This window comes from Cognatiluteimonas sedimenti, from assembly GCF_022808325.1.
Classification (GTDB): Bacteria; Pseudomonadota; Gammaproteobacteria; order Xanthomonadales; family Xanthomonadaceae; genus Cognatiluteimonas; species Cognatiluteimonas sedimenti.
Map to the genome: position 1 here is coordinate 311016 of NZ_JALGCL010000002.1, position 111059 is coordinate 422074.

General features: G+C 68.8%; 111 protein-coding genes and 2 tRNA genes (1 of these 113 only partly in view). 69 read left to right on the forward strand and 44 right to left on the reverse strand.

Going from position 1 to position 111059, the window contains the following annotated elements:
• From MQC88_RS08150 to MQC88_RS08170, 5 genes are all read left to right on the forward strand, one after another.
• The coding region (locus MQC88_RS08150) for a tRNA ligase subunit PheS family protein (protein WP_484484289.1) at nucleotides 1-120 on the forward strand (120 nt) is incomplete at its 5' end.
• Between the two features lie 81 nt (nucleotides 121-201).
• Nucleotides 202-2571, forward strand: a complete 2370-nt coding sequence (gene pheT, locus MQC88_RS08155) for a phenylalanine--tRNA ligase subunit beta (RefSeq protein WP_243320906.1) — start codon at nucleotides 202-204, stop codon at nucleotides 2569-2571.
• 67 nt (nucleotides 2572-2638) lie between these two features.
• Entirely contained in the window at nucleotides 2639-2956 is a 318-nt protein-coding gene (locus tag MQC88_RS08160) for an integration host factor subunit alpha (protein WP_243320908.1), read from the forward strand.
• Nucleotides 2949-3305 carry a MerR family transcriptional regulator gene (locus tag MQC88_RS08165; protein WP_243320909.1) on the forward strand — a complete coding sequence of 119 codons (357 nt, stop codon included), beginning with the start codon at nucleotides 2949-2951 and terminating at the stop codon, nucleotides 3303-3305. Before MQC88_RS08160 ends, MQC88_RS08165 begins: the two co-directional genes overlap by 8 nt.
• Nucleotides 3306-3431: 126 nt before the next feature.
• Nucleotides 3432-3508: transfer RNA gene (locus tag MQC88_RS08170), tRNA-Pro, on the forward strand.
• A gap of 86 nt (nucleotides 3509-3594) precedes the next feature.
• Here the strand turns inward: MQC88_RS08170 and MQC88_RS08175 are convergent.
• Together MQC88_RS08175 and xth are read right to left on the reverse strand one after the other, a co-directional pair.
• Nucleotides 3595-3780, reverse strand: a complete 186-nt coding sequence (locus MQC88_RS08175; RefSeq protein WP_243320911.1) for a hypothetical protein — start codon at nucleotides 3778-3780, stop codon at nucleotides 3595-3597.
• A 67-nt stretch (nucleotides 3781-3847) separates the two neighbouring features.
• Nucleotides 3848-4648: an exodeoxyribonuclease III gene (gene xth, locus MQC88_RS08180; protein WP_243320913.1), complete on the reverse strand. Its 801-nt coding sequence runs from the start codon at nucleotides 4646-4648 to the stop codon at nucleotides 3848-3850.
• 232 nt (nucleotides 4649-4880) lie between these two features.
• Here xth and MQC88_RS08185 point away from each other — a divergent pair, with 232 nt between their 5' ends.
• Both MQC88_RS08185 and MQC88_RS08190 read left to right on the forward strand, forming a co-directional pair.
• Entirely contained in the window at nucleotides 4881-5528 is a 648-nt protein-coding gene (locus MQC88_RS08185) for a DNA-3-methyladenine glycosylase (protein ID WP_243320916.1), read from the forward strand.
• A 109-nt stretch (nucleotides 5529-5637) separates the two neighbouring features.
• Nucleotides 5638-5856 carry a hypothetical protein gene (locus MQC88_RS08190; RefSeq protein ID WP_243320919.1) on the forward strand — a complete coding sequence of 73 codons (219 nt, stop codon included), beginning with the start codon at nucleotides 5638-5640 and terminating at the stop codon, nucleotides 5854-5856.
• Nucleotides 5857-5868: 12 nt separating this feature from the next.
• On the opposite strand, the gene dxs is transcribed toward MQC88_RS08190, so the two are convergent.
• From dxs to MQC88_RS08230, 8 genes are all read right to left on the reverse strand, one after another.
• On the reverse strand, nucleotides 5869-7794 hold the full coding sequence (gene dxs / locus MQC88_RS08195) for a 1-deoxy-D-xylulose-5-phosphate synthase (RefSeq protein WP_243320921.1): 1926 nt from the start codon (nucleotides 7792-7794) through the stop codon (nucleotides 5869-5871).
• A 46-nt stretch (nucleotides 7795-7840) separates the two neighbouring features.
• Nucleotides 7841-8962: a hypothetical protein gene (locus MQC88_RS08200; RefSeq protein ID WP_243320922.1), complete on the reverse strand. Its 1122-nt coding sequence runs from the start codon at nucleotides 8960-8962 to the stop codon at nucleotides 7841-7843.
• A 232-nt stretch (nucleotides 8963-9194) separates the two neighbouring features.
• Nucleotides 9195-9872, reverse strand: coding sequence for an HNH endonuclease (locus MQC88_RS08205; RefSeq protein WP_243320924.1), 678 nt, complete (start codon nucleotides 9870-9872; stop codon nucleotides 9195-9197).
• A gap of 62 nt (nucleotides 9873-9934) precedes the next feature.
• Complete coding sequence (locus MQC88_RS08210; protein WP_243320926.1) at nucleotides 9935-11725, reverse strand: acyl-CoA dehydrogenase C-terminal domain-containing protein; 1791 nt, start codon at nucleotides 11723-11725, stop codon at nucleotides 9935-9937.
• Between the two features lie 91 nt (nucleotides 11726-11816).
• A complete protein-coding gene (locus MQC88_RS08215; RefSeq protein WP_243320928.1) occupies nucleotides 11817-12293 on the reverse strand; it encodes an LEA/WHy family protein in 477 nt (158 codons plus the stop codon).
• A gap of 75 nt (nucleotides 12294-12368) precedes the next feature.
• Complete coding sequence (locus MQC88_RS08220) at nucleotides 12369-13016, reverse strand: M23 family metallopeptidase (protein WP_425491607.1); 648 nt, start codon at nucleotides 13014-13016, stop codon at nucleotides 12369-12371.
• Nucleotides 13017-13161: 145 nt separating this feature from the next.
• Nucleotides 13162-14145: a L,D-transpeptidase family protein gene (locus MQC88_RS08225; RefSeq protein WP_425491608.1), complete on the reverse strand. Its 984-nt coding sequence runs from the start codon at nucleotides 14143-14145 to the stop codon at nucleotides 13162-13164.
• A gap of 320 nt (nucleotides 14146-14465) precedes the next feature.
• On the reverse strand, nucleotides 14466-14849 hold the full coding sequence (locus MQC88_RS08230; protein ID WP_243320935.1) for a hypothetical protein: 384 nt from the start codon (nucleotides 14847-14849) through the stop codon (nucleotides 14466-14468).
• 374 nt (nucleotides 14850-15223) lie between these two features.
• On the opposite strand from MQC88_RS08230, the gene MQC88_RS08235 reads away from it, so the two are divergent.
• The 20 genes from MQC88_RS08235 to MQC88_RS08330 all read left to right on the forward strand — a co-directional run bounded on the left by MQC88_RS08235 (nucleotide 15224) and on the right by MQC88_RS08330 (nucleotide 31463).
• Entirely contained in the window at nucleotides 15224-15556 is a 333-nt protein-coding gene (locus MQC88_RS08235; RefSeq protein WP_243320938.1) for a hypothetical protein, read from the forward strand.
• Entirely contained in the window at nucleotides 15522-16082 is a 561-nt protein-coding gene (locus MQC88_RS08240; RefSeq protein WP_243320939.1) for a type II toxin-antitoxin system HicB family antitoxin, read from the forward strand. Before MQC88_RS08235 ends, MQC88_RS08240 begins: the two co-directional genes overlap by 35 nt.
• A gap of 1 nt (nucleotide 16083) precedes the next feature.
• Nucleotides 16084-16344: a hypothetical protein gene (locus MQC88_RS08245; protein ID WP_243320941.1), complete on the forward strand. Its 261-nt coding sequence runs from the start codon at nucleotides 16084-16086 to the stop codon at nucleotides 16342-16344.
• A gap of 24 nt (nucleotides 16345-16368) precedes the next feature.
• The gene (locus MQC88_RS08250; protein WP_243320943.1) at nucleotides 16369-17139 is read left to right on the forward strand and encodes a hypothetical protein; all 771 of its coding nucleotides are present in this window, start codon (nucleotides 16369-16371) and stop codon (nucleotides 17137-17139) included.
• A gap of 97 nt (nucleotides 17140-17236) precedes the next feature.
• Complete coding sequence (locus MQC88_RS08255; RefSeq protein WP_243320944.1) at nucleotides 17237-17983, forward strand: hypothetical protein; 747 nt, start codon at nucleotides 17237-17239, stop codon at nucleotides 17981-17983.
• A 47-nt stretch (nucleotides 17984-18030) separates the two neighbouring features.
• Nucleotides 18031-19260 carry a replication initiation factor domain-containing protein gene (locus MQC88_RS08260; RefSeq protein WP_243320946.1) on the forward strand — a complete coding sequence of 410 codons (1230 nt, stop codon included), beginning with the start codon at nucleotides 18031-18033 and terminating at the stop codon, nucleotides 19258-19260.
• Between the two features lie 3 nt (nucleotides 19261-19263).
• Entirely contained in the window at nucleotides 19264-19674 is a 411-nt protein-coding gene (locus MQC88_RS08265) for a helix-turn-helix domain-containing protein (RefSeq protein WP_243320948.1), read from the forward strand.
• 35 nt (nucleotides 19675-19709) lie between these two features.
• Nucleotides 19710-20501: a tyrosine-type recombinase/integrase gene (locus MQC88_RS08270; protein WP_243320950.1), complete on the forward strand. Its 792-nt coding sequence runs from the start codon at nucleotides 19710-19712 to the stop codon at nucleotides 20499-20501.
• A gap of 281 nt (nucleotides 20502-20782) precedes the next feature.
• The gene (locus MQC88_RS08275; protein ID WP_243320951.1) at nucleotides 20783-22210 is read left to right on the forward strand and encodes a tyrosine-type recombinase/integrase; all 1428 of its coding nucleotides are present in this window, start codon (nucleotides 20783-20785) and stop codon (nucleotides 22208-22210) included.
• A 22-nt stretch (nucleotides 22211-22232) separates the two neighbouring features.
• Nucleotides 22233-22727 (forward strand): hypothetical protein, encoded by a 495-nt coding sequence (locus MQC88_RS08280; RefSeq protein ID WP_243320953.1) that lies wholly within the window; start codon nucleotides 22233-22235, stop codon nucleotides 22725-22727.
• 76 nt (nucleotides 22728-22803) lie between these two features.
• On the forward strand, nucleotides 22804-23043 hold the full coding sequence (locus tag MQC88_RS08285) for a helix-turn-helix transcriptional regulator (protein ID WP_243320955.1): 240 nt from the start codon (nucleotides 22804-22806) through the stop codon (nucleotides 23041-23043).
• Nucleotides 23040-25289, forward strand: a complete 2250-nt coding sequence (locus MQC88_RS08290) for a phage/plasmid primase, P4 family (RefSeq protein WP_243320957.1) — start codon at nucleotides 23040-23042, stop codon at nucleotides 25287-25289. The genes MQC88_RS08285 and MQC88_RS08290 overlap by 4 nt, the downstream gene beginning before the upstream one ends.
• Before the next feature lie 587 nt (nucleotides 25290-25876).
• Nucleotides 25877-26611, forward strand: a complete 735-nt coding sequence (locus MQC88_RS08295; RefSeq protein ID WP_243320959.1) for a hypothetical protein — start codon at nucleotides 25877-25879, stop codon at nucleotides 26609-26611.
• 11 nt (nucleotides 26612-26622) lie between these two features.
• Nucleotides 26623-27048 carry a hypothetical protein gene (locus MQC88_RS08300; protein ID WP_243320961.1) on the forward strand — a complete coding sequence of 142 codons (426 nt, stop codon included), beginning with the start codon at nucleotides 26623-26625 and terminating at the stop codon, nucleotides 27046-27048.
• A gap of 181 nt (nucleotides 27049-27229) precedes the next feature.
• Entirely contained in the window at nucleotides 27230-27715 is a 486-nt protein-coding gene (locus MQC88_RS08305; RefSeq protein WP_243320964.1) for a hypothetical protein, read from the forward strand.
• Nucleotides 27696-28442, forward strand: a complete 747-nt coding sequence (locus MQC88_RS08310) for a phage terminase large subunit (RefSeq protein ID WP_243320965.1) — start codon at nucleotides 27696-27698, stop codon at nucleotides 28440-28442. The genes MQC88_RS08305 and MQC88_RS08310 overlap by 20 nt, the downstream gene beginning before the upstream one ends.
• A 35-nt stretch (nucleotides 28443-28477) precedes the next feature.
• Nucleotides 28478-29140 (forward strand): hypothetical protein, encoded by a 663-nt coding sequence (locus tag MQC88_RS08315; protein ID WP_243320968.1) that lies wholly within the window; start codon nucleotides 28478-28480, stop codon nucleotides 29138-29140.
• A gap of 168 nt (nucleotides 29141-29308) precedes the next feature.
• Nucleotides 29309-30181 carry a hypothetical protein gene (locus MQC88_RS08320; protein ID WP_243320970.1) on the forward strand — a complete coding sequence of 291 codons (873 nt, stop codon included), beginning with the start codon at nucleotides 29309-29311 and terminating at the stop codon, nucleotides 30179-30181.
• A 17-nt stretch (nucleotides 30182-30198) separates the two neighbouring features.
• Nucleotides 30199-30789: a hypothetical protein gene (locus tag MQC88_RS08325; protein ID WP_243320972.1), complete on the forward strand. Its 591-nt coding sequence runs from the start codon at nucleotides 30199-30201 to the stop codon at nucleotides 30787-30789.
• A 380-nt stretch (nucleotides 30790-31169) separates the two neighbouring features.
• Complete coding sequence (locus MQC88_RS08330; protein ID WP_243320973.1) at nucleotides 31170-31463, forward strand: hypothetical protein; 294 nt, start codon at nucleotides 31170-31172, stop codon at nucleotides 31461-31463.
• 90 nt (nucleotides 31464-31553) lie between these two features.
• On the opposite strand, the gene MQC88_RS08335 is transcribed toward MQC88_RS08330, so the two are convergent.
• Both MQC88_RS08335 and MQC88_RS08340 read right to left on the reverse strand, forming a co-directional pair.
• The gene (locus MQC88_RS08335) at nucleotides 31554-31772 is read right to left on the reverse strand and encodes a hypothetical protein (RefSeq protein WP_243320975.1); all 219 of its coding nucleotides are present in this window, start codon (nucleotides 31770-31772) and stop codon (nucleotides 31554-31556) included.
• A gap of 228 nt (nucleotides 31773-32000) precedes the next feature.
• Nucleotides 32001-32076: transfer RNA gene (locus MQC88_RS08340), tRNA-Phe, on the reverse strand.
• Between the two features lie 194 nt (nucleotides 32077-32270).
• Here MQC88_RS08340 and MQC88_RS08345 point away from each other — a divergent pair.
• The gene (locus MQC88_RS08345) at nucleotides 32271-32684 is read left to right on the forward strand and encodes a DUF6491 family protein (protein ID WP_243320977.1); all 414 of its coding nucleotides are present in this window, start codon (nucleotides 32271-32273) and stop codon (nucleotides 32682-32684) included.
• A 9-nt stretch (nucleotides 32685-32693) separates the two neighbouring features.
• On the opposite strand, the gene MQC88_RS08350 is transcribed toward MQC88_RS08345, so the two are convergent.
• Genes MQC88_RS08350 through ftsY form a run of 4 tightly spaced genes read right to left on the reverse strand, consistent with a single transcriptional unit; the run spans nucleotide 32694 to nucleotide 36785 of the window.
• Nucleotides 32694-32972, reverse strand: coding sequence for an oxidative damage protection protein (locus tag MQC88_RS08350; RefSeq protein ID WP_243320979.1), 279 nt, complete (start codon nucleotides 32970-32972; stop codon nucleotides 32694-32696).
• Nucleotides 32969-34051, reverse strand: coding sequence for an A/G-specific adenine glycosylase (mutY, locus tag MQC88_RS08355; protein WP_243320981.1), 1083 nt, complete (start codon nucleotides 34049-34051; stop codon nucleotides 32969-32971). Before mutY ends, MQC88_RS08350 begins: the two co-directional genes overlap by 4 nt.
• Nucleotides 34038-35351, reverse strand: coding sequence for an AsmA family protein (locus MQC88_RS08360; protein ID WP_243320983.1), 1314 nt, complete (start codon nucleotides 35349-35351; stop codon nucleotides 34038-34040). The genes mutY and MQC88_RS08360 overlap by 14 nt, the downstream gene beginning before the upstream one ends.
• 18 nt (nucleotides 35352-35369) lie before the next feature.
• On the reverse strand, nucleotides 35370-36785 hold the full coding sequence (gene ftsY, locus MQC88_RS08365; RefSeq protein WP_243321310.1) for a signal recognition particle-docking protein FtsY: 1416 nt from the start codon (nucleotides 36783-36785) through the stop codon (nucleotides 35370-35372).
• Between ftsY and rsmD the strand changes: the two genes are divergently transcribed.
• The 9 genes from rsmD (at nucleotide 36667) to MQC88_RS08410 (ending at nucleotide 43421) form a co-directional block, all read left to right on the forward strand.
• The gene (rsmD, locus tag MQC88_RS08370; protein ID WP_243321311.1) at nucleotides 36667-37233 is read left to right on the forward strand and encodes a 16S rRNA (guanine(966)-N(2))-methyltransferase RsmD; all 567 of its coding nucleotides are present in this window, start codon (nucleotides 36667-36669) and stop codon (nucleotides 37231-37233) included. The two genes, ftsY and rsmD, sit on opposite strands and share 119 nt — an antisense overlap.
• Nucleotides 37230-37733 carry a pantetheine-phosphate adenylyltransferase gene (coaD, locus tag MQC88_RS08375; RefSeq protein WP_243320986.1) on the forward strand — a complete coding sequence of 168 codons (504 nt, stop codon included), beginning with the start codon at nucleotides 37230-37232 and terminating at the stop codon, nucleotides 37731-37733. Before rsmD ends, coaD begins: the two co-directional genes overlap by 4 nt.
• A 22-nt stretch (nucleotides 37734-37755) precedes the next feature.
• Nucleotides 37756-38247: a hypothetical protein gene (locus MQC88_RS08380; protein WP_243320988.1), complete on the forward strand. Its 492-nt coding sequence runs from the start codon at nucleotides 37756-37758 to the stop codon at nucleotides 38245-38247.
• A 237-nt stretch (nucleotides 38248-38484) separates the two neighbouring features.
• Nucleotides 38485-38745 (forward strand): YfhL family 4Fe-4S dicluster ferredoxin, encoded by a 261-nt coding sequence (locus tag MQC88_RS08385; RefSeq protein WP_243320990.1) that lies wholly within the window; start codon nucleotides 38485-38487, stop codon nucleotides 38743-38745.
• A 102-nt stretch (nucleotides 38746-38847) separates the two neighbouring features.
• Nucleotides 38848-40563: a gamma-glutamyltransferase gene (ggt, locus tag MQC88_RS08390; protein ID WP_243320992.1), complete on the forward strand. Its 1716-nt coding sequence runs from the start codon at nucleotides 38848-38850 to the stop codon at nucleotides 40561-40563.
• Between the two features lie 30 nt (nucleotides 40564-40593).
• Complete coding sequence (locus MQC88_RS08395; protein ID WP_243320994.1) at nucleotides 40594-41196, forward strand: hypothetical protein; 603 nt, start codon at nucleotides 40594-40596, stop codon at nucleotides 41194-41196.
• A 44-nt stretch (nucleotides 41197-41240) separates the two neighbouring features.
• Nucleotides 41241-42131 (forward strand): MBL fold metallo-hydrolase, encoded by an 891-nt coding sequence (locus MQC88_RS08400; RefSeq protein WP_243320996.1) that lies wholly within the window; start codon nucleotides 41241-41243, stop codon nucleotides 42129-42131.
• Nucleotides 42128-42880 (forward strand): TMEM43 family protein, encoded by a 753-nt coding sequence (locus MQC88_RS08405; RefSeq protein WP_243320998.1) that lies wholly within the window; start codon nucleotides 42128-42130, stop codon nucleotides 42878-42880. Before MQC88_RS08400 ends, MQC88_RS08405 begins: the two co-directional genes overlap by 4 nt.
• Before the next feature lie 142 nt (nucleotides 42881-43022).
• On the forward strand, nucleotides 43023-43421 hold the full coding sequence (locus MQC88_RS08410) for an MAPEG family protein (protein WP_243320999.1): 399 nt from the start codon (nucleotides 43023-43025) through the stop codon (nucleotides 43419-43421).
• Nucleotides 43422-43491: 70 nt separating this feature from the next.
• On the opposite strand, the gene MQC88_RS08415 is transcribed toward MQC88_RS08410, so the two are convergent.
• The gene (locus MQC88_RS08415; protein WP_243321000.1) at nucleotides 43492-44991 is read right to left on the reverse strand and encodes an aminotransferase class III-fold pyridoxal phosphate-dependent enzyme; all 1500 of its coding nucleotides are present in this window, start codon (nucleotides 44989-44991) and stop codon (nucleotides 43492-43494) included.
• 139 nt (nucleotides 44992-45130) lie between these two features.
• Between MQC88_RS08415 and MQC88_RS08420 the strand changes: the two genes are divergently transcribed.
• From MQC88_RS08420 to secF, 6 genes are all read left to right on the forward strand, one after another.
• Entirely contained in the window at nucleotides 45131-45562 is a 432-nt protein-coding gene (locus MQC88_RS08420; protein WP_243321002.1) for an Lrp/AsnC family transcriptional regulator, read from the forward strand.
• Nucleotides 45563-45654: 92 nt separating this feature from the next.
• Complete coding sequence (gene queA, locus MQC88_RS08425) at nucleotides 45655-46701, forward strand: tRNA preQ1(34) S-adenosylmethionine ribosyltransferase-isomerase QueA (RefSeq protein WP_243321004.1); 1047 nt, start codon at nucleotides 45655-45657, stop codon at nucleotides 46699-46701.
• Between the two features lie 58 nt (nucleotides 46702-46759).
• Nucleotides 46760-47896, forward strand: coding sequence for a tRNA guanosine(34) transglycosylase Tgt (gene tgt / locus MQC88_RS08430; protein WP_243321006.1), 1137 nt, complete (start codon nucleotides 46760-46762; stop codon nucleotides 47894-47896).
• 74 nt (nucleotides 47897-47970) lie between these two features.
• On the forward strand, nucleotides 47971-48324 hold the full coding sequence (yajC, locus tag MQC88_RS08435) for a preprotein translocase subunit YajC (protein ID WP_243321313.1): 354 nt from the start codon (nucleotides 47971-47973) through the stop codon (nucleotides 48322-48324).
• Nucleotides 48325-48395: 71 nt separating this feature from the next.
• Nucleotides 48396-50267, forward strand: coding sequence for a protein translocase subunit SecD (gene secD, locus MQC88_RS08440; protein WP_243321007.1), 1872 nt, complete (start codon nucleotides 48396-48398; stop codon nucleotides 50265-50267).
• 15 nt (nucleotides 50268-50282) lie between these two features.
• The gene (secF, locus tag MQC88_RS08445) at nucleotides 50283-51233 is read left to right on the forward strand and encodes a protein translocase subunit SecF (RefSeq protein WP_243321009.1); all 951 of its coding nucleotides are present in this window, start codon (nucleotides 50283-50285) and stop codon (nucleotides 51231-51233) included.
• Between the two features lie 111 nt (nucleotides 51234-51344).
• Here the strand turns inward: secF and MQC88_RS08450 are convergent, their stop codons facing one another.
• Nucleotides 51345-52175, reverse strand: coding sequence for an inositol monophosphatase family protein (locus MQC88_RS08450; RefSeq protein ID WP_243321011.1), 831 nt, complete (start codon nucleotides 52173-52175; stop codon nucleotides 51345-51347).
• A gap of 90 nt (nucleotides 52176-52265) precedes the next feature.
• Here MQC88_RS08450 and MQC88_RS08455 point away from each other — a divergent pair, with 90 nt between their 5' ends.
• From MQC88_RS08455 to MQC88_RS08465, 3 genes are read left to right on the forward strand one after another with little or no spacing between them, the layout of a single operon-like run.
• Nucleotides 52266-53072, forward strand: a complete 807-nt coding sequence (locus tag MQC88_RS08455; RefSeq protein WP_243321013.1) for an RNA methyltransferase — start codon at nucleotides 52266-52268, stop codon at nucleotides 53070-53072.
• 55 nt (nucleotides 53073-53127) lie between these two features.
• Nucleotides 53128-54054: a phosphate/phosphite/phosphonate ABC transporter substrate-binding protein gene (locus MQC88_RS08460; RefSeq protein WP_425491609.1), complete on the forward strand. Its 927-nt coding sequence runs from the start codon at nucleotides 53128-53130 to the stop codon at nucleotides 54052-54054.
• Nucleotides 54051-56192 carry a putative bifunctional diguanylate cyclase/phosphodiesterase gene (locus tag MQC88_RS08465; RefSeq protein WP_243321015.1) on the forward strand — a complete coding sequence of 714 codons (2142 nt, stop codon included), beginning with the start codon at nucleotides 54051-54053 and terminating at the stop codon, nucleotides 56190-56192. Before MQC88_RS08460 ends, MQC88_RS08465 begins: the two co-directional genes overlap by 4 nt.
• Before the next feature lie 36 nt (nucleotides 56193-56228).
• Here MQC88_RS08465 and MQC88_RS08470 read toward each other — a convergent pair whose 3' ends face one another.
• Both MQC88_RS08470 and MQC88_RS08475 read right to left on the reverse strand, forming a co-directional pair.
• Nucleotides 56229-56843, reverse strand: a complete 615-nt coding sequence (locus MQC88_RS08470) for an exopolysaccharide biosynthesis protein (protein WP_243321017.1) — start codon at nucleotides 56841-56843, stop codon at nucleotides 56229-56231.
• Entirely contained in the window at nucleotides 56827-58137 is a 1311-nt protein-coding gene (locus MQC88_RS08475) for a hemolysin family protein (protein WP_243321019.1), read from the reverse strand. Before MQC88_RS08475 ends, MQC88_RS08470 begins: the two co-directional genes overlap by 17 nt.
• Before the next feature lie 230 nt (nucleotides 58138-58367).
• Between MQC88_RS08475 and MQC88_RS08480 the strand changes: the two genes are divergently transcribed.
• Both MQC88_RS08480 and MQC88_RS08485 read left to right on the forward strand, forming a co-directional pair.
• Nucleotides 58368-58994 (forward strand): DUF47 domain-containing protein, encoded by a 627-nt coding sequence (locus MQC88_RS08480; protein WP_243321022.1) that lies wholly within the window; start codon nucleotides 58368-58370, stop codon nucleotides 58992-58994.
• A gap of 19 nt (nucleotides 58995-59013) precedes the next feature.
• Nucleotides 59014-60132, forward strand: a complete 1119-nt coding sequence (locus MQC88_RS08485) for an inorganic phosphate transporter (protein ID WP_243321024.1) — start codon at nucleotides 59014-59016, stop codon at nucleotides 60130-60132.
• Between the two features lie 82 nt (nucleotides 60133-60214).
• On the opposite strand, the gene MQC88_RS08490 is transcribed toward MQC88_RS08485, so the two are convergent.
• A complete protein-coding gene (locus tag MQC88_RS08490; protein WP_243321026.1) occupies nucleotides 60215-60625 on the reverse strand; it encodes a hypothetical protein in 411 nt (136 codons plus the stop codon).
• Nucleotides 60626-60667: 42 nt separating this feature from the next.
• Between MQC88_RS08490 and MQC88_RS08495 the strand changes: the two genes are divergently transcribed.
• A complete protein-coding gene (locus MQC88_RS08495) occupies nucleotides 60668-61015 on the forward strand; it encodes an MGMT family protein (protein ID WP_243321027.1) in 348 nt (115 codons plus the stop codon).
• A gap of 78 nt (nucleotides 61016-61093) precedes the next feature.
• Nucleotides 61094-61756 carry a rhomboid family intramembrane serine protease gene (locus MQC88_RS08500; protein WP_243321028.1) on the forward strand — a complete coding sequence of 221 codons (663 nt, stop codon included), beginning with the start codon at nucleotides 61094-61096 and terminating at the stop codon, nucleotides 61754-61756.
• Between the two features lie 151 nt (nucleotides 61757-61907).
• On the opposite strand, the gene MQC88_RS08505 is transcribed toward MQC88_RS08500, so the two are convergent.
• Complete coding sequence (locus tag MQC88_RS08505; RefSeq protein WP_243321031.1) at nucleotides 61908-63920, reverse strand: M13 family metallopeptidase; 2013 nt, start codon at nucleotides 63918-63920, stop codon at nucleotides 61908-61910.
• A gap of 251 nt (nucleotides 63921-64171) precedes the next feature.
• Nucleotides 64172-66274 (reverse strand): M13 family metallopeptidase, encoded by a 2103-nt coding sequence (locus MQC88_RS08510; protein ID WP_243321032.1) that lies wholly within the window; start codon nucleotides 66272-66274, stop codon nucleotides 64172-64174.
• Between the two features lie 210 nt (nucleotides 66275-66484).
• Here MQC88_RS08510 and MQC88_RS08515 point away from each other — a divergent pair, with 210 nt between their 5' ends.
• A complete protein-coding gene (locus MQC88_RS08515) occupies nucleotides 66485-67858 on the forward strand; it encodes an MBL fold metallo-hydrolase RNA specificity domain-containing protein (protein WP_243321035.1) in 1374 nt (457 codons plus the stop codon).
• 64 nt (nucleotides 67859-67922) lie between these two features.
• Here MQC88_RS08515 and MQC88_RS08520 read toward each other — a convergent pair whose 3' ends face one another.
• Nucleotides 67923-68291 (reverse strand): hypothetical protein, encoded by a 369-nt coding sequence (locus MQC88_RS08520; protein ID WP_243321037.1) that lies wholly within the window; start codon nucleotides 68289-68291, stop codon nucleotides 67923-67925.
• A gap of 548 nt (nucleotides 68292-68839) precedes the next feature.
• On the opposite strand from MQC88_RS08520, the gene MQC88_RS08525 reads away from it, so the two are divergent.
• Entirely contained in the window at nucleotides 68840-70240 is a 1401-nt protein-coding gene (locus MQC88_RS08525) for a DEAD/DEAH box helicase (RefSeq protein ID WP_315857087.1), read from the forward strand.
• A gap of 217 nt (nucleotides 70241-70457) precedes the next feature.
• Here MQC88_RS08525 and MQC88_RS08530 read toward each other — a convergent pair whose 3' ends face one another.
• From MQC88_RS08530 to trxA, 8 genes are all read right to left on the reverse strand, one after another.
• Nucleotides 70458-70649, reverse strand: a complete 192-nt coding sequence (locus MQC88_RS08530; protein WP_243321038.1) for a hypothetical protein — start codon at nucleotides 70647-70649, stop codon at nucleotides 70458-70460.
• Entirely contained in the window at nucleotides 70646-70882 is a 237-nt protein-coding gene (locus MQC88_RS08535; protein ID WP_243321041.1) for a hypothetical protein, read from the reverse strand. Before MQC88_RS08535 ends, MQC88_RS08530 begins: the two co-directional genes overlap by 4 nt.
• Before the next feature lie 202 nt (nucleotides 70883-71084).
• Entirely contained in the window at nucleotides 71085-72926 is a 1842-nt protein-coding gene (locus MQC88_RS08540) for a DUF885 domain-containing protein (RefSeq protein WP_315857088.1), read from the reverse strand.
• A 216-nt stretch (nucleotides 72927-73142) separates the two neighbouring features.
• The gene (locus MQC88_RS08545; protein WP_243321045.1) at nucleotides 73143-73955 is read right to left on the reverse strand and encodes a queuosine precursor transporter; all 813 of its coding nucleotides are present in this window, start codon (nucleotides 73953-73955) and stop codon (nucleotides 73143-73145) included.
• Nucleotides 73956-74096: 141 nt separating this feature from the next.
• Complete coding sequence (locus MQC88_RS08550; protein ID WP_243321047.1) at nucleotides 74097-74786, reverse strand: DUF502 domain-containing protein; 690 nt, start codon at nucleotides 74784-74786, stop codon at nucleotides 74097-74099.
• Nucleotides 74787-74854: 68 nt separating this feature from the next.
• On the reverse strand, nucleotides 74855-76906 hold the full coding sequence (locus MQC88_RS08555; protein ID WP_243321049.1) for a bifunctional serine/threonine-protein kinase/formylglycine-generating enzyme family protein: 2052 nt from the start codon (nucleotides 76904-76906) through the stop codon (nucleotides 74855-74857).
• A gap of 70 nt (nucleotides 76907-76976) precedes the next feature.
• Nucleotides 76977-77444: a DUF4442 domain-containing protein gene (locus MQC88_RS08560; RefSeq protein WP_243321051.1), complete on the reverse strand. Its 468-nt coding sequence runs from the start codon at nucleotides 77442-77444 to the stop codon at nucleotides 76977-76979.
• Complete coding sequence (gene trxA, locus MQC88_RS08565) at nucleotides 77441-78319, reverse strand: thioredoxin (protein ID WP_243321053.1); 879 nt, start codon at nucleotides 78317-78319, stop codon at nucleotides 77441-77443. Before trxA ends, MQC88_RS08560 begins: the two co-directional genes overlap by 4 nt.
• Nucleotides 78320-78456: 137 nt before the next feature.
• Between trxA and MQC88_RS08570 the strand changes: the two genes are divergently transcribed.
• From MQC88_RS08570 to MQC88_RS08585, 4 genes are read left to right on the forward strand one after another with little or no spacing between them, the layout of a single operon-like run.
• Nucleotides 78457-79086: a hypothetical protein gene (locus tag MQC88_RS08570; RefSeq protein WP_243321055.1), complete on the forward strand. Its 630-nt coding sequence runs from the start codon at nucleotides 78457-78459 to the stop codon at nucleotides 79084-79086.
• Complete coding sequence (locus tag MQC88_RS08575) at nucleotides 79083-79541, forward strand: DUF2178 domain-containing protein (RefSeq protein WP_243321059.1); 459 nt, start codon at nucleotides 79083-79085, stop codon at nucleotides 79539-79541. The genes MQC88_RS08570 and MQC88_RS08575 overlap by 4 nt, the downstream gene beginning before the upstream one ends.
• The gene (locus MQC88_RS08580; protein ID WP_256451762.1) at nucleotides 79541-79759 is read left to right on the forward strand and encodes a helix-turn-helix transcriptional regulator; all 219 of its coding nucleotides are present in this window, start codon (nucleotides 79541-79543) and stop codon (nucleotides 79757-79759) included. The genes MQC88_RS08575 and MQC88_RS08580 overlap by 1 nt, the downstream gene beginning before the upstream one ends.
• Nucleotides 79756-80400, forward strand: a complete 645-nt coding sequence (locus tag MQC88_RS08585; RefSeq protein ID WP_243321061.1) for a DUF998 domain-containing protein — start codon at nucleotides 79756-79758, stop codon at nucleotides 80398-80400. Before MQC88_RS08580 ends, MQC88_RS08585 begins: the two co-directional genes overlap by 4 nt.
• Before the next feature lie 22 nt (nucleotides 80401-80422).
• Here the strand turns inward: MQC88_RS08585 and MQC88_RS08590 are convergent, their stop codons facing one another.
• Nucleotides 80423-80668: a SemiSWEET transporter gene (locus MQC88_RS08590; RefSeq protein WP_243321062.1), complete on the reverse strand. Its 246-nt coding sequence runs from the start codon at nucleotides 80666-80668 to the stop codon at nucleotides 80423-80425.
• 208 nt (nucleotides 80669-80876) lie between these two features.
• Here MQC88_RS08590 and leuS point away from each other — a divergent pair, with 208 nt between their 5' ends.
• From leuS to rlmH, 6 genes are all read left to right on the forward strand, one after another.
• Complete coding sequence (leuS, locus tag MQC88_RS08595; protein WP_243321064.1) at nucleotides 80877-83624, forward strand: leucine--tRNA ligase; 2748 nt, start codon at nucleotides 80877-80879, stop codon at nucleotides 83622-83624.
• 56 nt (nucleotides 83625-83680) lie between these two features.
• Nucleotides 83681-84355, forward strand: a complete 675-nt coding sequence (locus MQC88_RS08600; RefSeq protein ID WP_243321066.1) for an LPS-assembly lipoprotein LptE — start codon at nucleotides 83681-83683, stop codon at nucleotides 84353-84355.
• Between the two features lie 16 nt (nucleotides 84356-84371).
• Complete coding sequence (gene holA / locus MQC88_RS08605; RefSeq protein WP_243321067.1) at nucleotides 84372-85424, forward strand: DNA polymerase III subunit delta; 1053 nt, start codon at nucleotides 84372-84374, stop codon at nucleotides 85422-85424.
• Between the two features lie 6 nt (nucleotides 85425-85430).
• Nucleotides 85431-86111 carry a nicotinate-nucleotide adenylyltransferase gene (nadD, locus tag MQC88_RS08610; protein WP_243321069.1) on the forward strand — a complete coding sequence of 227 codons (681 nt, stop codon included), beginning with the start codon at nucleotides 85431-85433 and terminating at the stop codon, nucleotides 86109-86111.
• 47 nt (nucleotides 86112-86158) lie between these two features.
• Nucleotides 86159-86581 (forward strand): ribosome silencing factor, encoded by a 423-nt coding sequence (gene rsfS / locus MQC88_RS08615; protein WP_243321071.1) that lies wholly within the window; start codon nucleotides 86159-86161, stop codon nucleotides 86579-86581.
• A gap of 249 nt (nucleotides 86582-86830) precedes the next feature.
• On the forward strand, nucleotides 86831-87301 hold the full coding sequence (gene rlmH / locus MQC88_RS08620) for a 23S rRNA (pseudouridine(1915)-N(3))-methyltransferase RlmH (protein ID WP_243321073.1): 471 nt from the start codon (nucleotides 86831-86833) through the stop codon (nucleotides 87299-87301).
• A gap of 116 nt (nucleotides 87302-87417) precedes the next feature.
• On the opposite strand, the gene MQC88_RS08625 is transcribed toward rlmH, so the two are convergent.
• Nucleotides 87418-88116, reverse strand: coding sequence for an energy transducer TonB (locus tag MQC88_RS08625; RefSeq protein WP_243321075.1), 699 nt, complete (start codon nucleotides 88114-88116; stop codon nucleotides 87418-87420).
• Nucleotides 88117-88402: 286 nt separating this feature from the next.
• Nucleotides 88403-89134, reverse strand: coding sequence for an SIMPL domain-containing protein (locus MQC88_RS08630; protein WP_243321077.1), 732 nt, complete (start codon nucleotides 89132-89134; stop codon nucleotides 88403-88405).
• Between the two features lie 119 nt (nucleotides 89135-89253).
• Between MQC88_RS08630 and MQC88_RS08635 the strand changes: the two genes are divergently transcribed.
• The 4 genes from MQC88_RS08635 (at nucleotide 89254) to tldD (ending at nucleotide 96771) form a co-directional block, all read left to right on the forward strand.
• Nucleotides 89254-89823: a Maf family protein gene (locus tag MQC88_RS08635; RefSeq protein ID WP_243321079.1), complete on the forward strand. Its 570-nt coding sequence runs from the start codon at nucleotides 89254-89256 to the stop codon at nucleotides 89821-89823.
• Nucleotides 89820-91328: a ribonuclease G gene (gene rng, locus MQC88_RS08640; RefSeq protein WP_243321081.1), complete on the forward strand. Its 1509-nt coding sequence runs from the start codon at nucleotides 89820-89822 to the stop codon at nucleotides 91326-91328. The genes MQC88_RS08635 and rng overlap by 4 nt, the downstream gene beginning before the upstream one ends.
• Nucleotides 91329-91430: 102 nt before the next feature.
• Nucleotides 91431-95267, forward strand: a complete 3837-nt coding sequence (locus MQC88_RS08645) for a YhdP family protein (protein WP_243321083.1) — start codon at nucleotides 91431-91433, stop codon at nucleotides 95265-95267.
• 61 nt (nucleotides 95268-95328) lie between these two features.
• Entirely contained in the window at nucleotides 95329-96771 is a 1443-nt protein-coding gene (gene tldD, locus MQC88_RS08650) for a metalloprotease TldD (RefSeq protein ID WP_243321085.1), read from the forward strand.
• Nucleotides 96772-96881: 110 nt separating this feature from the next.
• Here tldD and yjgA read toward each other — a convergent pair whose 3' ends face one another.
• Nucleotides 96882-97454 carry a ribosome biogenesis factor YjgA gene (gene yjgA, locus MQC88_RS08655; protein WP_243321087.1) on the reverse strand — a complete coding sequence of 191 codons (573 nt, stop codon included), beginning with the start codon at nucleotides 97452-97454 and terminating at the stop codon, nucleotides 96882-96884.
• A 47-nt stretch (nucleotides 97455-97501) separates the two neighbouring features.
• Between yjgA and pmbA the strand changes: the two genes are divergently transcribed.
• From pmbA to MQC88_RS08670, 3 genes are all read left to right on the forward strand, one after another.
• Nucleotides 97502-98890 (forward strand): metalloprotease PmbA, encoded by a 1389-nt coding sequence (pmbA, locus tag MQC88_RS08660; RefSeq protein WP_243321089.1) that lies wholly within the window; start codon nucleotides 97502-97504, stop codon nucleotides 98888-98890.
• A gap of 90 nt (nucleotides 98891-98980) precedes the next feature.
• On the forward strand, nucleotides 98981-99394 hold the full coding sequence (locus MQC88_RS08665; protein WP_243321091.1) for a DUF4870 domain-containing protein: 414 nt from the start codon (nucleotides 98981-98983) through the stop codon (nucleotides 99392-99394).
• Between the two features lie 111 nt (nucleotides 99395-99505).
• The gene (locus tag MQC88_RS08670; protein WP_243321093.1) at nucleotides 99506-99955 is read left to right on the forward strand and encodes a DUF4870 domain-containing protein; all 450 of its coding nucleotides are present in this window, start codon (nucleotides 99506-99508) and stop codon (nucleotides 99953-99955) included.
• 66 nt (nucleotides 99956-100021) lie between these two features.
• Here MQC88_RS08670 and MQC88_RS08675 read toward each other — a convergent pair whose 3' ends face one another.
• From MQC88_RS08675 to MQC88_RS08710, 8 genes are all read right to left on the reverse strand, one after another.
• A complete protein-coding gene (locus MQC88_RS08675) occupies nucleotides 100022-101371 on the reverse strand; it encodes a M48 family metalloprotease (protein WP_243321095.1) in 1350 nt (449 codons plus the stop codon).
• A 145-nt stretch (nucleotides 101372-101516) separates the two neighbouring features.
• Complete coding sequence (locus MQC88_RS08680; protein WP_243321099.1) at nucleotides 101517-103364, reverse strand: CHASE2 domain-containing protein; 1848 nt, start codon at nucleotides 103362-103364, stop codon at nucleotides 101517-101519.
• Nucleotides 103365-103504: 140 nt separating this feature from the next.
• On the reverse strand, nucleotides 103505-104395 hold the full coding sequence (locus MQC88_RS08685) for a farnesyl diphosphate synthase (protein WP_243321101.1): 891 nt from the start codon (nucleotides 104393-104395) through the stop codon (nucleotides 103505-103507).
• Nucleotides 104388-104660: an exodeoxyribonuclease VII small subunit gene (locus tag MQC88_RS08690; RefSeq protein WP_243321103.1), complete on the reverse strand. Its 273-nt coding sequence runs from the start codon at nucleotides 104658-104660 to the stop codon at nucleotides 104388-104390. Before MQC88_RS08690 ends, MQC88_RS08685 begins: the two co-directional genes overlap by 8 nt.
• A gap of 31 nt (nucleotides 104661-104691) precedes the next feature.
• On the reverse strand, nucleotides 104692-106032 hold the full coding sequence (gene tilS / locus MQC88_RS08695) for a tRNA lysidine(34) synthetase TilS (RefSeq protein ID WP_243321104.1): 1341 nt from the start codon (nucleotides 106030-106032) through the stop codon (nucleotides 104692-104694).
• 22 nt (nucleotides 106033-106054) lie between these two features.
• Nucleotides 106055-107014, reverse strand: coding sequence for an acetyl-CoA carboxylase carboxyltransferase subunit alpha (locus MQC88_RS08700; protein ID WP_243321108.1), 960 nt, complete (start codon nucleotides 107012-107014; stop codon nucleotides 106055-106057).
• A gap of 94 nt (nucleotides 107015-107108) precedes the next feature.
• On the reverse strand, nucleotides 107109-110690 hold the full coding sequence (dnaE, locus tag MQC88_RS08705) for a DNA polymerase III subunit alpha (RefSeq protein WP_243321110.1): 3582 nt from the start codon (nucleotides 110688-110690) through the stop codon (nucleotides 107109-107111).
• Between the two features lie 168 nt (nucleotides 110691-110858).
• Nucleotides 110859-111059 carry the end of a YkvA family protein gene (locus MQC88_RS08710; RefSeq protein WP_243321112.1) on the reverse strand. It continues 429 nt past the right edge of the window, so 201 of the gene's 630 nt are visible here — the last part of the coding sequence; the start codon falls outside the window, past its right edge — the gene reads right to left on this strand; its stop codon occupies nucleotides 110859-110861.

Below are 111059 nucleotides of genomic sequence, written 5' to 3' on the forward strand. Positions count from 1 at the left end.
CGCCATACCGGCTTCGCCTTCGGGCTGGGCGTGGAACGCTTCGCCATGCTGCGCCACGGCGTCGACGACCTGCGCAGCTTCTTCGACAACGACGTGCGTTTCCTGCGCCAGTTCGCCTGATTGCCCCGGCCCGCGCGTGAGCGGGGGCTTGCGTTATCCACCGCGCCGGGTGGCATCCCGGCATGACAGGGTTTGAGTGGAATGAAATTCTCCGAAAACTGGCTGCGCCAACACGTCCGCATCGATGCGACGCGCGAGGAACTCGCCGCGACGCTGACCGCGATCGGGCTGGAGGTCGAGGAGCTGGTGCCGCTTGGCGCGCAGCTCGACGGCGTGGTGGTGGCGCGCATCGTGTCGGCGGAAAAACATCCCGAGGCCGACCGCCTGCAGGTCTGCCAGGTCGATGCCGGCAACGGCCTGCTGCAGATCGTCTGCGGCGCGCCGAACGCGCGCCCCGGCCTGGCCGCGCCGCTGGCGACGATCGGCGCGAAGCTGGGCGACATCACCATCAAGGCGGCCAGGCTGCGCGGAGTCGAGTCGAACGGGATGCTGTGCTCGGCGAAGGAACTCGGCCTCGACGCCGATGCCTCCGGCCTGCTCGAACTGCCGGCCGACGCGCCTGTTGGCACGCCGTTGGCCGACTACCTCGGCCTGCCCGACAGCAGCATCGAACTGAAGCTGACCCCGAACCGCGCCGACTGCTTCAGCGTGCGCGGCATCGCCTTCGACGTCGCCGCGGCCTCCGGTTCGGAAGTGGTGGCGTTCGACGCCGCGCCGATGCCGGCGCTGAACGACGCGGCGCTGCCGGTCGAACTGCAGGCCGGTGCCGACGCGCCGCGCTACCTCGGGCGCGTGATCGAGGGCGTGGATGCCGCCCGGCCCACGCCGGTGTGGATGGCCGAGCGCCTGCGCCGCAGCGGCATCCGTCCGGTGAGCCTGCTGGTCGACGTGACCCAGTACGTGATGCTGGAACTGGGCCAGCCGATGCATGCGTTCGACCGCGACCTGCTCAAGGGTCCGGTCGGCGTGCGTCGCGCGCGCAGCGGCGAGCGCGTGAAACTGCTCGATGGCCGCGAGGCGACGCTGGACCCGCAATTCCTCGCCATCACCGATGCCGACCGCGTGGTCGCGCTCGCCGGCCTGATGGGTGGTTTCGACACCCGGGTGACCGATGCGACCGGCAACGTGTTCCTCGAGGCCGCGCACTTCGCGCCCGCCGCGATCATCGGCCGCGGCCGCAAGCTCGGCCTGCACACCGACGCCGCGCACCGCTTCGAGCGCGGCGTGGACCCGGAGTTGCCGCGGCAGGCGATCGAGGTCGCGACCCGGCTGATCGTCGAGATCGCCGGCGGCGCCCCCGGCCCGGTGACCGAGGCGGTGCTGCCCGAACACCTGCCGCGCCCGCAGCCCGTGCGGCTGCGCCGCGCGCGCGTGGCGCGCGTGCTTGGCGTTGCCATCGCCGACGCGGAGGTCGAGCGCATCCTGCGCGCGCTCGGCTTCACCGTCGCCGCGGATGCCGAAGGCTGGCAGGTGACGCCGCCAACGCGGCGCTTCGATATCGCGATCGAGGAAGACCTGGTCGAGGAAGTGGCGCGCATCCACGGTTATGACGCGATCCCGGCGACCCTGCCGGGCGGCGCCACCCGCATCGCCCCGCCGGGCGAGAACCGCGTCGACGACGGCAGCGTGCGTCGCCAGCTGGCCGCGCGCGACTGCCTGGAAACGATCAACTACGCCTTCGTCGATGCAGGCCTGCTGGCCACCTGGAACGCCGATGGCGACGAGGTGCCGCTGGCCAACCCGCTGAGTGCGGAACTCGGCGTCATGCGCACGCTGCTGTTGCCGGGCCTGGTCGCGGCGCTGGCGCGCAACGCCGCCCGCCAGCAGCCGCGGGTGCGGCTGTTCGAACTGGGCAAGGTGTTCGCCGCGGCGAACGGATCCGCGCCGCGCGAGACCCAGCGCGTGGCCATGGCCGCCAGCGGCCACGCCGCGGCGGAGCAATGGGGCGTGCCGGCACGCAACATCGACTTCCACGACCTCAAGGGCGACCTCGACAGCCTGGCCGCGCTGTCCGGCGCGAGCCTCGAATACCGCCCGTCGCCGTCGCCCTGGGGGCATCCGGGCCGGTCCGCGGATGTCTTCCGCGACGGCGAACGGCTGGGCTGGATCGGCCAACTGCACCCGCGCCTGCAGCAGGCGCTCGGCCTGGACGTGGACGTGGTGGCCTTCGAGCTCGACCTGGAGCCGTTGCTGCGGCGTCCGTTGCCCAGGGCGCGGCCGCTGTCCAAGTATCCGTCCGTCCGCCGCGACCTCGCGTTCGTCGTCGCCGAGTCGGTGCCGTGGGCGGAAGTCGCGGCCAGCGTCCGGGCGGCCGCAGGCCCGGCCCTGCGCGACCTGCTGCTGTTCGACCGCTATGCCGGCAAGGGCGTGGAATCGGGTTTCAAGAGTCTCGCTATGGGCTTGATTCTGCAGGATGAATCACGCACATTGACCGACCGCGACGTGGACGCGGTGGTGGCAGCCGTGACGGCCGCCCTGCAGCGCGACCACGGGGCGGCGATCCGGGCATGAGTGCGTCCCTGCACGCCTGCCCGTCCGTCCGCGGGCGGACGCTCCACTTCGTTCACAGGGGGACGAAATGGCCTTGACCAAGGCAGAAATGGCCGAACGCCTCTACGAGGATGTCGGGCTCAACAAGCGCGAGGCGAAGGAATTCGTCGACGCGTTCTTCGACGTGCTGCGCGAAGCGCTGCAGCAGGGCCGCCAGGTCAAGCTGTCGGGCTTCGGCAATTTCGACCTGCGGCGAAAGAACCAGCGCCCGGGCCGCAATCCCAAGACCGGCGAGGAAATCCCGATCACGGCGCGCACCGTCGTGACCTTCCGCCCGGGGCAGAAGCTCAAGGAGCGGGTCGAGGCCTTTGGTGGCGGCGCGCACGCGGGAGCCCCGCATGCTTGATCCCGGCAGCAACCGCGAACTGCCGGCGATCCCGGCCAAGCGCTACTTCACCATCGGCGAGGTCAGCGAGCTGTGCGACGTCAAGCCGCACGTGCTGCGTTACTGGGAGACCGAATTCCCGTCGCTCAAGCCGGTCAAGCGCCGCGGCAACCGCCGCTACTACCAGCGACACGACGTGCTGATGGTGCGCCAGATCCGCGGCCTGCTGTACGAACAGGGCTACACCATCGGCGGCGCGCGCCTGCGGCTGGAAGGCGAGGGCGCGAAGCAGGAATCCACCCTGAGTTCGCAGATCGTGAAGCAGGTGAGGATGGAACTCGAGGAAGTCCTGCAGTTGCTGCGGCGATAAAACCCGGGATCGGGTTCCATCACGCGCGGCGGCGCGTTGGCAGAGCGTCGCGGGCGGCCAATCACCGGGTGCGGTGCCGTGGGCGGGTAATTCCCCCGGGGCGCGGCTATAATCTCCAACCCGCGTCGGGGTATAGCGCAGCCTGGTAGCGCATCTGCCTGGGGGGCAGAGGGTCGTCGGTTCGAATCCGGCTACCCCGACCAATTCGCGGGCACCTGGATTAGCGGGCTCCGGTCCGGGTTTATCCGACTCCCGGTGCGTGGCGGCAGCCGCCGGGCTTGCCCTTTCGTTATTTCTGCTTTTTCTGGTCGCCGCGATCGCCCTGGCCGGGCTTGACCACGGTCTCGGCCTTCTTCGCCCGGTCCTGCTTCAGCGACTTGCCGACATCGTCCTGCTCGGCGAACTGGCCATTTTCGTCGCGTCGCACGTAGCGGCTGTCGCCCTTGTTCGGCGTGAGAAGTTCGCGCTTGCTCATCGGTGCATCTCCGTGGATCGAAAGCCGGGTTTAACCCACGCCGCATGAAGCGGGCGAGAAACGGTGGTTATCGGGGCCCTGCCTTGAGTTCGATCCAGGTCGGGGCGTGATCGCTGGCTTTTTCCTGGAGCCTGACCCATCGATCGACCCCGGCGCCGGCCAGGCGCGAGGCCAGTGGCGGATTGACGAGCAAATGGTCGATGCGCAGGCCGCGATCGCGTTGCGCGTGCTGCCGGAAATAATCCCAGAACGTGTAGACCGTGGCCTCGCCATGGACGTGCCGGAGACTGTCGGTCCAGCCCTGTTCCAGCAGCTTGAAGTACGCCTCCCGGGATTCGGGCTGGATCAGCGCGTCCTTGCGCCAGGCCTTGGCGTCATAGACGTCCTGGTCCGTCGGGATGACATTGAAGTCGCCGACGATCGCCGCCCCGCCGGGAATCGAGACCAGCGACTTCGCATGCCTGGCCAGGCGCGCCATCCACCGGAGCTTGTAATCGAACTTCGGTCCCGGCTGCGGGTTGCCGTTGGGCAGGTAGATGGCCGCGACGACGATGCCATGCACCGCCGCTTCGAGGTACCGGCTTTGCTTGTCCGCGGGATCACCAGGCAATCCCCGACGGACTTCCACCGGGGTTGTTCCCCTGCCCAGTATGGCGACACCGTTCCAGGAACTTTGACCCTGCCACACGGCTCCGTATCCCGCTTCCTCGAGCGCGGAAAGGGGAAATGCATGATCCCGGGCCTTGAGTTCCTGGAGCGCCACGACGTCCGGCCGTTCCCGCGCCAGCCAGTCGAGCAGCTGGGCAAGCCTCGCGCCGATGCCATTGACGTTGAACGTCGCCAGCTTCAAGGTTTTCTTGCGTGCCATTGAATGTTCCCCGGCGGCATGTCGTGGACGGCATTCAAGCCCGCGGTGCCGGGCCTGGGGCCAACTCTCGCGGCACGCCTGTTTGCATCATGCGAATGCCGCTGTCTCACGACTCGTCGACAGCGTTGCTTCCACAGTGCTTGTCCCCGCCCCCAGGATCAGTCGAGGGCGACCGGCGACAGATCCAGGGCACGCCAGGTCCGACGTGACGAACTGCGGAGGCTCTTCGAGGATGCAGGGCTGGACCAACCCCACGCGCCCGCCGCGCGCTCCCATTGCAACGCCTGGCCGTGGCAAGCCGGTGCCGCGGAAGTTCTACCTCCGTCATCCGGCCATCGTCGGTCCGGAGCTGCTGAACAAGCTGCTGGTCCGGGACGACGGACGCGCGGGTCGGATCGTCGAAGTCGAGGCCTATGCCGGCAGCGAAGATGCGGCGGCGCACTCCTTCCGCGGCAGGACGGCACGCAATGCCACGATGTTCCGCCCGGGCGGACACCTATATGTCTATTTCAGCTACGGCATGCATTGGTGCGCCAATGCGGTTTGCGGCCCCGAAGGCGAGGGATGGGGCGTCCTGCTGCGTGCCCTCGAGCCCGTGTCCGGGGTGGAACTGATGCGCCAGGCGCGGGGCAATCCGGCGCGGGAGCGCGACCTGGCTTCGGGGCCGGGGCGCCTGGGACAGGCCATGGGCATCACCAGGGAACTGGACGGCGCCGACCTGGTCACCGGCGACCAGGGCATCAGGATCCTCACCGACGGCGTGGCGCCGCCTGCGGCTGCCGCGGCAGGCCCGCGGATCGGGATTCGCCACGCCACCGACCGTCCCTGGCGCTGGCATGTGCCAGCAAACGAACACGTCTCGCGGACGCGCGCACGCTGAGGGCGGTTTCGGACTGCTGCTGAAGCGAATGAAGAGCGTCGCTCGTCCGGTGCCTGCGACGACATCGCCTCTACCAGGCGGTTGCTACGTTCGCCACATGCGACCCGTCATGTTTTTCGTCTCCCCGATCGGCGACCACTGGGAGGTGCGTTGCCGCGCGGATCCTGCGCATCCCGACTATGCCGATCGCACCGCGGCCCTGGAGGCGGCCACCCACCACGCGCGTCGCCTTTGGGAGCAGCAGCAAGTAGCCACCGAAGTACTGGTGGATGGCGACGATGGCGGCTGGGTCAAGGTCGCCGCGTTCGGCCAGGTGCTGTCGCTGTAGCGGCTCGCCGCTTCAGCCCGCGGATGCCTGCCGCGGCGGCTGCGCCAGGTGCGGCCAGCGTGCCAGCACCGACGCGCGGATGCCGGCGACATCCAGGCCGGCCTCGGCCAGCAGGTCCTCGCGGCTGGCGTGGTGCTGGAACGCATCGGGCAGTCCCAGGTGGAGGATCGGCAACGCCAGGTTTTCGGCGGCCAGCAGTTCGGCGACGGCGGAGCCGGCGCCGCCCATCACCACGTTGTCCTCGAGCGTGACGAAGCCGTCGTGGTTGTTCGCAAGTTCCAGCAGCAGCATGCCGTCCAACGGCTTGACGAAGCGCATGTTGACCACTGTCAGCCCCAGCTCGGCGCCGACCTGCTCCGCCGCCGGGACGATCGCGCCGAACGCGAGCAGCGCAACCCGCGCGCCTCGCCGGCGCAGTTGCGCCTTGCCGATCGGCAGCGTGTCCAGCGTCGGCTGTACCGCGACCCCGGGGCCGCTGCCGCGCGGATAACGCACCGCGGCCGGCCCCTCGAAGCGGAAGCCGGTGGACAGCATCTGCCGGCACTCGTTTTCGTCGGCCGGCGCCATCAGCACCATGTTGGGGACGCAGCGCAGGAAGGACAGGTCGAGGTTGCCGGCATGGGTGGCGCCGTCGGGGCCGACCACGCCGCCGCGGTCGATCGCGAACAGCACGTCGAGGTGCTGGATGGCGACATCGTGCACCAGCTGGTCATAGCCGCGCTGCAGGAAGCTCGAATAGATTGCGACCACCGGCCTGGCACCCTCGCAGGCCATGCCCGCGGCCAGCGTCACCGCGTGTTGCTCGGCGATGGCGACGTCGAAATAGCGGTCGGGGTATTCGCGTGAAAAACGCACCAGGCCCGACCCCTCGCGCATCGCCGGGGTGATGCCCATCAGTTTGTCGTCGACCGCGGCCATGTCGCACAGCCAGTCGCCGAAGACGTCGGTGTAGGTCGGCTTCTTGGCCCCGCCCGGCTTGCTGACCACGCCCTGGTCCGGATCGAACGGCGATACCGCGTGGTAGCCGATCTGGTCGCCTTCGGCCAGCTCGTAGCCCTTGCCCTTGGTGGTGATGACGTGCAGCAGTTGCGGGCCCTTGAGCTTGCGCAGCAGCTTCAGCGCGCCGACCAGCGCCTTGACGTCGTGGCCGTCGATCGGCCCGGTGTAATGGAAGCCCATCTCCTCGAACAGCGTGGATGGCACGAACATGCCCTTCCAGTGTTCCTCCCAGCGGCGCACGAACCTGGCCGGAGCGCGGTTCTTGTCGCCCAGCAGTTTCTTGCCGCCTTCGCGGATCGCGTTGAGGGTCGGGCTGCCGGTCATGCGGCCGAGCATCTTGGTCAGGCCGCCGACGTTTTCGCTGATCGACATCCGGTTGTCGTTGAGGATGACGAGGATGTCGGGTTCCGGGTCCATGCCGCCGGCGTGGTTGAGCGCCTCGTAGGCCATGCCGGCGGTCATCGCGCCATCGCCGATCACCGCGACCACCCTGCGCTCGTTGCCGGCGCGCTGGTTGGCGATCGCCATGCCGAGCGCAGCCGAGATCGAGGTCGAGGAGTGGCCGACGCCGAAGGCGTCGTACTGGCTTTCATCCCGCTTGGGGAACGGCGCCACGCCGTGCTTCTGCTTGACGGTGTGGATGCTGTCGCGGCGACCGGTCAGGATCTTGTGCGGGTAGCACTGGTGGCCGACGTCCCAGACGATGCGGTCGTCTGGCGTGTCGTAGAGGTAGTGCAGCGCGGTGGTGAGTTCGATCACGCCCAGCCCGGCGCCGAAGTGGCCGCCACTGCGGCCGACCGACTCGATCAGGTATGCGCGCAGTTCGTCGGCGATGGCCGGCAGTTCGCTTTCGTCGAACTTGCGCAGGTCGGCAGGCGAATCGATCCGCGACAGGCGGGGATAACGCGCGGGATCGATCGATGCGGGGTTGCTCGTCATCCCGCCATTTTCGCCCCGGCCGTCGTGACGGGCAAGGAAACCCCCACTATTTCCCGCGCAGGCGTCCGAACAGGCCGCCGGACTTCGGCGGTTCGGTCGGCTCGGGGGACTGGTCCGGGACCAGTTCCGCATAGCCCGTCACCAGGCTGGCATTGACGAAATCCACCACTTCCGCCAGCGCCACGCCGCTGGCCGCCGCGATTTCGTCCAGGGTCGCAGGGCCTTTCATCATCGCGGTGGCGATGCGGAAGTGCTTGGGAAACTCGCGTTCGGTCTGCGGCCACTTGCTGAGCTTGTAGCGGCCTTGCGGGTCATGCCCCGGCAGCAGCGAGCCCTTGCCGGCCAGCAGCCCGCCGAACCACTGCAAGCGCGCCAGCGGTTGCGCCGGGCCAAGGGCAGTCGCCTCGCGCGTCCACGTCGCCGCTTCGGCGGGCTCGAAGTCCTGCTCGGCGACGACCCCCTCGAAGTAGCCGGCCAGCGGTTTGAGCGGTGCCGGCCCGTGGTACTGGCGCGTGATCGGATCGATCAGCAGGATCGGCCCGGCATTGCGGCGGTAACGCATGCGTCCGGGCAACGCCCCTACCACCAGCCAGTCGACCAGGGTGCGCTCGTGCGGCGGCGGAAGCGGCGAGGCCGCAGGCGCGATCGTCGGCGGCGCCAGGGTGCCCGCGCCCGCCGAGGCAGGCTTGCCGGGAACCGGGCCCGGCGGCTCGGCTTCCTCGTCGACGGGTTGCGGATGTTCTTCCGGTAACTGGTCCTGCGGGACCGGCGCCGGCGCCATGCCCGAGGGTGTCGGTGCGGCTGCGGGGGCGGGCGTGGTTGCGGCGGCGGCGGCCGGGGCCGCCGATGCCATGGACGCGGCCGCGCCCCCGGCGACCGCCTGCAACATCGCCGCGATGCTATCGGCATCGAACGGGCGTGCGACATGGAAGTCGGTCTGGGTGCGCGTCGCCGACGTCAGTCCGATCACCTGCTTGCCGGCGGCATGCAGGCGCAGCCAGCTCATCGGCCCGTACATGCTGTCCATGTCGACGATGACATTGTCGGCCTCGCCCTCGGGCAGCAGTTGCCAGAGCCCGCCCAGGCGCGCGTTGGCGGCCTCGAATGCGGCTTTCAGGTCGGCTTCGGTGGCCGGGTCCATGCCGGTCATGCCGAGGGTCAGGGGCATCGTCGTGGTCCGCTGTGTCGAAGGCTTGAGTGTAGCTTGCATGGCCGGCCCCGCGGCAGCCACCGCATGCGCCCGGCGCCGCGCGTGGCCGGCCTGGCCGGCGGCAGTAGTCGGTTGGGGCGCGGCCTGCGTTTGCAGGGATGGCGTTCCAGGAGCGCTTGCCCAGGCACCGTCACGGCGCGATGCCGGCGATGCCGCGCGCGGCTTGCGCCATGCGATCGGGACGGGCGGCTCAGTTGAAGCGCGGCCTGCGCTTGGGCAGGTGGCTCTTCAGGAACGCCATCTGGTCGGCGAGGATGTTCCGGTTCGACAGGATCAGGTGTTCGATCCAGCTCGGCCGGTAAGGCACCGCCAGCAACGGCATCGAAGCCTGCTGCGGCGTGCGGCCGCCCTTGCGCGAGTTGCAGTGGAAGCAGGCGGCGACCACGTTCTCCCAGATGTCGCGGCCGCCCTTCGACAGCGGCATGACATGGTCGCGGGTCAGTTGCTGGCGGCCGAAGTCGCGGCCGCAGTACAGGCACAGGTGCTGGTCGCGCGCGAACAGCGCGGCATTGGTCAGCGCCGGTGTCGGGTCCAGTGCATGCGCGCGCGCATGGCTGCGCGCGGCGACGATCGGATGCAGTTGGACCAGGCTCTGCGCGCCGGTGGCGCGGCAGGTGCCGCCATGCACCTGCAGGCAGGGATCGCCCAGCGTCCAGGCGACGGCGCCGCGCACGTACAGGCAGGTTGCGTCCTGCCAGCTCATCCAGTCGAGAACGCGGCCGTGCGCGTCAAGCGACAACAGGCGCACGGCGTCGAGGCGGATCGGTGGCCGCTGGGCCCCGGCTTCGGGAGCGGCGACGGAAACGCAGCCGGAATCCTCGGGGCTTCCGGCATGGACCAGGCGAATCTTCGCTCTGTCGGTCTCCATCCGGGTTCAGCTTATACCCCTTGCCGGGGGTTTTGTAGGCGCCCTGCGGCGGCCGCTGGGGCTCAGGCGTCGAAGTGCCCGGCGTCCAGCCCCAGCAGCGGCCCGACGCCGCTTTCGATCGCGGCCTTGTGGGCAAGCGTGCGCGGCAGCAGGCGCGCGAAATAGAAGCGCGCGGTCTCGCGCTTGGCATCCTTGAAACCTTGCGGATGCGAGGAGCCATCCGCGGCGGCGACGCTGCGCGCCCACCAGTAGGCGAGCGCGACGTAGCCCGAGTAGAACAGGTAGTCGTACGCCGCCGCGCCGACCTCCTCGGCGTTGGCGACCGCGCGCTGGCCGATGGTCATGGTCAGCTGCTGCCATTCGGCGGCGCTGGCGCGCAGCGGCGCGATGAATTCGGCGACCGCGGCGTTGCCTTCGTTGGCGGCGCAGAACTCCTCGATCATCCGCAGGAACACGCGCAGGCCAGCGCCCTGCAACTGCATGATCTTGCGTCCCACCAGGTCCAGTGCCTGGATCCCGGTAGTGCCTTCGTACAACGTGGTGATGCGGGCATCGCGCGCGAGCTGCTCCATGCCGTGCTCGGCGATGTAGCCATGGCCGCCGAAGCACTGCAGCGCATGGTAGGTGCACTCCACGCCCCATTCGGTCAGGCAGGCCTTGACGATCGGGGTGACGAAGCCGAGCAGGGCGTCGGCCTGCGCGCATTCGTCGGCATCCTCGCCGTGGCTGATGATGTCCACCAGCGATGCTGCGTGGTAGCCCAGCGCGCGCCCGCCTTCGACCAGCGCCTTCTGCGTGAGCAGCATCCGGCGCACGTCGGGATGGACGATGATCGGGTCGGCCGGCTTGTCCGGGAACCTGGCCCCGGAAAGCGAACGCATCTGCAGGCGTTCGCGCGCGTATCGCAGCGCGTTCTGGTAGGCGCGATCGGACAGGCCAAGGCCCTGCAGGCCGACGGCAAGGCGCGCGGTGTTCATCATGGTGAACATGGCCATCAGGCCCTTGTTCGGCTCGCCGATCAGCCAGCCCTGCGCGTCGTCGAAGTTCATCACGCAGGTGGCCGAACCATGGATGCCCATCTTGTGCTCGAGCGCGCCGCAGCGGACAGCATTGCGCTCGCCCATCGCACCGCTGCGGTCGACCTTGATCTTGGGCACGATGAACAGCGAGATTCCCTTGCTGCCGGCTGGCGCATCCGGCAAGCGGGCCAGCACCAGGTGCACGATGTTCTCGGTGAAGTCGTGCTCGCCGGCGGTGATGAAGATCTTGGTGCCGGTGATCGCATGGCTGTCATCGGGTTGCGGCACGGCGCGGGTCTTGAGCAGGCCGAGGTCGGTGCCGCAGTGCGGTTCGGTCAGGCACATGGTGCCGGTCCAGCGGCCCTCGACGATCGGCTTGAGGAAGGCCTCCTGCTGCCACGGCTCGCCGTGGTGCAGCAGCGCTTCGGTTGCGCCGTGCGAGAGCAGCGGGAAATTGCCCCAGGCCAGGTTCGCGGCGTCGATCATTTCCTTGAGCGGCACCCCGGCAGCGTGCGGCAACCCCTGGCCACCGAATTGGACGGGCGACACCAGCCCGGCCCAACCGCCTTCAACGTACTGCGAATAGGCCTGCCGGAAGCCCGGCGGGGTGGTGACCGCGCCGCTGGCCTGGTCGTAGCTGCAACCGGCTTCGTCGCCGATCCGGTTGAGCGGAGCGAGCACCGTCTCGGTGAAGCGCGCGCCTTCCTCGAGCACCGCATCGACGACATCGCGGGTGGCATCCTCGAAACCGAGCCGGGCGAGCAGCGATTGCGCGCCGAGCACGTCGAACAGGACGAAACGCATGTCGGACAACGGTGCGCGATAGCTGCTCATGGCGAGCCCTGCAAGGAAGGGGAATCGTATCGAGCGTGCAACCCCGGCGTGGAGCTTTTGCTCGGCTGCGGTGCCGGGCCGGCGGCGCTGCTCAGCGCAGCACCCCGGGCAATCCCGGTACCGGGCTCAGGGTGTTGTCGCGCTTGATCTGCCAGGTGCGCACGCCGCCGTCTTCCGGCGCCGCGGACAGGCTGCCCTGCAGGTGGTAGTCGATGCTGCGGCCGCGCGCGAGGGCGTCGGCGATCGCGATCTTCGCGCCCGCCGCCGGCACCAGCGCCACGGTGGCGACGTCCGCGGTTTCCGGCCCGATCGACAGGCCCGGGCGCGCCTGCAGCGTGCCCGCCTGCTGGCCGCCCAGGGTCATGGCGAGGCTGACGCTTTCGAAGCGCATTGGCACGCTGCTGAAATTGTCGATCCGCACATCCACGGACCAGCTGCCGTCGGCGCGCACGCTGAGCTGCTGGATGTTCGCCGATGGCTCCGACACGCGGCGGACCGGGCCACCACTGCCGCACGCTGCGAGGAAGCACATTGGCAGCATCAATGCCGCCACCGCCAGTCGTTTCATGCCGACGCCCCATGGTTGCAGTTGCGTCGAGGATACACCGCGTGCGCGGGCGACCGCGCCGCCCGCGGCGGGTGGTCAGCGGCCGCCGAGCAGTGGATACGGGTCGATCGCCGTTCCCTGCCACCAGCGCTTCTCAGGGCCGAGCACGAAGACCGCGAAATGCAGGTGCGGCGCGTCCTCGCTGGCATTGCCGGTGCTTCCGACATAACCGATCAGCTCTCCGCGCTTGAGTTGCGAACCTTCGGCGATGCCCGGGGCATAGCGGTCCAGGTGCGCGTAGTAATAGGCGTAGGTGCGTGTCGGATCGAACTGGTAGATCGTCAGTCCACCCGGCACGCTGGTGAAGAGCTTTTCGAGCTTGCCGTCGCTGGCGGCGAGCACCGGCGTGCCGCGCGGCGCCATGATGTCCAGGGCCTCGTGCGCGCGTTCGCCACCGCCGCGGCCATCGCCGAAGGTGTCCTGCAACTGGTTGGCGGCGACGCCTGCGACCGGAATCAGCAAGTGGCCCGGTGCGTGGGCTGCGGCGGCAGGTGGCGCCGTGGCCGGCGCTGCCGGAGATGTCGTCCCCGCGGGCGCCGCCGGAGCTTGCGGCGGTGGAGCCGGGTTGGTCGATGGCATGGGCCGGGTGGTCGCGGCCGAGGCCGGCGGGGTAGTGGCGACGGCCGGCGACAGGGGATGGGATCCAGCCGTTTGGGCGGGCGCTTCCACCTTGGTGATGGCCATCGCCGCGGGCGCAGGCGCAGCCTCAGGCTCTGGCAGTGGCCGCGGCCGCACCAGCAGGAAGTACACCACGTTGGCGCCGAGCAGCAGGCCGGCAAGGAACAGCAGCAGGCTCTTCATCCGGCAGCGTCCCGATGGCGCGCGTGCATCACGGCTGCAGCACGGCCGCCATGCCCGGCGCTACCGCCGCCGCCAGAACCTGGGCGTCCCAGTTGGTCAGGCGGATGCAGCCGTGCGACTGGGTCTTGCCGATGGTCGAGGGCTCCGGCGTACCGTGGATGCCGTAATGCTCCTTCGACAGGTCGACCCAGACGACGCCGACCGGATTGTTGGGCCCGGCAGCGATGGTGGCCTTGGCGTGGGACGCGTCGGCATCCCAGAACAGGGCCGGGTTGTAGTGGAATTCGGGATCGCGGGCGACGCCGTTGATCTTCCAGTCGCCGATCGGCAACGGATCGTGGGAACTGCCCGAAGTCGCGGGGAACCGCGCAAAGGTGGTGCCCGAGGCATCGACCAGGCTGACGCTGGCGTCCGACTTGTCGACGACGACCTTGTCGGCCTTCGGCAATGCGCTCGCGCCCACGACGTTGGGCACGGCCAGCAGGGTGCCTGCTGCGAATGCCTTGCCGTCATTGAGCTTGCCGAGCAGGTCGGGGCTGGCATGGAACTTCTCGCCCAGCATCTCCTGCAGCGACGCGTAGCCGAGCTTTGGCAGCTTCGACTTGGCCATCATGTCCGACGGGATGTTGGCGAACGGGCCGGCGGCGTCGGCGGCGGTGATCGTGTATTCGACCAGCGCCGGAGCGTCGTCCGCGCCAAGCGCCTGCCAGGTCGGTGCGTCGAGCTCGCCACTGGCCTCGAGCTCGTGCGCGGCCTGGAACGCGGCGATCGCACGACGTGTATTGCTTCCGCTCACGCCATCGATTTCGCCGGGCGAAAAATGCGCGCGGTCGAGCAGGATCTGCGCGCGAAGCACGCCGTCCTTCGCCAGATCCGCATCGGCCGCGGCGGCGACGGGCGGCGGGGCCGTTTCCCCGGGGGAGGCCGGCTGCGACTGCGCGTCGGCGGCGGTCGGGGGCGTGGCGGGTGCCGCGGGTACCGTCGAGACTTCGGCCTGGACCTGCTCGAACATGGGTTCGGGCGCCTCCTGCGAATGCGCCGGCGTTGCCATCGGCAACAGCGCCGCGGCAAGCGCGGCGGGAAGGAAACGCAGGGCTGGAGTGCGCAGGGCGTGTTTGCGGGTTGCCATCGTCGAACCTCTTTGGTGCGGATGGCGCGATGCTGCGGGACGCTGGTTCGCCATCGCGTGAATGCACGAAGGCGTTGGTTCAGGTGCGACGATCGATGTCACCCCCCCCCGGTGTCGCGAGCCCGCGGCCTCGGCTCCAGCGGGGCGGCCGGGACGGCGCTGTTCGCCGATCGACGACGGCGTCTCCGACCAGGCTGGAATCGTCAGTGCGCGGACCCGCGCGTGGTCAGGGTCACCATGCTCTCGCCCAGCGATCGCATCGACGCTTCCGGCATCGAGAACGCGACGTGCGACTGGCCGAAGGACAGGATCAGCGCGTGCTGGTCAGGGCTCACGCCCGGGCCGAGCGAAAACGAAGACGGCAGGACCAGGGCGCCGGAGCTCTCGCTTTCCGCGCTGCCCCCGGCGACTTTTTCGGCACTGTCCTTGGACGCCGCGAGCATGGCGGCGGCCATGTTGGCGACATCCAGCGGCGACAGGGTGAAATCGCCCAGCAGTTGCCCGTCCTTGGCGAAGCCGACGGCGATCTTGCCTTCGTCCGCGGATTCGATCAGCAATCCGGTGGTGAACCCGCTTGGGACCTGCATGGTGTGATTCCCTGGTAGTGAAATGGCCTGTTGGCGCCGGCCGCCGATGGGGCCGGGCCGCCCGGAAAAGACAACGCCCCGCAAGGCAGGGCCTGGGCGGGGCGCGGTTTCCGTATCCGTGATGCCACCAAATGGTGGCCGGGGAGGGAATCGAACCCCCGACACGGGGATTTTCAAGGCACAGTCGAAAAGTGCTGTTTATTCAACAAAAACAGCCACTTACGGCGCTTGCTCCTGTCAAATACGGCATATCACCCGCGTTAAAAGTGTAATTGAATGAGACCACCGTGGCTATCTGGGGCAGAACTTGAGTCAGTTCCCGGCCTCTGGTTGCGGTGGCCTTGTCACATTGCTGTGATATCGTCAGCGATATCATGACGCCAAAGAAGCTCGACAAGATCAGGCGGCATCTCACCTCAATGGCGGCCTCGCCTCATGGGCTGAAGTCGGACGAGCTGATCGCGTTTGCAAAAAAGTTGGGGAGAACGAAGAGCTCTCGGGGGAAAGAGCCGACATGGGTCCGAGAAGACATTCCGGAGCTCTCTCCTCCGCTTTCTATCCCCAATCATTCCAAGGCTCTCAAGTCGGGAACAGCTAGAAGCATTATTGATGCCCTGCTCAGTGATGTTGACGAGTGGGAATTGCACCTCGCCGAAGTCGAGGGTCCAGACCATGACCAAGAAGATGATGAAGACCTCAGTGCTTAAGACTGATCCAGCTGCAGTAATGAAACTGCCTTATGCGAGACGACTCACCCCCGATCCGGATGGCGGATACGTGGCAACGATTCAGGAATTTCCGGGTTGCGTCGCCGAAGGCGACACCGCGGATGAGGCGCTAAATAACCTGGAGGCTGCAGCGGAATCGTGGCTTGCAGCTCGAATCGGGCAAGGGCAGCCAGTTCCCGAGCCTGTTGCCCTGCATGGTTACAGCGGAAAGATTGCGCTAAGGATTCCGCGTGGAGTTCATAAGCAGGTGGCCGAATTGGCTGCGGCCGAGGGAACCAGCGTTAATCAGATGATTTTGTCGGCAGTTGCCTCATACGTCGGCGCGCACGGCGTCTTAGACATTTGTCGGCACGTTGCCATCCGCATGCAGCAAGAAAACATCTTTCGTCAGCTTCCGGTTAAAGAGGCGTTGTCTCTGAAGACAGCTAATGTTTTTCGCTTGCCGGCAGACGCTAGGCCGTACGGTCCCGTGTCTAACATGAAAGTGGTTGTTGGAGGCTATTAAAATGGCAGAAGTGACTCTATACACATTCAATCACAAGGAAGTAGCTACAGCGCTGATCAAACAGCAAGGGATTCATGAGGGGCGGTGGACTCTGGCGATGACTTTTTCGATCAGTGTTTCCAACATTGGATCGCAAGATCCGAACACCCAGTTGAAGCCCGGTCTAGTCGCTGTTGTAGATGCAATAGGGCTTCAGCGCGCGCAGCTTGGAGAGAACAACCATTCGCTCACAGTAGACGCTGCCGAAGTTAATCCAGCTTGAGTTGGTTGAAGCAGGAGGTAAGACTTGGACCCTATTAGCGCATTCAAGAGCGAAGTCTTTCGTCCGATTGCCTCGATAGTGCTGCCGGGCTTCTTAGCCCTAAGTCCCTTTGCGATAGTTCTTTCCAATGTCTCTGAGTCGGCCCGTCATTTTTTCGCTCAACATGAACTGCCTGCATATCTCTTACTTTTTGCCGCGGCAACTATTTTCGGGATGCTTCTTGAAAATGTGGGGGCAAGCATAGAGCGCGGCATTGATCAGTGCATGGAGAAGGAATATTTGCAGGGGACTGAAGACGTCTGGGATCTCTATCTTTCGCAGAACGGGAGTGATACCAATGCGCGTCGGTATCTTGGAACGCTAGTCACACGCATCAAATTTATAAACGCGTTGATTCCAGCGCTGATCGTTTTCTCGGCGGGGTTGTTCTGGCTCCATCTGCAGATTAAGGTTCTGCAGAATTGGCAAGTGGCTGCTTTCGGGATGGTGCTGCTTACGGTTCTCGTTTGGTTGTTTCGCATGTCCATTGATTTAAGCGAAGCAGCTTCGTTCAGCAGGCAAAGACTGCTCTACAGTGTCGATAAAGATATCAAGGGCTACGACCCTAGTGCGGCTACTGTCGGTAGACATCGCCATTTTGCGTATGTATGTGCAGAAATCCTCACGGCTAGGGTTGAAGAGTTAGATATCCGCGGGAAGTACTGGTTCACCGTTTTTTGGTGGGTGGCCAAATTGTCATGGATCTGGGCGCTAACAGCATTTGTAATGGCATTTGTGGTGTGGTGTGTCGCGTAAGAGAGTGCCTGGAGTCCGCGGCGCGTCGGCGGATTATTCCTGGCGCGCAGCGAGGTACGGTCGAGTCACGGGTGGTGAACTTGAGCAGATTCTCGCCGTGTTCGACATGGTCTGGTCAGAGCGTTCTGCTTGGCCTCAGCGAGAAGTCGGAAGCGAGGATTGGTTCTCGGCTGTCACGAAATTGACGGTAGTCCCAAGTTGGCTGCCGCTTTATCGCGATTCGCTCACAGTTCTGATAGCGCGAGTAGTGACGGCTGCAGGCGTGGGCCCCCAGTTTGTGGATGCGATCAAGTCGGACCGGCCTACTGAAAAGTTATTAGACCTAGTGGAGCAATTGCCGGATGAGCCGCCGGAGGATCTGAACGCAACGGCGATCGCGTTTGCGCTGGTGGGTAATCTCGACGCGATTTCCCACTACTCACGGTCGATCAATGACATGTTCCTTGCGTGTGAGAAGGGAGAGCTCGAAGCTCTCATTCAAGCACTATCCATAGATAGTCACTTGTCCGCCATGCCGTTCTTCCAAGCGGCGCTTCGCCTCGGCCAGCTAAGTGGCGATTCAACCGCAGCGGAAGAGATTTTCAAGGCAATTCGTGGACCGCATCGAAAGAGAAGTGAGTACCCCAAGCTACGCTGGGTCGAGTACTTGCTTCGTGATCAAGGAGCATTTGAGGCTTGCTCGCGCGAAGAGATTTATCAACTCTGCGTCGAGCATTTGCGCGTCTATGACCCTTCGGGTACCAAGAAGGATCCCAAGGCGGCCCTTTTCTCTCGTTTCCGCACCTGGCAGAAGGAAGCCGGAATTCAAAACCCGCGTTTTGGGTTCTCGGCTGCGGGTAAGTGACGACATAGCTTTCCTATCGCCCATTTCGGGCAATAGGAGAAATTGCTATGAACGAGAAGCAAGAGCGCCGCGCCGCGGCGGAAAGCGGCCAAAAGGCCGTGGGAGCGGCCGTGGCCGCGTCAGCCGCGGGTGCGCAACCCAGTATCACAGCACCCGCAAACAGCATCCGGCCGCTAAGGCATGGGGTGGACAGCCTTTATCTCTCCTTCCCGGGCGGCATTGACCCGGACCTGGCCGTCTGGCTGCAGGAGTGCAAGTTAAAGGCGCAGTCGAGCAACGATCACGTCATGGCGCTGGGTGGCATCGGCATGGGTGACCATCAGTTCACAGTGCTGCCGCGAGGACGAGGGCGCTTCGCGTTCGTGCTGGAGGACAACTGGTTCTCCATCCAGCTTTCGAACGCCTCTGCCGGGGTGTTGCCGCTGGCGCTGGTGCAACTTCGCAGCGAGTACCTGACCGCTGTCGGGCCGGACGAGGCCGTCGCCACGATCACCAAACTGGTCGAAGGCATGGGGGAGGTGACCGGCCCGCCGAAGATCAGCCGCATCGACCTGTTCGCGGACTTCTGCACCGATCACGACCTGGCATCGCTGCCCGGGAGCCATTGGGTCAAGCGCAGCAAGAAGCGGTCGATCCATGAGGAATCCGATCAGGTCACGGGTATTTCCTTCGGCAGCGGCAACGAAGTCAGCGCCCGGCTCTACGACAAGACCCGCGAGCTCCTGAAGTCGGGCAAGGACTACATGCGGCCGCTGTGGGCAATGGAGGGCTGGGATGGCGCGGCCCAGGTGTGGCGGATGGAGTTCCAGATCCGCCGCGAAGGCCTGCCCGCGCAGATGCTCGGGGCGGCGGCGGACGTGCTGGCCTGTAATGGCAGCCTCTGGCGCTACCTGTGCGATGACTGGCTGCGGCTGGCCATTCCCTCGGGCTCGGACGACACCCGCAGCCGGTGGCCTACCCATCCGCTCTGGGAGGATCTTTCGCGGGTCTGGGATATCGACCCGGAGGCGCCGCCCCTCACCCGCGTTCCCAAATCCCGCCTCCCCTCTGATGACCGCCTTTTCCGCCACGGGATCTCGGGACTGAGTTCCTTCATGGCCCGCGAAGGGATCACGGCGCTGGACGAGGGGCTCGGGGAATTCCTACACGCCATGGAGGCGTACTACGACAACCCGGCGCGGCAGTTCCCGGAAGGCTTGGAGGCCTACATCCGGCGCAAGACCAAGGCCAAGGCGCGGCGCTACAACGTGCGGCTGGACGGCCATGAACAGGGGTAGGCCATGCGCACGCTCGACCTGTCCGAAGCCGCCGAGTTCCTGCGCATGTCCCCAGCCGTCCTGCGTCGTCACGCGCGTCAAGGCCGCCTCAAAGCCGCGAAACCGGGCAAGCGCTGGGTGTTCCTCGACGGCGACCTTGCTGCGTATCTCGGTCAGCTTTACGCTGCCGGCAGGCAAGCGCCGCTAAGTGGCTCCAACCGGGAGAAATCCTCATGGGGCTATACCAACGCGGTGATGTCTGGTGGGTCCATCTCACCTCGCCAAACGGCACGCGAGTACGCCGCTCTACTGGGACTGACAACGAAACCCAAGCACTCGAATTCCACGACCGGCTCAAAGTCCAGTTGTGGGAGGAACACCGACTTGGCGTCAAACCCCAGCGCAGTTGGCAAGACGCCGCCGTTCGATGGGTGAAGGAAACCCGCGACAAGCGGTCGCATGGAAAGGACGTGGCCAAGTTGCGGTGGCTGGATCGCTACCTCGGGCACCTGCTGCTGTCGCAGGTGACCCGGGACGTGATCGACGCCATAGCCGAGCGCAAGACTCGCGAGTCGAGTCCGAGCAACGCCAACCGCTACCTGGCCTTGATCCGGGCGATCCTGAGACGCGCACGGGACGAGTGGAATTGGCTGGAGTCCATTCCCAAAGTCCGGTTGTTCCGGGAACCCAAGGGGCGGATTCGCTTCCTGTCCCCGGAGGAGGCGCGGCGACTGCTGGACGAGTTGCCGCTCCACCTTCGCGAGATGGCGCAGTTCGCGCTGGCCACGGGCCTGAGACAACGCAACGTGTCCTTCCTGCGGTGGGAGCAGGTGGACATGGCCCGTCGTGTCGCGTGGATCCATCCAGACCAAGCCAAGGCCGGACGGGCCATTGGCGTCCCACTGAACGAGTCGGCCGTCGCGGTGTTGCGGCGGCGGCTCGGGAAGGACAACGCGCACGTCTTTACCTATGAAGGCAAGCCCGTGGCGCGGTGTTCGACGAAAGCGTGGAAAGCGGCGCTGGAACGGGCAGGGATCGAACGCACGTTCCGCTGGCACGACCTGAGGCACACCTGGGCCTCGTGGCACGTCCAGCGCGGGACGCCGCTGCAGGAGCTCATGGAGCTGGGCGGCTGGGCCAGCTTCGAGATGGTCCTGCGTTACGCGCACCTGGCGGCGGAGCACCTGCGTGGCGCCGCGTGCCGGATCGACGACACGTTTTTGTCACAAACAGAAAACCCGCAACGAGTGCGGGCTGTCTGAGTCGCGTGTAAGGCCTTGAATTTCAACCACCAAGAGTGGTGGCCGGGGAGGGAATCGAACCCCCGACACGGGGATTTTCAAGCACCGCTTTGGCCATATTGTAACCGATTGTTTCGCAACGACTTCGCCCATGGGCGTAACTGGCCAGTTACAAAATCCTTGAAATATCATGCACTTAGTGTGCATTTGCCGTGGCGAGTGTGTATTGTTGGGTGGCGCAAAGTGCAAACCGAGTCGGGCCACAGTCGGGCCATAGCTCGGGCCACAACAGGACCGCCACCATGGCCAAGACAGACCGCAAGCCGCCCGAAACGTACAAGCTGGATGATGAGTTCATCCGCAACCGCGAACGCCCTGCCAAGGGCAACGTCATCTACTACGACAGCGAGGTGAAGGGCTTCGCAGTCCGCGTCACGCGAAGTCCGGATGCCACGTTCCTGTTCTGCTACGGCCCGACTCCACGCCGAATGGTCATTGGGAAGTGGACGGCCTCAAGTGGCGGTTCTCGCAGTTCAGTCGTGAAGCGGATGCGTGCGCTGGCCGCCGACTATCGAACGCAGGTGATCGCCGGGCGCGACCCCTACAAGGAGCGCCAGGACGATGAAGCCGAGCGCGAAGCCGCCCGGCGACAGCGTGAAGAAGCCGAGGCAGAGCGCGAAGCAGCCCGGATTCGTGAGGAGCGAGACGTCACCGTTGACGAACTTTTTGCCCGCTACCTTGCCGAGCATGGCCCAAAGTTGCGGCCCGCCACGGCTAGGGCTGCTAGCCGCCGCTTTAAGCGTCACCTGCGCGACGCATGGGGCAACCGCAAAGCAAAGGACGTCACCCGCGCCGACGTTGCGGCGCTGGTCAAGCCGCTGCGGGCGCAGGGCAAGGCTTCCGAGGTCGTCCACGTCCTGTCCTTGGTCAACGGCCTCTTTAGCTTCGCCGTGGACGATGACGAATTGGACACGATCACCGAGAACCCGGCGCGTGGCCTGAAGAAGAAGCTCGTGAGTAAAGCCGAGCGACCCCAGCCGAAAGATCGAGCGCTGGTGACAGCACGCGAATTCCGAGCGTTCTATCTGTTGACCGCACCGCGCGCTAATGACCAGGTCAAAGGTATGAACGCCGACGTGGCCGCCTGCCTTCGCCTGATGATGCTGACTGGCTGCCGCCCGAGCGAAGCGGCGGGCATTGAATGGGACGAGATCGACTTCCACGCGAAGCTGTGGAACAAGCCCGCCGATGCGCCGGGCCGGAGCAAGTCGCGCCGGGCAGATATGGTGCCGCTGGTCGATGAAGCGATGGAGATTCTGGTGGCGCGACGTGGCAACGGGAGCCAGTACGTGTTCCCAAGTGGGCGCAGTCGTCGCGCTGTCAACGGCGGTGGCGAAGGCGTGCTGACAGAGCATCGGTTGGCCGCAGCCCTGCGCGACGCAGCGCCCCGGCTTCGCCGCATGGGCGTCAAGGAGCCGTTCACTCCACACGATTTGCGAAGGACGGTCACGACAGGTCTGTTCGATATCGACGTGTCGGAGTACATCATTAAGCGCACGCTCAATCACTCGACTAAGGGCGTGACTGACATCCACTACATGAAAAGCATGCTGCTCCGGCAGCGGCGCGCAGCATTGCAGGGCTGGGTTGACTACCTTGAGCAAATGATTCGTGGCGCACCGCAGGCAGATAACGTGGTGGAGTTCCGCGCCGCAGCAGGAGGCCGCTGATATGGAAACGTGGGAGGAGCAAATGACCCAACACGCAGAGAAAGCAAGGCGGTACGCAGTGCTCGCGGGCGCGCACGGCTGGTGCACGGATGAAGGGGACGAGCATCGCCCCGCTGTCTTTGAGTACAACCGGCTTGATGCGCTGACGGTCGCGCGCTGGGGCGACTACGGTGAGTACGCGCAGCACTGCGCCAACAGCAAAGACTTGAAGAAGCAAATCAGGGTGGCTGACTACATCGCGAACGCAGACGCCGCTCGCGCGGCAGGCGTGGTCGTGATTCCTGACGTGACAGAGCGGCAGCTAGGTAAGGCCGAGTTCTTCGCGCGTCGCGCCGCAGGCGTGGAGCAACTGATGCGGCATGGCGGGTTCGCCGCGCGGCGTTCCGCCGAGTTGGAATGGAACATGCGTGAGGCTGAAGTAGAGACAGGCTTTACCCGCGACGATCCAAATCCAATCCGGCGCGAAAAAGTACGCAAGAAGTACCGCGCGCTGTGTAACCGGGATAGAAAGTCCTAGCTACGCAACCCTTGCCCGCGTAGCAGGCGCGGGCAATAGCTTGGGTGCCACCGAAACAACACGAACGGTGGCGGCAATGGCAACACCCCAGCAGCTGGACGAAGTCGTCAATGACTTCATGACCGCGCGCCAAGCCGCGCAGGCGATAGGGTGTCATCTACGCACCCTTAAGAACTGGAAGGCCGCAGGCTACGGCCCCGATCACTTCTACATCGGCAAGCGGTTGTTCTACCGCCGCAGCGATGTCATCGCGTGGCTTCAACAAATCAGCGCGACGCAGGCCCCGGTCACTAAGGGCCGAAAGGTTCGCGCATGAAGGACTCGGTAGCTCACTCAAAGTTGCGAAACATTCCACCGGAGTTGCGAGCGCGCGCACAGTGGGCGTGTTCGACCGGCAAGCCCGGGGCAGGGGACAAGGAGGGCAAGCGCCCCCGCAACACAAAGACTGGGGGCTTCGCATCCACAACCGACCCCGCAACGTGGGGCACGTTTGACGAAGCTGTCGCCTGCGCCAAGCGTAAGGGATGGGCGCATGTCGGATTCATGCTGAGCGCGGATGACCCGTTCGCAATCGTGGACCTGGATGACAAGCCGGATAAGCCTGCGTCCGATGCCGACCGCGCCCACTTCGCACAAATCGTCGCGGATATGGACAGCTATACAGAACGGAGCAGCAGCGGACGAGGCATCCACGTCATCGTAGAGGCGTCACTAGCCAAGGGCATCCATCGCGGGAATGTAGAGGTCTATTCCGATTCTAGGTACATGATCTGCACTGGGGACGTAATCCACGCCCGTTCGGTTGCGAAACGTCAGGCTCAGGTGGACGCGCTCGCCGCCCGCATCGCACCAGCGCCCGTGGCAACGCTGGCCCCTGTAGCCACAGCCGCGGAGCTACCGGACGAGGAAGTGATGGCCCGGATCGTGGCAAGTTGCGCCGCAGCCGCAGAGCTGGCCGCGTGCGACGACTGGGCATCGCTGGGCTACGACTCGCATTCCACGGCAGACCTCGCCTTTATGAATCACGTCGCCATGTTCGCGGCGAACGATGAGCAGGCTATCCGCGTATTCCGTCAATCTCCGCTCGGACAGCGCGACAAAGCTCAGCGCGACGATTACATGCGGGCCACGCTCGCCAAGGCCCGCGACGCGCAGCGGTTCGGCAGCGATGGCCCGGCCAGCTTGTTCAGCGATACGGCCAACGCGGGCCGCATCGTGCATCACATGGGCGGGTATCTGCTCTACGTGCCCGGTCTAGGCTGGCATGTATGGGACGGCGCGCGCTGGCGGCTCGACACGCTAGAGGCACGCCGACACGCAGGACGGCTAGGGCAGATCGTGATGGGCGAGGTCGCGGCCCTAATGGCAAAGGCCGCCAAGATCACAGACCGGGATCGCGCCGACCGGGAACGCGAGCTTGCGGAAAAGTTGCTGAAGTTTGCAGGGCAGGCCGAGAACGTCGCAAAGATTGACGCCGCGATGAAGGCCGCGGAACCCCTGCTGCGTGCCGATGCTGACAAGCTCGACGCCGATCCGTGGGCGCTGGGTTGTACCAATGGCGTCCTTGATCTCCGAACCGGCACGCTCCGAACGCCGGACCCACAGCAGCTCATCACGAAGTCAACCGGTGTTGCCTACGATGCCGCTGCGGTGGCTCCTACTTGGGATGCGTTCCTCGCACGGATCTTCCGATCGCGGCCGGAGTTGCCTGCGTTCCTGCAACGGCTTGCCGGCCTGTGGCTGACCGGGCTCACCGATCCTCCGTTCCTCGCGGTGCTGTATGGGGTCGGGGCCAACGGCAAGTCCACGATGGTCAGCGCGATCAGTCATGCCATGGGTGACTACGCCAGCGCCGCGCCTCCTGGTCTGCTCATGGCCAAGTACGGGCAGACTCATCCCACTGAGTTGGCATTCCTGCAGGGTCAGCGGTTCGTGGTCGCTGCCGAGTCGCGGGAAGGTGGCAGGCTGGACGAGGAACGGATCAAGGCGCTCACCGGCTCCGATCCGATCACGGCCCGCCGGATGCATCAGGATTTCTACACGTTCCTTCCCACGCACAAGCTCGGTTTGATGACCAATCACAAGCCGATGGTCCGTGGAATAGACGAAGGCATCTGGCGGCGCTTGTTGCTCATTCCGTTTGACGAGGTAATCCCCGAGGCCGAGCGCGACCCGACGCTGACCGGCAGGCTCCGGGCTGAGGCCCCGGGCATCCTTCGGTGGATGGTCGAAGGTGCGCGCCAGCTCCACGAGTTGGGCGCAAGGTTGGAGGTGCCCGATGCAGTGAAGGTGGCCACGCGGGAATACCGAACCGAGAGCGACGTTCTAGGCCTCTTTATCGCTGACGAATTCGTGATCGATGCAGCCGGGGAAGTTGTCTCTGCTGAGCTGTACGGCATCTACAAAACATGGTGCGAGGACAACGGCGAACGGCCCTTGCCTAAGAGGACGCTCGGCCTGCGCCTGCAAGAACTGGGCTTCGCCCCCGCCAAGGACCGGCGCGGGAATCGGCTGTGGCGTGGCTTGCGGCTGGCGGGCCGCGATGGGGCCAAATATCGGTGACTAGGTGCGGCGCACTACGCGCTCGCGTGCGGCCCTGCCGAGGTGGCCGCTATCGGGGTAGTGGTCGGGGGCTAGGTGCGCCGTGGCGGGCCAAATCGACTTGTTAGCGTGCGTGCTGGTCGGCGCGATGGCCCGGGGGCCCGGGGCCGGGCACCACGATGCAGGCGGGACGGCACAACGACGGCGCATCGGCGCATGTTTCGGGTTGTTACCTACGCGAAGGGCTTCTAGGGCTGTTTTACCGAAAACGTTCCCAATGCGCCGTCATTACGCCGTCGGTGTCTAAGTTGGCTATCGCTTCGCGTGGATGCAGCGACCCACTTTCCGATTTCGACCGCGCAGCGCCCCTAGGCCTGAGCCCGGCGTCCGTCGGCTCGGCATGGGGCCACCGTAACCCCGTGTCGGAGCCGCGCAGCCCTTATGCCGTAAGGCTTTGCGGCCTCCTGTAACTCGTCAGTTACGACCATGGCCCGACTGTGGCCCGGTTCTTCGTGCGCGGCGGGTTTTCGCAAGCTGCTACGCAACCGCCGCCCGCGTAGCAGGCGCGCCGCCGACCCTTGGCTTACCCCAAGCCCAGGAGCTGCGCCATGCAAACCCCAGTAGATGCCCGCATTGCCGACGACAACCGCCTACAGCGCGCCGTGCAACGCGCCATGGCCCCGGCCCAGCGCCCGCCGCTGCCCGGCCGGGCCCTAATCGGCGAGCGGCTTGCCGACCACGGCACAGACTCGGGCCGCGAAGCGCGGACCAAGATGGCCGATGAACTCCACCAGCTGGTGGCGCAGGTCGAAGCGCTGCGCCGCAACCCAACGTTGAACGCCGCACAGATCGAGCTTGCCGTGGCCGATGACGTGCAGGCTCGCGTGGATCGCCTGCTGGCGGAGTGCGAGGAACAGGGCCAGGTCATCCAAACGATGGAGCGCGCGGTAGAGCAGGGCATCGACGCGGCCCTTAGCCCGCCGCGCCCGGAGTGGTACGGGCTGGCGACGGAGTACCGCGCCGCGCTGCTCGACATGACCGATGAACAGCGTGAGGCCTTTATCGAACGATTGCAGGGCACGCGGGACATGCCGCTGCTGCGATATGCCATCGGCAGCGTGCCACCTGAGCTGTCCGGAGTGTCGTTCGGCGTGCATCGCAACATGGAGGGCACGCTGCTCGCCCTGAAAGACCCCACGCTGCTCTCTCGCCCCGCTGACCTGAAGAAACGTCGCGCTGCACTCGCCGTCGCCGTGGACGGCATCCGCCGCACCGCCGCTGAACTCGTGGATAGTGAGGCGGCTGCGGTGCTGCGCTCGCTTGCCGAGGGCAACCCGACATGATTGAAGCCCCCATGCACCCGGTGCTCTGCTCCAAGGGCGGGCGGCCGGTGCTCTCGCAAAAACCGCGTCAGCCGCAAGCCCACTGGGCTGAAATGATGCAGCCACTTCCCGGCCAAGTCCTGCGCCCGTTGCGCGATGCCCGCGACACCCGACGCTCCGTGCCCGGCCGTCGAACTCGACTGAATCACGCGCGCCAAGAACTCCGCATCTTCGCGGCAAATATGCAGCCATGGATGGCTGACGTTTACGCAATGATGGACCGGCGCGGCAGAGCATCCGTGGACCAAGACAATCCGCTCCAAGCAGAAGCTTTCCTTGCCCGACTGTCCAAATCTGGCCGCGATGCGCTCGCCAAGTGCCAGCGCGTGCGAGCCGCCATCGCCTACGCCGAGATGACGATTGAGTGGCTGGAATGGGAGCTTGCCCATGGCAATTAAAGGGCAGGGATGCAAGGTCTGCGATCACCCGGACAGGGCAAGCATAGAACTTGGACTGGCGAACAAAGTCCCCATCCGCGTTCTAGGCAAGCGTTACGGCCTGTCCTCGGATTCTGTGTGGCGACATGGTCAGCGCCACATGACGGCGGAACTCCACTCGCAGCTTATGACCCGTGGGCGCATGACCCCAGCAGACCTAGAAAATCTGCGCATCACCGAGAGCGAGGGCGTGCTCCAGCATCTAGTCGCGGTGCGTGGCCGCTTGTATGGACTCATGGATGCCGCCGAGCAACAGGATGACTATCGTGGCGCTGCGGCCATCGGCAATCAGATCGGCAAGAACCTAGAAACGACCGCGAAGCTTCTAGGTGACATTCGCACCGGGGCAGTTTCGGTCACGAACAACGTCCTTGTGATGCCGGAGTTCCACGCGCTCCGCACGACGATCATGCGTGCATTGCGGGCGCACCCCGAGGCCCGGGCCGACGTGGCCGCCGCCCTGCGCCAGTTGGAATCGCCCGACGTGCCACGGCAGGAATCGCCTGAGGAGCGTGAGGCCGCAGCGGGCGAGATGGACAAGGATCGAGAAGTTACGCGCCGGAGTAGGGCAAAGCGCAAAGGCCAGGTCATCGAAGGAGTCGCGCATCGTGTCGATCCTAGCGCGTGACCTTACCCGGATGCTCGATCCCGCGAGCGTGATGCGGGATGCGGGCATGGAGCCCGACGGCTGGCAGGAGGAAGTGCTCAACAGCGACGCGCGGCGGATGTTGCTGCTGTGCTCTCGCCAATCCGGCAAGTCCACAACGTGCGCGAGCCTTGCGGTGCATCAAGCCTTGTATGACCCGGGGCTGGTGTTGCTCATCGCCCCGGCTCAGCGGCAATCATCGGAGTTGTTCCGCAAAGTGCATGAGGTCTATCGCGCGTTGCCCGACGTGCCGCGCATCGTGCAGGAGTCGGCCATGCGGCTAGAACTTGCGAACGGCTCACGCATCATCGCGCTGCCCGGCACCGAGGGCACCATCCGCGGTTATTCAGGTGCCAAGACCGTGATAGTGGACGAGGCCAGCCGGGTGGATAACGCGCTCTTTGCCGCCGTGCGTCCAATGCTCGCAACAACGAATGGCAGATTCGTCGCGCTGACGACGCCCTACGGCAAGCGGGGATGGTTCTACGAGGCGTGGGAGCACGGCGAGGGGTGGCACCGCACGAAAGTCACCGCGCACGACTGCCCACGCATCGACCCGGAATGGCTCGCGGAGGAACGCCGCCTGATAGGCGATTGGCAGTTCCGCCAGGAGTACGAATGCGAGTTCGTGGACACAGACGAACAATTCTTTGCTTCGGACTTGATCGAAGCCGCCCTGACCAATGAGGTATCCCCATTGTGGAACTAGAGACGTACACGAGCGTCCCCGTTGACGACCGCCGCTTGGAGGGGAACCTGAGCATCGTCCGTCGTCGCGCGGTCGCGGTCGGTATCGACGTGGGCCAAGCCCATGACCCCACGGCCATCGCCATCGTGTCGCGCATCACCACGGATACAACGAACCCGGGGCTGAGTTTTCTCAACCCCGAACCGAACCCGCGTTATGAAGTGCAGCACCTTGAGCGCCTGCGCCTTGGGATGCCGTACCCAGCGCAAGTGGATCATGTGGAGGCGCTGCTGTGCCGCCCGCCGCTAAACCGCATGGGCCCGCGCGTGCTGGTCGATTACACGGGCGTCGGTCGACCTGTGTTCGATATGTTCGCGGGCCGCCACGCGCTGCGCAGGGCGCAGGGTGTCGTCATAACAGGCGGGCGCGACACCACGCGCCACGGGCCGGGCTGGTCGGTGCCGAAGGGCGAGCTTGTGAGCAAGCTGCAAGCGTTGCTCCACGCTGGGGAGCTTCGCATCGCCGCCAGCCTGCCTGACGCACCGGTTCTACTGCGGGAGCTCCAGGACTTCCGCGTGCGGTTCACGGAGTCTGGCAATGCCACGTTCAACGCCCGCGAGGGCGCTCACGATGACCTGGTCTTGGCGCTGGCGCTCGCGGTCTTTGGGCTCAGTCGCCCCGAGACAGTGCGGGAGTTGGACGTGGTGTGGGGGCGGTAAAAGTGGACTATTGGCTCCCCGTGCGATATTTACCCCTATTCACCAGCTGGGGGAGGGGGCGGGATGCCGACCGCAAAACGGAGCTTTGCGCTCAAGATCGTTCGTTTCAAGTCTGGCCGCAGGAGGGGGTTCTTACCCCCAGCTATGGACGCCCTGCTTAGAACTCTGATGGCCAATGCCCCCACGGTTGGGGGGCGCCACCTTCCGGCCCCTGCTGGCGTCGGGCTGGGGACGACCTGCTTTTACATCAACCGTGGCAAGCGTCGCAACGGGCGAGATGGCTACCTGATTGAGTGCGTCTGCTACGTCAATGGCGTGGCACCGGAACAGACCACGCCGGACTTCACCGCTAACTCGCTGCCGATCAACGCGAATCCGATTGTTGATCCGGCGACTGGTCAGACCCGGCAGGTCATTCATAGCTATCGGGCATTGTTCTACGGACAGTGCGCGGTCATCGAAGTGGAAAAAGGAGGTGGTGGTACAGCGACGCTGGCGCTTGCGCTGACGAGCCTTCTGCGCGCGCACGTCGATCCAACGCTCCCGGGTATCGAGTTGATGGATGTTCTGGGTGCTGACTTGCGTAGGTCTATCGCTGCCGCTGGTGGTGTGGAGAGGATTAGTGCGCGGCTTGCTACGTCCACGACGAACAGGATGCGTCCGCTGTCTTTCCGGTTGAGTAGGTTGAAGCAATGGGCAGGCGGTCGCGCAGTCGTACACGCGGACATTGAGTTTCCTGACGGTGAAAACATCAATAAGGGAATTGCTGCTTTGGACGAATATGCCGCAGATAGCGGACTTGATGCTGTCGCTGTGCATCTACGGGATGGGCAGAAAATTACGGGACTGCGGAAGTATGTGGAAAAGCGCCGTATGGATATTGCAGTTAACCCGTCCGGTGCGTACAACATGGCAGACATCGAGGACACCATGTGGAACTACCTGGATGAGTTGCGACGCCCCGATAACGATGGGTGGCGCATCATAGACAGCGATGGGCGTCCAGCTGGGGCGCGTGTAATAGACCAAGACGATGGCTGAGTAACGTGAGCACTGAAATGCGACTGCTGCCGGAAGAATGGACGGCGAGTTGGTCAGCCCTCCGAGCTATGGGAGGGTTGACCGCGGGCGTAGGTTTTAGCGTCCGGCATCTGGTCGCGTTTGCGGTGCCGCTGACGGTAGGCGTTTGGGTTGGCTGGCATGTCGCTCCCGCTTTCATGTCTGCCCAGCGCGAAAACACCCTCTTTGCTTTGCTCGCGGGTGTCATTGCGCTGGGAAGTTTACTGGCCGGTTTCATGGTCACGCTCATGCTGTTCACCGGCAGAATTGAGCAGGCTTCCGCGCTCACCCTTGAGGAACTTCAGGCGTACACGCAACGCATCAAGTTCCTGCTGTCGTCGCAGGCGCAGACCCTTTTCGCGGCCGTGCTTAGCGCGACGTTCGCCATCGTCTGGCTCTGCTTCTTCGCATTGGGTTTCGACGCAACTGCTCAGCGCATCGTGGGAGGCGTGTGCTTCGGCTTCACGGCAGTGGCGTTGCTTCGCTCCATTCTTGTTCCGTTGCAGATTTATGAGGTCCACGAGGCGGCGCTGGACGACGCTGTGGAGGACCGCATCAAGCAGGAACAGGCAAAGTACCGGCGCGACTGACGCCGCGCGCTCAGCGCGCCCGCGAAACCTTCCTAGCCGGGCGCGCTACGCACATGCTGGCCCAGTGCTTCGGCCCGAGTAGCGAAACGCTGGCGCCGCGCGTGTGCCCGGGTTGCGCCTGTGCGCGGCCCTGCGCGCAGGCTGCCCCGGTGCCGGTGTTCCAATCTCGGATCAGCCGGACTCCCTTCCGGGTGTAGTGGCCTAGGCACCGGGGCCGGGGCAGCATCGCCCGCCGCCCGGGGCGCTGGTATCGCCAAACGGCGCGCTAGGGGGTCAGAAAAGACCTACCCTTCAACCCCAGCAACGGGGGAGTGGTCATGGCTCGATTATTAGTGATGGTTGGAGCGGCGTTCTTAGCCGGGTGCGCCGGGGTTGGAGAAATGCGCGAGGAAGCGCCGTTCGCCACCTTCACTTCATCGAAAACGCCGGATGCGCTCGCCGCATGTATGTCAGAAGCATGGACGATGCAGGATCGCTGGCCGATGACGCCAGACGTTCGCATTAACCCAATCGCTGGGGGGAAGCAGGTGATGATTTACAACTCACAGAGCATGGCCCCTGACGTCTTTGCCGATATCACCACTGATTCCTCGTTGACGAAGATCAGCTATTACGCGAAGCATCGGCAAGCGTACAAGCAAACGTTTGCTGAGCTGACACAAGGCTGTCTCTAAGTCCCAGTGCCGATGCTTCGATCCCGTTTCGCCAGGATGCTGTGCGTGGTGACCTAGGTATCGGGGCAAGGCCAGCATCGCCCGCCGCTCCTACTCGTGGACGACCTTTACCCGGGTGCCAGTCGCTACGATCTCGTAGGTTTCGTCATCTATCTTGTTCACGCTGCCACCATTGGTATGGAAAGAGGGCAGACCCTCGATACGCTTGTGAGGATCGCTAAGGTCCCCGTCGTTGATGTAGCTGCGGCGAATATGGATGAGGTAGCGGTTGCCCGCGTCATCGACGGCGATAAACGAATCGCGTGACATGGCTGCTCCTAGGTAGTGGGCCAGGAGCAGGGTGCCGCGGTCCGTTCTCGCAAACTGCGACCGGTTGCACGGCTGCCAAGTGGATTAGGGGGGCGTCGGGCCACAGTCGGGCCATCGGCGCGCCGGGCTGCGCACGGCGGTCGCGGGCGCTGCCCCAAAAGCAAACGCCCCGCAGGGCTAAAACCCAAGCGGGGCGCGGCTTTGCGCAAATATCGCTGGGCCACCAAATGGTGGCCGGGGAGGGAATCGAACCCCCGACACGGGGATTTTCAATCCCCTGCTCTACCAACTGAGCTACCCGGCCGGTGCAACCCCCGCGCTGCCGGAAAACCCGGCTGCCGGATGCCGCGAAGCCCGCATCTGCGAGGGCGCGATGATACGGAGGCGGCGCCCGCGGGGCAAGCCGGATGGCGGCTGAACGGGGTTTGGAACGGGGCTTCCGGCGCGTGCGCGGGGGCGCAAGATGGTCGATACCTCCCGTGCCAAGAGGAAATCGCCATGCGCAGCCTGCCTTACGTCCTCCTGTTCGCATCGCTGTCGCTCGCCGCCTGCGCCTCGACCGGGCGCATGAGCGATACCGACAAGCTCGCGCTCTACAGCAGCCACGCCGGCGCGCCGGTCCGCGACATCCGCTACAACACGCCGATCGGCTGGGACAAGATCGACGACCATCACCTGCTGCTGACCACCCGGCCGACCGAGGCTTGGCTGTTGCGCATCTCCGGCCCCTGCATGGACTGGGGCGGCGCCACGCCGACGATCGTGATCAGCCCGGTTACCGGTGGCCGCCTGAGCGCCAAGTTCGACCGCATCCATACCCCGGAATCGCCGGTCAGCTGCCGGATCGAGGAGATCCGCCCGGTCGATGTCGCCGCGGTCCGCGCCGGCCGCGAAGCGATGGCGGCCAACTGAGTCCGTCGCTCAACCGGCGTCGTCCGGCGCCACGTAGCCGGCGGGCTTGTCCGCGCCGCCGGCAAACAGGAACTTCTCCATCTCGCCTTCAAGGAAGGCGCGGTGCTTCGGGTCCAGCGGCGACAGCCGGTTCTCGTTGATCAGCATGGTCTGGTGCGCCAGCCACGCCGCCCAGCCCTGCTTGCCGATGTGCGCGAACACGCGCTTGCCGAGGTCGCCGGGCCAAGGCACGAAATCCAGGCCCTCGGCCTCGCGCTGTTGGTATTCGCAGAAGACACTGCGGCTCATGGGCTGCCCTCCGGAAGCATGGTGTCCAGCAGTTTGCGGATCGGCGCGGGGATACCCAGCGTCGCCAGTTCGGCGCGCGCGACCCAGCGCAGGTCGTCATTGTCCGCCACCCGCGCATGCGGGGCCACCTCGCGCCACTGCAGCGGCTGCAGTTGCAGGCGGTAATGGGTGAAACCGTGGGCGATCGGGACGAGTGGTTCGCCGGCGTCGTAGTCGCCCACCAAGTGCCGCGCGAACCAGTCGCGCGCGAGCTCGTGGCCGGGTGCCTCCGGCAGCGACCACAATGACGCCCAGACGCCGGTCGGCGGGCGCCGCTGCAGCAGCACGCGGCCGTCTCCGCGACGCGCAAGCAGCACCAGGGCGCTGCGCTCGGGCAGCGGCTTGCCCGGTTTCGGCGTCGGCAGTTCGGCGACGCGGCCTTCGCGCAGTGCCACGCAGCCGTCGTGGACCGGGCAAACGATGCAGGCCGGGTCGTAGCGCGTGCACAGGGTGGCGCCGAAATCCATCTGCGCCTGGGTGTAGTCGGCCATGCGCCGGTCGGGCAGCTGCGCTGCGGCGATCGTCCACAGCCGTTTTTCGATTGCCGGCGTCCCCGGCCAGCCGCCGATGCCGTGCCAGCGCGCGAGCACGCGCTTGACGTTGCCATCCATGATCGGGAAGCGGTCGCCCCAGGCCTGCGCGAGGATGGCGCCGGCGGTGCTGCGGCCAATGCCGGGCAGCGCGACCAGCGCGTCGAGGTCGCGCGGCAATTGCCCGCCATGTTGTTCGACGCAGCGCCTTGCCGCCGCATGCAGGTTGCGGGCGCGGGCGTAGTAGCCGAGCCCGGACCACAGCGCGAGGACTTCATCCAGGGGCGCACGCGCGAGCGCGCCGACATCCTGCAACGCCGCGACGAAACGCTCGAAGTAGGGCACGACCACCCGCACCTGTGTCTGCTGCAGCATGATCTCCGACAGCCACACGCGGTATGGCGTGCGCGGGTGTTGCCATGGCAGGTCGTGGCGGCCGCAGCGATCGAACCAGGCCAGCAGGCGCGCCGCGAAAGTGTCGTCGGCGCCGATCGCGTCATTGCCCGGCATCGGGCACGCCGGGGTCGTCGATCGTGATTTCCACGCCCTGCAGCTGCGCGCCCGCGATCTCGATTTGCGGCGCGCTCGCCGTGCCGTCCATGGGCGGCAACGGCGACACCGTGTCGTTGTCGGCGGCAATCCAGGCGGTGACGTCCCGCAGTCGGAAACGGCCGTCGAAATGGCTGGCGTCGCGCCGCAACTCCAGGCCGGCGATGCCCGACAGGTCGGGTTGGCCGACGTAGTCGAGCGCGAACGGCAGCGGCGAACGGGATTGCCCAAGCGGCGCCGGCAGCGCCGGCCAGGTCGGCGGCCAGTCGGCCAGTGCGCCCTGCAGCCGCAGCACCAGCCGGCGCCCCAGGGCCAGGCTGCCGTGGGCGCCCAGCGAAGGGATCGGGGTGGCGGCCCCGGCCCCGCGGCCACGCAGGGAAACGCCCGCGGGCGACAGGGTCCATACCGCCTCGTCGAACAGCAGCGGGCCATGGGCGCCGAAGGCGAACGGCAGCCGCGTGGTGCCAGATTCATAGCGCGCGGCAACGCCGAGCCGGGCCGGGGTGATGCGCAGGTCGTCCTTGCCCAGCCGGAGCGGGCCGGAAAGCTTCACCGTGGCCGGCAGCCGCCAGTCGCTGCCGCGTGCCACGACGATGTTGCCGGCGGTGGCGAAGCCGGTGGCTTGCCCGTCCACCAGCGCGCCGGGGCGCAGGATCGCGACCGCCAGGTCCACCGGGATCGCCAGCGGCGGATCGAGGTAGCGTCCGCGCAGGCGCGCATGCAGCGGCCGGTCGGCGGCCAGCAGCGGCAGTTCCGCGTCGATGCCGTCGATGCGCCAGTCGTCGTTGCGGATGCTGCCGTCGCGGATGTGCAGGCCGGCGCTCAGCGTGGGCAGTCGCCGCGCCGAGGGCGGCCGCGTGGCCAGCCAATGCTGCATGGCCGGGAGGTCGAGCACCGGGGCATCGAGTTCCAGCCGGGTGGCGGCGAGCACGCCGCCGCGGGCGCGCAGGGTCGACCATGGCAGCGACACGAAGATGCGCCCGGCGCGCAGTAGCGGCGTCGCCGCGCCGGGCTCGCGCGCGACCACATCGCGCAGCACCAGCTGCGGCGTTCCGCGCAGGCGGTATTCGGCGCGGCCGACTGCGGAGATCTCCAGCCCCAGGGAACGGCCGATGCGATCGAGCAGGAAAGTCGTCGCGCGCTGCGGTTGCACCGCGATGCGCAGCGCCAGCCCCAATGCCAGCAGTACCAGCGCGACGACCAGCACGATGCGCGCGACCCGGCGCGGCGTGGCTGGTCCGGTCGCCGGCTCCGCGCTCATGCCGTGCGCGTATCCATGTCAGCCGCCGAGCGACGCCGGCAACAGGGCGTCGACGAATGCCTGGGCATCGAACACGCGCAGGTCCTCGGGCCGCTCGCCGATGCCGGCGTAGCGGATCGGGATCCCGAACTCGCGCGCGAGCGCGAACACCACGCCGCCCTTGGCGGTGCCGTCGAGCTTGGTGACGACCAGCCCGGTGACGCCGACCGCGGCGTGGAACTGGCGCAGCTGCGACAGCGCGTTCTGGCCGGTGGTGCCGTCGATCACCATCAGCACCTCGTGGGGCGCCGCCGGATCGAGCTTGCCGAGCACGCGCCGGATCTTGCCGAGCTCGGCCATCAGCCCCTGCTGCGTGTGCAGGCGGCCGGCGGTGTCGGCGATGAGGATGTCGATGCCACGCGCCTGCGCCGCCTGCAGCGCGTCGAACGCGACCGAGGCGGCGTCCGCGTCCTGCCCCTGGGCGACGACCGGCACGCCGTTGCGCTCGCCCCAGGCCTGAAGCTGCGCGACCGCGGCCGCGCGGAAGGTGTCGCCGGCGGCCAGCATCAGCGAATGGCCCTGGTCCTTGAAGCGCCGCGCGAGCTTGCCGATGGTCGTGGTCTTGCCGACGCCGTTGACGCCGACGGTGAGCAACACGAAGGGCCGGGCCCCGGCATCCACCTGCAACGGCACCGCGACCGGGGCCAGCAGCGCGACCAGCTCGCCGCGCAACGCGGCCAGCAAGGCGTTGGCGTCGGCGAATTCGCGCGCCTTCATGCGCTTGCGCAGGTCGTCGACCAGTTGCGTGGTCGCGGCGACGCCGACGTCGGCGGTCAGCAGCGCGGTCTCGATCTCGTCCAGCAACTCGTCGTCGAGTTTCGGGTGGCGCGAGAACAGGCCGCCGAAGCTGCGGGCGAAGCCGCTGCCACGCAGGCGTTCGCGCCAGCCCGGGGCTCCGGGAGCGGCGGCGTCGCCGGATCCCGCATCCGTGGTGCCTGCGGTTTCGCCTGTGCCGGATCCTGCGGCAGCGCCGGCTGGAGCACCCGCGGGAGCGGGGGATTCCGCGCCCGGCGTCGTCGTTGCAGCGGCCGGCGCGGCGGGGAAGGCGGCGGCGAGCGCTTCGATGTCGAGGCGTGCGCCGGGTGCTGCGTCCGTGGCGGGTACCGCCGCCGCCGGGGGCTTCTTGCGGCGGAAAAAACTCACCATCGTGGGGACCATCGCGCAGAATGGCGCGCATGGTAGCACCGCCCTCCGTGCAGGCCCGATGAGCCGGCGCACAGACAACGGCCCGTCCGGCAGCGTCCGCATCATCGGCGGCCGCTGGCGCGGCACGCGCCTGGCCGTGGCCGACGCGCCCGGCCTGCGGCCGACCAGCGACCGCGTCCGCGAGACCCTGTTCAACTGGCTGCAACCGGGCCTGGCAGGTGCGCGCGTGCTCGACCTGTTCGCCGGCAGCGGTGCGCTTGGGCTGGAAGCGCTGTCCCGGGGCGCGCGCGAAGCGGTGCTGGTGGAACGCGATCCGCAACTGGCGGAAACGCTGCGCGCCGCGGTCGGGCGCCTGCAGGCCGAAGGGCAGGCGCAGGTCGTGCGTGCGGATGCACTGGACTGGCTGGGCGCGCCGATGTCGGGCCGCTTCGACCTTGTCTTCCTCGACCCGCCTTTCGCCAGCAACCCCTGGCCCGAGTTGCTGCGGCTGCTGCCGCCATGGCTGGCCGCCGGGGCCCGGCTGTATGTCGAAGCGTCGCTGGCGGCCACGGTGCCGTTGGGCCCGGAATGGCTGCCGCAACGCGAAGGCGGCACCCGCGAGGTGCGTTACGCCCTGTACCGGCACGCCCCGCGGGCGGGGACGCCCGCTGCTACACTGGCGCCCGAACCCAACGCCGACGGCGCAGCGACTGAATGAGCGTGGCCCGCACCCGCATCGCGGTCTACCCCGGCACGTTCGATCCGGTCACGAACGGGCACGTCGACCTCGTCGATCGCGCATCGCCGCTGTTCGAGCGCCTCGTGGTAGGCGTGGCCGAAAGCCCCGGCAAGGGGCCGGCGCTGCCGCTGGCCCTGCGGGTGGAACTGGCGCGCGGGGCGCTGTCGGCCTACGGCAACGTCGAGGTCATCGGCTTCGACGGCTTGCTCGCGCATTTCGTCCGCGACCTCGGCGCCGGCGTGCTGTTGCGCGGGTTGCGCGCGGTTTCCGATTTCGAATACGAATTCCAGCTGGCGAGCATGAACCGCCACCTGATCCCGGACGTGGAGACCCTGTTCCTGACTCCGGCCGAGGAATACGGATTCATTTCTTCTTCGCTGGTGCGCGAAATCTCCCGCCTGGGCGGCGACGTTTCGGCTTTCGTGCCGCCGGCGGTGGCCCAAGCGCTGCAGGCCCAATGGCAGCGCAATGTTGCATGACAAGACTCCTCGGGGGAGACGTATGAAGACCATGACCCGCCTGATCCTGATCGCGCTGCTGGTGCTGCCGTTCGCGGCCTGCAAGAAGGCCGAGGCGCCGCAAGCCGTGGTCAAGGCGCCGATGAGCGCGCCCACCACCGACGACCGCCAGGCCTGGGTCGATTACCTCAACGACGTCGTGCCGCGCAACATGACCGGCATCGCCAACCAGCCGTACGTGTACCTGCTGCCGGGCGAGAGCGCGGCCGACTTCCAGGACCAGTACGACCGGCTGCTGGAGAAGGCGCAGTCCGACGTCGCCCGCGGCATCATCGCCGGCAACCTGCTGGCCTATGCGTCGCCGGCTTCGGCGAAGATGGCCGACCTGGTGATCGCCTCGTTCGATGGCGTGCCGGCCGACTCGATGAAGAACGTGCGCGTGCTGTTCATCGGCAAGGCCGCCGACAACGAGCGCGTCAAGGCGGCGGTGAGCCCGGCGGGCGTGGAGTACGTGTTCGTCGATACCGGCAAGTGATGCAACGGGCGTCCGCGCCGCGCGCGGACGCCTTTTCCGTGTCGCCATCCCGCGGGCGCGGTAGTGCGGTGTAGTGCATGCGGGGCATCGGCTGGCAGGGCAGCGGACGCGCCTGGTCCGTGCCCGATGGCCGCGATCGCAGGTCCCGTGGCTCCGGATTCCGGGCCAGCGGCATAGGGTCACCCGGGTTCCCGTTTTCGCGGGAACGACGGGAAACAAGCAGGTCGTCGTTACGGAATGTCCCTCAAGATCAACGAACTCTGCGTCAACTGCGACGTCTGCGAGCCGGCCTGTCCCAACCAGGCGATCACCCAGGGCGAGACCATCTACGTGATCGACCCGGCGCGCTGCACCGAGTGCGTCGGCCATTTCGACGAGCCGCAATGCGTGGTCGTGTGCCCGGTCGAATGCATCGACCCCGATCCGGAGCATCCGGAAACCGAACCGCAACTGCTCGCCAAGCTGCGCCGGCTCCAGGCCGAAGCGGGCAGTCGTTGAGCGGCGCCCACGCCGAACCGGGCAATCGCTCCGTGACCCGAGCCGGTGGTCGCCGATAATGGCCACCGTCCGCGGCCCTCGCCGCGCCCCGAGGGAAGCCGCATGACCCAGACCCGCCACGCCGCCACGCGCCTGCTGCTTGCCCTGGCGTTCGCGCTTGCGCCCGCTGCGCAGGCGCGACCCGCGCAGGCGCCGCCGGCGTCGCATCCGCCCGGCGCCGCGATCGCCAGCGGGCATGCGCTGGCCACCGATGCAGGCCTGGCCACGATCCGCGCCGGCGGCAATGCCTTCGATGCGGCGGTGACGGTGTCCTCGGTGCTGTCGGTGGTCGAGCCGATCAGCTCCGGCCTGGGCGGCGGCGGCTTCTTCCTGCTGCATGACGCGAAGACCGGCAAGGACGTGTTCCTGGATGCGCGCGAGATCGCGCCGGAAGCGGCCATGCCTGCGGAGTATCTCGACAAGGACGGCAACCTGGACCCGGACAGGTCGCAGAACGGCCCCTGGTCGGCGGGCATCCCCGGGCTGCCCGCGGCGCTGGTGGAACTGGCCGGCAAGTACGGCAGGTTGCCGCTGGCGACCACGATGGCGCCGGCGATCGGCTACGCGCGCGATGGCTTCCCGGTGTATGCGCGGCTGGAAAAGGGCTACGCCTCGCGGCGCACGGTGATGGAACGCTATCCCGGCACGCGCGCGGTATTCCTCGCCGACGGCGATCCGCCGCAGGTGGGCGAGACGCTGCGGCAGCCCGACCTGGCGCGCACGCTGCAGCTGCTCGCCGACAAGGGGTTCGATGGCTTCTATCGCGGCGACGTCGCCGGCAAGCTGCTGGCATCGGTCAAGGCCGAAGGCGGCAAGTGGACCGCCGCCGAACTTGCCGGCTACCAGGTGCGCACGCGCGAGCCGATCCGTTTCCGGTACCGCGACTGGGACATCACTACCGCGCCGCCGTCCTCGTCGGGCGGCGTGGCGTTGGCGGAAATCCTGCAGGTCGCATCGGGCTGGGACCTGGCGAAGCTCGACCGCGCGCATCGCATCCACGTGCTGGTCGAGGCCATGCGCCGCGCCTACCGCGACCGCACCATCTACCTCGGCGATCCGGACTTCGTGAAGATGCCCCTGGCGCGGCTCACCAGCGCCGATTACGCCGCGGGCCTGCGTGCCACCATCCATCCCGACAAGGCCACGCCGAGCGCGCTGCTGCCGGGACAACCGGCGCCGCTGGAGGACGAGGAAACCACGCACTTCTCGATCATCGACGCCGAAGGCAACATCGTCTCGGCCACGCAGACGGTGAACCTGCTGTATGGCTCGGGCCTGGTCGCGCCCGGCACCGGCGTACTGCTCAACGACGAGATGGACGACTTCGCGCTCAAGCCGGGCACGCCCAATGCATTCGGGGTGATGGGCTTCGAGGCCAACGCGCCGAAGCCCGGCAAGCGCATGCTCAGTTCGATGACGCCCACGATCATGGCCTCGCCAGCCAAGGTCGCCGTGCTCGGCGCACCCGGCGGCAGCCGCATCATCACCGAGGTGCTGCTCGGCATCCTCGGTTACGACGATGGCCTCAGCGCGCAGCAAGTCGCGGCCAAGCCGCGCTTCCACCACCAGTGGCTGCCGGACGTGATCTCGGCCGAATCCGGCGCGTTCGACGCCGACACCGTCGAGGCGCTGCAGGCCATGGGGCATACCGTCAACGCCGGCGAAGGCACCTGGGGCAACCTGCAGACGGTGGCCTGGGACCGCATCACCGACACCCTGTCCGGCGGCACGGATCCGCGCAATCCGGTCGGCAAGGCGGCGGTGCAGGCGTCGCCGTAGCGGCGCGCGAGACAGGGACAGGACGCAGCAATGGCCGACAACGACAACAAACCAGGCGGCGGCAAGCCGATCGTGCACGTGGTACCGGCGATCCTCACCGGGGCCGCGGCGCTGATCGCGGCGCTCACCACGGTCTATGTCAACGTGCGCGGCGACCGCTCGCCACCCCCGCCACCACCGGCCACTCCTGCGGCGCAGGTGTCCGCACCGGTACCGGCGCAGGCCGCGGTCGCCCAGGCCGCCGGCAGGCTGCTGCTGCAGGTCGATCGCATCGCCGTGCAGCACGACGGTTCTCCCGGCACCACCGACTGGCGCTTCACCGTCGAGGCCGACGGCGAACCCCTGTTCGTGTTCTCGCAGGATGCCCTCGACGACACCGGCGGCCGCAACGTCGCGGTGCCGGAAGCCGCTGCCGGCAAGCTGGTGCTTGCCGCCGGTGCGCCGGTGCGGATCTCGGTGCAGGGCTGGCGCGGCAGCCGCCTGCGATTGGCGCAGGGCACGCCCGACGTGCGTGGCGACGGCATGCTCGGCGCGGCGGGCGCGCTGGCGCCGATGCAGGTGCAGGGTGAAGACGCGGGCGATGGCGCTTTCGTGTTCTATTTCTCGGCCGCCGCCAGCGACGACACGCCCTGACCCGCTGGCGGGGGTTTAACAGTTCCGGGCGTTAGAATCGGCGCATGAAACTCTGGTCGATCCCCGGCAATTCGCAGAAGCTCGATGGCGGAGCGATGTTCGGCAACGCCCCGCGGGCGATGTGGTCGCAGTGGTCGCCGCCGGACGAGGCCAATCGCATCGACCTGGCATGCCGCGCATTGCTGGCCAGCCCGCTGGCCGGCAAGACGGTGCTGTTCGAGACCGGCATCGGTGCGTTCTTTCCACCTGCGCTGCGCGAGCGCTACGGCGTGCAGGAAGAGCGGCACGTGCTGCTGGAATCGCTGCGCGCGGCGGGCTTCGAGCATGAGGATGTCGACGTCGTGGTGCTTTCCCACTTGCACTTCGACCATGCCGGCGGCTTGCTGGCGGCGTGGCGGGAGGGCGTCGCGCCGCGGCTGCTGTTCCCCAACGCCACCTACCTGGTCAGCGCTGCCTGCTGGGACCGCGCCCGGGACCCGCATCCGCGCGACCGCGCCAGCTTCATCGCCGAGTTGCCGGCGCTGCTGGAGGAGAGCGGCCGGCTGGAGATCGTCGACGGCCCGTATTCGCAGGCGCTCGGCCATGCCGTGCGCTTCCACTACAGCGACGGCCATACCCCCGGCTTGATGCTGGCGGAGATCGTGGGCCCCGAGCACGCCGATGGCGAGGACCACGGCGGCGTGGTGTTCTGCGCCGACCTCATCCCCGGGCGGCCGTGGGTGCACGTGCCGATCACCATGGGCTACGACCGCAACGCGGAACTGCTGATCGACGAGAAGCGCGAATTCCTGGAAGACAAGCTCGCGCGCAACGTGCATCTGTTCTTCACCCATGATCCGGGCTGCGCGCTGGCGCAGGTGACGCGCGATGCGCGCGGCCGTTTCGGCACCGCGCATGAGGTCGCCGAACTGCACGCGCGGGCGCTGGCGGCATGAAGCGGGCGTGGCGGCCGGCGGCGGCGTTCGCGCTGGCCGTCGCCAGTTGCGGCGTGCCCGCATTCGCGCAGGAAGGCGGGACCGCGCCGCAGCCCGGTGCCACCCCGCAGCCCGAACGTGCGGTGCGCGATCCGGACTTCGGAGTGGCCGCGCGCCACCTCGGCCTCGAGCGCCGGGTCGAGATGTACCAGTGGCATGCAGCCGGCCAGGGCTATGCGCGCGGCTGGAACGAGCAGCCGCTGGATTCGTCCGGCTTCGCTCCCGGGCACGACAATCCTCCGTTCCCGCTGCAGGGACGGCGCTGGCTGCCCGGGTCGGTCAGCGTCGATGGCGCGCCGCTGGCGGCGCAGGTACTCGAACGGCTGGGCCAGTGGCGCGACTTCCGCCCGAGCTTCAATGCCTTGCCGGGCAATCTTGCGGCGACGTTCCAGCCCGAAGGCGACGGCCTGGGCAGCGCCGAGAACCCGCTCGATCCACAGGTGGGCGACCTGCGCATCCGCTGGCGCGAACTGGTGCTGCCACCGCTGCAGGACAGGATCGTGCTGCGCGACGGCCGCTGGCAATTGCGCAACGATGCCGCGCCGATCGCCGTGGCCGGCACAGGCAAGGCCGTTGCGGGAACGTCCGCTGCCCGCGCGCGCGGGACGGGGCGGGCGTGGTGGTGGCTGGGCGGCGGCGCGCTGGCGCTGCTGCTGGGCGCGCTGCTGGCGGTGCGCCGTCGCCGCGGCAACCGCCAGGACAAGGCCTGACTGGTGCATGTCGCCCCGAGCGCAGCAACGGACCCGCTCCCGCCAGTCACCGGAGCGATCCCTCGCCACGCCCTGGAAGACGATTTAACTGCACGTTCGCGGGCGCGCCGCACCGCAATCGCCATGAAGTAGGGGGACATCCATGCCGCGGATCACGCTGCTGTTCGCATCGCTGCACGCACTGTTGCTGCTGGCCTTGCTGGCACGCATCTCGCGCCATCGCCACGGCCACCGCATCGGCCTCGGGGACGGTGGCGACGCGGAACTGTCGCGCAAGATCAGGGTGCACGGCAACTTCATCGAGCACGCGCCGGTCGCGCTGCTGCTGATGGCACTGCTGGAACTGTGCGGGTTGCCGGCGCCGTGGCTGTGGGCGATGGGCGCGGCACTGCTGCTCGGGCGCGTGCTGCATGCGATCGGGCTGTCGCGCAGTGGCGGGCATTCGTTCGGCCGCCTCTACGGCACGGCGCTCACCTGGCTGGTGTTGCTGGCGATGGCGCTGGCCGGGCTCTGGCTGGCGCTGCCGGCGCTGTCGCGCTGAACGACCAGACCTGACATGCACGAGGCCGGGATGCCCCGGCCTCGTGCGTGTACCGCGATGGCGGCCGCGGTTACGCGGCGGCCGACTGCTGCTGGCGCGGGCCTTCCAGCAGGGCACGCTTGACCAGCGAGGCCACCAGCGCCAGTTCCTCGGCGTCGATCGCGAAGTGCGGGGTGAAGCGCAGCGAATTCTCGCCGCCGTGGATCACGCCCAGGCCGCGCTCGCGCAGCCATTCCTCGCTGGAACCGGCGCCGTAACCCTTGAACTGCGGCGCCAACTCGCACGAGAACAGCAGGCCGGTGCCCTGGACCTTGGTGACCAGGCCGCCGAGTTCGGCCTTCAGCGCTTCCAGCGCGGCGATCGCCTGCCTGCCGCGCTCGCGGATATTGTTGCGCAGCTCCGGGGTCAGCTGCGCCAGCACCGCGCAGGCGACGTCGAGCGCCCGCGGGTTGGCGGTCATGGTGTTGCCGTAGGTGCCGCGCGCGTAGATCGCGGCAGCGCGTTCGTTGGTGGCGAGCACCGACAACGGGTACTGGCCGGCATTGAGGGCCTTGGAATAGGTCTCCATGTCCGGCGCTTCCTGGCCTTCGAAGCCGGGGTAGTCGACGATCGACAGGGTGCCGGTCGCGCGCAGGCCGGCCTGGATCGAATCGACCAGGAACAGCGAACCATGCGCCCTGGTCAGTTCCCGCGCGGCGGCGTAGAACGCCACCGGCACGCTGCGGCCCGGGTCGCCTTCGCCCATCACCGGCTCCAGGAACATCGCCTCGATGAACCAGCCATTGGCGTCGGCATCGGCGAACGCCTGCTTCAGGGCATCGATGTCGTAGGGCTCGATCGCGACCACGCTGTCCTCGCCGCGGTAGCTGGCGAGGAACTTCAGGTAGTTCTTGCGGCTGGAATCCGAATACAGCGCCGGCCGGTCGGTGCGCCCGTGGAAGCTGCCCTTCACCACCAGCCGCTTGACCTTGCGCCCGGCATGGCGCGCGCCCGGGTCGGTCATGGCCTTGGTGTTGGTGTCGGCGATGCGCGCGGCCAGCGACACCGACTCGGAGCCGGAGTTGAGGCACATGAACTTCGCGTACGGGCAGCCGTCGGCGCGCGAGTGGCCGATTTCCCTGCGCAGCGCGCGGGTGAAGCGCAGCTGCGACAGGTTCGGGGTCATGATGTTGGCCAGCGCCTGCGGCCTGGCCATGGCGTCGAGGATCGCCTGCGGCGCATGGCCGAAGCCGAGCATGCCGTAGCCGCCGGTGTCGTACAGCACCGCGCCTTTCAGCGTGACCAGCCAGGGCCCGCGCGCGGCCAGGGCCACGTACGGATTGACCGCGTCCTGCGGATAGAAATTGACGAAGTCGGCCTGCACCGCCTGCACCTGCGCGTCCTCGTCGAGGTCCAGCAGTTCGGCGAAGTCGCCCTTCACCCGCGAATATTCCGCGGCCGCCGCTGTGACCGCGGCCACCAGGTCGGGATGGCTGGCGCCGAATCGCTGCAGGGTCGCGTCGTCGAGGCCGGTGGTGCGCCGCTGTCCGGGATGGGCGCGGAGCGGGGCGAGTAGGTCGAGCAGGGTCATGGTGATCCTCCGGTAAGCGGGCCGGGCAGCGGCGCGGCAGCTGGCAAAGAACCATTATCTGGAACTCGTCGTCGATTGAAAGGTGCGATTTGCACGAAATCAATGTAGATTTCGGCAAATCGACGAAATGGAGTGGCCGATGGCCCTCAGCCGAGCCGATGAAGCCCTGCTGGCGGTACTGCGCGAGAACGCGCGTGCCTCCGCCGCCGAAATCGCGCGGCGCCTGAAACTGTCCCGGACCACCGTACAGAGCCGGATCCAGCGCCTGGAGCGCTTGGGGGTGATCGCCGGCTACACCGTGCGCGTGGGCGAGGATTTCAGTCGCGAGCGGATCCGGGCGCTGATCATGGTCACGGTCCTGCCCAAGCAGATGCCAGCGGTGGTGGAGGCCTTGCGCGCGATGCCGGAGCTGCGCAGCGTGCAGTCGGTGAGCGGGGCGTGGGACCTGGTGGCGCTTGCGATCGTGCCCACGGTCGGCGAAATGGACGAACTGACCGACCGGATCGGCGCGCTGCCCGGCGTGGAGCGCACCACCTCGTCGCTGGTGTTGTCCACGAAATTCGAACGCTGACAGGGATTCGGGCAATGGCCCGCGCGGCCGGGACGGGTGGCGGGCCTGGGCCCGCCCTACAATGCGCGGCTGACCGCAAACGACTGCCGGCATTGAAGAAGTCCGATTTCCGCTACGACCTGCCGCCGGAGCTGATCGCGCAGGCGCCCCTGCCCGAGCGCTCGGCCAGCCGCCTGCTGCTGGTGCCGCCGGCGCCTGCCCCCTTCGCCGACCATCGCGTCCGCGAGCTGCCGCAACTGCTGCAGCCCGGCGACCTGCTGGTGTTCAACGACACCCGCGTGATCCCGGCGCGGCTGCTGGGCACCAAGGCGACCGGCGGCCGGGTCGAGATCCTGATCGAGCGGCTGCTGCCCGGCAACGAGGCGCGCGCGCAGGTCGGCGCCAGCAAGTCGCCCAAGGCCGGCAGCCGCATCGCGCTGGACGCCGGGGGCGAGGCCGAGGTGCTGGGGCGCGAGGGCGAGTTCTACCACCTGCGATTCGACATCGACGCGCCACTGGATGCCTGGCTGCAGCGCGCGGGCCGCCTGCCGCTGCCGCCGTACATCCACCGCGACCCCGATGCCGATGACGACGCCCGCTACCAGACCGTGTTCGCGCGCCGCACCGGCGCGGTCGCGGCACCGACCGCGGGCCTGCACTTCGACCAGGCGCTGCTGGAGGCATTGCGCCTGCGCGGGATCGAGACCGGCCACGTGACCCTGCACGTCGGCGCCGGCACCTTCCAGCCCGTGCGGGTGGACGAGCTCAGCGAGCACCGGATGCACAGCGAGTGGCTCGATGTCGGTTCGGCGCTGGCGGAGCAGGCCAGGCGCACGCGCGAACGCGGTGGCCGCGTGGTCGCGGTCGGCACCACCGTGGTGCGGGCGCTGGAGAGCGCGCTGGTGGACGGCGAACTGCAACCGTTCGCCGGCGAGACGTCGATCTTCATCCTGCCCGGCCATCGCATCCGCAGCGTCGACGCGCTGCTGACCAACTTCCACCTGCCGGAAAGCACGCTGTTGATGCTGGTGTCGGCGTTCGCCGGGCGCGACCGGATCATGGCGGCGTACGCGCATGCGATCGAGCAACGCTACCGCTTCTTCTCGTACGGGGATGCGATGTTGTTGTTTCCGCGCCTTGACCAAACCGGCACGCCGTGATGATGGACGCGTCCCAACGCGCCATGGAAATCCGCTTGCTGACGGCGGGAGGCATTCCATGAGCCGCATGTCGTTCGAACTGCTCGCCAGCGACGGCGCCGCGCGCCGGGGGCGGCTCGCGTTCCCGCGCGGCACGGTGGAAACGCCGGCATTCATGCCGGTCGGCACCTACGGCTCGGTCAAGGGCGTGCTGCCCGACCAGGTGCGTGCGCTGGGCGCGCAGATCATCCTCGGCAACACCTTCCACCTGTACCTGCGGCCGGGGCTGGAGGTGATCGAAGCGCACGGCGGACTGCACGGTTTTTCGCGCTGGGACGGGCCGATCCTCACCGATTCTGGCGGCTTCCAGGTGTTCTCGCTGGCGCACCGCAGGAAGATCAGCGAGCAGGGCGTGACGTTCCAGGCGCCGACCGATGGATCTACCGTGTTCCTCGGGCCCGAGGAATCGATGCGCATCCAGAAGGTGCTCGGCAGCGACGTGGTGATGATCTTCGACGAATGCCCGCCGGTGCACGTGGACGGCGTGCCGGTGGGCGCGGACCTGGTGCGGCGGTCGATGGAACTGTCGCTGCGCTGGGCCGGGCGCAGCAAGCGTGCGCACGAAGGCAATGACGCGGCGTTGTTCGGCATCGTCCAGGGTGGCGTGCACCGCGAGCTGCGCACGCAGTCCGCCGAGGGACTCAAGGCGATCGGCTTCGACGGCTACGCCATCGGCGGGCTGGCAGTGGGCGAGAGCGAGGCCGAGCGCAATGCCATGCTCGACCACACCGCGCCGCAGTTGCCCGAAGAGCGGCCGCGCTACCTGATGGGCGTGGGGCGCCCCGAGGACCTGGTCGAGGCGGTCGCCCGCGGCGTGGACATGTTCGACTGCGTGATGCCGACCCGCAACGCGCGCAATGGCCACTACTTCACCGCCACCGGCACCGTGCGCATCCGCAACGCGCAGTACGAGCGCGACCCCCGCCCGATCGAGGAGGGCTGCGGTTGCCAGGCCTGCGCCGGCGGCTATTCCCGCGCCTACCTGCGCCACCTGGACCGCTGCAACGAGATGCTTGCGCCGATCCTGGGGACCCTGCACAACCTCTGGTACTACCAGCAGCTCATGGCCGGGATGCGTGCCGCGATCGCCCAGGGAACCTTCGCTGCCTTCCGCGACTCCTTCCATGCCGCCCGCGGCCGCGGCCGGCCCGCCTGAATCCGGCCGCCGCCGGCTACATGGCATAATTCCCAGCTATTTCGCCACCGGATGCCCCGATGAACCTGCTTGACCTGCCGCTTCTGGACCTGCTCGTTGCCCCCGCATACGCCCAGGCCGCCGGCCAGCCCGCCCCGGGCGGCCTGTTCGGTGGTGGCCTCGGTGGCCTGCTGTTCCCGGTGGTCCTGATCGGCGTGATGTACTTCCTGATGATCCGGCCGCAGATGAAGCGCGCCAAGGAACACCGTGCCATGCTCGACAAGCTCGGCAACGGCGACGAGGTGATCACCAACGGCGGCATCGCCGGCGTGGTGCGCGAGATCGGCGACAGCTTCGTCAGCGTCGAGATCGCCGACAACGTGCGCGTGCGCCTGCAGAAGGGCGCGATCGCGAACGTCCTGCCCAAGGGCACCCTGAAGTCGGCCTGAGCCGGCACCCTTCCCGACCTGACCTTTCCAAGAATTTGCGCCGGCCGCCAGGCCACGCGCGGGGCTTCACGATGCTCGAATACGGCCGCTTCAAATACGTCACCATCCTGGTCGTGGTGTTGCTCAGCGCGTTGTATGCGCTGCCCAACCTCTATCCGCAGGATCCGTCGGTGCAGATCACCGCCAACCGCGGCTACCAGGTCGACGCGGCGCTGGAGCAGAAGGTCGTCGGCGAACTGCGGAAGGCCGGCGTCGCGCCCAAGGCGGTGGAACTGGAGAAGGACGGCGAGCTGCTGGTGCGGCTCAACGACGTCAACGCCCAGACCCACGCCAACGACGTCCTGAACGCGGCGCTGGGCGAGCATTACGTGATCGCGCTCAACCTCGCCTCCACCGTGCCCGACTGGCTCGGCGCGATCGGCGCGCGGCGCATGCTGATGGGCCTGGACCTGCAGGGCGGCGTGCACTTCCTGATGCAGGTCGACAAGCAGGCGGCGCTGGCCAAGCGCTTCGACGCCTATGCCGAGGACCTGCGCGTGCTGCTGCGCGACAACCGCGTGCGCTACGAATCGGTGGAGCGCCACCCCGACAACTCGATCGTGGCGACGCTGGCGCCGGGCAGCGACGCGGACGCCGCCCTTGCGCTGGTGCTCAAGAGCATGCCCAACCTCACCAGCGACGTGGAGAACGGGACCATCGTCGTGCGGGTGCCGGAGAAGGAGATCCAGCAGATCACCATCGACGCGATCGAGCAGAACGTCGGCACCCTGCGCAACCGCATCAACGAGCTCGGCGTGGCCGAGCCGATCATCCAGCGCCAGGGTGCCGACCGCGTGGTGGTGCAGCTGCCGGGCGTGCAGGACACCGCACAGGCCAAGCGCATCCTCGGCGCCACCGCGACCCTGGAATACCGCGGCGTGGTCGACGGCAACCCCTACGACGCGCTCAGCAGCGGCAACGTTCCGCCCGAAGGCAAGATCTACTACCGCAAGGAAGTGGGCCCGGACGGCAAACCCATCCCGATCATCCTCAACAAGCGCGTGATCGCCACCGGCGACCAGCTGGTCAACGCGCGCTCCGGCTACGACTCGCGCAGCGGCACGCCGCAGGTGTCGGTGACCCTGAACGGCATCGGCGGGCAGCGCATGTTCGACTTCACCAGCGAGAACGTCGGCAAGCCGATGGCGGTGGTCTACGTCGAGCGCGTGCCGGAAGTGAGCACCGGGCCCGACGGCAAGGAGATCCGCACCACCCGCACCAGCGAGCAGGTGATCTCGGTCGCCACCATCCAGGGCGTGTTCGGCAAGGAGTTCCAGACCACCGGCCTGGAAAGCCCCAAGGAAGCCGCGGACCTGGCGCTGCTGCTGCGCGCCGGCGCGCTGGCCGCGCCGATGGACTTCGTCGAGCAGCGCGTGGTCGGCCCGAGCCTGGGCAAGGAAAACGTCAGTCGCGGCCTGACCGCGGTGCTGTACTCGTTCGGTTTCGCGCTGGTGTTCTTCCTGGTCTATTACCGCATGTTCGGGCTGATCACCTGCATCGCGCTGCTGATCAACCTGCTGATGGTGGTGGCGGTGATGTCGTTCCTCGGGGCGACCCTGACCTTGCCGGGCCTGGCGGGCATCGCGCTGACGGTCGGCATGTCGGTCGACGCCAACGTGCTGATCAATGAGCGCATACGCGAGGAATTGCGCGCCGGGTTGCCGCCGCAGGCGGCGATCGCCTCGGGCTACCAGCACGCCTCGGGCACCATCATGGACGCCAACCTCACCGCGATGCTGGCGGGCGTCGCCCTGTTCGCCTTCGGCACCGGCCCGGTCAAGGGCTTCGCCGTATCGCTGATCGCGGGCATCGTGACCTCCATGTACACCGCGGTGTCGGTGTCGCGCGGCATCGCCACCCTGATCTACGGACGCCGGCGCAAGCTGAAGTCCATTGCCATCTGACGGAGCACGACGACCATGCAATTCAACGTGTTCCCGCACGGCAGCAAGTTCGACTTCATGCGCCTGCGCTGGGCGTCCACCGCATTGTCGGTGCTGCTGCTGGTGGTCGCGGTCGGCGCAATGGCGACCAAGGGGTTCAACTTCGCGCTCGACTTCACCGGCGGCATCGGCGTCGAGCTGCGCTACGCCCAGGCGCCTGACGTGGACGACGTCCGCGCAAGCCTGGAGCGTGCCGGCTACGACAGCGCGGTGGTGCAGACCTTCGGCAGCGGCGCCGACCTGCTGGTGCGGTTGCAGGCACCGGAGGAAGGCAGCCCGGGCATCAACACCGAGGGCATCGGCGATTCGGTCGCCAGGGCGGCGTCGCTGCCCGGCAACCCCGCCGAAAAGCGCAGCAGCGCGGAGATCAGCCCGCAGATCGGCAAGGAGCTGGCGCAGAACGGCATCTATGCCTTGCTGTTCGTGATGGTCGGCTTCCTGGCCTACATTTCGTTCCGCTTCGAGTGGAAATTCGCGGTCGCCGCGATCATCGCGACCATGCACGACGTGGTGGTGGTGGCCGGCTGGTTCGCGTTCAGCGGGCACGAGTTCGACCTCACGGTGCTGGCCGGCGTGATGTCGGTGATGGGCTACTCGATCAACGACACGATCGTGGTGTTCGACCGCGTGCGCGAGAATTTCCGCGGCATGCGCGCGTCGCCGCGCGAGATCCTCAACACATCGGTCAACCAGACGCTGTCGCGAACGGTGATCACCTCGTTCGTGGCGTTCCTGACGGTGCTGGCGCTGTACTTGTACGGTGGCGGTTCGCTGCGCGGCATGGCCGAGTCGCAGATGATGGGCATCATCATCGGCACGCTGTCGTCGATCTTCGTCGCCTGCCCGTTGCTGATGTGGCTGGGCGTGAGCAAGCAGGACTTGATGCCGAAGGCAAAGGACGAGGCCGCGCTGGCACGGCGGCCCTGAGGTCGAGCCGATGCAACGAAAAGGCCGCGCTGTGCGCGGCCTTTTCGTTGGTGGATGCAGCCCTTCGCCCCCGGCTTCGACCCGCCCGGGACAGGTTCGGGCGTCGGACGGTCAGGCGAAGCTCGCCGCGTACCCCGACGCCACGATCGCCTTCTGCAGCGGCTCGACCAGCTTGACGTTGCCGGCGACGACCTGGCGACCGCGCGCTTCGGCGATGTCCATGCGCGCGAGCGCGGCGCCGCGGTAATCGCAGACGCGACCGCCGGCCTCGCGCACCAGCAACATTCCCGCGGCGATGTCCCAGGGCTGAACGCCGGCCTCGAAATAGCCGTCGGCACGGCCGCAGGCGACGTAGGCCAGGTCGAGCGCCGCCGAACCGGTGCGGCGCACGTCCTCGGCTTCGGCCAGCAGGGTGCGCAGGCAGTCCATCTGCGGCGCCACCCGCGCGCGTTCGCGCGGGGGGAAGCCGGTGATCAGCATCGCGCCACCCAGGTCCTTGCGCTCGCTGACGCGGATGCGGCGCTCGTTGAGCGCGGCGCCGCTGCCGCGGCTGGCGGTGAAAAGCTCGTTGCGCAGCGGATCGAAGATCACCCCGTGGATCGGCTCGCCGTTCTCGACCAGCGCGATCGAGACGCACCAGTGCGGCCAGCCATGCAGGTAGTTGCTGGTGCCGTCCAGCGGGTCGATCACCCAGGTATGGCGGCTGGCGCCGCGGTTGCCCTTCTGCGCGCCGCCTTCCTCGCCGAGGATGGCGTAATCGGGATTGGCGCGGCGCAGTTCCTTGATGATCTCGGCTTCGGCGAGGCCATCGACCTCGCTGGCGTAATCCATCCGTTCCTTCTCGACGATGTTGAGCGCGTCGAGCTTGTTCATGTGCCGCAGCAGCACGCTGCCGCCCGCACGGGCCGCCTTGACCATGACGTTGACGGCGGGCTTGAGCATGGCGGAACGACCTCGGGGCAGGCGGAAGGATGGCGACGGCAAAGAACGGACCGGCGCGGTGGCCGGGGCGCGGAGTTTAACATTGCCACCATGAGCAACCGTCCCGAGGACATCACCCCCAGCCGGGAGCCGCTGCCGTCCGCGCGCATCCGCGTGGTGCTGGTCGGCACCCAGCATCCGGGCAACATCGGTTCGGCGGCGCGGGCCATGAAAACCATGGGCCTGTCGCGGCTGGCGCTGGTGGCGCCGGAACGCTACCCCCATGCCGACGCCGACGCGCTGGCGGCCGGGGCCGACGACGTGCTTGCCGCGGCGTCCCTGCACGAGACCCTGGCCGCGGCGGTGGCCGACTGCCGGCTGGTGCTGGGATGCACGGCGCGCAGCCGCCGGATCGCGCTGCCGGAGCAATCGCCCCGCGAAGCCGCGGCCCGGGCGCTGGCCGAGGCCGGGCGGGGGGCCGAAGTGGCGCTGGTATTCGGGCGGGAGCGCACCGGGCTCGACAACGACGAGCTGCAGCTGTGCCACGGGGCGGTCCATATCCCCGCCAATCCCGACTACAGCTCGCTGAACCTGGCCGCGGCGGTGCAGGTGCTGGCCTACGAACTGCGCATGGCCTGGTTGCAGCCCGGAGCGGTCGTGGAATCCCCGGCCCCGGCCGCGGCCGGGGAACCGGCGTCCCACGCGCAGCTCGAAGGCCTCTTCGCGCAGCTGGCCGAGACCCTGGAAGCGATCGATTTCCACAAGGGCCGGGCCCCGCAGTCGGCGCTGCGCAAACTGCGGCGGCTGTTCCTGCGCAGCGGGCTGGACGCGCGCGAGGTGCGGCTGCTGCGCGGCGTGCTGGCGGATGCGCAACGGATGGCGCGGCTGGCCGGCGAGCGTCCGCCGGCGCTGTCTTAGGCCCGGCAATTCGGCTAGGCTCGCTGCCTTGGCCGTCCCCGTGGAAAACCGGACTTTGCGCAACCCGACGCTACGCCTGCTGACCTGCGTGCTTGGCCTGCTGGCGAGCCTGGCGTTCGCCGCGCCGGCGCGGGCGGGCGATCCGCACGTGCTGGTGCTGGGGCGGATCAGCGACGATCCCAAGGCGCACTACGAGCAGCTCAAGCCGCTGCTGGACTACGTGGTGCCACGGATGGCCGACGTCGGCATCACCGAAGGCCGGATCCTGATGGCGCGCGACCTGCAGCAGATGACCAGTTACCTGCGCCGCGGCCGCGTCGACTGGGTCACCGAAACCTCGGCCAATGCCATGCGCCTGGAAGACCGTGCCGGCGCGCAGCCGTTGCTGCTGACCGAGCGCAACGGCGTCAGTGACTACCGCGCGCTGATCTTCGTGCGCCGCGACAGCGGGATAGCCTCGCTCGACGACCTGCGCGGCCGCAGCGTGGCATTCCAGAACACCTCGTCCACCAGCGCGTACGTGGTGCCGGCGATGCAGCTGCTGCAGCACGGGCTGTCGCCGCAGATCCTGCTGTCGCCGATGGACCGGCCGGACGACCGCTCGGTCGGCTACGTGTTCGCCGGTTCGGAGCTCAACATCGCCACCTGGGTGCACAAGCGCCTGGTCGATGCCGGGGCCATGAGCAACCTGGACTGGAACGACCCGCATCGGACCCCGGCTTCGTACCGCAGGGATTTCCGCGTGATCGACCAGAGCCGGGCCTACCCGCGCGCGCTGGAGATGGTCCGTGGCGACCTCGACGACCGGATCCAGGCGCGACTGCGCGAGGTGCTGTCCGAGGCCGGCAAGGATCCCGACGCGCGCGAGGCGCTGCTGCAGTTCTTCCGCACCACCCGCTTCCTCCCGATCGACACCGCCACCGAAGCCGCGTTGCGCGACCTGCGCGATGGCGTGAAGCGCGTGCGCGTGGAGGTCGAATGAGGTTCGACCGGTACCTGAAGGGGCTGCACGCCAAGTTCATCGCGCTGGTCTGCCTCACGTTGCTGCTGATGCTGGCCGTCGTGGTGCTGATGCTGCAGCGCCAGAGCGCGATGCAGCACGAGGTCGTGCGCCAGAGCCGCGACTCGATGCACGCGCTGGTGTTCGAGCGCCTGCGCGTTCACGGCGAGGCGCTCTCGGCGCAGGTCGCCGACACCCTGGTCAACCCGCTGTACTACTTCGACCTGGACACCATCGGCGTGGTCGCGCGCAACGTGCTGCGGCAGCCGGACGTACGCTATGTGCTGGTGTACGACAACAAGGGCGACATCATCCACGACGGCTCCGGCGACATTCCCACCTATGGCCAGGCGATGCGCGACCCGCTCGCCTACGAGGCCGTGTCTGCCAACGGCGTGCACGCGCAGTGGACCGACCGGGTGCTCGACGTGTCCAGCCCGATCCGGGTCGGCGACCAGCGCCTGGGCGGCGTGCGCATCGGCTATTCGCTGGAGGCGGTGCGCGCCGACGAGAACCGCGCGTCCTCCGCGCTGGGCGAGCGCCTCGGCGCGATCGGCACGCGCCACCTGTGGTGGATCGGGTTGTTGCTGGTGGCGCTGGTGGGGCTGGGCGCGATCGCCAGCCTGGTGCTGCAGCGCGCGCTGGTGCGCCCGATCCGGCAACTGGCCGACGCCGCGCAGGAGATCGAGACCGGCAACTACGCCACCGCTGTCCCGGCCAGCAAGCGCAACGACGAGGTCGGGGACCTGATGCGTGCCTTCGGCCGCATGGGCGACAGCATCGCGCGCCATGATCGCGACATCCGCCGCATGGCCTACACCGATGCGCTCACCGGGCTGGCCAACCGGCTGGCCTTCCGCGAGAGCCTGGACCAGCGCTTGATGCAGCTGCGCGGCGCCGGTCGCCAGCTGGCGCTGCTGTTCGCCGACATCGACGATTTCAAGCGCGTCAACGATACCCTCGGCCACGACGCCGGCGACGAGGTGCTGGTGCAGTTCGCCAACCGCATCCGCACCCAGGTGGATCGCTTCGGCGATGCCGACGAAACCATGCTGGCGCGCTTTGGCGGCGACGAGTTCGTGATCCTGCTGCAGGGCGGCGGTTCCGGGCGCGACGTCCGCGAGCAGGCCTCGGACCTGGCCGCCACCCTGGTCGCGGAGCTGGGCCGGCCGATCGTGGTGCAGGGCCGGCAGGTGTTCCTCGGCACCTCGATCGGCATCACCCTGTTCCCGGAGGACGCCTCCGGGGCGACGGCGCTGATGAAGAACGGCGACATCGCCATGTACCAGGCCAAGGTCGCCGGCAAGAGCTGCTACCGCTTCTACAGCCGCGCCATGGACCAGGCGGTCGAGCGCCGCGTGCGCATGGAGCAGGACCTGCGCGGGGCCTGGGACCGCGGCGAGCTCAGCCTCGCCTACCAGCCGATCTACCGCCTCGGCGACGGCCAGCTGGTCGGTGCCGAGGCGCTGCTGCGCTGGCACCATCCCGAGCAGGGCAGCATCGCGCCGTCGGTGTTCATCGACGTCGCCGAGCAGAGCGGCCTGATCGAGACGATCGGCCCGGAGGTGCTGCGCGTGGCCTGCAACGACGCGGTGCGCTGGCACACCCAGTTCAACCGCGGCAAGGAGCTGTTCGTGTCGGTCAACGTGTCGCCGCGGCAACTGCGCAGCGGCGAGCTGCCGGACCAGGTGGCCACGGTGCTGCGCGATACCGGGCTGCCCGCATCGCAGCTGCACATCGAGCTGACCGAGACCGCGGTGATCGGCGACGAAGTCCACGCCAGCGCTTTGCTGGCGCGGTTGCGCAGCACCGGGGTCAAGGTGTGGCTCGACGATTTCGGCACCGGCTTCTCCGGTCTCAGCCACCTGCGCCGGGTGCCGGTGGACGGGGTCAAGATCGATCGCAGCTTCGTCTCCGACGTGCTGCGCGACCCCGACGACCTTGCCCTCACCACCGCGATCATCGCGATGGCGCATTCGCTGGGCATCACGGTGATCGCCGAGGGCGTGGAAAAGGAAGGGCAGTACGCGATCCTGCGCGAGCGCGGCTGCGACCTGGCGCAGGGCTACTGGATCGGGCATCCCGTGAACGTGCAGGAGTTCTGCGGGCTGCTGGCCTGATCGCTGCCGCCCGGGGCGCGGGGCGCGCACCGCATTTCAGATCAGCGCATCGATCCCGCGTGCCGCCATCGCGGCGAATTTCCCCGACAGCACCCCGAACACCGCGATCGCGATCGCGCCGGCGCCCCAGGCCACCAGCAGCAGCGCGCCGTCGCGCTCCAGCAGGGCGAACGCGAACAGCAGCAGCAGTGCGCCGAACAGGTAGTTCGTCAGCGGGATCGGCAGCGACAGCAGCAACCCGAGCAGCACCAGCAACAGCCCGGTGAACATCACCGCGGCACGCCTGTGCAGCAGCTGCCGCAGCCGCGGCCGCACCAGCTTTTCCAGCCGCGCCAGCCACGGCGAGATCTTCGCGTCGAAGCGCTTGAGCGCATGCCGGTGCGGGCCGCGACGGGCGAGGAACCCGGGCAACCATGGCCGCCGCGTGCCGAGCAGCAGCTGCGCCCCGATCAGCACCACCAGCGGGCCGCTGATCGCGCCACCGATCGGGATCGGGATGAAGGCCGGCAACGTCGCGATCAGCAGCAGCATCCCGAACGCGCGCCGTCCCAGCCCGGCGAGCAGGTCGCGCAGCGGCAACAGCTCGTCCGGATCGCCGACGGTGAAGCCGTCGAGCAGCACCCGCAGGCCGCGATCACGCATCCTCGTCATCGTCGTGTCCGGACGCGACCTGCTGCACCAGCAGCTTGTCGATGCGCGGCCCGTCGAGGTCCACCACCTCGATCCGCCAGCCGCGCCAGCCGAAATGCTCGCCGGCGTGCGGGATGCGGCCGAAATGGGCGATGGTCATGCCCGCGGCGGTGTTGTAGTCGTGCTCGTCCTCGCCCGGCAGCGGGCCGCCGCCGAGCAGTTCGCGCAGGTCGTCGACCGGCAGCGAGCCATCCACCAGCAACGAGCCGTCCTCGCGCACGACCACCAGCGCCTCGGCGTCGGCGGTCTCGCCCGACTGCACGCGGCCGAGCACCGCGCCCATCAGGTCGTTGAGGGTGACCATGCCGGTGACGTCGCCGTATTCGTCCACCACCATCGCCAGCGACTGCTGTTCCTCGCGGAAGATCTCCAGCAGCTTCAGCGCGTGCGTGGACTCGGACACGAACACCGCGGGCCGCAGTTTGCGGAACAGCTCCGGGGCGCGTTCGTCGAGGCGGTCGAGCAGGGCCTTCACCTCGAGCACGCCGAGCACGTCCGAATCGCTGTGCCGGTAGACCGGGTAGCGCGAGTACGGGGTCTCGCGCATCGCCGCCAGGTTCTCCTCGAAACTGGCGCCGGCATCGAGCCAGACGATCCGCGTGCGCGGGGTCATCAGGCTTTCCGCGGTGCGGTCGCCCAGGCGCATCACCCGGTTCATCATGTTGCGTTCGTCGGAGTCGATCAGGCCCTGCTCGTGGCTTTCGCTCACCAGCATGCGGATCTCCTCCTCGGTGACCAGCGAGCCGCTGCTGCCTCCAAGGCCGAGCAGGCGCATGACCGTGCGGGTGCCGAACGCCAGCAACACCACGAAAGGCTTGGCCGCCTTGGCGAAGAAGTCCATCGGGTACGCCACCGCCGACGCGATCTGCTCCGGGCGCAGGGTGCCGATGCGCTTGGGCACCAGTTCGCCGACCAGGCCGAAGAAGAACAGCATCAGCAGGAAGCCGGCACCGAAGCCGATGCGGTCGGCGTAAGGCGCCAGCCAGTCGACCCGCGCCAGCGGCACCGCGATCTTCTCGCCCATCGATTCGCCGCCGAAATAGCCGGTGAGCAGGCTCAGCAGGGTGATCCAGAGCTGCACCGCCGAGAGGAAGCTCTCCGGATGCTCGGCCAGGTGCAGCGCCTTGCGCGCGCGCCGGCTGTGCGCCGCCATCTGCTTGAGGCGGCTCTTGCGCGAGGTCATCACCGCCATCTCCGACATCGCGAAGAAGGCGTTGAACAGCACCAGCACCAGTACGATCAGCAGTTGCAGCACGCGCGCAGGTCCAGGCGATGGGCGGGGCGGGCCAGTGTCGGCGCCGGGCGATCAGCGGCGCGTGCAGGCGGGGGCGGGGGGGCGTCGTCCATAGGTCGCGCCGGGGCGCGGGCCGATCATAGCAGCCGCGCCCCGACCGCCATGGCGGCCCCACCGGGCCTGCGTTGCTGCACGGCCGGGGGCTTACCCGTCATAATTCCGCCATTCCACACCACGCGACGGGGCCTGCGATGTTTTCCCTGCAGACGATCTTCGGCCATGGCAAGCAGTTCTACGACTTGCTCGACCAGGCGGCCGCCGCCGCCCACGACAGCACCAAGGCCCTGCACGCGATGCTGCGCGAGCCCACGCGGACCCACTCGCTGGACGCCTTCAAGCTGGCGCGCCAGCGCGAGCGCGAGGCCTCCGACAAGATCAGCCAGGCGCTGGTGGACAGCTTCATCACCCCGATCGAGCGCGAGGACATCGAGGCGCTGGGCTCGGCGCTGTACCGGATCCCGAAGCAGGTCGAACGCTTCGCCGACCGCTACGCGCTGGCCCAGCACCGCCTGGAGGGCATTGATTTCGCGCCGCGCGCGGCGATGCTGGAACAGGCCGCCGGCGTGGTGGTGGAAATGGTCAAGGAATTGCCCAAGCTGCGGCTGGAGCCGATGAAGGCGCTCAGCGACCGCCTGCGGGTGCTGGAGGCCGAGGCCGACCGGCTGATCCTGGAGTTGTATCGCGACATCTACTCCGGGCGCCTGGAGGCCACCGAGATGTTCCTGCTCAAGGAATTCTTCGAGATCCTCGAGAAGGCGATCGACCGCTGCCGCGAGGCCGGCGTGGTTGCGTACGAAATCGCGCTGAAGAACAGCTGAGCCCAAGGCAGGTACCCCGATGCTGACCCTGGTCCTGGTGGTGGTGCTGGCCGCGCTCGTGTTCGAGTTCGTCAACGGCTTCCACGACACCGCCAACTCCATCGCCACGGTGGTCGCGACCAAGGTACTCACGCCGGGGCAGGCCGTGATCCTGGCCGCGACGATGAACCTGATCGGCGCGTTCATGGGCACGGCGGTCGCCAAGACCATTTCCTCGGGGCTGATCGACGCCAGCGTGGTGGACGTCACCTTGCAGGTGCTGCTGTGCGCCCTGGGCGGCGGCATCACCTGGAACCTGATCACCTGGTGGCTCGGCCTGCCGTCGTCGTCTTCGCACGCGTTGATCGGCGGCCTCTGCGGCGCGGCGCTGGCAGCGGCGCACAACAACTGGCATGCGCTGATCTGGTCGCAGAACGTCGGCGACTGGACCAGGAACAAGGGCCTGTTGTGGAAGGTCTTCGTGCCGATGATCAGCTCCCCGATCGCCGGCTTCCTGCTTGGCGTGCTGATCATGGTGATCCTGTGGGCGATCATCGCCGCGATGGCGCGCGCCGGCGGCCCGCTGGCGCGGCTGGCAAGGCCGCGCTGGGTCAACGCCTTCTTCGGCAAGGCGCAGCTGGTGTCCGCCGCGTACATGGGCTTCGCCCACGGCACCAACGATGCGCAGAAGACCATGGGCATCATTGCGCTGGCGATCTTCGCCGCGCAGGCGTCCGGCTCCCTGGACCAGCTGCCCTCGTGGCTGGCGTTCATGCACCCGGATGGCGGCGAGTCGGACATCGACAGCTGGATCATCGCCACCTGCGCGCTGGTGATGGCGGCCGGCACCGCCGCCGGCGGCTGGCGCATCATCAAGACCATGGGGCACAAGATGGTCAAGCTGCACCCGATCCACGGCTTCGCCGCCGAGAGCGCATCGGCCACGATCCTGACCATGGCCGCGCACTTCGGCATGCCGGTGTCGACCACCCACAGCATCTCGACCGCGATCATGGGCGTGGGCTTCGCCAAGAACCCGCGCGCACTGAAGTTCACCGTGATCGAGCGGATCGTGTGGGCGTGGATACTGACGATCCCGGCTGCCGGCGGAATCGCCTACGGCCTGCTGAAGCTGTTCGGGCTGCTGGGCTGGCTGTAGGGTTACCGAGGCCGCGATGCATGCGAAGAAGCCCGCCGATGGCGGGCTTCTTGCCGTGGCCGACCCGGATTCGGGTGCGGACCTAGAGCAGGTCGCCGCCGGCCGACAACGCGCGTTCCATGCGATCGCCCATGCCGCCGATCTCCAGGATCAGGCGGTCCAGCTCGGCCGGGGACAGGCTTTCGTAGGGACGGTTCTCGCACAACTGGATCCACGGCACCCCGTCGAGGTCGCCGATCGCCAGGTAGCCGACCCGGCTTTCCCAGTTGAACGCCAGGGCGCGCTTGCAGTCGATGCCGGTGATCGGCGCGATCACGCTGCTCACGCGCAGGAAATGGCGGCCGTCGTCGTCCTCGAGTTCCGACAGGAAGATCGCCTGGTGGCGGCGGCCGCCATCCAGCGACAGCTCCACGCACAGGACGTAGGGTTCCTGCATGGTGATGCGGAAGTCGCTGCCGGCCAGGTGGCTGCGGATCTGTTCGAAGTTGAGCATGGTCGACGTCGCCGGGTCGGGGGTTGCGGCTATGCTAACCCGATGAAGGACGTGCCTGCCGCCGGCCCGGCTGCCGCCGACGCAATCCTCGCCGCGGTGCGCGCGATCCCGCGCGGGCAGGTTGCCGGCTACGGCGAAGTCGCGCGCCGCGCCGGCTTGCCGGGGCGGGCGCGCCTGGCAGCGCGGGTGCTGAGCGGCAATACCGACGCCTCGCTGCCCTGGCACCGGGTGTTGCGTTCCGATGGCCGCATCGCCTTCCCGGAAGGCTCCCGGGGTTTCCGCGAGCAGGCGCGGCGCCTGCGCGCCGAAGGCGTGGCGGTCGCCAATGGCCGGGTGCGCATGGCGCGGGTGGTTCCGGACCTGGACGCGGAGGTCTGGGGCATGCCCTGACCCGGCAGCGCCACGGTGCTGCCGGTATCATGGCGCGCCACGTCCGTGCGCCGCCCCGGCGTACCCCGCAGGATCGCGATGTTCTCCAACCTTCCCCCGGTCACCAAGGCGCTGTTGATCGCCAACGGCGTCGTGTTCCTTCTCCAGCAGCTGCTCGGCGACGCCATGTTCGCGCCTTTCATGCTGTGGCCACTCGGCGACCCCGGTGGCGATCCATTCGCGATGTCGCAGTCGTTCTGGCCGTGGCAACTGCTGACCTACGGATTCCTGCACGGCGGCTTCGCCCACGTCGCCTTCAACATGCTGGCGCTGCTGATGTTCGGCGCGCCGCTGGAATACACCTGGGGCAACAAGCGCTTCCTCACCTATTACCTGGTCTGCGTGGCAGGCGCCGGCGCCTGCCAGCTGGCGGTGGCGTCGTGGACGCTGTCGCAGGGCGGCGGCATGTATCCCACGATCGGCGCTTCGGGCGGTGTGTTCGGCCTGCTGCTGGCCTACGGCATGCTGTTTCCCCACCAGCGGGTGATGCTGCTGATCCCGCCGATCCCGATGAAGGCGCGCACGCTGGTGATCGTCTACGGGGCGATCGAACTGCTGCTCGGCGCCACCGGCCTGCAGCCGGGCGTGGCGCACTTCGCGCACCTGGGCGGAATGCTGTTCGGCTGGCTGCTGATCCGCTACTGGCGCGGGCAGCCCCCGTTCGGCAAGCGCGGGCCGCCACGCCCGCGAATCGTGCGCTGATGCGCTGATGCGCGGTCCGCGTTGCGGGTAACCGCATTCGTGGGAGCGCCTTCAGGCGCGAGCTCCTCAGCTGATCCACCCAGCCCTCAAAACTCGCGCCTGAAGGCGCTCCCGCAAGCTTGCGTGGCCGATGGATCCGGCCGGCGAAGGCTCAGCGCCAGATCTTGACCTGCTGGGCGGCCTCGCGCTGCATCGGCGTGCCGGCCTTGCAGGAGAATGCACCGCCGAATTCCGGCACGTCGGCCAGCGGTCCGTTGCTGCGCCATTGCCCCGGCGCGTGCACGTCGCTGGCCGCCAGCCGGGTGGCGACGTCGGTCGTCATCTGCTGCGGCCACAGCCTGGCCCAGCCCTGGAAGAACCATTGCTTGCCGGTGTCGGCGAGCGCCGGTTGCGCGGCGACCAGCGCATCCCATGCCAGCTCCACGCCCGCCAGGTCGGCGGCGTTCTCTTCGCGCGTCTGCGCGCCGGGGACGAACTTGGCCTTCAGTTCCGGATAGGGATACGCGCCATATTGCGTCGCCAGTTGCGCGGTGCGCGCGTCCCACGCGGCCTTGTCGGCGGGCGTCCACCAGTCGCGGACTTCGCCGGCGGCATCGACGTTGCGGCCGACGCCGTCGAAGCCGTGGGTCAATTCGTGCCCGACCAGCGCGCCGAACGCACCGTAATGCGCGGCCGCGTCCTGGGCCATGTCGAGCACCGGCGCCTGCAGCATCGCCGCGGTCACGATCAGCCGGTTCTGGGCGACGTCGTAGGCAAGCGCCGGCTGCTGCGGCAGCACGTTCCAGCGACGGTCGGCGTTGCCGCGGCCGATCCGCCGCATCTCCTCGCGGTGGCGCCAGGTCGAGGCGATCAGCATGTTGCCGCCGAAACTGCCGCGGCCCATCGGCTGCACCGTGTAGTCGAGGTCGCGCGCAGGCGCGCCAACCTCGATCTTGAGCCTGGCCAGCTTGGCCTTGGCCTCGGCCTTCGCGGCCGCGCTCATCCAGCTGTTGCGGTCGATGCCCCGGCCCAGCGCATCGCGTACCTGGGTGGCGATCTCGGTGGCGCGCGCGCGGGTCGTGGCAGGCAGGTAGCGGCCGACGTATTCGCGGCCGAGCATCGGGCCGGCGGCGAGGTTGATCGCATCGAGCACCTGCCGTTGCCGTGGCGGCGGCGCGGTCTCGCCGCGCAGGACCGTGCCGCGGAAGTCGAAATCGACGTCTCGCCAGGCCTTGGACAGGTAGGGCGCCATCGCCGCGCCGACGTGGTAGCGCAGGTAGCTCTTCCACTGCTCCGCCTTGAGCCCGCCGACCAGCGCATCGAGTTGCGCGAACAGCCGCGGGTCGGCCAGCGACACGCTGTCGTCGGCCACGCCCTGCGCCTTGAGGAATTCGTCCAGTTGCAGGGAGCGGTACTGCTTGCCCAGGCCAGCAGTCGGCACCAGCGCGTAGTTGCCACGCGGGTCGCGCAACGCGGCGAGCGGCTTCGACGCCTGCGCGATGCGCGTTTCCAGGTCGAGCACGGCCTGGGTGTCGGCCTTGAGCTGCTCGGGCTTGCTACCGGTCAGGGTGAGGATCTTGGAGACGTAATCGGTGTAGCGGCCGAGCAGCGCGCGGGAATCGGCGTCGCTGCGCGTGTAGTAGGCCGGATCGGGCAGGCCGAGGCCGCCCTGGCTGAAGTAGCCGATATGGCGGCCGAGATCGGCCAGGTCGACGTCGGGGCCGAAATTGAACAGCACCGGGATACCGACCTGGTGCAGCGCCGCAACCGCGGCCGGCACGTCCTTGCCGCGACGGATCGAGTCGATCCGCGACAGCAGCGGCGCGACCGGATTGGCGCCATCGCGTTCCACCGCCGCTTCGTCCAGTCCGCTGGCCCAGAAATCGCCGAGCAGTTTCGCCACGCCGCCCTGCGCCGACTGCATGTCGTCGTTCAGCAGGTCGATCTGCTGCTGGCGCGCGCGTTCCCCGAGTTGTGCCATCGCCGAGACCATGCCGCTGTCGGCGGAGACCTTGTTGGCGGCGAGCCAATCGGCATTGGCGTGTGAATAGAAATCGGTGCAGACCAGGCTGGTCGTCGACTTCTTGCCGGATTTCTTTTTCGCCGCGTCGGCGGCCGGCAGTGCCAGCAGGGTGGTGGCCAGGGCCAGGCCGAGGGCAAGGGCGAGGGGACGCGGGTTCGGCATCGTGCGAGGTCCATCCGGTGGAGTCGCGCGAGTGTAACAAGCGCCCGCGATGGGACGCTGAACGTGCACGCCACCACACGGATCGATATCGCGCGTGGGAGGCAGGATGACGCCAGGAGAACACGGCACCCCCGGCCCGACGGGCGACAGCGCCGTCCGCAGGCGCCGCCAGGCGCAGGAATCGGGAGAAGAGTCAAAAAAAAGGGCCCGGATCACCGGGCCCTTCGCGAACACTTGCGCTGCTTCGCGACTTACCAGATCACCACGCGCTTGTCGTCGGGACGCACCATCGCGTCTCCAGCCTTGCACTGGAATGCGGTCGCGAACGCCGGCATGTTCGACGGCGCGCCGATCGCGCGGAAGTTCGCCGGCGCGTGCGGGTCGGTGTTCAGTCGCACCTTCAGCTCTTCCGGGTTGAAGTTGCGGCGCCACACCGTGGCCCAGTTGATGAAGAAGCGCTGGTCCTGGGTATAGCCGTCGATCTTCTCGTCGGGCGACTTGCCGGCATCGGCCAGCGCCTTCTGCAGCGCGTCGTAGGCCACGGTCAGGCCGCCGAGGTCGGCGATGTTCTCGCCCAGGGTCAGCTCGCCCTTCACCGGCAGGTCGTCGATCGAGCGATAGTCGTCGAACTGCTTGACCAGCTTGCCGGTGCGCGCCTCGAAACCCTTCGTGTCGCTGTCCTGCCACCAGTTGGCGAGGTTGCCCTTGGCGTCGAACTGGCTGCCCTGGTCGTCGTAGCCGTGCAGCATCTCGTGGCCGATGACCGCGCCGACGCCGCCGTAGTTGAGCGCCGGATCGGCCTCGGGATCGAAGAAGGGCGGTTGCAGGATCGCGGCCGGGAACACGATTTCGTTCTGCAACGGGTTGTAGTAGGCGTTGACCGTCTGCGGGGTCATGCCCCACTCGGTACGGTCGACCGGCTTGCCGATCTTGCCCATCTGCCAGTCGTGGTTGAACTTGGCCGCGGCCAGCACGTTCTGCACGTAGCCATCGCGCGTGGTCGCCAGGCCGTCCCAGCTGCGCCACTTGTCGGGGTAGCCGACCTTTGGCGTGAAGCTGTTCCACTTCTCGATTGCCTTGGCCTTGGTGTCCTCGCTCATCCAGTCGAGGTTTTCCAGCCGCGCCTTCAGCGACGCGCGCAGGTTGTCGACCAGCTTCTCCATCGCCACCTTGGATTCGGCCGGGAAGTACTGCTTGACGTAGATCTGGCCCAGCGCCTCGCCGACGTTGCCCTCGGTGGCGTCGAGCACGCGCTTCCAGCGCGGCTTCTGTTCCTTCTGCCCGCGCATGGTCTTGCCGAAGAAGTCGAAGCGCTCGTCGGCGAACTTGTCCGACAGGTACGGCGCCATGCCGTCGATCGCATGGATGCGCAGGTAGGCCTGCCACTGCGCCACCGGCACGTCGGCCAGCATCCTGTCGAACTCGGCGAAGAACTCCGGCTGCGACAGCGAGAAGCCCTCGACGCTCAGGCCGTTGGCCTTCATGAACTCCGACCACGGGAAGTTCGGCGAGGCCTTGTCGGCGTCGGCGACGCTGACGAAGTTGTACTGGTTGTCGGGATCGCGCAGGTCGATCGGCGACAGCGAGGCCTTGGCCAGCCGCGTCTCGAACGCAAGCACGTCCTTTGCCTGCTGGTCGGCATCGGCGGCCGCCACGCCGGCGTTCTGCAGCTGCTTGCTGGCGTGGGCGACGTAGGCTTCGCGGATCTTCCTGTAGCTGCCGTCCTTTCCGTCTTCCAGGTAATAGGCGCGCTCGGGCAGCGAAAGGCCGTCCTGGAACGCGTATCCGATCTCCTGCGAGGAATTCTTGAAATCGGCTTCGGCGCCGAACGAGAACACCTCGCCGCGGCCGGCGGCGAACTCGTCGCGCAGGTACTGGGCGATGTCGGCCGGCGTCTTCAACGCATCGATCCGGTCGAGCATCGGCTGCAGCGGGGCGATGCCGGCGGCGTTGATCGCGGCCTCGTCCATGCCGGTGGCATAGAAGTCGCCTACCAGCTTGGCCAGGCCGCTGGCGCTGGCGTCGTTGGCTGCGGCCTCGGCGATGTTCCTGCTGGCGGCCTCGGAGCGCTCGTCGAGCATCTCGAAGCTGCCCCACGTGGTGCGGTCGTCGGGCACCGGGTGCGCGGCGAGCCACTTGCCGTTGACGAAGTCGGACAGGTCGGTGCAGGCGTTCTTGCTGGTGTCCAGGTCGGCGATGGCGAAGGCGGCGGTCGGCGGCAGTTCCGTCGTGCTGGCGCTGGCGGGCTTGGTCGCATCGGCGTCGGCCGGCGCGGCGGCGTCCTGTTTCGCGCAACCGGCCAGGGCGGCGGCGACCGCCAGCGACAACAACAGGGTCTGCGGTTTGTGGCTCATGCTCACGAAAGGCTCCAGCTTGGGCAGGGTTCCGCGCCGGATGCCGGCAGCGGCAGCCCCGGACCGGGGCACCCGCCGACTCTAGCCTGCGCACCCGTCGACGGGGGGTGTCGAAGGTAACGAGGGACCGGCAACGGAATCTTCACGGAAGCGACGGCTGCGGCAGGCTGCGTGCTAAGTTGCCGCGCATCCAGCACTGGGAGGCAGCACATGCGCGTGCATTTCCACGGCGCCGCCGGGATGGTCACCGGCTCGATGCACCTGGTCGAAGCCGCCGGCAAGCGGGTGCTGCTGGACTGCGGCATGATCCAGGGCAGCCGCGACGCCGAGGCGCTCAACCTCGCCGACTTCCCGTTCGAAGTCGAAGCCATCGACGCGATCGTGGTCAGCCACGCCCACATCGACCACATCGGCCGCGTGCCGTTGCTGGTCAAGCGCGGCTATCGGGGCCCGATCTACGCGCAGGAAGCGACCGCCGACCTCATGCCGGTGATGCTGCTGGATTCGGCCTCGCTGGCCGAATCCGACGCCGAGCGCGACAACCGCCACCGCAGGCCGGGCGAGCCGGAGGCGGTGCCGCTGTACACCCAGGCCGATGTCCACGACACGCTCGCACGGATCGAGCCGCTGCCTTACGACACCCGCACCCAGTTGCTGCCCGGCATCGAGATCGCCTTCCGCGATGCCGGCCACATCCTCGGTTCCGCCATCGTCGAACTGTGGGCCGATGGCAGGAAGCTGGTGTATTCAGGCGACCTCGGCCCCAAGGGCTCGCCGATCCTGCGCGACCCCGAAACCGTGCAACAGGCCGACCTGTTGCTGATGGAGTCCACCTACGGCGACCGCAACCATCGCGCGCGCGCCGATACCGTGGCGGAGCTCGGCGGAATCTTCGCCGACGCCTGGCGCGACCGCGGCAACGTGTGCATCCCCGCATTTGCCGTCGGGCGTTCGCAGGAATTGCTGTACTGGTTCGCCAAGCACTGGGATGACTGGCAGATGTCGCGTTGGCGGATCTTCCTCGACAGCCCGATGGCGGCCAGGGTGGTCGCGGTCTACGACCGCCACGGCAACCTGTTCGATGCCGACGCCAGGCGGGTCTGGAAGGACAAGCCCAACCCGTTCCAGTTGCCGAACCTGCGCATCACCCGCACCCGGGACGAATCGGTGGCGATCAACAACATCGAAAGCGGCGCGATCATCATTGCCGGTTCCGGCATGGCCAACGGTGGACGCATCCTGCACCACTTCATGCAGAACATCGGGCGGCGGCAGGCGCACGTGGTGTTCGTCGGTTACCAGGCCGACGGCACGCTTGGCCGGCGGATCGTCGATGGCGCCAAATGGGTACGCATCCATGGCCGCGACTTCCGCGTCAATGCACAGGTGCACACCGTCGGGGGGCTGTCCGCGCATGCCGACCAGGGCGGCCTGATCGACTGGTACGAAGGCTTCACCCCGCATCCCCCGCTGGCGCTGGTGCATGGCGAGGACAAGTCGCGCGAGGCACTGGCCGGCGAGATCGGCGAGCGCGACGGCATCGAGGTCACGCTCGCCTATCCGGGGATGACGCTGGAGGTCTGAGTGGTTCCGACGCGCCGGCCGGGCGGGCTGGCATCGCAAGCGCCCGGGATGGGCGCAGGGGCACTCAGTAGCGGTGGCTGCGGCGCTCGCGCCCGGCGCCCGTGGCCAGCAGCAACAGGCCGCCGACGATCGCGATGTTCTTCATGAAGTGCAGCAATTGCGCGCCGCGTTCGGGCTGCGACAGCGCCCAGAACGGGTGCGACAGCAGCGCATCGGCCAGCAGCAGCAGCGCCGCCAGCGCCGCTGTCCAGCGCAGGCGCCAGCCGAACGCGACCAGCAGCCCCAACAACAGTTCCACCGCGCTGAACACCAGCGTGCCGTTGGCGATCTGCACGCCATGGCTGGCCGCCAGCAGGCGCCAGGCGCCCATCACCACGAAGACGCTGGCCAGCAGCCATCGCCCCAGGATCGTCCCGGTCGCGTCGTTGCGCATCCGATTCCTCCGCTTCGTGCCCGCGCGATAGGGTCGCACAGCGCCGCCGGGCATGCAGGCGCCCGCGGGCACCGGTCCCGCGACGAGGCTTCTTGCAGGAGCGGCTTAAGCCGCGACCTTCCATGCTTGCACGGGGCCGGGGGGCGGTGGAAAAGCTCGCGGCTGAAGCCGCTCCCACATTCGGCAGGGCAATGGGAGGCCAGCGGTGCTGGCGCGTTCAGCCGGATTCGCGTACAGTTCGCCGGTTCGCGCACGGCTGATCCGTTTTCCTGGTAAGCCTGCCGCCTGGTCGGATCGTTGGAGACCTCACTGGTCAAGGGCCCGCACGTACCCGTGTGGACTTCCAATGACACCGCCCCCCGCGGCCTTCTCTCCCCGCACGCCTTTCGTCGCGCAGACACGGCACCGGAACATCCGGCGTCGTCAAAAAGACAACTCGCAGCGCGGTTCAAGGAACGCTCCGGGTAACGCTCGCATCGACTGCCGTCGCCTGCTGGTCCATCGACCACGGACGCCGCCGCCGTGCGGGCGCAAGAACGGAGTTCCACATGACGCTCGACCAGAACACGGCCCGCCAGGCCGCGACCGACGCCGTTGCCGACGACCACGCCGGCACGGCTTTCGAACGGCTCGGCCTGTCGCCGGCCCTGCTGCGCGCACTTGCCGAAAACAGCTACGCCACGCCCACCCCGATCCAGGTCCAGGCGATTCCGCTGGCGCTGGCCGGCCACGACCTGCTCGGCGGCGCCCAGACCGGCACCGGCAAGACCGCTGCGTTCGGACTGCCGCTGCTGCAGCGGCTGGCCAAGGCGACGCCGCCCAATGGCCCGCGCAAGCCGCGCGCGCTGGTGCTGACCCCGACCCGCGAACTTGCGGTGCAGGTCGCCGACAGCCTCAAGACCTACGGCCGCCACCTGCGCCTCAACGTCACCACCATCTACGGTGGCGCCGGCATGGGCCCGCAGGTCGACAACCTGCGCCGCGGCGTCGACATCCTGGTGGCCACCCCCGGTCGCCTGATCGACCACCTGGAGCGCGGCAGCGCCAAGCTCGACGCGGTCGAGATCCTGGTGCTCGACGAAGCCGACCGCATGCTCGACATGGGCTTCCTGCCCGCGATCAAGCGCATCCTCAATCGCGTGCCCAAGGAGCGGCAGACGCTGCTGTTCTCGGCCACCTTCGAGGACCAGATCAAGTCGCTCGCCATGGAGTTCATGCGCAACCCGCAGCAGGTGCAGGTGACCGCGCGCAACACCATCGCCGAGACCATCGTGCACCGCGCCCACCCGGTCGACGGCTCGCGCAAGCGCGACCTGCTGATCGACATCCTGAGCAAGCGCCACACCGACCAGGTGCTGGTGTTCGGCAAGACCAAGCACGGCTGCAACCGCCTGGCCGAACAACTGGAAACCGCCGGCCTCAAGGCCGTCGCCATCCACGGCAACAAGAGCCAGGCCCAGCGGCAGAAGGCGTTGAACCTGTTCAAGGCCGGCAAGGCCCGCGTGCTGGTGGCCACCGACGTCGCCGCGCGCGGACTCGACATCCCCAACCTGCCGCTGGTGATCAACCATGACCTGCCGATGGTCGCGGAGGACTACATCCACCGCATCGGCCGCACCGGCCGCGCCGGCGCGCAGGGCGAGGCGCTGTCGCTGGTGTCGCCGGAGGAAGGCGGGCTGCTGCGCCAGATCCAGCGCATGCTCAAGGTGGACCTGGTGATGGACGTGGTCGATGGCTACGCCCCGAGCAAGCCGATCCGCCTGGACACGCCGATCCCGAAGAACGGCGGCGGCCAGCGCCAGGGCGGCCAGCGCCCGCCAGGTCGCAACGCCGCGGCGAAGCCCGCGCATCGCCCGCACGGCAAGCCCGCCGCGCGCACCACCGCGCACGCCGGCCCCAAGCGTTCGGGGCAGGGCGCCTGGGCCGGAAGGCGCGACACGCGCGCCTGAGCAGGGCGGCACGGGCAAACGAAAGGGCCGGCAATGCCGGCCCTTTTTGTTCGTGATCGAACCCCCGGGAAGTGTGGGCTCCGTCGCGGGGCGATGTCGATTCGAACGATCGCCGGCGATCAAGACGCCTCGATCTTCCAGACCGCGCGCTTGCCCAGGCGGCGATCCTCGAAACTTCCTTCGACCTGCGCGCGAGGCCCGGCCGGCAGGGCATGGATCAGAACCACACCACCAGCAACACGCTGAGCGCGGCATAGATCGCGATCAGCGTCCAGAAGCCGTTCGGGTCCTCGGTGCGCTCCCAGGTGCGGCGACCGGCGCCGCTCTTGCCGTAAACGCGGCCGCGATGAACGCTGTACGCGGTGTACAGGGCGAGCAATACGCCGAGCAGGTCGAACAGGTGCTTCATTGCCGCTGCAGCCACGCGATCAGCAGACGCAGGGCTCCGATGCCCAGCAGAAGGAACCCGATCGGAACCGCGACCACCATCAGGATTCCCAGGCCGATCGGGTTGCCGTCGGCCGGGCCGACCACGGTGTAGAGCAGCAGTGGGGCTGCGCCAGCCAGCATCACCAGCAGGCCGGCCTTGATGAAGGTCGCGCCGGTCCAGCGCTGCAGCAGCTTGTGTTCGAAGTCCGGCATGGCGCTTCCCCGGCGCGGATGCGGTGGGGGCACGATACCAGCGGTGGGGGAGGTGTGCTTTCTCGCGCTTGGCAGCTGCGTCGGATGTGGGGATGGGTGGCTTCGGGCTGCCCCTCACCCGCCTTCGGCACCCTCTCCCCGCAGGCGGGGAGAGGGACAGCAATGCCGCTGCCCCGCACGCACGCCGCGATCCGGGGGCGCTTTATTGCGCCGGCGCAGTCGCCGTTTTCGATGCCGGGGGTGCTGTTGCGGCCGGCGTCGCCGCCTGCTGCGCCTTGATCCAGCGGTCGATCTTGGCGTCGAGCACGTCCAGCGGGACCGAGCCGTCCTTGAGCACCTGGGCGTGGAACTGGCGCAGGTCGAACTTCGGGCCGAGCGCCTGCTCGGCGCGCGTGCGCAGGGCTTCGATCTTCAGTTCGCCGATCTTGTAGGCCAGCGCCTGCCCGGGGATGGCGAGGTAGCGTTCGATTTCGGCGTTGGCTTCGGCCGGGGTGCCTGCAGTGTTGTCGAGCATGTACTGCAGCGCGCGCTCACGGCTCCAGCCCTGCGCGTGCAAGCCGGTGTCGACGACCAGGCGGGTTGCGCGCCACAGCGAGTTGAGCAGGTAGCCGGCGTAATCGTAGGGATCCTGGTACATCCCGAGCTCCTTGCCCAGCGATTCGGCGTACAGGCCCCAGCCTTCGGCGAAGGCGGTCTCGCCGCCGTTGCGGCGGAACTTTGGCAGGCCAATGAGTTCCTGCTGCAGCGCGACCTGCACGTGGTGGCCGGGGATCGCCTCGTGCAGGAACAGGTCCTCGGCTTCCCACGTGCGTCGCCGCGGCACGTCGGAGGTGTTGACGTAGAACACGCCAGGGCGCTTTCCGTCGGCGCTCGGGCCCTGGTACTCGCCCGCCGGCACGGTGGCGGCGCGGTAGGGTTCCACCGGCTGGATCTCGAGCGACGCCCTGGGCAGCGGCGAGAACAGCTTCGGCAACGCGGCCGAGACGCGCGCGCCGATGTCGCGGTAGCGCGACAGGATCGCGCCGTCGTTCTTGTACGCGAAGCGCCTGTCGCTGCGCATGAAGCGGAAGAACTCCTGCAGCGAGCCCTTGTACCCGGCCTGCTGCATCACCTTGCGCAATTCGCCCTGGACCCGCGCCACTTCGTCCAGCCCGGTCTGGTGGATCTGCGCCGGGGTCAGGTCGGTGGTGGTGCCCTGGCGCGCGTTCCAGGCGTACCAAGCGGCGCCATTGGGCAGCGCGGCCACGCCGACGCTGGCGCGGGTATGCGCCATGTAGTCGTTGGCGATGTAGTCGCGCAGGCGGCGGTACGCGGGCGTCAGCTGCTGCGCGATCAGCTCGCGGTAGTCGGCCGTGATCCGCGCCTTGTCGGCGTCGGAGAACGACGGCGGCATGGTCTTGACCGGCGTCCAGAACAGCGTGTCCTCCGGCTTGTCGCGGATCAGCGCGTCCAGCTGCGGCACCACCCTGTCCATCAGCGCCCGTGGCTGCACCACGCCCTTGGCGACGCCTTCGCGCATGTTGGCGATGGCCTGGTCGAAGATCGCCGGCAATTGCGCCGCGCGCTTGCGCCAGTTGTCGTAGTCGCGCACGGTACGGAACGGCTGCGCGCCGTTGCCCGAACCGAGCGTGGCGGCGAGGTTGGCGAAGTTGTAGAACTGGTTGACCGGCAGCATCCAGCCGGGGAACTGCTCGCCCTGCAGCGCGTAGCCCGCGTCGTGGACGAAGATCTCGTAGCTGATCAGGTCCTGGCCGTCGAGCCCGGCCGGGCCCAGCGCCTGCACCTTCTTCAGCCAGCGCGCGTTGAAATCGTGGGTGCGCTTGCGGTAGTCGGCCGAGAGCAGGTTGGGCAGTTCGTCGTTGTAGCGCGCGTCGCCCTGGAAGGTGGCCTGCAGCGGGTTGAGCTCGAGGCCTTCCTGCCAGAACTGCTCGTAGAGGCGGTCGAGCGTGGCCGCCTTGTCGCGGGACGCGATGTTGCCGCGGGTGCCGCCGCCGGTCGAAGTGGTCGCGCAACCCGCGAGCACGGTGGCCACGGCGACCAGCAAGGCGATGGGGAGCGACCGGCATGGGTGCATCGATGTTCCTGGCAAGCGGCGGAAAACCGCTGCGCAGGGTAACGCCACGCGCGCTTGCATTCCGTTAACCGCGGGCCGCGGGCGTCGTGCTGTGGCGCAGGCAGGAACGTGACTCCTGGACCGTGGCGCCGCGAAGGAGCAACGCCTGCCTTCCTCCGGCAGGGAGGGAGGAGGATGCGCAACGCATCAACCCGCGGCGGCATGCTCGCGCAGTTCGTCGGCGCGCGCGCGACCGAGGTAGCGGTGGATGCCGGCCCGCGCCAGGTACAGCAGCGGGATCAGCGCGATCGCGGCCGCCATCTTGTAGAGGTAATTGAGCGTGCCCACCGCCAGGAACAGCGAGGTGGGCCAGTGCTGCGGGCCGAGCACGAAGGCGATGTACAGCACCACGAAGCTGTCCACCAGTTGCGACACCGCGGTCGAGCCGGTCGCGCGCAGCCAGGCGTGGCGCTCGCCGGTGGCGCGACGGATACGATGGAAGATGTTGACGTCGATCAGCTGGCCGATGATGAAGGCGACCAGCGAGCCCCAGATCGTCCACAACCCCTGCCCGAACACCGCCGCGAACGCGGCCTGGTAATCCGGTACGCCGTGCTCCTGGGCCACGGTCACCCACCACGATGCCGGCGCGAGGTGGATGGCGACGAACGCGAACGCGAAGCCGTAGATGATCAGGCCCGCCGCCAGCCAGCTGATGAAGCGCACGCCGCGGCGGCCGTAATATTCGTTGACCGTGTCGGTCATGATGAACACGATCGGCCACAGCAGCGTGCCTGCGGTGAAGTTGAGCGAGCCGGCCTGGCCGAACAGGTTCCACTCCAGCGGCCGGATCCCGAGCGTGTCTTCCAGCGCGAAGATCTTGACGCCGATGAACTCCGCCAGCACCGCATTGACGCAGAAGAACCCGGCCAGGCCGATGAACAGTCGCGACGCGCGGTCGTTGAGCAGCCACAGGCCGGTGCGGCGCAGGTTGGAATCGGCGCTTTCGGTGGCGTGCATGCAGCGGGGTCCTGTCGTGGTTGCGCGTCTCCAGCGCGTTGTTCCCGCAAAGCGGGGCTTCTCCGCAGGCGCATGCCAGTCCATCCGCTTGCGCTGCAGTTTTCCGGCCAGCAAGGATGCCCGCTATCGCGGGCATGACGATCAGAAATCGTCGGGCCGCTTGGCCACGCCTTTCGGCGGCGCGAACGGGATCGACTCCGGCGAGACCGCGCCACCGGAGATGATGAAGCTCATGGCCTGGTCCACGGTCCAGTCCGTCGGCGTGATCTTCTCGATCGGCACGATTTCGAGGTAACCGGAGGTGGGGTTGGGCGTGGTCGGCACGTAGACCGCGGCCAGTTCGCGGCCAGTGCCCTGTTCGCGGATCACCCGGGTGACGAAGCCGACCGATTTCATTTCCGCGTGCGGGAAATCGATCAGCACCACGCGCTGGGTGCCGTCGGGCTGGGTCTGCAGGATGTCGAGCAGCTTGCGCGCGCTGCCGTAGATCGTGCTGGCCAGCGGCACGCGCGCGACCAGCGCTTCGAACCAGCGCAGCAACCGCTGGCCGAACACGCGCCGCGCCATCCAGCCCGCCAGCAGGATCACCGCGAGCGTCGCCAGCAGCGCGAACGCGGTCTGCACCCAGGGATCGTCGAGCCAGCGCAGCGCCGGGCCGTCGCTCGCCGCCAGGTTGTGCAGCAGCGGACCGATCAGCGGCCGGCTGGTGTCCGACAGCAGCACGAACACGAACTTGACCACGACCCAGGTCAGCCAGATGGGCAGCAGGGTCAGCAGGCCGGTGAGGAACAGTCGTTGCAGGCGTTGGCCTGTCGAAAGGGGTGGGCGCATGCGCGGATTGTAGGGGAGCGGGATGGCCGGCAGCGGCGACGCTGGCGAAACCCGGCTTGGCCGCCGCGCTACAGCTCGCGCACCAGGCGGAAGCCGACGTCGTCGTAGCCGCGGCTGGCGTCGCGCGGCGCGGGCGCGCCGCGCCAGCTGCGGCCGGCAGTGGCGCGCTGGCTGCAGTCGCCGCTGCATTCGCGCAGCCACTCGGACACCGCCCGCGCGCCACCGCCGGCCGGCAATGCGCGCGCCTCGGCCGCACTCGGCAGGCGATAGCGACGGCCGCTGCGCTGGCTCATCCAGCGCGCGTAGGCGTCGGCGTCGGACCAGGACACGCAGACCACCGGCTGTCCCGGCGATTGCGTGAAGCCCGGTTCCTGCCACGAGATCGGCTTGACGATCCGCAACGGCGACAGGCGCTCGCGGCACAGCGCCGCGGCGCGGCCGGTGGCGGCGGCGAACCGCGCGTAGTCGGAACGGTTCACTTCGTTGCGCGAGGCCGCGATCATGTCGCCGCCGACCTGCGCCAGGCGCATGCCCGGTTCGCCGGGCAAGGGATCGCCGGCCTGGGGGATCGCCCGTGCCCGCGCCTGCAGCGATTGCGTGGTCGCGGCGTCGATGCCGAGCGTTTCGGCGCTTGCGGCGGTCCGCAACGCGGTGTCACGGTCGTAGTGCGATGCGGCTTCGGCGATGCGCGCCTCCAGCGCCTTGGCGACGCGGGCCTGCAATTGCGCCATCCAGGCCGGGTCGCCGCGGGGCGCGGCCGCGGCCAGTCGCCTGGCGCGGTCGACGTAGTCGCGCGCGCGCTCGATATCCCCGGAGCGGATGCGGCGCCCGGCTTCGTCGGCGAAGGCGGCGATCAGCGCCGCGGTCGCCGCCGGCAGGCGCGGATGCGCGGCGTCGGCTTTCCAGGCCGTCAGCAGGCTGTCGTAGGCGTTGCCGTCCCCGGGGGTGGTCAGGTTCCGCGCGCGCAGCTGCTGCTCGGCGGCGGCGATCCAGCGCTCGGCCGGCGAGACCGGCAACGGCCGCAGCATCGGGTCGGTGATGTCGGCGATCGCGCCCGGGCCCGCGCCCGCCGTCGCGTTGCGAGCGCCACCCGGCACGCGGAAGAAGCCGTCGCCGTCGGCGCCCTGGCGCAGCGCAATGCCCAGCCCGGCAGCCACCACCAGCACGACCGCGATCCAGGCGCCGCGTGGCCAGCGCCGGATGCGCGCGATGCCATGGCGCAGCGCCGCGGCCGCGCGCACCATGGGCTGGCCGCCACGCTGCGGAACCCGGTCCAGCGCTTCGCGCATCTGCTGCGCGCTGCGGAAGCGTTGCGCCGGCGATTTCGCCAGCGCCTTGTCGAGGAAGCGTTGCCAGTGTCGCAGGTGCCGTGGCAACCGCGGGATCGGGTCCTGGGCGTGCATCACCGCCATCGACAACGCGTCCCCGGCCATGTACGGCAGGCGGCCGGTGAGCATCTCCCAGGCCAGCACGCCGACGCTGTAGAGGTCGGCACGGGCATCGACTTCCTCGCCGCGCGCCTGCTCCGGGGCCATGTAGGCGGTGCTGCCCACGGCCATGCCCGCGGTGGTGACGCGCGGGCCGAAGCCGCGGCGCAGGGCGATGCCGAAGTCGGCCAGCAGCGGACGTTCGGCTTCGTCGAACAGCACGTTCTCGGCCTTGACGTCGCGATGCACGACGCCGCGCGCGTGCGCGTAGTCCAGCGCCGACAACAGCGCGTGCAGGATCTGGCGCACGCGGGCATGGCCGTTGTCGTGCCCGTCCTGCGCGAATTCGCGCTGGCCGAGGTGGCCGCGGGCAAGGTAGGGCATGGCGTAGTAGGGCAGGCCGCCGCGGGTGCGGCCGACCTCGAAGATGCCGACGATGTGCGGATGCTCCAGCCGCGCGATGGTGCGCGCCTCGTTCTCGAAGCGGCGGCGGCTGACCTCGTCGGCCAGCGCCTCGGGCAGCATCACCTTGATCGCGACTTCGCGCCCCAGCGATTGCTGCTCGCCCAGGTACACGGTCGACATGCCGCCATCGCCGATCGCCCGCGACAGCGCGTAGCCGGCGATTTCCGGCAAGGGCGCGCCCGCCTGCGCAGGCGTGCCGTCGTCGCGGTCGGGCGGAATCGCGGACATCTGGCCCCCTGTTGCCAAGCCGCGAGCATACGCCGCGCGGGCTGGGCGGGTGAACCCGTGGCCGCCAGCTTCAGCGGGCGCGCTTGCGCCGCAGGTACAGCTGCTTGCGCACCCGCGCGACCAGATCGTGATCGGCGTCGCGAATCGCGGTGTCGAACCAGCGCAGGACCTTGTCGCCGTCGGCGGTGGCGGCGCGCAGTTCCTCGAGAACGGCATCGTCGAGGTTGAATTCGGCGACCACGGTGCCGCGCCCGGGTTTCTCGAAATCGATCGCCGCGGCGCGATCCCAGACGATGTGGTCGTCGCCGATCGCGTTCATCACCAGCAGCATCCAGAACGGATCGGTCATCGCGAACAGGGAGCCGCCGAAATGGCTGCCGACGTAGTTTCGGTTCCAGGGCCGCATCCGCAACTCGACCCGGGCATGGCGCCAGTCGTCGGCGATGGCGACGACGTGGATGCCTGCGAACAGGAATGGCGGCCACAGGTTGAGCGCCCGGCGCAGGGTGCGCGCGGAGAGCCTGCGCAGCGTGGTCATACCAGCAGCAGCGAGGACATCTTCCTGCGATAGCGGCCGACCAGGTCCTCGTCGTCGACGACGCGGAAGGCGTCGATCAGCGCCTTCTTCGGCAGCCCGTCCTCGAACCCGCGGTTGCGGCGCAGCATCTCGATGAACTGTTCCAGCCCGGCCTCGGCGTCGCCGGCGACGATCCGCTGCACGCCCAGCAGGTGGCGCGCGCGCAGGTCGTCGGGGTTGGCGGCGATCGCCGCCTGCAGGGTTTCCGCCGGCGGCGCGTCCTTGAGCAGCGCGGCGAATCCCAGCCGCGCCCGCGCCTTGACCGCGCGGTCGTCGGTGGAGAGGTTGGCCGGCAGCGCGTCGAGCAGCTGCCCGGCCTCGTGCGCGCCGCCGGTGGCGAGCAGGGCCAGGGCGAGGTCGAGTTTCAGTTCGGCCTTGTCCGGCTCGGTTTCGATCGCCTTGCGCAGGCGCAGCACCTCGGCATGCGGGTCGACCGGCGCGGCGGCCTGCTCCGGCAGCGGCTCCTGCTCGGCCGGCACGCCGGGCTGGATGTCGTGGTGGGCGAGGAACTCGCGCAGCTGCGCTTCCGGCAGCGCGCCGGGGAAGCCGTCGACCAGTTGCCCGTCCTTGACCAGCATCACCGTCGGAATCGAGCGGATCTGGAACGCGGCGGCCAGCTGCTGCTCCTTGTCGACATCGACCTTGGCCAGCTCGAACGCGCCGTGGTAGTCGGCGGCTAGCTTCTCCAGCAGCGGACCGAGTTGCTTGCAGGGCCCGCACCATTCGGCCCAGAAATCCACCAGCACCGGAACCTGCAGCGACCTCTGGATGACGCTGGTTTCGAAGGTCTCGGTGGTGGCATCGAAAACGTGGGCGGGGCTGGCGGCAATGGACATGGCGGATCCCGGGAGGCGTTCAGCCTGAGATTGTGCCAGCGGCCCCCGAATCCAACCGCCACGACCAGATGTAAAAAATACTTGACATCACGACAACCGAATGTAATGTACACCTTACATCGAGATGGGGGTTGTCCATGTCACTGCATCGCTGGGGAATCGCCGGGCTGCTGGCCGGCGCGGGAGTCGCGTTCTGGCTGCTGCTGGCCGGGCCGTCGAGGTTGCTTGGCGTGGATGCCGGGCAGGCAGGCACTGCGTTGCTGGTGACGGTGGCCTGGGTGTCGATGTACCGGGTTTCGCGGCTGCCGGGCGACGAACTCGGCGCAGCCGCGTCGCCGGCGGAATGGAAGGCCTGGATCGGCGCCGGCTTCATGTTGGCCGCGATCGTCTACTTCCTGGCGAAGATCGAGGTGTTCGCGGCGGCCGGGGTATTCGCCGACGCCGATGCCAGCGCGGTGGCGCGCAACCTGGTGCTGTTGCTGGTCGCCTGGTCGGTCCTGTCCACGGTGCTCGCGTCGCGCTGGAAGGGCGCGGTCGAGGAAGACGAACGCGACCGCGCCATCGCAGCGCGCGCCGCCGCCTGGGGCCGTGGCGCGCTTGTGGTCGCGGTGATCATGCTGGCGGTGGCGCTGGGACTGTCGCCGGCATCGCGGCTGCAATGGGCGAGTCATTTCATGGTCGCCAACCTGCTGGTGTTGGCGGTGATGTGGGGCTGCCTGTTCGAGTACGCGGCCGGGGCCGTGCTGCACTGGAGGGCGCGGCGATGAGCAGGCTGCCCATGGGCATCGTGGAAATGGGCAAGCGCGAAGGCATGGCCTGGCTGGGTTGCGGCGCCGCGGTCCTGGCGTCGGCCTACCTGGGCTGGCTGCTGTTCGGGCATTGGCCGGACACGGGGTACTTCGAGGCGCGCCACGAGGCGCTCACGCAGCCGCTGTACATCGGCTTCAATGCCGTGATCTTTGCCGTCGTCGCCATGCAGCGCTGGCGCCCGCACGAGCCGCTTGCCGATGAGCGCGACCAGCGCATCGAAGGCCAGGCGGCGAAATTCGGGTTCTACGCGCTGGCGCTGCTGAACGTGGTGGCGGGCGTCGCCTTGCTGGGCGACCCGGGGTTGCCGGCACGGCTGGGCGTGGAATGGATGCGCTATTGCCTGCTGTGGATGGTGATGCTCGCGCTCGTGGTGTTCACCGGTTACCAGCTGTACCGCTACCGGCGCGGCTGATGGCCGGTACCCCGATCGACAACGCGATCCGCGCGCTGCGCGTCGTGCACGGCGACATGACCCAGGAGGCGTTGGCGCGCGAATGCGGGGTGACGCGGCAGACGATCATCGCGCTGGAAGCCGGCCGCTACGCGCCGTCGCTGGAGCTGGCGTTCCGGATCGCGCGTGCGTTCCGGGTCGGCGTCGAGGACGTGTTCCAGTGGAAGGAGGGCGCATGAACGGTTCACGGCTGGCACGCATGGGGATGCACGCCGGCTGGGTCGCCGGCATGGTGTTCGCCGTGGCGCTTTTGTGGCTGGGGGCGGTCGTGCCGGGCTACGAACACGCGCACATGCCGGTCAGCTTCCTCGGCATGCGCGGCGTGGCGCTGGCGCCGTGCTGGAACGTGGCCGGGTTCATCGTCCCGGGTCTGCTGGTCGCCTGGTTCGCGCTGTCGCTGCAGCCACCGCTGGGGCGCGACGGCACCGGCGCGCAGGCCCGCATCGGTACCTGGCTGCTGCTGATCTCCGGGCTGGCATTCGCCGGCAACGGCGTGTTCGCCTACGACCTGGCCGAACCCGACGGCATGGCGTCGAAGCTGCACGTGGCGATGCTGACGATCGCGCTGCTCGGGTTCCTGCCGTCGGCGTTGCTGCTGGCGCTGGCACTGCGGCGCCGGCCGGCATGGCGCGCCCTGGTCGCGGGCGGAGCCTTGCTGGCGCTGGCGACCCTGGCCAGCGTCATGCAACGCATGGGCGACTGGCTGCCGCTGTTGCACGACAACCCGGGCTACGCGCAGCGGGTCACGCTGGCGCTCTATTTCCTCTGGCTGGCGTTGGCGTCGCGGGTGGCGCTGCGCAGCGGGGCGACGCGCGGCTGACGCGGCCTACGCGCGTTTCGGCTCATCCGTGCTTCAACTTAAGCACGAGGATCGTCGCCGCCAGCGCGAAGGTGACGATGTTGGACAGGATCATCGGCCAGGAGCCCAGCGCCACCCCGTAACCGAACCAGCAGGCGATACCCAGGGTGAACACCACGTACATGGCCAGCGAGATGCCGCCGGTGTCGCGGCTGCGGATCGTCTTCAGCGCCTGCGGCACGAAGGCGACCGTGGTCAGCAGCGCGGCGAGGTAGCCCATCCATTCCATGTCGACGCCCGCGGGAAGTTTGGTCGGATGATAGCCGGCGGCCGGCCGGCAGCCGGCCGCTCGCTTCGAAGTCCCGCAGGCCGCGCCCGCGGCCAGGCGCGGAGCAGCGGGACCCGGCTGGCGGGGACGATGTGGGGAAAATCGGGGCCGTTGGCGACTTTTTGTGCGCTGCGGTAGGCTTCCCGGTCTTTCCCTTGCCCGCCGCGCCGTGTCCACCGAACCCGCCAGCCACGAACCTGCCGCGTACCAGCCCGCCGCCGTCGAGTCGGCAGCGCAGCGGTACTGGAACGAAACCCGCGCATTCGAGGTGACCGAGGATCCGTCGCGGCCCAAGTTCTACTGCCTGTCGATGCTGCCGTATCCCTCCGGCGCGCTGCACGTGGGACACCTGCGCAACTACACCATCGGCGACGTGATCAGCCGCCACCAGCGAATGTGCGGGCGCAACGTGCTGCAGCCGATGGGCTGGGACGCGTTCGGGCTGCCGGCGGAAAACGCCGCGATCAAGCGCAGCACGTCGCCGGCGAAATGGACCTACGCCAACATCGAGCACATGCGCGCCCAGCTGAAGTCGCTGGGATACGCGATCGACTGGACCCGCGAGTTCGCCACCTGCCGGCCGGAGTACTACGTCCACGAGCAGCGCATGTTCGTGCGGCTGCTGAAGCAGGGGCTCGCGTACCGCAAGAACTCGGTGGTCAACTGGGATCCAGTCGACCACACCGTGCTCGCCAACGAGCAGGTGATCGACGGCCGCGGCTGGCGCTCGGGCGCGGTGGTGGAAAAGCGGGAAATCCCGCAGTGGTTCCTCAAGATCACCGACTACGCGCAGGAGTTGCTGGACGGGCTCGACACGCTCGACGGCTGGCCGGACTCGGTCAAGACCATGCAGCGCAACTGGATCGGGCGCAGCGAGGGCCTGGAATTCGCGTTCGACATCCAGGGCAGCGAGGACCGGTTGCAGGTTTTCACCACGCGCCCGGACACGCTGATGGGCGTGACCTTCGTCAGCATCGCCGCCGAGCATCCGCTGGCGCAGCAGGCGGCACGGTCGGATCCGGCCCTGGCGGCATTCATCGCCGGCCTGAAGCAGGGCGGCGTCTCCGAGGCCGAACTGGAGACCCAGGAAAAGCGCGGCATGGACACCGGCCTGCGCGCGCTGCATCCGCTCACCGGCGAAGCACTGCCGGTCTACGTCGCCAACTTCGTGCTGATGGGCTACGGCACCGGCGCGGTGATGGCGGTGCCGGGGCACGACCAGCGCGACTGGGAATTCGCGCAGCAATACCAGTTGCCGGTGAAGATGGTGGTGGTACCGGCGCCGGTGCGCGATGCGCTGGATGAAATCCGGCGAGACCTGGGCGGTGGCCATGCCGATCCGATGCAGGCTGCGCTGAATGGCGGCGCCGGCGGGGTGGACGTCTACGCCACCGACGCGGCGGTGCGGGTGGTGGAGGAGTTCCAGCAGCGCATCGCCACCGTCGGCGCCCACACCGAGCGCGGCTGGCTGGTGAATTCCGGCGAGCTCGACGGCATGGACTACGCGCAGGCCTTCGATGCGCTGGCCAACAGGTTCCAGGCCGAGGGTCGCGGCACGCGCCGCGTCAACTACCGCCTGCGCGACTGGGGCGTGAGCCGCCAGCGCTACTGGGGCTGCCCGATCCCGGTGATCTACTGCGACGCCTGCGGCGCCGTGCCGGTGCCCGAAGAGCAATTGCCGGTGGTGTTGCCCGAGGACGTGGCGTTTTCCGGCGTGGTGTCGCCGATCAAGGCCGATCCGGAGTGGCGCAGGACCAGCTGCCCGCAATGCGGCGCGGCGGCCGAGCGCGAGACCGACACCTTCGACACCTTCATGGAGTCGAGCTGGTACTACGCGCGCTACACCTCGCCCGGCGCCGCGGCGCAGGTCGACGAACGCGCCGATTACTGGCTGCCGGTGGACCAGTACATCGGCGGCATCGAACACGCGATCCTGCACCTGCTGTATTTCCGCTTCTACCACAAGCTGCTGCGCGACCAGGGCCTGGTCCGCAGCGACGAGCCGGCGACGCGGCTGCTGACCCAGGGCATGGTGGTCGCCGACACCTATTTCCGCGAGGACGACGCCGGCCATCGCGAGTGGATCAACCCCGCGGACGTGAACGTGCGGCGCGACGAGCGCGGGCACGTCACCGGTGCGACGCTGAGGGCCGACGGCCAGCCGGTGCGCATCGGCGGCACCGAGAAGATGTCCAAGTCCAAGAACAACGGCGTCGATCCGCAGGCGATGGTCGAAAGGTACGGTGCCGACACCGTGCGCCTGTTCTCGATGTTCGCCGCGCCACCGGAACAATCGCTGGAATGGAGCGAGGCCGGGGTCGAAGGCATGGCGCGCTTCCTGCGCCGGTTCTGGCGGGAAGTCATGACCCATGTCGCGCAGCCCGATCACCCGGGAGTGGACGTCGCGACCCTGGACGCCGCGCAGAGGACCCTGCGCCGGCAACTGCACGAAACCATCCAGAAGGTCGGCGACGACTACGGCCGCCGCCACAGCTTCAACACCGCGATCGCGGCGCTGATGGAACTGCTCAACCACGTCGCCAGGTTCGACGACATGTCCGCCCAGGGGCGTGCGGTGCGGCACGAGGCGCTGGAGGCGATGGTGCTGTTGCTCAACCCGGTCACGCCGCATGTCTGCCATGCGCTGTGGCAGGCGCTGGGCCATCCGCAGGCGCTGCTGGAGGACGTGCCGTTCCCGCGCGTCGACCTGGCCGCGCTGGCGCGCGATGCCTTGACGCTGGCGGTGCAGGTCAACGGCAAGCTGCGCGGCACGATCGAGGTGGCACCGGATGCGCCGCGCGATGCGATCGAGGCGATGGCGCTGACCGAACCCCACGTCGCCCGCTTCCTCGACGGCCTCGCGGTGCGCAAGGTGATCGTCGTGCCGGGCAAGATCGTCAACATCGTGGCCGGCTGAATGGCGTCCGCGCCGCCCGGCTTGCCGCTGTTGCCGACCTCGTCCAGACTGCGCCGATGACCAGACAAGCCCTGACCGCGACCTTGGCGATGCTCCTGCTGCTGGGCCTGGCAGCCTGCGGCTTCCACCTGCGCGACGCGCTCTTGCTGCCGCCGGACCTGGGGCCGATCCGGCTGGTTGCGCGCAACCCCGACAGTGCGCTGGCGCTGGCGCTGGGGCAGGCGCTGGAACGCGCCGGCGCGACCATGGCGGCGGACGACGCGACCGACGTCGCGACCCTGAACCTGGTCGGCGAGCGCTGGGGCAATACCCCGATCAGCGTCGACCAGTTCGGTCGCGCGCAGGAGTTCACCCTGCGCTATGCGGCGATCTTCAGCCTGCGCCGCGCCGATGGCAGCGACCTGGTACCGCAGCAGGCGATCGAACTGTCGCGCGATTACATCTCGGTGCCGACGCGTTCGGAAGGCACCGACGACGAACGCGAGATCCTGTCGCGCGAGATGCGCCGCGACATGGTGGCGTCGATCCTGCGCCGGATCGATGCGGTTTCGCGCATGTCGCAGGCGCAGGGCGTCGGCCCCGCTGCGCCTGCGGGCGCCGAAGCTGCCGGCCTCGATTCCGCAGGATCCGAGTCCGCGACCACCGCGCCGGTCGAGCCGCCTGCGACGGCGCCCACGGTGGAAACACCCGCCACCGCCGAACCCGAGCCGGCGCCCGTCCCGGCGCCCTGACGGCGCGCCACGGCGCATGGAATCCACTCCCGAGCAGCTCGCGACCCGTGTCGGCCGTGAACCCCTGGCGCCGGCCTACCTCATAGCGGGCCAGGAACCGTTGCGCGTGCTCGAAGCCGCTGATGCGGTCCGCGCGGCGGCGCGCGCACAGGGCATCGCCGAGCGCGAAGTGTTCATGGCCGAGGGCAACCAGCGCGAACCGGACTGGGACGCGCTGGCCGCCAGCCTGCGCGCGCCCAGCCTGTTTGCCAGCCGGCGCCTGCTCGAACTGAGGCTGCCTACCGGCAAGCCGGGCACCGAGGGCGGCAAGGTCATCGTCGAGTTCTGCAGCGAGCCGCCGGCCGATGTCTGCCTGCTGGTGACCTGCGGCGAATGGAGCAACAAGCACGGCGGCAAGTGGAGCGAGGCAATCGGACGCATCGGCGCGATTGCCGTCGCATGGGCGATCAAGCCCCACGAGTTGCCCGACTGGATCGATCGCCGCCTGCGCGCACGCGGCCTGGTCGCCGACCGCGCCGCGGTGCAACGCCTGGCGGAGCGGGTCGAGGGCAACCTGCTGGCGGCCGCGCAGGAAATCGACAAGCTGGCGCTGCTCGCCGACGGCCAGCCACTGGACGTGGAACGCATGGATGCACTGGTCGCCGACGCCGCGCGCTTCGACGTGTTCCGGCTGGTCGATGCGGCGATGAATGGCCACGGCGCGCAGGTCTCGCGCATGCTGCACGGGCTGCGCGCCGAAGGCGAGGCGGTGCCGGCGCTGCTGGGCATGGTCGCGATGGAACTGCAGCGCGCCGCGGCGCTGGCACGGGTGCGCGCGCGCGGCGGCAACCTCAATGCCGAGTTCAAGGCGCAGCGGATCTGGGATGCCAGGCAGGCGATGTACACGCGTGCGCTGGGCCGGCATCCGCCCGCGCGCTGGGAACGTTTCGTCGCCGAGGTCGGGCGCGTGGACCGCATCGCCAAGGGGCGCGGCCGCCCCGGCATCGAATCGCCCGACGCCTGGCTGCAACTGGAGCGCCTGCTGCTGGCGGTCGCCGAGCCCCGGGCGGCGGCGTTGCTGGCCGGTTGAGCGGTGATGCCGGGATTGTTCGTCCTCTACGGCGGCACCTTCGATCCGGTACACAACGGCCACATCGCCATTGCCCGCGCCGCGCATGCCGCCCTGGGCAGCGAAATCCACATGGTGCCCGCCGCCGACCCGCCGCACCGGCCGCCGCCGGGCGCCGCGGCCGAGCATCGCGCGGCGATGCTGCAACGGGCGGTCGCCGCCGAATCGGGCCTGGTGCCGGACCTGCGCGAACTGCGGCGCCACGCCATCGACGACACGCGACGTTCATACAGCGTCGACACCTTGCGCGAGCTGCGTGCCGAACGCGGCGCCGATGCACCGATCGCATTGCTGGTGGGCGCCGACAGCTTCATCGGGCTGCCGACCTGGAAATGCTGGCGCGAGCTGTTCGACCTGGCCCATTTCGTCGTGGCAAGCCGCGCCGGCAGCCCGCTGGATGCCGAGCTGCCGCCAGTGCTGTCCGCGGCAATGCAGGGCCGCGAAGCCTCCTCGCCGGATTCGCTGCACGGCCAGCCCGCCGGTCGCGTGCTGTACCTGCGCCAGCCGTTGCAGGCGCAGTCGGCCACCGACATACGCCACCGCATCGCCGCGGGCTTGCCCTGGCGCGGGCTGGTGCCGCCCGCGGTGGCCGATTACATTCGCGGCCACGGCCTGTACGGAATTCACGGCGGCGTCATCGGGCCGTGACCGGGCGCCGGTTATAATCGCCGCCGATTCCCCAGCCGCAGACGCCCTTGACCAGCCAAGCCCAGGTCATCAAGACCCAGTTGCCGAACCCGCCGCCGCCGATCGGGGTGTTGCTCGAGACCGTGCATGCCGCGATCGCGGAACTCAAGGCCAGGGACGTCGTCGAGATCGACGTGCGCGGCAAGAGCAGCGTCACCGACTACATGGTCATCGTTTCGGGCACGTCGTCGCGGCACGTCAAGTCGATCGCCGACGAGGTGGTCAAGTTCGCCAAGAAGCTCGACGTGATGCCACTGGGCGTGGAAGGCGAGCGCGAGGCCGAGTGGGTACTGGTGGACCTGGGCGATGTCGTGGTCCACGTGATGCTGCCGCGGGTGCGCGAGTTCTATGCGCTCGAGCGCCTGTGGACAGTTGGCGACCAGCCGCCGGAAGGCATCGACGAATACGGCGATACCGCGGCCGCCTCCTGAGGTCCGCATGCCCGGCGGGTAGCGGTTGCCGGGGTCAAGGCTTCGGCATCCCGCGGCCAGCGCCGGCAGGCACATGCCCGGGCGATCGCCTGCGGAAGGTTCCGCGAGTGCCCTGGACGCCATCGCCCGTCAAGTCGCAGCATCCATCCCGCCCACGTCTGCACGCTGCTGCTCAATCGAGTGCCTGAAAGCCGGCACCCCGCTTTGCCATGGCGCAAGGCGCGACTTCCGGATTGGTACGATGCCCGCATGAAAGCACGCTTGCTGGCGGTCGGAGAACGCGCACCCGCATGGGTTGCCCAGGGATTCGCCGAGTACCAGAAGCGGCTGTCGCACTGGTTGCCGCTGGAACTGGTGGAGATCGAACCCGGCCTGCGTGGAAAGGGCCGTGATCCGGCGCGCGCGACCGCGGACGAAGGCGCGCGCGTGCTGGCGGCGTTGCCCAAATCCGCCCATGTGGTTGCGCTCGATGGCCGCGGCAAGCCATGGTCGTCGGAACAACTGGCGCAGCGCCTCGAACACTGGCGCGGCGGCGGCCGCGACCTCGCCCTGCTCATCGGCGGGCCGGAAGGCCACGCCGCCGACGTGCTGGCGGTTGCCGACGAAACCTGGTCGCTGGGCCCGCTGACGCTCCCGCACATGCTGGTGCGGCTGGTCGCGGCCGAGCAGTTGTATCGCGCCGCGGCGCTGCTGGCCAACCATCCCTACCACCGCGGCTGAGCTGCGGAGTCTCGCAGCGGGCATGCTCCGCGCCTGGCGCCGTGTGATGCGGCGTCGAAGGCAGATGACCACGAAGAGGCCCGCACCTCCGTGTGCGGGCGTCGCCGGGGATGCGCTCAGCGATCGAGGCTGAAATCGATGGGTACCAGCCCGATCGCCTGCACGGCCTGGCCATCGCGCAGCGCCGGGCGGAAACGCCAATGCCGGAGGACCTGGTCGCGGGCCGCGACATCCAGGCGACGGTCGCCGCTGCTGCGGCTGACGTCGACCTGCAGTGGCCGGCCGTCGATATCCACCAGCACCTGCAGCAGCACGGTGCCCTCGGCGCCGGCCCGCAGCGCCGCGCGCGGATAGGTGGGCGCGGGCGCCTGCGCGTACTCCAGCCGGACGCCGGGCATCGGTGCCGCCGGAACCTGGATCGTGGGCGCGACCGGGACGTCGGGCGCATCGGGCACCTCGGGCGCAAGCTCGCCCTGTTCCGAGAACACGGGCGGCTGCGGCTGCGTTTCCACGGTTCGCGGCGCCGTCGTGGACGGCGGTTGCGGCCTGGGCTTTTCGATGGTCGCCGGCAGCGGCGGTTGCGGTGGTGGCGTTTCGCGCAGGATCCAGCGGATTGGCTGGGTGATGTCCGGCTGCTCCAGTGCCGGCGGCGCGCGCAGCGGCACCAGCAACAGCAGCAGCATCGCGGCGTTGAAGGTGATCGCCACGGCATAGCCGGCAATGCGGTTTACGTCCGGGTGCCGGGGTGGCCACGGGCGTGGCGAAGCCGAGTGCGAAAGCGAAGACCGCGACGGAACCTGGATTGCATGCACCATGGGCCACCTCCTGGTTGACGGTTGCGTTCCGGGGAACGCGTCAACGGCGGCAGCGGGGTTGCGAGCATCGTTCCCGAGACGCCGCAATCCGGGACTGCGCCGTGGCGATGCGTATGGAAGGTAAAGTCGAGCCACCCGACTTCTGCAAGGATGCTGCCAGGAGGGCGCAACGCCCCGCCCACTGGGCGGCGATTCCGTCCAAGGCGTACCCCGATCGACGCCAGACTCCGCAGTAGAAACAAGGCCCGCGAAAGCGGGCCTTGCCGGTATCGCGTGGACGGGCCGGTTATCGCCCGAGTTCGAACACCACGTCCAGGTTGGCTGCCAGCGTGGTCTCGCCAGGCGACACCGCGGTGTCGGCTTCGGCCTTGCCACGCGCCATCGCCATCATCGGCACGGGCATCGGCGGCTGGAACCCGCCACCCTCGCTGATGCTGACGATCCGGCGCACGCGCATGCCCAGGGTCTCGGCGTACATGCTTGCGCGCGCCCGCGCCTTGTCCAGCGCGGCGCGGCGGGCCTCGTCGTAGGCGGTCTCCGGCTGGTCGATCTCGAAGCTCGGCCCGTTGACCTGGTTGGCGCCGCTGGCGACCAGTGCATCCAGCACCTTGCCGAGCCTGGCGATGTCGCGGACCTTGAGGTTGACCGTGTTGCTGGCCTGGTAACCGGTGATCGCGGGGGCCTGGTTTTCGACGTACCTGTACTGCGGGTTGAGGTTGACGCCGCTGGTCTGGATGTCGCGTTCGGCGATGCCGGCGGCTCGGATCGCGGCCATCACCTTGTCCATCTGGACGGCGTTGGCGCGCATCGCGGCATTGGCGTCGGCAGCCTGGGTGACCACCCCGGCGGAGATCGTGGCCACGTCCGGCACGCGCCTGGCTTCGGCCTGCGCCGAGACCGACAGCAGCGTGCCGTCGCTGCCGGCAAAGGCGGCGGGTGCGGAGGTCTGGGCGGATGCGGTCATGGCGATGGCGCTCAAGGCGAGGGCGGACGCGAGCAGGAACGGGCGCAGGGTCATCGTGTTCTCCGGTGGATGGGGCAGGGTGTTGGGACAGGGGTGAACGGCCGGTGAGCCACAACGGGGTCGATCGGTCATGTCCGGGGTGGGGGCCACGGCCGCGGGGTATTCTTCCGTGGATGCTGTATCTCGCCTCGCAATCCCCGCGCCGCCGCGAACTGCTGGCCCATCTCGGGCGGCCGTTCGGGACGCTCGACATCGATGTACCGGAACACCGCCAGCCCGGGGAGCCGCCCGAGGACTACGTGCGCCGGGTCGCGCGTGAAAAAGCCGGCGCCGGGCTGCTGAAGGTGGTCGCGGTTCCCGGGGCGCGCGTGCTCGGCGCCGATACCGAGGTGGTGCTGGGCGATGAGGTGTTCGGCAAACCGAGCGACGCCGACGACGCCGCGGCGATGCTGCGGCGCCTGTCCGGACGCACCCACCGTGTCGTCTCCGTGGTCTGGCTGCTCTCGGCTTCGCGCGAAGCGCAGGCGGTCTCGATCTCGGAAGTGACCTTCGCCGCGCTGGATGACGCGGTCATCGCCGCCTACATCGCCACCGGGGAATGGCAGGGCAAGGCCGGCGCGTACGGGATCCAGGGCGCGGCCCAGGCCTTCGTCGCCCATTTGTCCGGCAGCCACTCCGGCGTCATGGGCTTGCCGCTGTACGAGACCGCGCGACTGCTGCGCGACGATGGAGCGATGCCATGACCGAGGAGATCCTGGTCAACGTCACCCCGCGCGAAACCCGCGTCGCGGTGGTCGAGAACGGCATGCTGCAGGAGCTGCACATCGAACGCGGCTGGTCGCGCGGCGTGGTCGGCAACATCTACAAGGGCAAGGTGCAGCGGGTGATGCCGGGGATGCAGGCCGCGTTCGTCGAGATCGGCCTGGACCGCGCAGCGTTCCTGCATGCCAACGACATCCAGCGCGCGCAACCGGTGCGCGACGACGGTGCCGCCGACGCGTTCCCGGTGCCGGCCCCGGTGCCCCTGATCACCGAACTGCTGCGCGAAGGGCAGGACATCGTGGTGCAGGTGGTCAAGGACCCGATCGGCAGCAAGGGCGCGCGCCTGACCACGCAGATCAGCATTCCTTCGCGCTACCTGGTGCTGCTGCCGCAATCGCGCGTGGTCGGCGTCTCGGCGCGGATCGAGGACGAGGGCGAACGCGCGCGGCTCAAGGGGCTGGTGACCGAACTCGCGATCCCGGTCGGCAGCCCCGGCTACATCGTGCGCACCAACGCCGAGGGCCAGCCGGCCGAAGCGCTGGCCGAGGACGTGGCCTACCTCGGGCGCGCCTGGGCGCTGGTCGAACGGCAGGTCCGCGATGCCGCGGTCGGCAGTTGCGTGTACGAAGACCTCAGCCTGCCGATGCGCGCGGTGCGCGACCTGATGCGGCGCGACGTCGAGAAGGTCAAGGTCGACTCGCGCGAGACCTGCGAGCGCCTGCGCGCATTCGCCGCGCAATACATGCCTGCGCTGGGCCCGGCCGAAGCGGGCCTGGCGGAAAAGATAGAGCACTACGGCGGCGCGCGCCCGGTGTTCGACCTGTACGGCGTCGAGGACGAGATCAAGCGCGCGCTGGAAAAGGAGGTGCCGCTGAAATCCGGCGGCTACCTGGTGATCGACCAGACCGAGGCGATGACCACGGTCGACGTCAACACCGGCTCGTTCCTGGGCCAGCGCAACCTCGAGGAAACCGTCTATCGCACCAACCTGGAAGCGGCGCAGGCGGTGGCGCGCCAACTGCGCCTGCGCAACCTGGGCGGCATCATCATCATCGACTTCATCGACATGCACGACGCCGAGCACCGGCGCCAGGTGCTGCGTACGCTGGAGAAGTCGCTGGCCCGCGACCACGCCAAGACCACCGTCTACGACTTCTCGCCGCTGGGACTGGTGGAGATGACGCGCAAGCGCACGGTCGAGTCGCTGGAACGGCAGTTGTGCGAGCCGTGCCACGAATGCGGCGGCCGCGGCATGCTCAAGACCGCCGAAACCGTGACCTACGAGATCTTCCGCGAGATCACCCGTGCCGTGCGCCAGTTCGAGGCCGCGCGGCTGCTGGTGATCGCCTCGCCCAAGGTGGTCGCGCGCATCACCGACGAGGAGTCGGCCACGGTGGTCGAACTGGAGGAATTCCTCGGCAAGTCGATCCGGTTCCAGGCCGACACGCAATACCTGCAGGAACAGTTCGATGTCGTGCTGCTTTGACGCCGGCATCCAGGCTTCGGGCCCCGGAGCGAGGAATCTCCTGGACCGCGACAGTCGCGCCAGCGCTCGCAAGGAAGGGATGGCGCGGCCCGGGGTGTCGGCATGACCACGCCCATGCGTCGCCGCCTGCGGCTCGCGCGACGCGGGCTGTGGTACGCCGCGGCGGTCGCGTTGGTGCTGGCGGCGCTGGTCGTCGGCACGCTCAGCCAGGTGTTGCCGCTGGCCGAACGCCATCCCGAGCGCATCGCCGCATGGCTGAGCGAGCGCGCCGGGCGGCCTGTGGCCTTCGACAGGGTCGAGACGCAGTGGACCCGGCGCGGTCCGTTGCTGCGCCTGGATGGCCTGCGCATCGGCGAAGGCAGCCACGCGTTCACCATCGGCGACGCCGAAATGCTGGTGTCGCAATACGCGGGACTGCTGCCGGGGCGTTCGTTCACCGAACTGCGGCTGCGCGGCCTCGACCTGACCCTGGAGCGCGGCGAAGACGGCCGCTGGCAGGTGCGCGGGCTGCCGGGACAGCAGCAGTCGGGCGGCGATCCGTTCGCGGCGCTGGAGGGGCTCGGCGAGTTGCAGGTGATCGGCGGCAAGCTGGCGATCATCGCGCCGGGGCTGCAGATCGACGCGCGCTTGCCGCGGGTCGACGTGCGCCTGCGGGTGGAGGGCGACCGTGTGCGCGCGGGCATGCGGGCGTGGATGCGGGTGGGGAAGTCGCCGTTGCAGGCGGCCTTCGATTTCGATCGCGCGCGTGGCGATGGCCGCGCCTATGTCGCGGCCAGGCAGGTCGACCTCGCGGTCTGGGCGCCGTTGTTGCACGTGGCCGGCGTCGCCGCGGAGTCCGGTCACGGGCGTGGTGAGGCATGGGCGCAGTTGCGCGACCATCGTGTCGCCGCGCTCACCGTCGATGCCGCGCTGGACGCGATCACCCTGCGTGGCGCCGCACTGGCCGATGGCAGCGTGCCGCGCGCCGGGTTCGAGCACTTGCGCACGCGCGCGCAATGGCGCGCCATCCCCGGCGGCTGGCGCATGGATGCGCCGCAATTGCGGATCGGCACCGGCGCCGCCGTGCAGGCGCTGGATGGCCTGGTGCTGGCCGGCGGCGAGCGCAATGCGCTGCTGGCGCGGCGGATCGATGCCGGGCCGTTGTTGGCGGTCGCCGCACTGAGCGACCGCACGGCGCCCGGGCTGCGACAGTGGATCGCCGCGGCGAAACCGCAGGCCCGCGCCAGCAACCTGGTCTTCGCTGCCGCGCGCAACGGCGGCATGCGCGCCAGCGTCCGCATCGACGGACTGGGTTTCGAGGCGGTCGGCAATGCGCCCGGGCTCAGCGGCCTGGCCGGCACGCTGCGGGGCGATGGCGACGGTTTCGCGCTGGCACTGGATCCAAAGGCGCCGTTCCGTTTCAACTGGCCTCGCGGATTCGGCGTCGTCCACGCCGCCAGCCTGGACGGCACCATCGCCGGCTGGCGCGAGGGCGCGGGCTGGCGCGTGGGCACGCCCGGACTGCGCATCCGCGGCACCGGCTTCGGTGTCGACGTGCGCGGCGGCTTGTGGTTCCAGGGCGACGGCACGCGTCCGTGGATCGACCTGGCCGCGCAGATCGAACCGACCGCGGTCACCGCGGCCAAAGGCTTCTGGATCCACCACCTGATGTCGCCCCACACGGTGCGCTGGCTCGACCAGGCGCTGGTCGGCGGCCGGCTCGAAAACGGCCTCGCGCTGGTCTCCGGCGACCTCGACGACTGGCCGTTCCGCAACCACGATGGCCGCTTCGAGGCGCGCGCGCGGATCCGCGATGCAACCCTGAAGTTCCAGGCCGACTGGCCCGCGGCCGAGCATGTCGACGCCGACCTGGCCTTCATCGCCGACGGATTCAGCGTCGCGGGCAAGGGCGTCCTCGCCGGCGTGGGCATCCGCCATTTCGATGCCGGCATCGAGCATTTCGGCAAGGCCGATCTCACCGTGCAGGCGCAGGGCGGAGGCGATGCCTCGACCCTGCTTGGCCTGCTGCGGCAAAGCCCGCTGCAGAAGGAGCATCGCGAGACGCTCGACAACCTCGAAGCCAGCGGCCTGGCGGCGGTCACCTTCAACCTCGACTTGCCGCTGCATGCCGCAGGCGGCGCCTCGAAGCTGGGCGGTACGGTTGCGCTGGCCGGCGCCAGGCTCAGGGAAAAGCGCTGGAAGCTTGCGTTCGAGGACGTGCGCGGCCGCGCCGAGTACGGCAACCGCGGTTTCGCCGCCGAACGCCTGGCGGTGCGCCACGGCGGCCAGCCCGGGCGCCTGTCGCTGCGCGCCGGCGATTACGCGCGCGACCGGCGCCAGGCGTTCGAGGCCGAGTTGGAAGCGAGCCTGCCCGCCGACGAGTTGCTCGCACGCGTGCCCGAACTGGCCTGGCTCAAGCCGTACGTGGCGGGGCGCTCCCAGTGGACGGCGATGGTCGCAATTCCCAGGACGACGGCGGCCGCGGCCGCGGCGCCCAGCCGGCTGCAACTGCGCTCCAGCCTGGTCGGCACGGCATTGTCGTTGCCGGCGCCGTTGCGCAAGGGCGCCGACGCGGCGTTGCCGGCGAGCATCGACACCGCCTTGCCGGTGGGCAGCGGCGAGGTGCGGGTGGCACTGGGCAAGCGCATGGCGCTGCGTGCCCGCAGTGCCGCGCAGACCGGCGTGCGCGCGGTGCTCGGCAGCGACAGCGTCGCCGAGGCGCCGCCCGCTTCCGGGTTGATCGTGACCGGGCGCGCGCCCGAGCTCGATGCGCTGGACTGGATCGCGGTCGCCAAGGGCGGCGACCCGGCCGGAGAGGGGTCCGGCGGGGACCTGAAGCTGCGCCGGATCGATGTCGTTGCCGAACGCCTGCTGCTGCTGGGTGCGGCATTTCCCGTCACCCGCCTGCAACTGGCGCCGACGCCAGGGGCGCTGGTGGCGCAGGTGCAGGGCGAGGCGCTCAGCGGCAGCGTGCGCGTGCCCGACCCCGATGGTGCGACCATCTCCGGCGATTTCGCGCGCGTGCACTGGCGCAGCGCCGCGCCGCCCGGCGCGGATTCCGCGATTGCGCCTGCCAACCCGCGCGCCGAGGCGGACACGATCGATCCGGCCAAGGTGCCGCCACTCGCATTCGACATCGCCGAGCTGCGCGTGGGCGATGCCGCGCTCGGCAGCGCCACGCTGCGCACGCAGCCATTGGCGCTGGGGATGCGCATCGCGCAGCTGCAGACGCGGGCGCCGCGGCAACGCATCGACGTCAGCGGCGACTGGCTCGGTCGCGGCAGCGCCCAGCGCACTCGCCTGGACCTGGGCATCGACAGCGACGATTTCGGCGCCCTGCTCGACGGGTTCGGCTATGGCGGCCAGCTCAACGATGGCGAAGGCCATGCATCGCTGGCGGCGACCTGGCCGGGCAGCCCGGCCGCGTTCGCGCTGGCCACGCTCGACGGCACGCTCAAGCTCGACGCGCGCGATGGCCAGCTGGTCGAGCTCGAACCCGGCGCCGGCCGCGTGCTCGGGCTGCTCAGCATCGCGCAGCTGCCGCGCCGGCTGACACTGGATTTCCGCGACCTGTTCTCCAAGGGCTTCGCCTTCGACAAGCTCGCCGGGAACGTGCGCATTGCCGCCGGCAAGGCCAGCACGGATGACCTGCTGATCGACGGGCCGGCCGCCGAGATCCGCATCCACGGCAATGCCAACCTGCGTGCGCAGACCTTCAACCAGACCATCGAAGTGCTGCCACGCGCCGGCAACCTGCTGGCGGTGGCCGGCGCGATCGCCGGCGGACCGGTCGGCGCGGCGATCGGCGCCGCCGCCAACGCGGTGCTGCGCAAGCCGCTGGGGCAGCTCGCGGCCAAGACCTACCGCGTCACCGGGCCGTGGAAGGACCCGAAGGTCGAGGTGATCAGCCGCGAGCAGTCCCGGATCACGGCCGCGCAGGACAGGCCGCCCGCGGGTTGATTCACGCGCCTGCCGCCCGCAAATCTCCCGTTCACCCGCGCTTTTCCCGGACTATTGCCGCATGACGCTCCCCCTCCAGCTCGCCGAATCCCGCCTGTTGCTGCCCGCGGGCCTGGATACCGGCGGGCTGGACCGCACCTTCGGCGCGCTGCTCGGCCCCGGTGTCGATTACGGCGACCTGTACTTCCAGCACGCGCGGCGCGAGAGCTGGACCGTGGAGGACGGCATCGTCAAGGACGGCGCGCATTCGATCGAACAGGGCGTCGGCGTGCGCGCGGTCAGCGGCGAGAAGACCGGCTTCGCCTATTCCGACGACATCAACGCGCAGGCGCTGATGGAGGCCGCCGCTTCGGCGCGCGCCATCGCCCGCGAAGGCAACGCGCAGGGGGCGCGCACGCTGGTGGCGGGCGGCGGCCACGCCCTGTACCCGGCCACCGATCCGATCGACGGGCTCGGCAACGAGGACAAGGTCGAGGCGCTGCGAACGCTCGACCGGCTGCTGCGCGCCGCCGACCCGCGCGTGCAGCAGGTGGTGGTGAGCCTGGCCGGGGGCGTCGACACGGTGCTGGTCGCGCGCAGCGACGGCGTGCTCGCCGCCGACGTGCGGCCGCTGGTGCGGATCAACGTGCAGGTGATCGTCGAGCAGGGCGGGCGGCGCGAGAGCGGCTATGCCGGTGGCGGCGGCCGCTACGGCTATGCGCAGCTGTTCGCCGACGGCAAGCCGGAGAAGTTCGCGCGCGAGGCGCTGCGGCAGGCACTGGTGAACCTGGAAGCGGTCGACGCGCCGGCCGGCGCGATGCCGGTGGTGCTCGGCCCCGGCTGGCCCGGGGTCCTGCTGCACGAGGCGGTCGGCCACGGCCTGGAAGGCGACTTCAACCGCAAGGGCACCTCGACCTACGCCGGCCGCATCGGCCAGCGCGTGGCGTCGCCCGGCGTCACCATCGTCGACGACGGCACGCTGGAGGGCCGCCGCGGCTCGCTCAACATCGACGACGAAGGCACGCCGACGCGCTGCACCACGCTGATCGAGGACGGCGTGCTGGTGGGTTACATGCAGGACAGCCTGAACGCGCGCCTGATGGGCATGCAGCCGACCGGCAACGGCCGCCGCGAATCCTTCGCCCACCTGCCGATGCCGCGCATGACCAATACCTACATGCGCGCCGGCAGCCACGACCCGGAGGAAATGATCCGCTCGGTCAAACGCGGCCTGTACGCGGTCAACTTCGGCGGCGGCCAGGTCGACATCACTTCCGGCAAGTACGTGTTCTCCGCGACCGAGGCCTACCTGATCGAGGACGGCAGGGTCACCGCGCCGGTGAAGGGGGCGACGCTCATCGGCAACGGCCCGGAAACCATGCAGCGGGTGCGGATGATCGGCAATGACCTGGCGCTGGACGAAGGCGTCGGCGTCTGCGGCAAGGACGGGCAGTCGGTGCCGGTCGGCGTCGGCCAGCCGTCGCTGCTGATCGATCAGATCACCGTCGGCGGGACCAGGGCATGACCGCAATCGCGCGCCGTTCCCGCGGAAGCGGGCGTGGGTGGACGCTGCGCCCGGTGCAGGCAACGGGAATGCGGGCTTCGCCGGTTGCCCCTTCCAGCGCCACGGCGCACTCAGTCGTCGGCGTCGGGCGCTGCTTCCGCCTCGCCTCCGGTTGCGGCCTCGTCCTGCGCCAGCAATTCGCGCAGTTCGCGGAACAGTTCGCGGAAGGCGTGCGGCGGCTTGTTGCGGGCGCGTTCCTCCGCGGTGTTGCGCACCAGTTGCCGCAGGCGCTGGCGGTCGGCGCCCGGATGCGCGGCGAGCAGTTCCGCGAGCGCGGCGTCGCCGTCGGCAAGCAGGCGCACGCGCCAGGATTCGACCCGGTGCAGGTGCGCGGCCTCGCGCCTTGCCGCCGCACCGCCGGCGTCGAGCCCGTCGCGGATCGCATCGAGCGTGGCATCGTCCTCGCGCCGCATCTGCTTGGCCAGGAAGGCCAGCTGGCGCTTGTGGGCGACGTGCGAGGTGATGCGCTGGGTTTCGCGGATGTGCGGCAGCAGCGTTTCCGGGATCGGCAGCTTCGCCAGCTGGGTGGGACTCAACGCCACCAGCTTCTCGCCCAATGCCAGCACGTCCAGGGCCGCGCGCCGTTGTTCGCTGCGGCTGGGGCCGAGGAAATCGCCGCTGTCGGCGTCGCGCGCTCTGGTCATTCTCGATTCCCGGCCCGCGCTGGCGGGGCCCTGACAATGGGACAGGCATGAAGGATAAGCCATTGAACGCAGTCGCCCCCGTCGGCGCCGACGACAGCCTGTCGCGGCTGGACCACCTGGCGGGCATCGCGCAGCGCCTGCTCGATCGTTGTCGCGAACGCGGCGCCAGCCAGGCCGAGGTCAGCTGCAACGAGGAGCGCGGGCTCAGCGTGGACGTGCGCATGGGTGCGGTCGAGACGGTCGAGTCCACCCGCGACCGCGGCATCGCCGTGACCGTGTACTTCGGCCATCGCAAGGGCAGCGCCAGCACCGCCGACCTGCGCGAGGAGAGCCTGGACGCGACCGTCGAACAGGCCTGCGCGATCGCGCGCTACACCGAGGACGATCCGGCTGCGGGCCTGGCCGATGCGGCGCTGATGGCGCGGGCGCCGGCCGGTGGCTTTCCCGGTTTCGACGCCTGGCATCCGTGGGTGCTGGACGCCGATCGTGCGATCGACCTGGCGCTGGCCTGCGAGGCCGCCGGCCGCGACAGCGATGCGCGCATCGCCAACTCCGACGGTGCGTCGGTCGGCAGCAGCGCGGCGCTGGGCGTGTACGCCAACTCGCACGGCTTCGTCGGCCGCGAGCGCAGCACCCAGCACACCATCGGCTGTGCGTTGATCGCCGGCCAGGGCGAAGCGATGCAGCGTGACGGCTGGTACACGACCGCGCTGGCGGCCGAGGACCTCGAAGCAGCGGCTGCCGTCGGCCGCCATGCCGCCGAGCGCACCGCCGCGCGCCTGCAGCCTCGCTCGATCGCCACCGGGCAGATGCCCGTGCTGTTCGCGGCCGAGGTTGCGCGCTCGCTGGTCGGGCACCTGGTCGGCGCGGTGTCCGGTGGCGCGTTGTACCGCAAGGCCAGCTTCCTGGTCGACGCCGCGGGCACGCGGCTGTTCCCCGACTGGTTCGGGATCGAAGAATTGCCGTTCCTGGCGCGCGGCTTCCGCTCCGCGGCGTTCGATGCCGAAGGCGTCGCCACCCGGGAAGCGCCACTGGTGCGCGACGGCGTGCTGCAGCGCTACGTGCTGGGCAGCTATTCGGCGCGCAAGCTGGGGCTGGCCACCACCGCCAACGCCGGTGGCGTGCACAACCTGCAGGTCGTCGCCAATGCCGGTGGCCTGCAGGACATGCTGCATGGCATGCGACGAGGCCTGCTGGTCACCGAACTGATGGGGCAGGGCGTGAACGCGGTCACCGGCGACTATTCGCGCGGCGCGGCCGGCTTCTGGATCGAGGATGGGCAGCTCGCCTATCCGGTCGACGGCATCACCGTGGCCGGCAACCTCAAGGCGATGTTCGGCGCGATCGAGGCGGTCGGCAACGACGTCGATCCCCGTTCCCATGTCCGCACCGGTTCGATCCTCGTTGGCGGCATGACGGTGGCCGGGGCCGGCTGATGGCCGGGACCCCGTCGGCTTGACTGGACGGCCATGGCCGTCGACAGTTGGGCACTGGCGCCGAGGGGGCGCCGGACAAGAGGGGACACCATGAACGATATCAACCCGGCGCCGACTGGCGCCGAGAGTGGCATTTCCGCGGAAGAGCGGCAGTGGGCGATGTTCGCGCACCTGTCGGCGCTGGCCGGCGGCCTGCTGACGTCCGCGGTCGGTGGCTGGGGCTTTTTCATCGGCCCGCTGGTGATCTGGCTGATGAAGAAGGACACCATGCCCTTCGTCGACGACCAGGCCAAGGAAGCGTTGAACTTCAACATCATGGTCACGGCAATCTTCGTGATCCTGCTGATCCTGACCATCCTCAGCCTGGGCATCGGTGCGCTGCTGACGGTGCCGGTGATGCTGATCGTGGGCATCGGGGCGCTGGTGTTCGTCATCATCGCCGCGATGAAGGCCAACCAGGGCATCGCCTACCGTTACCCGGTGAACGTGCGCCTGATCAAGTGAACCCGTAGTCGTCACGCCATCCGACGGACCTAGGCCGTTGGTTGGGTTGCACCTTCCCGGCCTGCCCCCATCATCGAGGGCAGGCCGGATCGTTTCCGGCGGGAGTCGATGATGAACGCGACCACGCAATCCCTGTCCACCACGTCCCCGACCTCCAGCGAGCGGCAGTGGGCCGCGGGCGCGCACCTGGCGGCGCTGCTGCTGGCGTTGTGCACCAGCTGGATCGCCGGGGCCGCCGGCATGCTCGGCGCCGGGATGGTCTACCTGGTCAAGCGCGACGATTCGGCGTTCGCGGCCGAACACGCCCGCGAGGCCTTCAACTTCAACCTCAGCATGTTCATCTATGCCTGCATCGCGGTGGCGGTCGCGGTGGCGCTGGTTGGCGCGACCGTGCTGACGCTGGGGCTGGGCATCATCCTGACCGCGCCGGCCGGGCTGTTGCTGCTGCTCGCGGTGGCCGCGATCGCGGTGCTTTGGCTGGCGTGCAGCATCATCGCCACGGTCAAGGCCTGGAACGGCGAGCACTATCGCTACCCGCTGACGCTGCGCCTGCTGCGCTGATTGGCGGGCGTCCCGATGGGCCGCGCGGCAGGCGCCGCGTGGCCCTGCAGCGCGCGGTTCGCTGCGTCAGTTGCGCTGCGTGTACTGCTGCAGGCTGGCGCCGCGGCGGTCGATCCGGTCCAGGCGGTCGTCCAGCGCTGGGTGGCTCTTCACAAGTTGCGCCAGGGCGGGCGATTGCGTGCCCAGCGCGGACATCTTCTGCAGCACCGGGTACAGCGCCAGCGGATTGAAGCCCGAGCGCGCGAGGTAGACCTGCGAGGCCTCGTCGGCGTGGAATTCGGCCTCCCGGTCCAGCCGCGTCAGCATCACCGTGGCGCCATGGCGACGCACGTAGTCCTTGGCCAGGTTGGCGGCGAGATCGCCGCCGACGTTGACGTGGCCGGCGACGATATTTTCGCCGGTCTCGGTGATCGCCTGCTTGCGGATCACGTTGTAGTGGTCGCGCTGCACCACATGGCCGATCTCGTGGCCGAGCACCGCGGCGACCTCGGCGTCGTCGGCCAGCAGTTCGTACAGTCCGCGCGTCACCAGGACGTAGCCACCGGGCGCGGCGAAGGCGTTGACCTCGGGCGAGTCGATGACGCCGAAGCTCCACGGCAGCTCCGGGCGCGTGGTCTGCGACGCCAGCCAGCGGCCGATCATGTTGACCCGGCGCTGCGCTTCGGGATCGTCCAGCAGCGGCGCCGCGCCAAGGATGCGGCCGGCGATCTCCGGCCCCAACGCAAGTTCCTCCGCCGCCAGTTCGTCCTCGGACTTGCCGGTGGCAGCGTCGGCGACGTCCATCGCCTCGCTGGCATGGCCGCCGAACAGGCCGCCGCCGATCTGCGACAACAGCCCGCGCGCGGCCGACAGCGTGCTGCGCTTTTCCGCTTGCGTGCTGCCGCCGCGGACGCCAGGGTGCGCCTCGCTGGCGAAGGCCACGCTGGTGGCGCTCCAGCCCTCCGTGCGCGCCCGTGCAGCGGCGGCCTCCGGCGCGACCCGGTACGACTCCAGTGCCGCGATCTGCGCGCCGTCGTAGGCGGCCGATTGCAGCGTGCTCTCGTCGAGCCCGCGCACGCCCGCGGTCTCGGTGACGCGGCCCTTGCCGGCCTGGCCGCCGAACAGCGCGCGCACGCCGGAGGCGGAACCCGCTGCGCGGGCGGGCGCCATGCGCACGTCGTTGACGCGCACGAAGCCGAACTGCCCCGCCGTCAGCTCGACCCGGAACCACAGTCCCTGCTGGCCGGCGACGCTGACCGCTGCATCGCGCTTGAGCGTGGCGATCGCCGGCGCCTTGAAGTCCGGCGCGCTGTGGACCTCGACCGTGGGCTTGTGCACCACCGCCGCCATGTTCCCGGCGCGTGCGGCGGGCACCGCGAGCGCGGCGGCAAGCACCATCGCCGAAAGGATGGCGGAACGCAAAGCGGTGGGATGCATGCGGAAAGCTCCGTACGGGAACGCTGTTGCCAGCCGGGTCTCAAGACAGGATCAAACGCGATTCTGGCGCGAAAAAGGCCAACATCTGCATTCAAGCGCGTGGTGGTTGACGCTGGCAAGCTGCGCCGCAACGTCGATCGCGTATTCAGGCTGGCGGCGATGCGGGCCTTGCGGTTGCACGGAGCTCGCTACCGGCTTCGTCGTCGGCGGAGAACGAGTCGTGCGCCGACAACGGTCGTTCGTCGGTGCTCGCAAGCAGGCGGCCGAGCACCGAGCACACGCGGGCGCGGGTCTGCGCGATCGGTTCGTCCTGCGCGACTGCGACGCTGATCAGGCTGGCTACGCGCACGCTGCCGTCGTCGGGCAACACGTCGTCGTGCCCCGCAAGGTGCTCGCGCAACGCCTGGAGTTCACGCTGCGCGGTGGCGGCCACGGTGTCGCGATCCGGCCCGCCCCACATCAGCACGGTGACATCGACCAGCGATTCCCACAGCCAGCTTTTGTATTCGACCACGCCTTCCAGCGCGGCAGCCTCGGTGCCGCGGTACAGCCAGCCACGCAGGCGCCGCCGGTATTCGCGGATGCGGCGGCCGAGCGCGCGCCGGTCCAGGCCGGGGTCGGGCTCGAAGCGCAAGCGGGCCAGCGCCAGCCAGCGGTCGCGTTCGGGGTCGAACTGCGGGCGGTAATCGTCGTTGCCGACCGCGCGCCCGCGCTGGGTGGCGGCGTACACGCGACACAGGCCGAAGCACAGGCTGACGAAGCCCAGCGCGGCGAAGATGTCGAAGAAGACGCCGAATGCGGTCAGGCCGACGAATGCAACCACTAACAGCGCCAGGTTGCTGGCGACGAAGACTTCATCGATCTCCCATGCCGGCTCGCCGCGCCAGAAGGCGAATCCGCTGAGCAGCACGAGGACCGCGGCGAGCAGGTACTTGAAGCCCGCCGGCGGCATCCAGATCGCGGTGCCGGCGAGCAGCGCCTCGACCGCTTCGGCGTGGACCTCGACCCCGGGCATGGCCGGATTGACCGGTGTCGGCTTGGCGTCGTTGAGGCCGGCGGCGGTATAGCCGACCACCGCGGTGCGGCCGTCCAGGGCCGCCATCGCACCGCCGCGATCGCAGACCGCGCGGCCCTCGATCAGGTCGGCGGCGCTGGCGTAGGGAAGCTGGCCATGCGTGCGCCAGTTCACGCGGATCGATTCCGGGTAGCCGGCCAAGGGCCGATGCTGGACGCCGGCGGCCAACCGCAGCGACAACGATGGCAGCGCCCAGTCGCCGATGGCCTTGCGCAGCGGGATGTCGCGCAACACGCCGTCGCTGTCGCGGGTGATGTCCAGCAGCGCGCTGTTGCGTGCCATCGCCTCGCCATACGGCTGCAGCAGCGCCACGCGCGGCCCCGGGCGGCGTGGCTGCGTGGCCAGGGCGAATGCGCCGGGCGCCTGCGATACCGGCAGCGCGCCGGGGGAATCATCGAAGCCCGCGGGCGTGCGGGTCGAGCCGAACACGAAGCGGCCACGGCCGCCGGCGGCCATCGCCTCCAGCGTGGCGTCGCCGATCGGGTCGCTGTTGGATGGCTCGATGAACTGCACGTCGTAGCCGACCGCGCGGGCGCCGGCGCGGTCCAGCGCATCCAGCAGGTCGGCATGGCGTTGCCTGCTCCATGGCCAGCCGCCTTCGCCGAGACGGCGGTAATACTCGATCGAGCAATCGTCGATCTCGACCACGACCACCTTGCCCGACGGCTTCGGCTCCCACGGCCGCAGCTTGATCACCTGGTCGAAGATCGCGTTCTCGGCCGACGCGAGGCTGCGCTCGTGGTTCCAGTCCCAGGCCAGCCATCCCAGCGCGACCAGCACCAGCAGCGGGTAGAACGCGAACCGCAGGCGCAGAGCGAACCGTGCATACGGGCGCCGGTAGCCGCGCTCGAACGCGCCCCAGCGGTTGACGAAGGTGTAGCCGAGCCATGCGAACGCCGACTCCAGCCATGACAGCATTCGTTCGTGCCGGTGCCTGCCCATCCCCATCCCGTGCATCCCCATGCAGGTGCGGCGCTCGCCGCGGGCTTGCGTCGAGGATCATTCCCGCCTCGTGCGGGTGTCAAGCGCGCGCCGGCACGCGCGCTGGAGCGTTCGCTTCAGCGATCGCGCTGGATCGCCTCGCGTCCCAGTGCGGCGAGTGCATCGGTGCGCGAGCCGTACGGCGCCAGCGCCTCCTGCATCGACGCCTGCAGTTCGCGCAGCCGCGCGCGCGAGGCCTCGATGCCGAGCAGGGCCGGAAAGGTGGCCTTGTCCTGGGCGACGTCCTTGCCGGCGGTCTTGCCAAGGGTGGCGCTGTCGCCCTCGATGTCGAGCAGGTCGTCGCGGATCTGGAACGCAAGGCCGAGGGCGTCGGCGAAGCGGTCCAGCCCGGCGGCGGTCCCGGCCTCCACGCCGGCGGCGAGCGCGCCCAGGCGCACCGACGCGCGCAGCAACGCACCGGTCTTGAGTGCGTGCAGGCGCTGCAGTTCGTCGATGTCGATCCGTTGCCCCGTCGCCTCGATGTCCAGCGCCTGGCCGCCGCACATGCCGCGCGCGCCGGCGGCGGACGCCAGTTCCCGCAACATCGCCACCCGCGCCTGCGCCGGTTGCGGCGCTCGCGCCAGCAGCTCGAACGCCAGCGACTGCAGCGCATCGCCGGCGAGGATCGCGGTGGCCTCGTCGAAGGCGACGTGCACGGTCGGCTTGCCACGACGCAGCTCGTCGTCGTCCATCGCCGGCAGGTCGTCGTGCACCAGCGAATAGGCGTGGACCAGTTCGACCGCGGCGGCGGCGTGGTCCAGCGCGGCATCGTCGCAACCGAACGCGCCGCCGGTGGCGTACACCAGCAACGGCCGCATGCGCTTGCCGCCATCGAGCGTGGCATGGTGCATCGCCGCGTGCAGGTGCCGCGGCGGCGCTTCGGCGGCAGGCAATGCCGCGAGCAGCGTGGCTTCGACCCGCGCGCGCCAGCGTGCCGGGCGCGCGTCGGGGACCGGCGGCTCAGGCATCCGGGGACGCGGCTGGCGCGGTGCCCGGGAACGGCTCGCCGCCGGCGGGGTCTTCCGGGTCGGTGAGCAGGCGCACGCGCAGTTCGGCCTGTTCCAGCGCGCCCTGGCAGCGGCGGTAGAGGCCGACGCCGCGTTCGTACGCGGCCAGCGATTCCTCCAGGCTCATGTCACCGTGCTCCATCTTCTCGACCAGCTGCTCGAGCGCATCGAGCGAGGCTTCGAAATCGGCGACCGGGGACGCATCGGATGTTGTCTTGCGGGCCATGCGGCAAGTGTGCGGCGCGGGTTCGCGGGGGTCAATGCGCGGGCGATCCGTGCCCGGGGGGCGCTGCTGCCTGCGCAATCTGCGACCACACCAGCTTCGCGCCGCGCGCGCCCAGCCATTGCGCGAATTCGGCCGAAAGGATGCGGTCGCCGGCGGCCAGCAGCCGGCCCTCGGCGCTGGACAGCAGCGGCAGCCGTTCGCGCCGCCATGGCGGCATGCCGGCGTCCTGCAGCACGTGCTTGAGCGCATGCGTGTGCTTGCGTCCGGGCAGGGCGATGCGCTCGCCGCCGCGGCGCGCGTGGACGACCAGCGTATCGTCGAAGCCCGCGGCGCCTTCCAGCTGCAGCAGGCCGCCATCGGGAAGCGGCAGCGGCACGCTGCCGTCCCAAGGGCATCGCCAGCCAGCGGCCAGCGGGGCGCTTTGCCGCCCGGCATGCAGCAGGTTGCGCCAGCGCCGCACCACTGCCCCGGACCAGGCGAAGCGGGCTTCGTCGCCCGGCGCCGCCCGCAGCAGGTCGGCCTCGATCCGGTCGACGCCGGTTGCGGGCAGGGGCGGCAGGCCGCAGGCTTCGATCCAGCGCCGGAGCACGCGTGCCCGGCGCGCAGCGGGAAGGCGTGCCAGCACGTCGACGTCGAGCACCCGCGGGTCGTCGCCGCGGGCGCCTGCCAGCGCCCTCGCATCTTCTTCGTCGAGGAGGTCGGCGGCGGCGGCGCTCAATGCGGCGCTGCGCGCGAATGCCGCGCTTGCCTGCGGCCAGCGCCGTCGCAGCAGCGGCAGCACTTCGTGGCGCAGGAAATTGCGGTCCGGCGCGCTGTCCCGGTTGGCAGGGTCCTCGATCCAGCGCAATCCATGCCGTTGCGCATGCGCAAGCAGCTCGCCACGCGACAGCGCCAGCAACGGCCGCCACAGCCAGCCGCGGCCATGGCGCCGCCACGGCCGCATTGCCGCCAGGCCGTCGGGCCCGGAGGCACGCAATGCGCGCAGCAGGAAGGTTTCTGCCTGGTCGTCGCGATGGTGGGCGAGCGCGAGCACTTCGTCGTCGCGCAGTTCGGCCGCGAAGGCGGCATGGCGGGCGCTGCGCGCGGCGGCCTCGGGTCCGCCGCCACCCGTTCGGTCGACGTCCACGCGCACGACCTGCAGCGGGATCGACCAGTCAGCGCAGACCGCCCGGCAGTGTCGCACCCATGCATCGGCCTGGGCCTGCAGCCCGTGGTGGACGTGGATCGCGCGCAGCCCGCCATGCAACGTCGGTGCGGCGCAGGCCAGCAGGTGCAACAGCACGGTGGAATCCAGGCCGCCGCTGAAACCGACCAGGACCGGTCGCGCGGGGCCCGGCGGCGGCAACAGGCTGGGCGACGGAGGCTTGTCCACGGCCGCGGCGTGGCAGCGCGGATCAGGCCGCTTCGTAGGCGCCGTAGGCGCGCAGGCGCTGGTAGCGGCGTTGCAGCAACTGGTCGAGCGGCAGGTCCTGCAGCATGTCGAGTTCATTGAGCAGCACGGCCTTGAGCCGCTTTGCCATCTGCATCGGGTTGCGGTGGGCGCCGCCGATCGGTTCCCGCACCACCTTGTCGACCAGGCCGAGCTCTTTCAGCCGCCGCGCGGTCAGGCCGAGCTGTTCGGCCGCATCCTTGGCCTTGTCGGCGGTTTTCCACAGGATCGAGGCGCAGCCTTCGGGCGTGATCACCGAATAGGTGCTGTACTCGAGCATGTTGGTGATGTCGCCGACGCCGATCGCCAGCGCTCCGCCGGAGCCACCCTCGCCGATCACGGTGCAGATGATCGGCGTGCGCAGCTCCGCCATCTCCAGCAGGTTGCGCGCGATCGCCTCGGACTGGCCGCGCTCCTCCGCGCCGATGCCGGGGTAGGCGCCCATGGTGTCGATGAAGGTCAGCAGCGGCAGCCCGAAGCGCTCGGCCAGCTTCATCAGCCGCAGCGCCTTGCGATAGCCCTCCGGGCGCGGCATGCCGAAATTGCGCTTGAGCTTGGCCTTGGTGTCGCGGCCCTTCTCATGGCCGATCACCACCACGCTGCGGCCATCGATCCGCGCCAGGCCGCCGACGATGGCGGCGTCGTCCGCGTACGCGCGGTCGCCGGCCAGTTCCTGGAACTCGTCGCAGATCACCCGCAGGTAATCCAGGGTGTAGGGCCGTGCAGGATGGCGGGACAGCTGCGAGACCTGCCACGGGGTCAGGTCGCGGAAGATGTGCGCGGTGCGCTGGCGCAGCTTGTCCTGCAGCGCATGCACTTCGGCATCGATGTTGACCGCGGGGCCATGGCTGGCATGGCGCAGTTCCTGGATCTTGGCTTCCAGATCGGCGATGGGCTGCTCGAAATCGAGGTAGTTGGGATTCATGCGCGGCCGGCGGGCGAAAAGGGGGACAGTTTAGCCCAGCGCCGGTGCGGCTTCGGGCGGCGGGCCGGGGCCGGTCCTGCGCGGCCCCGGCTGCCTAGCTGGCCCAGGGCTTGGCGATCGAGAGCCGGACCGCGCGCACCCCGGGGAGGCTGCGCAGCAGCCCCGGCAGTGCGGCATCCACGCGCACGCCCTGGCCGCCGTTGATGCTCAGGCGCCCGACCGCGTCGCGGGTGATCGCCTCCAGCAGCAGCGGCGTACTGCCGGCATGGCCGTCCAGGGCGCGGGTGAATGGACCGAGCGCGTCGCCCGCGCGCAGGTCGAGCTTCACCGACAGCCGTTGCGCGTGCTGCCTGCAGACTTCGGCATAGTCCCAGCAGCGGCGCGCGCGCAGCGAGAAACCGCCACTGAATTCGTCCTCGCGCAGCCCGCCCTCGACCACCAGGATGCGGTCGCGGCTCAGCAGGTGCGCATGCTCGTGCCAGGCCTCGGAGAAGAACGCGCATTCGATGCGGCCGTGCCCGTCTTCCAGCTGCACGAAGGCCTGCGAGTCGCCGCGCTTGCGCAGGCCGGTGACCTGCCCCGCGACCACCACGGTCGCTTCCTGGCGCCAGCCGCGGCGCTCGTCCTCGGGGCGTTCGCTCCACAGCCGGTCCAGGTCGCCGAGGTCGTGGCCAAGCAACGCCCGCAGCTCGTCGCGATACGGATCCAGCGGATGGCCGCTGAGGTAGTGGCCGAGCGTGTCGCGCTCGCCTTGCAGGCGCTGCAGCAGCGGCCAGTCGTCCGCCTGCGGCAGGTCGAGCCGCAGCTCCGGGGCCGCGGCGGCCCCGCCGCCGAACAGCGAGACCTGGCCGGCGTCGCGTTCGCGCGCCAGCTGCTCGGTGGCCTTCAGCACTTCCGGCAACTGCAGCATCAGCGAGGCGCGGTTGCGGCCCAGCGCGTCCAGCGCGCCGGCATTGACCAACGCTTCCAGCGCGCGCTTGTTGAGCTTGTTCGAATCCACCCGCTTGCAGAAATCCAGCAGGTCGGTGAACACGCCGCCGCGCGCGCGCTCCGCGGCGATCGCCTCGCAGGCGCCGCGGCCGACGCCCTTCACCGCGCCGAGGCCGTAGCGGATGGTGTCGGCCGCGCGTGCGCCCGCCGCCGCGCCGGCCTCGATGGCCTCGAACATGTAGCTCGAGGCGTTCACGTCCGGTGGCAGTACCGCGAGCCCCATCGCGCGCGCCTCGTCGAGGAAGCCGACCACCTTGTCGGTGTTGTCCATGTCCGAGGACAGCACCGCGGCCATGAACTGCGCCGGGTAATGCGCCTTCAGCCATGCCGTCTGGTAGGCCACCAGGGCGTAGGCGGCGGCGTGCGACTTGTTGAAGCCGTAGCCGGCGAATTTCTCCATCAGGTCGAAGATCGACGACGCCTGCCGCGCCGGCACGCCGCGCTCGGCCGCGCCGGCCTCGAACTTGGCGCGCTCCTTGGCCATCTCCTCGACTTTCTTCTTGCCCATCGCCCGCCGCAGCAGGTCGGCGCCGCCCAGCGAGTAGCCGGCCAGCACCTGGGCGATCTGCATCACCTGTTCCTGGTACACGATCACGCCGTAGGTCGGCGCCAGCACCGGTTCCAGCGCCGGATGCGGATAGCTGACTTGCGCGCGCCCGTGCTTGCGCTCGATGAAGTCGGGGATCAGGTCCATCGGCCCGGGACGGAACAGCGACACCAGCGCGATCAGGTCGCCGAAACGGTCCGGCTGCGCGCGCTTGAGCAATTCGCGCATGCCGCGCGATTCGAACTGGAACACCGCCACGGTATCGCCGCGCGCGAACAGTTCGTAGGTGCTGGCATCGTCGAGCGGGATCGCGGTGATGTCGAGCGGGCGCGGCGACTCCGCATCCACGCCCGCGGCGCCATCCCCCGCGGACGGGCGCGGCGAGGGCCGCCGGTTGATCGCCTTGACCGCCCAATCGATGATCGTCAGCGTCCGCAGGCCGAGGAAGTCGAACTTCACCAGCCCGATCGTCTCGACGTCGTCCTTGTCGAACTGGGTCACCGGGTTGCGGCCGCCGCCGTGGCCGTCGTGTTCGGCGAACAGCGGGCAGAAATCCGACAGCGGCGAGGGCGCGATCACCACGCCGCCGGCGTGCTTGCCGGCATTGCGGGTGAGGTCCTCGAGCTGCAGCGCCAGTTCGATCAGGTCGCGGACGTCGTCCTCGGCCTGGTAGCGGGCGATCAGCTCGTCCGAACGCCAGTCGTCGTTGCTGCGCGACTTCTCGGTGCGGCCGAGCGCGTCGTCCAGCGAGATCCCCAGCGTCATCGGCACCAGCTTGGCGATGCCGTCGACGAAGCCGTAGGGGAAGCCGAGCACGCGCCCGGCGTCGCGCACCACCGCCTTCGCCGCCATGGTGCCGTAGGTGATGATCTGGCTGACGCGGTCGCGGCCGTACTTGCCGGCGACGTAGTCGATCACCTCGTCGCGGCGATCCATGCAGAAGTCGATGTCGAAGTCCGGCATCGACACGCGTTCGGGGTTGAGGAAGCGCTCGAACAGCAGGTCGTAGGGCAGCGGGTCGAGGTCGGTGATGCCCAGCGCCCAGGCCACCAGCGAGCCGGCGCCGGAACCGCGGCCGGGGCCGACCGGGATGTCATGGTCCTTGGCCCAGTTGATGAAGTCGGCCACGATCAGGAAGTAGCCGGGGAAGCCCATCTCGACGATCACGTCGAGTTCGGATTCCAGCCGCTGTTCGTAGGGCGAGCGGCCGTGCTCGGGCGGCGGTGGGTGCTTGTCGAGCCGTTTCTCCAGGCCGGCGCGGGCCTGGCTGCGGATCCAGCTCTCCAGGGTCTCGTCGGCGGGCACCGGGAACGCGGGCAGGTAATAGGTGCCCAGCGCGAGTTCCAGGTTGCAGCGCATCGCCAGTGCGGTGGCGTTGTCGATCGCGTCGGGCACGTCGGCGAACAGCGCCGCCATTTCTTCGGTCGATTTCAGGAACTGCTCGGCGCTGTAGTCGCGCGGGCGCCTGGGATCGTCCAGCACGCGCCCGCTGGAAATGCAGACGCGGGCCTCGTGCGCGTTGAAGCCGGCGGCATCCAGGAAGCGCACGTCGTTGCTGGCGACCAGCGGGATGCCGCGCTGCGCCGATGCGTGCAGCGCGAAGGCGTGGAAGGCGTCCTCGCCGTCGCGGCCGCTGCGGGTGAGTTCCAGGTGCAGGCGTTCGCCGGTATGGCGTTGCCAGTCGGCCAGCCACTGTTCGGCGAGATCGTGCCTGCCCGCCGCGGTCAGGCGTCCGGCTTCGCTGTGGCGGCCGGCCAGCGCGAACAGCCCCGTGTTGTTGTCGCGCAGCCAGTCCGGGCGGACCACGACGCCGTCATGGCGCTGGCCTTCCATCCAGGCGCGGCTCAGCAGCCGCGACAGCGCCAGGTAGCCGTCGCGGTCGCGGCACAACAGCGTCAGCCGCCAGGGCGCCTCGTCGGCGTCGGCCAGCAGGATGTCGGCACCGGCGATGGGCTTGATCCCGGCCGCCTCGGCGGCCTTGTAGAACTTGACCAGCGCGAAAAGGTTGTTGTGGTCGGTGACCGCCACCGCGGGCTGGCCCAGCGCCACGCACCGCTCGACGAGATCCGGGATCCGGATCGTCGAGTCGATCAGCGAATATTCGCTGTGCAGGTGCAGGTGGACGAAGCGGGCGGACATGCCTTCCCGGGAGGAAGCGAGGAGTGCTGCAGGGATTGTGGCAGCCTAGCCCCGGCCCCGCGGGCGGACAAGGCTTGACAGCCCGCCGAACCGCGGCGCCGCCGCACGCCACGCCACGACCGCGCCGCGGGGCGCACGCGGCGCTGGCAGCAGTGCTGGAACGGCCGTTCAGAGGATGTGGAACAGCTCTCGCGGTCGCGCGCTGTCGCTGGCGTAGCGGCTGTCGTTGACGCGCAGGTGGTGGCGCCAGAGCGCGATCTCGGCCAGGCGGTCGCGGATCCAGGCGCCGCGTTGCGCCGACCCGTCGCCGATCGGGTGCGCCTCGTCGCGATAGGCGCAAAAGTCGCGGTAGTCCTCGGCTTCCGCCAC

Coding starts and splice junctions, on each gene's coding strand:
- pheT (WP_243320906.1), top strand. CDS start 202: ATGAAATTCTCCGAAAACTGGCTGCGCCAACACGTCCGCATCGATGCG.
- MQC88_RS08160 (WP_243320908.1), top strand. CDS start 2,639: ATGGCCTTGACCAAGGCAGAAATGGCCGAACGCCTCTACGAGGATGTC.
- MQC88_RS08165 (WP_243320909.1), top strand. CDS start 2,949: ATGCTTGATCCCGGCAGCAACCGCGAACTGCCGGCGATCCCGGCCAAG.
- MQC88_RS08175 (WP_243320911.1), bottom strand. CDS start 3,780: ATGAGCAAGCGCGAACTTCTCACGCCGAACAAGGGCGACAGCCGCTAC.
- xth (WP_243320913.1), bottom strand. CDS start 4,648: ATGGCACGCAAGAAAACCTTGAAGCTGGCGACGTTCAACGTCAATGGC.
- MQC88_RS08185 (WP_243320916.1), top strand. CDS start 4,881: ATGCAGGGCTGGACCAACCCCACGCGCCCGCCGCGCGCTCCCATTGCA.
- MQC88_RS08190 (WP_243320919.1), top strand. CDS start 5,638: ATGTTTTTCGTCTCCCCGATCGGCGACCACTGGGAGGTGCGTTGCCGC.
- dxs (WP_243320921.1), bottom strand. CDS start 7,794: ATGACGAGCAACCCCGCATCGATCGATCCCGCGCGTTATCCCCGCCTG.
- MQC88_RS08200 (WP_243320922.1), bottom strand. CDS start 8,962: ATGCCCCTGACCCTCGGCATGACCGGCATGGACCCGGCCACCGAAGCC.
- MQC88_RS08205 (WP_243320924.1), bottom strand. CDS start 9,872: ATGGAGACCGACAGAGCGAAGATTCGCCTGGTCCATGCCGGAAGCCCC.
- MQC88_RS08210 (WP_243320926.1), bottom strand. CDS start 11,725: ATGAGCAGCTATCGCGCACCGTTGTCCGACATGCGTTTCGTCCTGTTC.
- MQC88_RS08215 (WP_243320928.1), bottom strand. CDS start 12,293: ATGAAACGACTGGCGGTGGCGGCATTGATGCTGCCAATGTGCTTCCTC.
- MQC88_RS08220 (WP_425491607.1), bottom strand. CDS start 13,016: ATGGCCATCACCAAGGTGGAAGCGCCCGCCCAAACGGCTGGATCCCAT.
- MQC88_RS08225 (WP_425491608.1), bottom strand. CDS start 14,145: ATGTTCGAGCAGGTCCAGGCCGAAGTCTCGACGGTACCCGCGGCACCC.
- MQC88_RS08230 (WP_243320935.1), bottom strand. CDS start 14,849: ATGCAGGTCCCAAGCGGGTTCACCACCGGATTGCTGATCGAATCCGCG.
- MQC88_RS08235 (WP_243320938.1), top strand. CDS start 15,224: ATGACGCCAAAGAAGCTCGACAAGATCAGGCGGCATCTCACCTCAATG.
- MQC88_RS08240 (WP_243320939.1), top strand. CDS start 15,522: ATGACCAAGAAGATGATGAAGACCTCAGTGCTTAAGACTGATCCAGCT.
- MQC88_RS08245 (WP_243320941.1), top strand. CDS start 16,084: ATGGCAGAAGTGACTCTATACACATTCAATCACAAGGAAGTAGCTACA.
- MQC88_RS08260 (WP_243320946.1), top strand. CDS start 18,031: ATGAACGAGAAGCAAGAGCGCCGCGCCGCGGCGGAAAGCGGCCAAAAG.
- MQC88_RS08265 (WP_243320948.1), top strand. CDS start 19,264: ATGCGCACGCTCGACCTGTCCGAAGCCGCCGAGTTCCTGCGCATGTCC.
- MQC88_RS08275 (WP_243320951.1), top strand. CDS start 20,783: ATGGCCAAGACAGACCGCAAGCCGCCCGAAACGTACAAGCTGGATGAT.
- MQC88_RS08280 (WP_243320953.1), top strand. CDS start 22,233: ATGACCCAACACGCAGAGAAAGCAAGGCGGTACGCAGTGCTCGCGGGC.
- MQC88_RS08285 (WP_243320955.1), top strand. CDS start 22,804: ATGGCAACACCCCAGCAGCTGGACGAAGTCGTCAATGACTTCATGACC.
- MQC88_RS08290 (WP_243320957.1), top strand. CDS start 23,040: ATGAAGGACTCGGTAGCTCACTCAAAGTTGCGAAACATTCCACCGGAG.
- MQC88_RS08295 (WP_243320959.1), top strand. CDS start 25,877: ATGCAAACCCCAGTAGATGCCCGCATTGCCGACGACAACCGCCTACAG.
- MQC88_RS08300 (WP_243320961.1), top strand. CDS start 26,623: ATGCACCCGGTGCTCTGCTCCAAGGGCGGGCGGCCGGTGCTCTCGCAA.
- MQC88_RS08305 (WP_243320964.1), top strand. CDS start 27,230: ATGACCCCAGCAGACCTAGAAAATCTGCGCATCACCGAGAGCGAGGGC.
- MQC88_RS08320 (WP_243320970.1), top strand. CDS start 29,309: ATGGCCAATGCCCCCACGGTTGGGGGGCGCCACCTTCCGGCCCCTGCT.
- MQC88_RS08325 (WP_243320972.1), top strand. CDS start 30,199: ATGCGACTGCTGCCGGAAGAATGGACGGCGAGTTGGTCAGCCCTCCGA.
- MQC88_RS08330 (WP_243320973.1), top strand. CDS start 31,170: ATGCGCGAGGAAGCGCCGTTCGCCACCTTCACTTCATCGAAAACGCCG.
- MQC88_RS08335 (WP_243320975.1), bottom strand. CDS start 31,772: ATGTCACGCGATTCGTTTATCGCCGTCGATGACGCGGGCAACCGCTAC.
- MQC88_RS08345 (WP_243320977.1), top strand. CDS start 32,271: ATGCGCAGCCTGCCTTACGTCCTCCTGTTCGCATCGCTGTCGCTCGCC.
- MQC88_RS08350 (WP_243320979.1), bottom strand. CDS start 32,972: ATGAGCCGCAGTGTCTTCTGCGAATACCAACAGCGCGAGGCCGAGGGC.
- mutY (WP_243320981.1), bottom strand. CDS start 34,051: ATGCCGGGCAATGACGCGATCGGCGCCGACGACACTTTCGCGGCGCGC.
- MQC88_RS08360 (WP_243320983.1), bottom strand. CDS start 35,351: ATGAGCGCGGAGCCGGCGACCGGACCAGCCACGCCGCGCCGGGTCGCG.
- coaD (WP_243320986.1), top strand. CDS start 37,230: ATGAGCGTGGCCCGCACCCGCATCGCGGTCTACCCCGGCACGTTCGAT.
- MQC88_RS08380 (WP_243320988.1), top strand. CDS start 37,756: ATGAAGACCATGACCCGCCTGATCCTGATCGCGCTGCTGGTGCTGCCG.
- MQC88_RS08385 (WP_243320990.1), top strand. CDS start 38,485: ATGTCCCTCAAGATCAACGAACTCTGCGTCAACTGCGACGTCTGCGAG.
- ggt (WP_243320992.1), top strand. CDS start 38,848: ATGACCCAGACCCGCCACGCCGCCACGCGCCTGCTGCTTGCCCTGGCG.
- MQC88_RS08395 (WP_243320994.1), top strand. CDS start 40,594: ATGGCCGACAACGACAACAAACCAGGCGGCGGCAAGCCGATCGTGCAC.
- MQC88_RS08400 (WP_243320996.1), top strand. CDS start 41,241: ATGAAACTCTGGTCGATCCCCGGCAATTCGCAGAAGCTCGATGGCGGA.
- MQC88_RS08405 (WP_243320998.1), top strand. CDS start 42,128: ATGAAGCGGGCGTGGCGGCCGGCGGCGGCGTTCGCGCTGGCCGTCGCC.
- MQC88_RS08410 (WP_243320999.1), top strand. CDS start 43,023: ATGCCGCGGATCACGCTGCTGTTCGCATCGCTGCACGCACTGTTGCTG.
- MQC88_RS08415 (WP_243321000.1), bottom strand. CDS start 44,991: ATGACCCTGCTCGACCTACTCGCCCCGCTCCGCGCCCATCCCGGACAG.
- MQC88_RS08420 (WP_243321002.1), top strand. CDS start 45,131: ATGGCCCTCAGCCGAGCCGATGAAGCCCTGCTGGCGGTACTGCGCGAG.
- tgt (WP_243321006.1), top strand. CDS start 46,760: ATGAGCCGCATGTCGTTCGAACTGCTCGCCAGCGACGGCGCCGCGCGC.
- secD (WP_243321007.1), top strand. CDS start 48,396: ATGCTCGAATACGGCCGCTTCAAATACGTCACCATCCTGGTCGTGGTG.
- secF (WP_243321009.1), top strand. CDS start 50,283: ATGCAATTCAACGTGTTCCCGCACGGCAGCAAGTTCGACTTCATGCGC.
- MQC88_RS08450 (WP_243321011.1), bottom strand. CDS start 52,175: ATGCTCAAGCCCGCCGTCAACGTCATGGTCAAGGCGGCCCGTGCGGGC.
- MQC88_RS08455 (WP_243321013.1), top strand. CDS start 52,266: ATGAGCAACCGTCCCGAGGACATCACCCCCAGCCGGGAGCCGCTGCCG.
- MQC88_RS08465 (WP_243321015.1), top strand. CDS start 54,051: ATGAGGTTCGACCGGTACCTGAAGGGGCTGCACGCCAAGTTCATCGCG.
- MQC88_RS08470 (WP_243321017.1), bottom strand. CDS start 56,843: ATGACGAGGATGCGTGATCGCGGCCTGCGGGTGCTGCTCGACGGCTTC.
- MQC88_RS08480 (WP_243321022.1), top strand. CDS start 58,368: ATGTTTTCCCTGCAGACGATCTTCGGCCATGGCAAGCAGTTCTACGAC.
- MQC88_RS08485 (WP_243321024.1), top strand. CDS start 59,014: ATGCTGACCCTGGTCCTGGTGGTGGTGCTGGCCGCGCTCGTGTTCGAG.
- MQC88_RS08490 (WP_243321026.1), bottom strand. CDS start 60,625: ATGCTCAACTTCGAACAGATCCGCAGCCACCTGGCCGGCAGCGACTTC.
- MQC88_RS08495 (WP_243321027.1), top strand. CDS start 60,668: ATGAAGGACGTGCCTGCCGCCGGCCCGGCTGCCGCCGACGCAATCCTC.
- MQC88_RS08500 (WP_243321028.1), top strand. CDS start 61,094: ATGTTCTCCAACCTTCCCCCGGTCACCAAGGCGCTGTTGATCGCCAAC.
- MQC88_RS08505 (WP_243321031.1), bottom strand. CDS start 63,920: ATGCCGAACCCGCGTCCCCTCGCCCTTGCCCTCGGCCTGGCCCTGGCC.
- MQC88_RS08510 (WP_243321032.1), bottom strand. CDS start 66,274: ATGAGCCACAAACCGCAGACCCTGTTGTTGTCGCTGGCGGTCGCCGCC.
- MQC88_RS08515 (WP_243321035.1), top strand. CDS start 66,485: ATGCGCGTGCATTTCCACGGCGCCGCCGGGATGGTCACCGGCTCGATG.
- MQC88_RS08520 (WP_243321037.1), bottom strand. CDS start 68,291: ATGCGCAACGACGCGACCGGGACGATCCTGGGGCGATGGCTGCTGGCC.
- MQC88_RS08525 (WP_315857087.1), top strand. CDS start 68,840: ATGACGCTCGACCAGAACACGGCCCGCCAGGCCGCGACCGACGCCGTT.
- MQC88_RS08530 (WP_243321038.1), bottom strand. CDS start 70,649: ATGAAGCACCTGTTCGACCTGCTCGGCGTATTGCTCGCCCTGTACACC.
- MQC88_RS08535 (WP_243321041.1), bottom strand. CDS start 70,882: ATGCCGGACTTCGAACACAAGCTGCTGCAGCGCTGGACCGGCGCGACC.
- MQC88_RS08545 (WP_243321045.1), bottom strand. CDS start 73,955: ATGCACGCCACCGAAAGCGCCGATTCCAACCTGCGCCGCACCGGCCTG.
- MQC88_RS08550 (WP_243321047.1), bottom strand. CDS start 74,786: ATGCGCCCACCCCTTTCGACAGGCCAACGCCTGCAACGACTGTTCCTC.
- MQC88_RS08555 (WP_243321049.1), bottom strand. CDS start 76,906: ATGTCCGCGATTCCGCCCGACCGCGACGACGGCACGCCTGCGCAGGCG.
- MQC88_RS08560 (WP_243321051.1), bottom strand. CDS start 77,444: ATGACCACGCTGCGCAGGCTCTCCGCGCGCACCCTGCGCCGGGCGCTC.
- trxA (WP_243321053.1), bottom strand. CDS start 78,319: ATGTCCATTGCCGCCAGCCCCGCCCACGTTTTCGATGCCACCACCGAG.
- MQC88_RS08570 (WP_243321055.1), top strand. CDS start 78,457: ATGTCACTGCATCGCTGGGGAATCGCCGGGCTGCTGGCCGGCGCGGGA.
- MQC88_RS08575 (WP_243321059.1), top strand. CDS start 79,083: ATGAGCAGGCTGCCCATGGGCATCGTGGAAATGGGCAAGCGCGAAGGC.
- MQC88_RS08580 (WP_256451762.1), top strand. CDS start 79,541: ATGGCCGGTACCCCGATCGACAACGCGATCCGCGCGCTGCGCGTCGTG.
- MQC88_RS08585 (WP_243321061.1), top strand. CDS start 79,756: ATGAACGGTTCACGGCTGGCACGCATGGGGATGCACGCCGGCTGGGTC.
- MQC88_RS08590 (WP_243321062.1), bottom strand. CDS start 80,668: ATGGAATGGATGGGCTACCTCGCCGCGCTGCTGACCACGGTCGCCTTC.
- MQC88_RS08600 (WP_243321066.1), top strand. CDS start 83,681: ATGACCAGACAAGCCCTGACCGCGACCTTGGCGATGCTCCTGCTGCTG.
- holA (WP_243321067.1), top strand. CDS start 84,372: ATGGAATCCACTCCCGAGCAGCTCGCGACCCGTGTCGGCCGTGAACCC.
- nadD (WP_243321069.1), top strand. CDS start 85,431: ATGCCGGGATTGTTCGTCCTCTACGGCGGCACCTTCGATCCGGTACAC.
- rlmH (WP_243321073.1), top strand. CDS start 86,831: ATGAAAGCACGCTTGCTGGCGGTCGGAGAACGCGCACCCGCATGGGTT.
- MQC88_RS08625 (WP_243321075.1), bottom strand. CDS start 88,116: ATGGTGCATGCAATCCAGGTTCCGTCGCGGTCTTCGCTTTCGCACTCG.
- MQC88_RS08630 (WP_243321077.1), bottom strand. CDS start 89,134: ATGACCCTGCGCCCGTTCCTGCTCGCGTCCGCCCTCGCCTTGAGCGCC.
- MQC88_RS08635 (WP_243321079.1), top strand. CDS start 89,254: ATGCTGTATCTCGCCTCGCAATCCCCGCGCCGCCGCGAACTGCTGGCC.
- rng (WP_243321081.1), top strand. CDS start 89,820: ATGACCGAGGAGATCCTGGTCAACGTCACCCCGCGCGAAACCCGCGTC.
- MQC88_RS08645 (WP_243321083.1), top strand. CDS start 91,431: ATGACCACGCCCATGCGTCGCCGCCTGCGGCTCGCGCGACGCGGGCTG.
- tldD (WP_243321085.1), top strand. CDS start 95,329: ATGACGCTCCCCCTCCAGCTCGCCGAATCCCGCCTGTTGCTGCCCGCG.
- yjgA (WP_243321087.1), bottom strand. CDS start 97,454: ATGACCAGAGCGCGCGACGCCGACAGCGGCGATTTCCTCGGCCCCAGC.
- pmbA (WP_243321089.1), top strand. CDS start 97,502: ATGAAGGATAAGCCATTGAACGCAGTCGCCCCCGTCGGCGCCGACGAC.
- MQC88_RS08665 (WP_243321091.1), top strand. CDS start 98,981: ATGAACGATATCAACCCGGCGCCGACTGGCGCCGAGAGTGGCATTTCC.
- MQC88_RS08670 (WP_243321093.1), top strand. CDS start 99,506: ATGAACGCGACCACGCAATCCCTGTCCACCACGTCCCCGACCTCCAGC.
- MQC88_RS08675 (WP_243321095.1), bottom strand. CDS start 101,371: ATGCATCCCACCGCTTTGCGTTCCGCCATCCTTTCGGCGATGGTGCTT.
- MQC88_RS08680 (WP_243321099.1), bottom strand. CDS start 103,364: ATGCTGTCATGGCTGGAGTCGGCGTTCGCATGGCTCGGCTACACCTTC.
- MQC88_RS08685 (WP_243321101.1), bottom strand. CDS start 104,395: ATGCCTGAGCCGCCGGTCCCCGACGCGCGCCCGGCACGCTGGCGCGCG.
- MQC88_RS08690 (WP_243321103.1), bottom strand. CDS start 104,660: ATGGCCCGCAAGACAACATCCGATGCGTCCCCGGTCGCCGATTTCGAA.
- MQC88_RS08700 (WP_243321108.1), bottom strand. CDS start 107,014: ATGAATCCCAACTACCTCGATTTCGAGCAGCCCATCGCCGATCTGGAA.
- dnaE (WP_243321110.1), bottom strand. CDS start 110,690: ATGTCCGCCCGCTTCGTCCACCTGCACCTGCACAGCGAATATTCGCTG.